Source organism: Oceanibaculum nanhaiense (assembly GCF_002148795.1).
GTDB classification, from domain to species: Bacteria; Pseudomonadota; Alphaproteobacteria; order Oceanibaculales; family Oceanibaculaceae; genus Oceanibaculum; species Oceanibaculum nanhaiense.
In genome coordinates, this window is the sequence record NZ_MPOB01000012.1 from 1 (window position 1) to 91,141 (window position 91,141).

General features: G+C 64.4%; 84 protein-coding genes. 52 read left to right on the forward strand and 32 right to left on the reverse strand.

Annotated elements, in window-relative coordinates; all coding sequences use genetic code 11:
- From BKM74_RS16305 to BKM74_RS16320, 4 genes are all read left to right on the forward strand, one after another.
- Positions 1 to 264, forward strand: a 264-nt coding sequence (locus tag BKM74_RS16305) for a hypothetical protein (RefSeq protein ID WP_456152414.1), incomplete at its 5' end; no start/stop codon positions are given.
- A 216-nt stretch (positions 265 to 480) separates the two neighbouring features.
- Positions 481 to 846 carry a hypothetical protein gene (locus BKM74_RS16310; protein ID WP_086466774.1) on the forward strand — a complete coding sequence of 122 codons (366 nt, stop codon included), beginning with the start codon at positions 481 to 483 and terminating at the stop codon, positions 844 to 846.
- A 349-nt stretch (positions 847 to 1,195) separates the two neighbouring features.
- Positions 1,196 to 1,621, forward strand: coding sequence for a hypothetical protein (locus tag BKM74_RS18610; protein WP_140056112.1), 426 nt, complete (start codon positions 1,196 to 1,198; stop codon positions 1,619 to 1,621).
- Positions 1,622 to 1,632: 11 nt separating this feature from the next.
- Entirely contained in the window at positions 1,633 to 1,905 is a 273-nt protein-coding gene (locus tag BKM74_RS16320; RefSeq protein ID WP_086466775.1) for an SHOCT domain-containing protein, read from the forward strand.
- Positions 1,906 to 2,232: 327 nt separating this feature from the next.
- On the opposite strand, the gene BKM74_RS16325 is transcribed toward BKM74_RS16320, so the two are convergent.
- The 4 genes from BKM74_RS16325 to BKM74_RS16340 form a co-directional block, all read right to left on the reverse strand.
- Positions 2,233 to 3,204: a Bug family tripartite tricarboxylate transporter substrate binding protein gene (locus BKM74_RS16325; RefSeq protein WP_176342577.1), complete on the reverse strand. Its 972-nt coding sequence runs from the start codon at positions 3,202 to 3,204 to the stop codon at positions 2,233 to 2,235.
- A gap of 20 nt (positions 3,205 to 3,224) precedes the next feature.
- Positions 3,225 to 4,715, reverse strand: coding sequence for a tripartite tricarboxylate transporter permease (locus tag BKM74_RS16330; RefSeq protein WP_086466777.1), 1,491 nt, complete (start codon positions 4,713 to 4,715; stop codon positions 3,225 to 3,227).
- Positions 4,712 to 6,091, reverse strand: coding sequence for a tripartite tricarboxylate transporter TctB family protein (locus BKM74_RS16335; RefSeq protein WP_086466778.1), 1,380 nt, complete (start codon positions 6,089 to 6,091; stop codon positions 4,712 to 4,714). The genes BKM74_RS16330 and BKM74_RS16335 overlap by 4 nt, the downstream gene beginning before the upstream one ends.
- Before the next feature lie 279 nt (positions 6,092 to 6,370).
- Positions 6,371 to 7,288, reverse strand: coding sequence for a TauD/TfdA dioxygenase family protein (locus BKM74_RS16340; protein WP_086466779.1), 918 nt, complete (start codon positions 7,286 to 7,288; stop codon positions 6,371 to 6,373).
- Positions 7,289 to 7,343: 55 nt separating this feature from the next.
- On the opposite strand from BKM74_RS16340, the gene BKM74_RS18615 reads away from it, so the two are divergent.
- A complete protein-coding gene (locus BKM74_RS18615; protein ID WP_140056114.1) occupies positions 7,344 to 7,592 on the forward strand; it encodes a hypothetical protein in 249 nt (82 codons plus the stop codon).
- Positions 7,570 to 8,310 (forward strand): GntR family transcriptional regulator, encoded by a 741-nt coding sequence (locus BKM74_RS16345; RefSeq protein WP_086466780.1) that lies wholly within the window; start codon positions 7,570 to 7,572, stop codon positions 8,308 to 8,310. Before BKM74_RS18615 ends, BKM74_RS16345 begins: the two co-directional genes overlap by 23 nt.
- A 104-nt stretch (positions 8,311 to 8,414) precedes the next feature.
- Here the strand turns inward: BKM74_RS16345 and BKM74_RS16350 are convergent, their stop codons facing one another.
- From BKM74_RS16350 to BKM74_RS16375, 6 genes are all read right to left on the reverse strand, one after another.
- Positions 8,415 to 8,870 (reverse strand): cupin domain-containing protein, encoded by a 456-nt coding sequence (locus BKM74_RS16350; protein ID WP_086466781.1) that lies wholly within the window; start codon positions 8,868 to 8,870, stop codon positions 8,415 to 8,417.
- Positions 8,867 to 9,520 (reverse strand): helix-turn-helix domain-containing protein, encoded by a 654-nt coding sequence (locus tag BKM74_RS16355; protein ID WP_086466782.1) that lies wholly within the window; start codon positions 9,518 to 9,520, stop codon positions 8,867 to 8,869. The genes BKM74_RS16350 and BKM74_RS16355 overlap by 4 nt, the downstream gene beginning before the upstream one ends.
- A gap of 213 nt (positions 9,521 to 9,733) precedes the next feature.
- Positions 9,734 to 11,563, reverse strand: a complete 1,830-nt coding sequence (locus tag BKM74_RS16360) for a DEAD/DEAH box helicase (protein ID WP_086466783.1) — start codon at positions 11,561 to 11,563, stop codon at positions 9,734 to 9,736.
- 160 nt (positions 11,564 to 11,723) lie between these two features.
- Positions 11,724 to 12,062, reverse strand: coding sequence for a c-type cytochrome (locus BKM74_RS16365; protein WP_086466784.1), 339 nt, complete (start codon positions 12,060 to 12,062; stop codon positions 11,724 to 11,726).
- 29 nt (positions 12,063 to 12,091) lie between these two features.
- Complete coding sequence (locus BKM74_RS16370; protein WP_086466785.1) at positions 12,092 to 12,547, reverse strand: NfeD family protein; 456 nt, start codon at positions 12,545 to 12,547, stop codon at positions 12,092 to 12,094.
- Positions 12,548 to 12,571: 24 nt separating this feature from the next.
- A complete protein-coding gene (locus BKM74_RS16375) occupies positions 12,572 to 13,501 on the reverse strand; it encodes an SPFH domain-containing protein (protein WP_086466848.1) in 930 nt (309 codons plus the stop codon).
- 334 nt (positions 13,502 to 13,835) lie between these two features.
- On the opposite strand from BKM74_RS16375, the gene BKM74_RS16380 reads away from it, so the two are divergent.
- The 8 genes from BKM74_RS16380 (at position 13,836) to BKM74_RS16415 (ending at position 21,774) form a co-directional block, all read left to right on the forward strand.
- Positions 13,836 to 15,137: an ABC transporter substrate-binding protein gene (locus tag BKM74_RS16380; protein ID WP_176342578.1), complete on the forward strand. Its 1,302-nt coding sequence runs from the start codon at positions 13,836 to 13,838 to the stop codon at positions 15,135 to 15,137.
- 75 nt (positions 15,138 to 15,212) lie between these two features.
- Positions 15,213 to 16,106, forward strand: coding sequence for a carbohydrate ABC transporter permease (locus BKM74_RS16385; RefSeq protein WP_176342579.1), 894 nt, complete (start codon positions 15,213 to 15,215; stop codon positions 16,104 to 16,106).
- Positions 16,107 to 16,116: 10 nt separating this feature from the next.
- Entirely contained in the window at positions 16,117 to 16,950 is an 834-nt protein-coding gene (locus BKM74_RS16390) for a carbohydrate ABC transporter permease (protein WP_086466788.1), read from the forward strand.
- A gap of 27 nt (positions 16,951 to 16,977) precedes the next feature.
- The gene (locus BKM74_RS16395) at positions 16,978 to 18,066 is read left to right on the forward strand and encodes an ABC transporter ATP-binding protein (protein WP_086466789.1); all 1,089 of its coding nucleotides are present in this window, start codon (positions 16,978 to 16,980) and stop codon (positions 18,064 to 18,066) included.
- A 14-nt stretch (positions 18,067 to 18,080) separates the two neighbouring features.
- On the forward strand, positions 18,081 to 18,836 hold the full coding sequence (locus BKM74_RS16400) for a DeoR/GlpR family DNA-binding transcription regulator (protein ID WP_086466790.1): 756 nt from the start codon (positions 18,081 to 18,083) through the stop codon (positions 18,834 to 18,836).
- Positions 18,837 to 19,019: 183 nt separating this feature from the next.
- Entirely contained in the window at positions 19,020 to 19,823 is an 804-nt protein-coding gene (locus BKM74_RS16405) for a hypothetical protein (RefSeq protein ID WP_086466791.1), read from the forward strand.
- A gap of 124 nt (positions 19,824 to 19,947) precedes the next feature.
- Positions 19,948 to 21,423, forward strand: a complete 1,476-nt coding sequence (locus tag BKM74_RS16410) for an NAD-dependent succinate-semialdehyde dehydrogenase (protein ID WP_086466792.1) — start codon at positions 19,948 to 19,950, stop codon at positions 21,421 to 21,423.
- 30 nt (positions 21,424 to 21,453) lie between these two features.
- Complete coding sequence (locus tag BKM74_RS16415; RefSeq protein ID WP_086466793.1) at positions 21,454 to 21,774, forward strand: YdhR family protein; 321 nt, start codon at positions 21,454 to 21,456, stop codon at positions 21,772 to 21,774.
- A 3-nt stretch (positions 21,775 to 21,777) separates the two neighbouring features.
- Here the strand turns inward: BKM74_RS16415 and BKM74_RS16420 are convergent, their stop codons facing one another.
- Positions 21,778 to 22,722: a LysR family transcriptional regulator gene (locus tag BKM74_RS16420; RefSeq protein WP_086466794.1), complete on the reverse strand. Its 945-nt coding sequence runs from the start codon at positions 22,720 to 22,722 to the stop codon at positions 21,778 to 21,780.
- Positions 22,723 to 22,793: 71 nt separating this feature from the next.
- On the opposite strand from BKM74_RS16420, the gene BKM74_RS16425 reads away from it, so the two are divergent.
- The 4 genes from BKM74_RS16425 to BKM74_RS16440 all read left to right on the forward strand — a co-directional run bounded on the left by BKM74_RS16425 (position 22,794) and on the right by BKM74_RS16440 (position 28,548).
- A complete protein-coding gene (locus BKM74_RS16425) occupies positions 22,794 to 23,447 on the forward strand; it encodes a 2-hydroxychromene-2-carboxylate isomerase (RefSeq protein ID WP_086466795.1) in 654 nt (217 codons plus the stop codon).
- Between the two features lie 397 nt (positions 23,448 to 23,844).
- Complete coding sequence (locus BKM74_RS16430; protein WP_086466796.1) at positions 23,845 to 25,755, forward strand: TRAP transporter permease; 1,911 nt, start codon at positions 23,845 to 23,847, stop codon at positions 25,753 to 25,755.
- A 61-nt stretch (positions 25,756 to 25,816) separates the two neighbouring features.
- Positions 25,817 to 26,851, forward strand: a complete 1,035-nt coding sequence (locus BKM74_RS16435; protein ID WP_086466797.1) for a TAXI family TRAP transporter solute-binding subunit — start codon at positions 25,817 to 25,819, stop codon at positions 26,849 to 26,851.
- 161 nt (positions 26,852 to 27,012) lie between these two features.
- On the forward strand, positions 27,013 to 28,548 hold the full coding sequence (locus BKM74_RS16440; RefSeq protein WP_086466798.1) for a sulfatase family protein: 1,536 nt from the start codon (positions 27,013 to 27,015) through the stop codon (positions 28,546 to 28,548).
- Positions 28,549 to 28,719: 171 nt separating this feature from the next.
- On the opposite strand, the gene BKM74_RS16445 is transcribed toward BKM74_RS16440, so the two are convergent.
- The gene (locus BKM74_RS16445; RefSeq protein WP_086466799.1) at positions 28,720 to 29,955 is read right to left on the reverse strand and encodes an amino acid ABC transporter substrate-binding protein; all 1,236 of its coding nucleotides are present in this window, start codon (positions 29,953 to 29,955) and stop codon (positions 28,720 to 28,722) included.
- A gap of 265 nt (positions 29,956 to 30,220) precedes the next feature.
- Here BKM74_RS16445 and BKM74_RS16450 point away from each other — a divergent pair, with 265 nt between their 5' ends.
- The 16 genes from BKM74_RS16450 to BKM74_RS16525 all read left to right on the forward strand — a co-directional run bounded on the left by BKM74_RS16450 (position 30,221) and on the right by BKM74_RS16525 (position 47,883).
- Positions 30,221 to 31,183, forward strand: a complete 963-nt coding sequence (locus BKM74_RS16450) for a branched-chain amino acid ABC transporter permease (protein ID WP_086466849.1) — start codon at positions 30,221 to 30,223, stop codon at positions 31,181 to 31,183.
- A gap of 17 nt (positions 31,184 to 31,200) precedes the next feature.
- Positions 31,201 to 32,082 (forward strand): branched-chain amino acid ABC transporter permease, encoded by an 882-nt coding sequence (locus BKM74_RS16455; protein ID WP_086466800.1) that lies wholly within the window; start codon positions 31,201 to 31,203, stop codon positions 32,080 to 32,082.
- Positions 32,083 to 32,092: 10 nt separating this feature from the next.
- On the forward strand, positions 32,093 to 32,824 hold the full coding sequence (locus BKM74_RS16460; protein WP_086466801.1) for an ABC transporter ATP-binding protein: 732 nt from the start codon (positions 32,093 to 32,095) through the stop codon (positions 32,822 to 32,824).
- The gene (locus BKM74_RS16465; protein ID WP_245825975.1) at positions 32,821 to 33,576 is read left to right on the forward strand and encodes an ABC transporter ATP-binding protein; all 756 of its coding nucleotides are present in this window, start codon (positions 32,821 to 32,823) and stop codon (positions 33,574 to 33,576) included. The genes BKM74_RS16460 and BKM74_RS16465 overlap by 4 nt, the downstream gene beginning before the upstream one ends.
- A 144-nt stretch (positions 33,577 to 33,720) precedes the next feature.
- Entirely contained in the window at positions 33,721 to 35,403 is a 1,683-nt protein-coding gene (locus BKM74_RS16470) for an ABC transporter substrate-binding protein (RefSeq protein ID WP_086466802.1), read from the forward strand.
- Positions 35,404 to 35,408: 5 nt separating this feature from the next.
- Positions 35,409 to 36,476, forward strand: a complete 1,068-nt coding sequence (locus BKM74_RS16475; RefSeq protein WP_217895515.1) for an ABC transporter ATP-binding protein — start codon at positions 35,409 to 35,411, stop codon at positions 36,474 to 36,476.
- Complete coding sequence (locus BKM74_RS16480) at positions 36,473 to 37,468, forward strand: ABC transporter ATP-binding protein (protein ID WP_086466803.1); 996 nt, start codon at positions 36,473 to 36,475, stop codon at positions 37,466 to 37,468. Before BKM74_RS16475 ends, BKM74_RS16480 begins: the two co-directional genes overlap by 4 nt.
- A gap of 11 nt (positions 37,469 to 37,479) precedes the next feature.
- On the forward strand, positions 37,480 to 38,418 hold the full coding sequence (locus tag BKM74_RS16485; protein ID WP_086466804.1) for an ABC transporter permease: 939 nt from the start codon (positions 37,480 to 37,482) through the stop codon (positions 38,416 to 38,418).
- Between the two features lie 2 nt (positions 38,419 to 38,420).
- The gene (locus BKM74_RS16490; RefSeq protein ID WP_099045582.1) at positions 38,421 to 39,317 is read left to right on the forward strand and encodes an ABC transporter permease; all 897 of its coding nucleotides are present in this window, start codon (positions 38,421 to 38,423) and stop codon (positions 39,315 to 39,317) included.
- 13 nt (positions 39,318 to 39,330) lie between these two features.
- Positions 39,331 to 40,872, forward strand: coding sequence for a phosphoric/sulfuric ester hydrolase PehA (gene pehA, locus BKM74_RS16495; protein WP_086466805.1), 1,542 nt, complete (start codon positions 39,331 to 39,333; stop codon positions 40,870 to 40,872).
- 47 nt (positions 40,873 to 40,919) lie between these two features.
- Positions 40,920 to 42,605, forward strand: coding sequence for a thiol reductant ABC exporter subunit CydD (gene cydD, locus BKM74_RS16500; RefSeq protein ID WP_086466806.1), 1,686 nt, complete (start codon positions 40,920 to 40,922; stop codon positions 42,603 to 42,605).
- A complete protein-coding gene (gene cydC, locus BKM74_RS16505; RefSeq protein ID WP_176342580.1) occupies positions 42,602 to 44,254 on the forward strand; it encodes a thiol reductant ABC exporter subunit CydC in 1,653 nt (550 codons plus the stop codon). The genes cydD and cydC overlap by 4 nt, the downstream gene beginning before the upstream one ends.
- A 106-nt stretch (positions 44,255 to 44,360) precedes the next feature.
- On the forward strand, positions 44,361 to 45,953 hold the full coding sequence (locus tag BKM74_RS16510; RefSeq protein WP_086466808.1) for a cytochrome ubiquinol oxidase subunit I: 1,593 nt from the start codon (positions 44,361 to 44,363) through the stop codon (positions 45,951 to 45,953).
- 5 nt (positions 45,954 to 45,958) lie between these two features.
- Entirely contained in the window at positions 45,959 to 47,113 is a 1,155-nt protein-coding gene (cydB, locus tag BKM74_RS16515) for a cytochrome d ubiquinol oxidase subunit II (protein WP_086466809.1), read from the forward strand.
- A 12-nt stretch (positions 47,114 to 47,125) separates the two neighbouring features.
- Positions 47,126 to 47,245: a cytochrome bd-I oxidase subunit CydX gene (cydX, locus tag BKM74_RS16520; protein WP_086466810.1), complete on the forward strand. Its 120-nt coding sequence runs from the start codon at positions 47,126 to 47,128 to the stop codon at positions 47,243 to 47,245.
- Between the two features lie 131 nt (positions 47,246 to 47,376).
- Entirely contained in the window at positions 47,377 to 47,883 is a 507-nt protein-coding gene (locus BKM74_RS16525) for a PAS domain-containing protein (protein WP_086466811.1), read from the forward strand.
- Positions 47,884 to 47,886: 3 nt separating this feature from the next.
- Here the strand turns inward: BKM74_RS16525 and BKM74_RS16530 are convergent, their stop codons facing one another.
- From BKM74_RS16530 to BKM74_RS16540, 3 genes are read right to left on the reverse strand one after another with little or no spacing between them, the layout of a single operon-like run.
- Positions 47,887 to 48,801 carry a CobW family GTP-binding protein gene (locus BKM74_RS16530; RefSeq protein WP_176342581.1) on the reverse strand — a complete coding sequence of 305 codons (915 nt, stop codon included), beginning with the start codon at positions 48,799 to 48,801 and terminating at the stop codon, positions 47,887 to 47,889.
- A gap of 1 nt (position 48,802) precedes the next feature.
- On the reverse strand, positions 48,803 to 50,440 hold the full coding sequence (locus BKM74_RS16535; protein WP_086466813.1) for an amidohydrolase: 1,638 nt from the start codon (positions 50,438 to 50,440) through the stop codon (positions 48,803 to 48,805).
- 5 nt (positions 50,441 to 50,445) lie between these two features.
- Positions 50,446 to 51,666 carry a CoA transferase gene (locus BKM74_RS16540; RefSeq protein ID WP_086466814.1) on the reverse strand — a complete coding sequence of 407 codons (1,221 nt, stop codon included), beginning with the start codon at positions 51,664 to 51,666 and terminating at the stop codon, positions 50,446 to 50,448.
- A 156-nt stretch (positions 51,667 to 51,822) separates the two neighbouring features.
- Between BKM74_RS16540 and BKM74_RS16545 the strand changes: the two genes are divergently transcribed.
- From BKM74_RS16545 to BKM74_RS16555, 3 genes are all read left to right on the forward strand, one after another.
- A complete protein-coding gene (locus BKM74_RS16545; RefSeq protein WP_086466815.1) occupies positions 51,823 to 52,302 on the forward strand; it encodes an L-2-amino-thiazoline-4-carboxylic acid hydrolase in 480 nt (159 codons plus the stop codon).
- Between the two features lie 86 nt (positions 52,303 to 52,388).
- Positions 52,389 to 53,957, forward strand: a complete 1,569-nt coding sequence (locus BKM74_RS16550) for a sensor histidine kinase (protein WP_176342582.1) — start codon at positions 52,389 to 52,391, stop codon at positions 53,955 to 53,957.
- A gap of 106 nt (positions 53,958 to 54,063) precedes the next feature.
- On the forward strand, positions 54,064 to 55,020 hold the full coding sequence (locus BKM74_RS16555) for a threonine/serine dehydratase (protein WP_086466817.1): 957 nt from the start codon (positions 54,064 to 54,066) through the stop codon (positions 55,018 to 55,020).
- On the opposite strand, the gene BKM74_RS16560 is transcribed toward BKM74_RS16555, so the two are convergent.
- From BKM74_RS16560 to BKM74_RS16575, 4 genes are read right to left on the reverse strand one after another with little or no spacing between them, the layout of a single operon-like run.
- Positions 55,013 to 56,533 (reverse strand): class I adenylate-forming enzyme family protein, encoded by a 1,521-nt coding sequence (locus BKM74_RS16560; RefSeq protein ID WP_086466818.1) that lies wholly within the window; start codon positions 56,531 to 56,533, stop codon positions 55,013 to 55,015. The genes BKM74_RS16555 and BKM74_RS16560 overlap by 8 nt on opposite strands.
- Before the next feature lie 14 nt (positions 56,534 to 56,547).
- On the reverse strand, positions 56,548 to 57,558 hold the full coding sequence (locus BKM74_RS16565; protein WP_086466819.1) for a zinc-binding dehydrogenase: 1,011 nt from the start codon (positions 57,556 to 57,558) through the stop codon (positions 56,548 to 56,550).
- A 25-nt stretch (positions 57,559 to 57,583) separates the two neighbouring features.
- The gene (locus tag BKM74_RS16570) at positions 57,584 to 58,075 is read right to left on the reverse strand and encodes an L-2-amino-thiazoline-4-carboxylic acid hydrolase (RefSeq protein ID WP_086466820.1); all 492 of its coding nucleotides are present in this window, start codon (positions 58,073 to 58,075) and stop codon (positions 57,584 to 57,586) included.
- Between the two features lie 3 nt (positions 58,076 to 58,078).
- Positions 58,079 to 58,903 carry a maleate cis-trans isomerase family protein gene (locus BKM74_RS16575; RefSeq protein ID WP_086466821.1) on the reverse strand — a complete coding sequence of 275 codons (825 nt, stop codon included), beginning with the start codon at positions 58,901 to 58,903 and terminating at the stop codon, positions 58,079 to 58,081.
- A 142-nt stretch (positions 58,904 to 59,045) separates the two neighbouring features.
- On the opposite strand from BKM74_RS16575, the gene BKM74_RS18885 reads away from it, so the two are divergent.
- From BKM74_RS18885 to BKM74_RS16590, 3 genes are all read left to right on the forward strand, one after another.
- Positions 59,046 to 60,137, forward strand: coding sequence for a twin-arginine translocation signal domain-containing protein (locus tag BKM74_RS18885; protein ID WP_217895516.1), 1,092 nt, complete (start codon positions 59,046 to 59,048; stop codon positions 60,135 to 60,137).
- 120 nt (positions 60,138 to 60,257) lie between these two features.
- Positions 60,258 to 60,746, forward strand: coding sequence for a TRAP transporter small permease subunit (locus BKM74_RS16585; RefSeq protein ID WP_086466823.1), 489 nt, complete (start codon positions 60,258 to 60,260; stop codon positions 60,744 to 60,746).
- A 13-nt stretch (positions 60,747 to 60,759) separates the two neighbouring features.
- The gene (locus BKM74_RS16590; RefSeq protein ID WP_086466824.1) at positions 60,760 to 62,079 is read left to right on the forward strand and encodes a TRAP transporter large permease; all 1,320 of its coding nucleotides are present in this window, start codon (positions 60,760 to 60,762) and stop codon (positions 62,077 to 62,079) included.
- Positions 62,080 to 62,102: 23 nt separating this feature from the next.
- Here BKM74_RS16590 and BKM74_RS16595 read toward each other — a convergent pair whose 3' ends face one another.
- A complete protein-coding gene (locus tag BKM74_RS16595; protein WP_086466825.1) occupies positions 62,103 to 62,831 on the reverse strand; it encodes a GntR family transcriptional regulator in 729 nt (242 codons plus the stop codon).
- 179 nt (positions 62,832 to 63,010) lie between these two features.
- On the opposite strand from BKM74_RS16595, the gene BKM74_RS16600 reads away from it, so the two are divergent.
- Together BKM74_RS16600 and BKM74_RS16605 are read left to right on the forward strand one after the other, a co-directional pair.
- On the forward strand, positions 63,011 to 64,258 hold the full coding sequence (locus tag BKM74_RS16600) for a D-amino acid dehydrogenase (RefSeq protein ID WP_086466826.1): 1,248 nt from the start codon (positions 63,011 to 63,013) through the stop codon (positions 64,256 to 64,258).
- Positions 64,258 to 64,659 (forward strand): PaaI family thioesterase, encoded by a 402-nt coding sequence (locus BKM74_RS16605; protein ID WP_176342583.1) that lies wholly within the window; start codon positions 64,258 to 64,260, stop codon positions 64,657 to 64,659. Before BKM74_RS16600 ends, BKM74_RS16605 begins: the two co-directional genes overlap by 1 nt.
- Positions 64,660 to 64,763: 104 nt before the next feature.
- Here BKM74_RS16605 and BKM74_RS16610 read toward each other — a convergent pair whose 3' ends face one another.
- Entirely contained in the window at positions 64,764 to 65,135 is a 372-nt protein-coding gene (locus tag BKM74_RS16610) for a hypothetical protein (protein WP_086466828.1), read from the reverse strand.
- Positions 65,136 to 65,288: 153 nt separating this feature from the next.
- Here BKM74_RS16610 and BKM74_RS16615 point away from each other — a divergent pair, with 153 nt between their 5' ends.
- Positions 65,289 to 68,144: an FAD-dependent oxidoreductase gene (locus BKM74_RS16615; RefSeq protein WP_086466829.1), complete on the forward strand. Its 2,856-nt coding sequence runs from the start codon at positions 65,289 to 65,291 to the stop codon at positions 68,142 to 68,144.
- Between the two features lie 10 nt (positions 68,145 to 68,154).
- Complete coding sequence (locus BKM74_RS16620; RefSeq protein WP_086466830.1) at positions 68,155 to 68,679, forward strand: aromatic-ring-hydroxylating dioxygenase subunit beta; 525 nt, start codon at positions 68,155 to 68,157, stop codon at positions 68,677 to 68,679.
- Between the two features lie 140 nt (positions 68,680 to 68,819).
- On the opposite strand, the gene BKM74_RS16625 is transcribed toward BKM74_RS16620, so the two are convergent.
- The gene (locus BKM74_RS16625) at positions 68,820 to 69,344 is read right to left on the reverse strand and encodes a MarR family winged helix-turn-helix transcriptional regulator (protein ID WP_086466831.1); all 525 of its coding nucleotides are present in this window, start codon (positions 69,342 to 69,344) and stop codon (positions 68,820 to 68,822) included.
- Positions 69,345 to 69,549: 205 nt separating this feature from the next.
- Here BKM74_RS16625 and BKM74_RS16630 point away from each other — a divergent pair, with 205 nt between their 5' ends.
- From BKM74_RS16630 to BKM74_RS19145, 3 genes are read left to right on the forward strand one after another with little or no spacing between them, the layout of a single operon-like run.
- A complete protein-coding gene (locus BKM74_RS16630; RefSeq protein WP_176342584.1) occupies positions 69,550 to 71,925 on the forward strand; it encodes a xanthine dehydrogenase family protein molybdopterin-binding subunit in 2,376 nt (791 codons plus the stop codon).
- Positions 71,922 to 72,713 carry an FAD binding domain-containing protein gene (locus tag BKM74_RS16635; RefSeq protein ID WP_086466832.1) on the forward strand — a complete coding sequence of 264 codons (792 nt, stop codon included), beginning with the start codon at positions 71,922 to 71,924 and terminating at the stop codon, positions 72,711 to 72,713. The genes BKM74_RS16630 and BKM74_RS16635 overlap by 4 nt, the downstream gene beginning before the upstream one ends.
- A complete protein-coding gene (locus BKM74_RS19145) occupies positions 72,710 to 73,843 on the forward strand; it encodes a xanthine dehydrogenase family Fe-S subunit (protein ID WP_086466833.1) in 1,134 nt (377 codons plus the stop codon). Before BKM74_RS16635 ends, BKM74_RS19145 begins: the two co-directional genes overlap by 4 nt.
- Before the next feature lie 6 nt (positions 73,844 to 73,849).
- Here the strand turns inward: BKM74_RS19145 and BKM74_RS16645 are convergent, their stop codons facing one another.
- The 7 genes from BKM74_RS16645 to BKM74_RS16675 all read right to left on the reverse strand — a co-directional run bounded on the left by BKM74_RS16645 (position 73,850) and on the right by BKM74_RS16675 (position 81,425).
- Positions 73,850 to 76,201 carry a xanthine dehydrogenase family protein molybdopterin-binding subunit gene (locus BKM74_RS16645; RefSeq protein ID WP_086466834.1) on the reverse strand — a complete coding sequence of 784 codons (2,352 nt, stop codon included), beginning with the start codon at positions 76,199 to 76,201 and terminating at the stop codon, positions 73,850 to 73,852.
- A 127-nt stretch (positions 76,202 to 76,328) separates the two neighbouring features.
- Positions 76,329 to 77,366, reverse strand: coding sequence for a P1 family peptidase (locus tag BKM74_RS16650; protein WP_086466835.1), 1,038 nt, complete (start codon positions 77,364 to 77,366; stop codon positions 76,329 to 76,331).
- A gap of 100 nt (positions 77,367 to 77,466) precedes the next feature.
- Positions 77,467 to 77,706 (reverse strand): YdcH family protein, encoded by a 240-nt coding sequence (locus BKM74_RS16655; protein WP_086466836.1) that lies wholly within the window; start codon positions 77,704 to 77,706, stop codon positions 77,467 to 77,469.
- A gap of 95 nt (positions 77,707 to 77,801) precedes the next feature.
- Entirely contained in the window at positions 77,802 to 78,548 is a 747-nt protein-coding gene (locus tag BKM74_RS16660; RefSeq protein ID WP_176342585.1) for an EAL domain-containing protein, read from the reverse strand.
- A gap of 113 nt (positions 78,549 to 78,661) precedes the next feature.
- On the reverse strand, positions 78,662 to 80,122 hold the full coding sequence (locus tag BKM74_RS16665) for a methyl-accepting chemotaxis protein (protein WP_086466838.1): 1,461 nt from the start codon (positions 80,120 to 80,122) through the stop codon (positions 78,662 to 78,664).
- A gap of 12 nt (positions 80,123 to 80,134) precedes the next feature.
- Positions 80,135 to 80,431 carry a hypothetical protein gene (locus tag BKM74_RS16670; RefSeq protein WP_140056115.1) on the reverse strand — a complete coding sequence of 99 codons (297 nt, stop codon included), beginning with the start codon at positions 80,429 to 80,431 and terminating at the stop codon, positions 80,135 to 80,137.
- Between the two features lie 118 nt (positions 80,432 to 80,549).
- Positions 80,550 to 81,425 carry an MBL fold metallo-hydrolase gene (locus tag BKM74_RS16675; RefSeq protein ID WP_086466840.1) on the reverse strand — a complete coding sequence of 292 codons (876 nt, stop codon included), beginning with the start codon at positions 81,423 to 81,425 and terminating at the stop codon, positions 80,550 to 80,552.
- A 122-nt stretch (positions 81,426 to 81,547) separates the two neighbouring features.
- Here BKM74_RS16675 and BKM74_RS16680 point away from each other — a divergent pair, with 122 nt between their 5' ends.
- Positions 81,548 to 82,237 (forward strand): RraA family protein, encoded by a 690-nt coding sequence (locus BKM74_RS16680; protein WP_086466841.1) that lies wholly within the window; start codon positions 81,548 to 81,550, stop codon positions 82,235 to 82,237.
- On the opposite strand, the gene BKM74_RS16685 is transcribed toward BKM74_RS16680, so the two are convergent.
- Complete coding sequence (locus BKM74_RS16685) at positions 82,224 to 83,483, reverse strand: MFS transporter (protein ID WP_086466842.1); 1,260 nt, start codon at positions 83,481 to 83,483, stop codon at positions 82,224 to 82,226. The two genes, BKM74_RS16680 and BKM74_RS16685, sit on opposite strands and share 14 nt — an antisense overlap.
- 188 nt (positions 83,484 to 83,671) lie before the next feature.
- Here BKM74_RS16685 and cuyB point away from each other — a divergent pair, with 188 nt between their 5' ends.
- Together cuyB and cuyA are read left to right on the forward strand one after the other, a co-directional pair.
- Positions 83,672 to 84,439, forward strand: coding sequence for a cysteate racemase (gene cuyB, locus BKM74_RS16690; RefSeq protein ID WP_086466843.1), 768 nt, complete (start codon positions 83,672 to 83,674; stop codon positions 84,437 to 84,439).
- On the forward strand, positions 84,436 to 85,461 hold the full coding sequence (cuyA, locus tag BKM74_RS16695) for a D-cysteate sulfo-lyase (protein WP_086466844.1): 1,026 nt from the start codon (positions 84,436 to 84,438) through the stop codon (positions 85,459 to 85,461). The genes cuyB and cuyA overlap by 4 nt, the downstream gene beginning before the upstream one ends.
- Positions 85,462 to 85,485: 24 nt before the next feature.
- Here the strand turns inward: cuyA and BKM74_RS16700 are convergent, their stop codons facing one another.
- A complete protein-coding gene (locus BKM74_RS16700) occupies positions 85,486 to 86,427 on the reverse strand; it encodes an ABC transporter permease (RefSeq protein WP_086466845.1) in 942 nt (313 codons plus the stop codon).
- 87 nt (positions 86,428 to 86,514) lie between these two features.
- Positions 86,515 to 88,113 carry an ABC transporter substrate-binding protein gene (locus BKM74_RS16705; RefSeq protein WP_245825976.1) on the reverse strand — a complete coding sequence of 533 codons (1,599 nt, stop codon included), beginning with the start codon at positions 88,111 to 88,113 and terminating at the stop codon, positions 86,515 to 86,517.
- A gap of 244 nt (positions 88,114 to 88,357) precedes the next feature.
- Between BKM74_RS16705 and BKM74_RS16710 the strand changes: the two genes are divergently transcribed.
- Entirely contained in the window at positions 88,358 to 89,890 is a 1,533-nt protein-coding gene (locus tag BKM74_RS16710) for a M81 family metallopeptidase (RefSeq protein WP_086466847.1), read from the forward strand.
- Positions 89,891 to 89,913: 23 nt separating this feature from the next.
- A partial coding sequence (locus tag BKM74_RS16715; protein ID WP_245825977.1) for a M81 family metallopeptidase occupies positions 89,914 to 91,141 on the forward strand: 1,228 nt, incomplete at its 3' end.

Below are 91,141 nucleotides of genomic sequence, written 5' to 3' on the forward strand. Positions count from 1 at the left end.
GCTTTTTTCTATCTGGTGATGGACATCATCATCCATTTTGGTGTGTTCCGGCATCTGCGTGAGGAGATCGGCGCGAAGGGATGGGTACTGCTGACGGCCATGGCGCTCGATGTGATCGTGCTAGCGGCCTTTGCCACGATGAAGTGGCAGTCTGATCCGCTGATCGTCGTGCTCGGCGTGATCGGCATGGCACTGGTGTTCCTGTTCATACGGGTTTTCCTGGCGCGCAATCCGGTCAGGGAAGGCGATCACGGTTCCCATTAAAATGGCTTGAGATTCCAACCGCTGGAATCCTCCACCCTGGCGGAAATGAGCACGATACCCGGTGAGCTGCTGCCGCCATGGCGCTGTCCTCGGTAAGCGTCATCGGCAATGCCTTGCGGCTGCGTGCCGTCAAGCTGCGCGATTGATCTGCATCAGTGTGCGGGCAGCGGATTGCAGGCAAGCTGGGATCGCTGAAAAAGTGTAGAGCGTGACAGTATGAAACGCGGACTGGCAGATATCGTGCGGATGGCGGCCCTGTGCTGCTTGCTGCTGCTGTCCGCACCGCACGCCTTCGCTGCGGCTGGCGCCCAGGGCCATGATTTTCAGCAGGCCACGCACTCTTCCGTGGCGGGGGATATGGTTTCTGCAGCGGGCGGTTCGCATCCCTGTGACAGGGCCACCGCCGCAAATCTTCCCGACTGCGGATGCGCTCAGCTCTGCCTTGTCTTTGGCGTGCTGCCGGCGGCGATGGGCATCGATGATGCCGGGAAGGCTGGCGTTGTTTCCGCCAGACCCTATCGGATCGCGCGTGCGGGGCTCTCCCCCGCCAAACATCCTCCCAGGCTGTCCGCTCTCGTCTGATGGTGCCTCGCGTTTGTCGCGAGGCCTTGGCGCCGCCTTTAAGCGGACGGCGTTTCCTTCATCGACAAGCGAGCAATCTCAGAAAAGGAACAAGATCATGAGGAAGTTAATCCGGCCCGCCCTCATCGGCGCGGCTTCAATGGCGTTTCTCTTTGCCGTCCATGGCGCTGACGTGACCTGGACTGCCTCAGCGCAGACCATGGGAAGCGGACAAGGCAATCAGGCTGATTCCACGGCCCCTAACCAGCGCATGCCCGGTTCCGGCATGGGTTCCCGCATGGGTTCCGGAATGGGACCCGGAATTGGTTCTGGGATGGGTATGGGCCCCGGCATGATGCAGGGACAAGGCATGATGCAGGGACAAGGCATGCCGGGATATGGGCCGATGGGGCCCGGCATGATGCATCCCGGAATGATGCATCCCGGAATGATGGGCCCCGGCATGATGCATCCCGGAATGATGCATCCCGGAATGATGGGGCAAGGCATGATGGGCCAGGGCATGATGGGCCAGGGCATGATGCATCCCGGTATGATGGGTCAGGGCATGATCTATGGCATGCCGGGCCGTTACGAGCAGGAGATCGCGCCGGAACAGGTCAGGGAGATGCTGCAGCGCCGCCTCGACTGGCACGGCAATCCGCGGCTGAAGCTCGGCGAGATCAAGCCGACCGAACATGGCGAGATTCTGGCCGATATCGTTACCCGCGAGGGCTCGCTGGTCCAGCGGCTGGCGATCGACCGCCGCACCGGCGCCCTGCGCCAGGTCGATTGAAGGAGGATGTCATGTGGCAGAACTGGCACCAGCCCGGTGCGATGATGGGCTATGATGGTGGCGGATGGTTCTGGGGAATGGCCTTCCACGGCCTCTCGGCCATCCTGTTCATTGCGATACTGGCAGTGGTCCTGATCCTGCTGTTCCGCTGGTTCGGTGCGGGGCATCAGATGCATGCATCGACGCCGCCGGCCGGCAGCGCGCTCGACCTTCTCAAGGCACGCTACGCGCGAGGAGAAATCGACCGCGAGGATTATCTGCAGCGCAAGGCGGATTTGTTCTGACCGCTCCGTGACGGCATGCGACGACCCGTGGCCCGGGCAGTTTCGCCTGGGTTGCGGGTCTGTCAGCTGCCTTCAGGAGAAGGAATCCGATTGCGGTCCCCAAGGTTAATTTCCAAGGATCCGGCCAGGAAAGCGCCCGAACACTGCCTGCATCCTCCTGGAACCTTGTTTGCGATTCTAGGGCTCCCACCCTCAGCGCCGCACCTACGGATCCGGACCCAGCCATACATAAAGCGGCGCCGAGGCTGCTGGCTGCCCGTCCCTTCAGTCGAAAAACCCCTCCGGAATCGCTCCCGGAGGGGTTTTGTAACGTGATTGCGGCAGGCGTTACATATTGGCTGCCTTGACGGCTTCGCCGAAGGAGTCGTGCTTGTTCTTCAGCCAGGCACCGAATTCCTCACCGAACAGGGCATAGGTCTCGGTCCCGGTCTTCTCCATATGGTCGTTGAACGCCTTGTCCTCGGCGGTCTTGCGGCAGGCCTCGACCAGTACCTTCATTACTTCCGGCGGGGTGCCTTTCGGGGCACCGATGCCGCGGAACGAGCCGATATCCACCTTGAAGCCGTCAGCGCTGGCCAGCGGCACGCCCTTGATGCCGGTCTTCGGATCGTCAGAGAACACGGTCAGCACCTTCAACCGGCCATCCTTGTGCCAGGGCGTGACCTCGGCCTTGTCGGCGATGGCGACATTGATGTGCTTGCCATAGGCCGCCGTCAGCGCCGGACCGGAGCCCTTGTGAGGCACGAAGCGGACATCGATACCCGCCTGGGTCGCGAAGGCGGCACCGGTCAGATGCGTGTTGCTGCCGGGGCCGGCGGTGCCGAAGGTCAGCTTGCCCGGTTCGGCTTTCGCCTTCTTGACGAGGTCGGCCAGCGAGTTGATGCCGCTGTCCGGATGAACCGCCAGGATGGCCGGCGGCGCGGACAGCAGGCAGACCGGCTCGAAATCCTTGTAGCTGACCGGATAGCCGTCGATGGTGTGGGGCGCTGCGGCCAGGGTGGTGACGATCATGGTGATGACGTACCCATCGGCCTTGGCCAGCGCGCCGTGCGAAAAGCCCACGGCACCGCTGCCGCCCGTGCGGTTGCTGACGAAGATGTCGCCGCCCAGATGCGGCTGCGCATACTGTGCGAAGATGCGGCCGACCTGGTCGGTGCCGCCGCCCTGCGCGAAGGGGATCACGAGTTCGACTGGCTTGGACGGAAAACTGTCCGCCTTTACTGCCGGGGCGGTTGCGCACAGCGCCAGTGCCGCCAGCGCCGCCGTGTAACCGGCACGCCTGTTGTGGATGAATGTCATTGGATTCCTCCCTTTCATTTTTATGTCGTCTTGTAGGATCGTTTCAGATGCCGAACGCCCTTCATCACGAGCGGGGCGACGAACGGGGCGAAGACCAGCAGCCAGATGACGGTGCTGATCGGCGTGAAGAGTTCCTGCCATTCGCCGCCAACGACGATGAGCGAACGGGCAAGTTCTCCCTCCACCATCGGCCCGAGGATCAGGCCGATAATGAGTGGCGCGCGCGGGATACCGGTCTTGACCATGACGTAGCCGACCATGCCGGCGGCGAACATGATCAGCACATCGACCGGATGGTTGCGCATGGCGTAGGACCCCAGCACGCAAAGCAGCAGAATGCCGGGCGTCAGGATGCTTTCGGGGATTTGCAGCACACGCGCGAACAGCTTGGCGCCGGACAGTCCGAAGATCAGCAGCAGGATGTTCGCGACGAAGACACCGGCGAAGATCTGGTAGACCAGCGGCGCGTTGTTGTGCAGCAGCAAGGGACCGGGCTGCAGCCCATGCGTCATAAAAGTGCCCAGCATGATCGCGGTTACCGCGCCGCCGGGGATGCCCAGGGTCAGCAGAGGGATCAGCGAGCCACCGGTCGCCGCATTGTTTGCCGATTCGGCGCAGGCGATACCTTCCGGGGAGCCGGTGCCGAAGCGTTCCGGCTGGCGTGACATGTGCTTGCCCTGGCTGTAGCCGACAATGGCGGCGACGTCGCTACCTGCGCCGGGAACCGCGCCGACAATGGTGCCGATGACACTGGAACGTAGCTGCGCCGGCAGGATGCGGGCCAGCACGCTGCGCCCGGGAATGATCCGGTTGACGCGCAGGGCGCGGCGCGGCGCACGGCCGATACGCTCGATGCTCAGCAGGGTTTCCGGCACCGCGAACAGGCCAATGGTGACCGGAATGAAGGAGACCCCGCCCATCAGCAGCACATAGCCGAAATGATAGCGCGAGACGCCATAGGTCTCGTCGATGCCGATGCCGGCCAGGAACAGGCCGATGAATCCGGCGAACAGCCCCTTCAGGAACGATCCGCCGGACAGTGCCGCCATCGCCGTCAGCGCGAATACGGTTAGTGCCAGATATTCGCGCGGTCCGAAGGCCAGGGCGAAATCGGCGATGGGGTAGGACAGCAGCATGAGTGCGATCGCGCTGAGCATGCCGCCCAGAAACGACGATAGGGTGGCGATACCCAATGCTATGCCCGGTTTGCCCTGCCGCGACATGGCATAGCCGTCCAGCGTCGTGGCGACCGCCCCTGGCGTGCCGGGAATACCCAGCAGGATGGCCGACAGCGACCCGCCATAGACGGCACCGCAATAGACGCCAACCAGGCTGAGGATACCGGCCAGCGGGTCCATCGTGAAGGTCAGCGGGCTCAGCAGGGCCACGCCCATGGTGGCCGAGATGCCCGGCATGGCTCCTGCCACGATGCCGAGCAGCACCGCGCCCGCAAGCAGCAGCAGGATGTTCATCTCCGTGACGATGGAGAAGCCTTCCATCAGCAGGCTCATGGCAGCAATCCCTCCATCAGGGCCGATGTGGGCAGGACGACGTTGAAGACCTTGCTGAACAGCAGGTAGGTCCCGATGCTGAGGAAGGCTGCTACGGCGATGGAGAGTACCGCCTTGGCCGGTGTCAGTTTCGGCCACAGCAGCAGTGTCAGGCCGGCGACATAGAAGAAGGCGGACAGGACGAAGCCGAGCTGCATCATCGCGATGGGGAAGAGGGCCAGTCCGGCGATCGCCACCACCAGCCCGATGATCTTCCCGGCGGGCAGACTGTCGGACAGAGTTTCCCGGGGGGTGAATTGCGCGTGGCAGCGCTGCTGGATATCGATGATGCCTTTCATCTCCTCCTGCGAGAGGAAGCGCCAGATCCGCGCTGACATATCCGTTTCGTTGGCAGGCGGCAGCTCTGCGGCTGCTTCCGAAAATGCTGCAGACAAGGCGTTTTGCTTTTTAGCGGGCATGCCCGCCGGCACCATCAGCGCCGCCCAATGACCGGAGACCACAGCGGCCCCATGGTCCAGAAAGGTGGGAGCGCCCTGCACTTCCGGCGGCTGGTCGCCAGGTTCCGACAAAAGACCGATGCACCGCACCTGTCCGGTCGTGATTGCCTGCCGTGCCTGCGAAAAGCTGAGTATGGCGGCATCGATATCCCCGGCATTGATGGCGCCGATCAGTGAAGGAATGTCGTCGCTGTGAACCGGCCGGAAGGACAGTCCCTGCGCGGTGGCAAGCCAGCGCCCCACGGCATGGTCGATATCGATGTGATGACCGAAACCGAGGCGGACTGTTTGGCCCTTGTTCCACAAATCGCCTGGATTCTGCCACTGGCTGGCGGGCCGCACGACCAGCACATCGGGGTCGAAAAACAGGCCACCCACTGGCTCCATACGTCCGTCACAGAATGCGGCGGCATGGAAGTTCGGTAGGCTCGTCATGTCGGATGAGACGATGGCAAGAGCATTGCCGCGCACCCCCTTCCAGAGGGCGGAGAAACGCCCTTCGCCATCCTTGGTGACGACCTGTATCCGGGTGCCGAGGCGCGTGCCCATGATTTCCGCGAGCTGGCGCAGCCGAAGATCGTCCTGCAGCCCGGCCTGGAAGGGCGAGTAGAGGCGAAGCTCCCGCACGGCGAGCGCCTTCGCGATCAGAACGCTCGTGATTGCCAGCAGACCGGCAAGCGCAAAGACCGGATAGGCGCCGGGGCCGATGGTGCCGTCGCGCCACAATTGCAGCGACAGGCCATGCCACAGCAAGAGGGCGGCAACGGCCCAGACGATGCCAAGGAAGATGAGTTCGAGCCTGGCACCGCCCCGGTCGGGCAGAATCGTGGCGTGGCCGGGCTGACCGCCTTCCCCGAGGGTGGGGTAGGCCGCCGGCATGCACTGTTCCGGGACTTCGGCTCCCGAGAAGCCGTTGTGCCGTTGTAAGCCCGTTTTGTCGAAGCTCCCTTCAGGGGGCCTGCTCGCTGTCATCTCGAATTGTCCCGGTAAGTTCCTGTCACCCGATCCTGCGCGGAGAATCTGCGGATTCGGTGCGCTCGAAACGCATCCCCGGATCACGGTTTCTCCACAAACCAGGTGCAGGCGTTTCGGTGGTCACGCAGGGATAGCCGGGAAAGCGACCGCCAGATATCGAAACGGCCGTTCCCGATCATGGCCTCAGGAGACGGCCGCCACAGCCTGTACCATTGCGGCACGGTCGTCGGTCTGCGGACGTTCGAACAGCCGTCCGGTTTCCTGCTCGCCTTCCAGGGAACAGCGGAACATGACGCGCGGCTGGGTCTGGTCGAAATCGCCTAGTGCCACATGGCTGGTGCAGCGATTATCCCACATCACCACGTCGCCGAGCTGCCAGCGATGACGGAAGACGAATTCCGGCGCGGTCGCGTGCTCGTTCAGCATGTCGAGCAGGTGCCGGCTTTCATCATCGCCCATGCCGACGAAGCCGCGCACACGCTGGCCGACCAGATAGGATTTCCGCTTCGTCTTCGGGTGGATACGGATGACCGGATGGATCATCGGCGGGTTGCGCCGCTTCATCTCGGCGATGACATCGGGCGACCGCTGCTCCAGGCCGCGGATCAGAGTCACATCATGAATCGCCTCCAGCCCCTCCAGCAATTGCTGGATGCGCGGGCTCAGCGTCTCATAGGCGAGATAGAGATTTGCCCACATGGTGTCACCGCCGACCGGCGGCTTCTCCTTGCAATGCAGGATGGCGCCCTTGGCCGGGCGGGGCGTGTAGGTGAGGTCGGTATGCCAGTTCCGGCCGGAATTATGCGTGCCGGACTTCTTGCCGTTCACCATCTTGTTGGACAGCACGAGGATTTCCCGGTGGTCCGGGTGCAGCGTCGTGGGCGCCTGCGATTCCTGCGGGTCCAGCAACCCGAAATTCCGCGAAAAGGCGATCTGCTGCTCGGGCGACAGGTCCTGACCCGGAAACACCAGCACCAGATGCTTCAGCCATGCCTGGTTGATGACGCTCTGGTCGGCCGAAGACAACGGCTTGCTGAGGTCCACGCCGGTGACTTCCGCGCCCGCGGCGAATCCAAGAGGAGCAATCTTGATTTGGCTCATTTCCACCCATCCGTTTTCTGCTTTGTGTTATTGATAAAATATAATCGACTGTCGATTGTCTGACAATATGAATCCAAAACATAATCAGGAAAATGGTTTTGCCTTGCGCTATCCATTTGAAAAACAGTTAATATCCTTCAGTATTCTCCATATGGTGGTGGCGATGGGAATCGTTGCGGTTTTTTGGCTCCCTTCGACGAAAAAGAAGACGAGATTGAAGCTATGGCGAGTTGTGCCGGAACTGGCGATCCCTCACCCCAACGATAAGGCTGCGGCAGCTGATGGACGAGAACGACATGGATAAGCTTGATATCGTCCCGCTTGGAAGGTCAGCGAAATCGCTTCCGGCCCAGCTTGCCGATCTCCTGCTGGCTGAGGTCATGACAGGGCGCCTCAAGCCCGGCGATCGGCTGAAGGAGGAAGCCCTGGCACAGCAGCACGCCGTGAGCCGGGCGACCGTGCGCGAGGCGCTGATTGCGCTGGAGAAGCAGGGCTATGTGGTCCGCATCCCGCGATCCGGCGCCCGCATTGCCGAATATTCACAGGAAGATGTCAGCTATATTTTCGAGATCAGGGCGGCTCTGCTGGCCGTCGCGGCCGGCCGCGTCGCCCGGCTGAACGATGATTCTTTCAAAGCCACCTTCTTGGAGATCGTCGCCAGTCTGGAAAGCATCGCCGGCGACGAGTCCGCCACCCCGCAGGCCTTCGCCAGCGAATCGGTGCGCGCTCAGCTGTTCCTGGTGAATAATTCGGGCAACCAGCGTCTGCCGGAGCTCTACGAACGGCTGGCCGGAATGGGCACCTGGCAGCTCATCCGTGGCCGCTCCATGAGCTTCCTTACCGCCGATGACAGGAAACAGTCAGCCGCTGACTGGCGCCAGCTGGCAACGGCGATCACGCTAGGCAGCCAGGTGAAAGCCGAGCGCGCGGCACGCCAGTTGCTCGAGCATTCCGCCATACGTGTCCGGGCGAATCTCGCGAGGATCGGGCAAAGCGAGGAACCTGTTTCCAGCCTGGGCTGACTGGCCTTGTTTCCCGTCACCTTGCGCCTTTGGCTTTGTGAGGAAGCGCCCTGTAAGCCTGATATATGTCGGCTGGGTAAGAAGGGCGCCTCTCAGTTTGCCTGCTAGAGGTCGGTGCGTTCGGTCTCTATTGGCTTGCGATCCGCCATGTTGAAGCGCTTGTCGTAGATCGGCCGGCCGCCGGTGGTCGGGCCGGGGTATTGTACGATCAGGATTTCGCCGCCGGTCTCGGTCTTGAACTCATCCTCGAAATGCGGATCGGGGTGAAAGATCATCGTGCCGGGGCCATAGGTGCCGCTGCCGATCCGGAACTCGCCTTCCAGTATGTACCAGATCTGCGCGAAATCATGCTTGTGAAGCGGATGGTGCGCGCCCGGCTCCAGCCGCAGGATGCCGGCATTCGGCTCGGTCGGCCGTTCCGGGCGCGGATGGAAAAGCATCTTGCCGGTTTCGCCCGGCCAGCGGATGGTTTCCCAGTCGATATCGTCGCGGTGCCGGGCCTCGAAGGGCTGATGGCCGTCGCGGGCGATCGGCCCGGTGTGTTGGGTCTGCTGGGTCATTGATTTTCCTCCCTGTTGTTCGTTGGCGGCACCATGCCGCTGGGATTCCACCAGTCCGACCGGTCGCCTGACCGTTCACCGGGGCCGGCGGGATGGTGGGTAATCATCAGCACCCGCGCCGGCCCGCCCTCGGCGGCAGCGGTGTGCGGAATGTCGGACCGCAGATGGATGGCGTCGCCCGTCGCGAGCATGGCGGTGGACTCGCCCACGACAAACCGCACGCGCCCGTCCAGCACGAAGCAGATCTCCTCGCCGGGATGCGAAAACCTTGTCTCGGCGGCGGGCGTCGCGGGCAGGTCCAGCAGCGTCGCCTCGATGTTCCGCCCGTCGCCGCCGCCCGACACCGGAATCCAGCGATAGCCGCTGCCGGAAATCGCGGATGCCGACGCTTCGCCGGCGCGGAACAGCGTGAAGCCGGTATCCTCGGCGGGCGGCGGGCCGATCAGATCGTGCAGGGTGCCGCCCAGCGCCTCGGCGATGCGGATGAGATTGCCGACCGATGTCTGTGCCTGGCCGCGCTCGACGCGCGACAGGAAGGAAAGCGACATGCCGGTATGTGCGGCAAGGTCACCGAGCGTCATGCGGCGCGCGGCCCGGCGCTCCCTAATGGCGATACCGATCTGGCACAGGCTCTGATCGACGAGGTTCATTTGCATACCGGCTTAGTTAGATTGCTTCATATGCAAACGTTTATTTTCTTTCAGTGCAATAAGAATTGCCTCTGGGGCAATTATTCTGCCCATGCCTCCCGTTCGTCACGGCCGGAATCACAAAGGGGCCAGACGCTCTGTGCCGTCTGGCCCCTAAGGATGTTGATGTTATTGCAGAGACACCATTGCAAGGTGTCTTTGAAGCCCGACTCCCTAGCGCGGATCGCGGCCAGGTTTCGGCTTGTAGCTTTTTTTCTTTCCCGGTTTCGGGCCGGCACCTTCAGTTGCGCGGAAGGCGTTGTCGGGCCTTCCCCGGGGCTTGCGGGCCGGCTTCGGTCCGTCCTTGAAGCTGTCGGGGCGGCGCGATCCGGCCGGGGCGGGGCGATTGCCGCCTTCGGCGCGGGTGATGGTCACACCTTTCTCGCCGGTCCCGTTGGCGGCGATGGTTGCCTCGAAGGCATCGGCCAGGGCGGTGGAAATCTCGAAATCGGTCGTGGTATCGCCGACCTTGATCGAGCCGACGGCAGCCTTGGTCACATGGCCGGCCTTGCAGATCATCGGCAGCAGCCAGCGCGGCTCAGCCCGATGCTTGCGGCCCAGCGAGACGCGGAACCAGATTCCGTTCTCGAAACGGTTGCCACTGCGCTCCGGTCGCTCGCCGCGCTCTGGCCTTTCATACCGACCACCACGCTCGCCGCGTTCTGGCCGGGTGATCGCCTGTGTTTCCTCGCGTGCCTCGGACAGTTCCTCCGGCGCGGGCCGCGCGGCCATCTGCTGGCGCAGGAAGGCGGCGGCGATCTGCTCGGCGCCATAGCTGGCCAGCAGCTTGCCGACGAACTCGGTCTCGTCCTCCTGCGGGGCGGCGAACAGGCTTTCATCCGCCAGGATCTGCGCCTGCGCACGCGCGGTGATCTCGGCCGGGCCGGGGGCCGGTTCCATGGTGGCATCCAGCTTGGCCAGCTGCATCAGCCGGCGGGCGGCGGCGCGGCGGAAATAGGGCACGATCAGCGCGCAGACGCCCTTGCGCCCGGCACGGCCGGTGCGGCCGCTGCGATGCAGCAGCGATTCCGGGTTGGTCGGCAGGTCGGCATGGATGACGAGATCGAGATTCGGCAGATCGATACCGCGCGCCGCGACATCGGTGGCGACGCAGACCCGCGCCCTGCCGTCGCGCATCGCCTGCAGCGCATTGGTGCGCTCGGCCTGGGTCAGCTCGCCGGACAGGGCAACGACACGGAAACCGCGATTGGCAAGCCGGCTGGTCAGGTGCCGCACGGCATCGCGCGTGCCGCAGAACACCAGCGCATTCTGCGCATCGTAATAGAGCAGCGCGTTGATGATCGCATTCTCACGCTCGGTCGGCGCCACCATCAGCAGCCGGTAGTCGATATCCTCATGCGGCTGGCTTTCGGCAACGGTGGACAGGCGCACGGCATCGCGCTGGAAACGCCTGGCCAGCTGCACGATGGGCCTGGCGAAGGTGGCCGAGAACAGGAAGGTGCGGCGTTCCTGCGGGGCGGCCGCCAGGATGAATTCCAGATCTTCCCGGAATCCCAGATCCAGCATCTCGTCGGCTTCGTCCAGCACCACGACGCGCAGGCCGGAAATATCCAGCGAGCCGCGGGTGATATGATCGCGCAGCCGGCCCGGCGTGCCGACGACGATATGCGGCCCGTCGGCCAGCGCCCGGCGCTCCTGGCGCATGTCCATGCCGCCGACGCAGGAAGCGATGCGCGCGCCGGCCTTGGCGTAGAGCCACTGCAATTCGCGCTGCACCTGCATCGCCAGCTCACGGGTCGGCGCGATGACCAGCGCCATCGGTACGGAAACTTCGCCCAGTACCTGCGCGTCGCCCAGCAGGACGGGCGCCATCGCCAGCCCGAAGGCGACGGTCTTGCCGGAGCCGGTCTGGGCGGAGACCAGAAGGTCGGCATCCCGGGCATCCTCGCCCAGCACAGCCATCTGCACGGCGGTCAGCTTGTCATAGCCGCGTTCGGTAAGCGCGCTGGCAAGGGCCGGCGCCATGGAATCGAAAAAGCTCACTTAAGTGTCATCCAATCAATAAAGCCGCTGGCCCTGCCATGCGGCCCGCCATAGAGGGCAGGCCGGGCGCAGGACCGGAAGACGGCGCAACAGCAAGAAGAATAGGCACTGCTTAGAGCGGTGCGCCGCCGCCGTCAATCTTCACCCGCACAATCGTGGTTCAGCGGGGCGGCTGAAGAGAATTGAGGAAGGCTATGAAATCCTCAATCTCGGCCGGCTGAAGCACGAATTCCGGCATGTCTGGATGACCGACCGCGATGCCCTCGGCAAGCGCCTCGGCCAGCTGCTCAACCGGGTATTTCCTATGTAGCTCGCGAAAAGGCGGTGCTGCGGGGAATGGGCTGTCCCCCGTGGCGGCGATGGCGTGGCAGCGCGCACAGCGTTCCTCGGCGATGACCCGGCCAGCCGCGATGCTGGCTGGCCGGACGGTGTTCTGGGCGATGACCGGGGCAGCGATCAGCATCAGCGCGAATGCGAGGAGGAACCGGCGGCGCAGCATAGTGTCTCCAGCTAAAGGTAATTTGGCGGTCAGGAGCGGGGTGCCTTCACAACACGCGGCCGGTCATCCGACAGGCCGATGACGGTGACGAGGTCGCCTTCGGCGATCTCGTCGTCACTGAGGGCCGCATAGCTGCTGTCGCGCACCTTGATGCGCCCGCGCCCGGCGACGAAGGGCGTGATGGCGATATACTCCTGGCCGATCATCGCCTCCATCTCGCGGTTGAGGAAACTCGCCTCCCCGGTGGTGCGGCTGCGCCGCTGGATCCAGAAGCCGAACCCGAGGGATGACAGCATCGAGACGGCGAAGACCAGTGCCTGCCAGGGGAAGGGCAGGCCGGGGGCTATGGACAGGATCAAGCCGACCGCCAGCGCGCCCAGGCCGATCCAGAGCAGGAAGATGCCGGGGATGAGGATTTCCAGCCCGGCCAGAATCACGCCGCCGATCATCCAGGCCCAGCTGGTGTCGAAGATTGTCCCGATCATCCGAAGCGTCCCTTATGCGTATGTTCAGGCTTTGGGGGGATTGCCCATCGCCTTGACCAGTTCGCCGACGCCGGCGATGGCACCGGTGATGCCAGAAGCTTCCAGCGGCATCAGCACCAGCTTGGAATTGCTGGAGGTGCCGATGGCCTGTAGCGCCTCGACATATTTCTGACCGAGAAAGAACTGCACCGCCTGGATATCGCCGGCGGCGATGGCGCGGGAGACCATCTCGGTCGCCTTGGCATCGGCTTCCGCCGCCCGCTCACGCGCCTCGGCTTCCAGGAAGGCGGCTTCCCGCATGCCCTGGGCGCGCAGGATCTCGCCTTCCTTCTGGCCCTGTGCCTTCAGGATTTCGGCCTCGCGCAGGCCATTGGCCTCGGTGACCGAGGCGCGGCGCCGTCGTTCGGCTGTCATCTGCAAATTCATCGCCGCCTGCAGATCATCCGACATGCGCAGATCGCGAATCTCGATGCGCATGATCTTCACGCCCCAGGGATTGGTCGCCTCGTCGATGATGGCCATCAGGGTTTCGTTGATCTCGGCCCGCTTCGACAGGGTGTCATCGAGATCCATGGAGCCGATGACGCTGCGCAGGTTCGTTGTCGTCAGGTTAATGATGGCTTCCTGGAGGTGCTGCACCTGATAGGCGGCGCGCGCCGTATCATGGACCCGGAAGAACACCACGCCATCGGCGATCACGGCGGCGTTGTCCTTGGTGATAACCGTCTGCGGCGGGACATCGAGCACCTGCTCCATGATGCTGATGCGGCGGCCGATGCGGTCGATGAAAGGCACGATGACGCGCAGGCCGGATTCCAGGGTGCGGGTGTATCGCCCGAAGCGCTCGACGGTCCATTGCTCGCCCTGCGGGACGGTCTTGATCCCGGCATAGACGATGAGCACTGCCAGGACGACGACGATGAGGGTGAAAATCAGAAAGGGCGAAACGATCATGACGGGACGCCTCTGCAGGGAAAGGACCAGCGCACCTTCATACAAGCAGCGCTTTCCCAGCAACCTACCCAAGGATCGCGGTATTCCGAAGGCAAAACGGAGGGCGGGTGCCGACGAGGAGCTTTTGCGCCGGCGCGAGGGCAGGGAAGGTCGCCTTTCTTAGTTTCAACATAAATCCACTATTTCCCACAAACATCAACAAAGCGTCACGTCCCTGTAACGCGGGGGAGTGAGATTGCCGGTCCAGGGTTTCAGCGGCATCAAGAACCTTTGAGCCCTTCTGATGCAGAGAGTGTCTGTTTGAGAATTCCATCATCAAAGAAGGATGGCGATCATGAACCCAAAGAATTTCCACATTTCCAGGCGCGCCTTTCTTGGCACCACCGCAGCCGCTTCGGTGGCCGGAATGCTTGGCGGCATGCCGATCCGCGCCTTTGGCAAGGATCAGGTAAAGCTGAGCTTCATGTATCCGGTTGGCGTGTCGGGTGACATCAACCGCATCGTTTCCGGCATGATCGCCGGTTTCAACGCCGCGCATGCCGATATCCAGGTCGAGGCGATCTATGCCGGCAGCTATGACAATACCGAGCAGAAGGTGATGACCTCGCTTGGTGTCGGTGACCCCCCGGGCACCTGGCTGCCGATCAACTCCGCCCTGCAGACCTTCCTGGCAATGGGCGCGCTGGAAGACATCACCGCGCTCGCCAAGGCCGACGACATCTATCAGGATTTCCTGCCGGGCTTCCTGGGCACCTGCATCTCGGACGACAAGCTTTATGGCCTGCCTTTCCAGTGCAGCACGCCGGTGCTGTATTACAACAAGACCGCCTTCGAGAAGGCCGGTGTGAAGACAGCGCCGGCGACATGGGACGAATTGCTGGAAACCGCGAAGGCCCTGACCATCCGCCAGGGCAGCGATGTCAGCCAGTGGGGCGTGACCATCGGCGGCGGCTGGCATGACTGGATGTTCGAAAGCTATGTACGCCAGAACGGCCTGGTCCCCTGGACCAAGGAAAAGGTCATGTTCGACGCGCCGGAATCGGTCAATGCGCTCGAATTCTGGCTGCGCATGGCGCAGGAAGGCGTGATGCCGACGGCCTCGACCTGGCAGGGCTCGGCGAACGACTTCATGGCCGGCCGGACCGCGATGCTCTACCACTCGACCGGGTCGCTGACCAATCTGCGCAAATCCTCGCCCTTCGAGGTCGGCGTCGCCTTCATGCCGAAGAACAAGACCTTCGGCGCCTCCATGGGCGGCGGCCCGATCCACATCGCGAAGAACCAGCCCGACGCCCACAAGCAGGCCTGCTGGACCTTTGCCCGCTGGATGACGAATACCGCCAATCAGTCGATGTGGTGCAAGGAGACCGGCTATCTCGCCGCGCGCCAGTCCTCCTGGGACAGTGCCGAGATGAAATCCTTCGTCACCGAGGTGCCGGCGGCGAAGATCGCCCTGGACCAGGCGGCCTATGCCGGCGCCTTCCTGCAGGTACCGGGCTATCACAAGGTGCGCGAATATCTGAAGAGCGCGCTGGACCGCACCGTGATCGGCGAAATCCGCCCGGATGTCGCCTTGCGCGAAGCGACGGCGAACTCCAACCGCGAAATCGACCGCATGCTGCGCCGTCGCGGCTGATGCCAACCGGGACCACGGATGCCCCGCCGGCATCCGTGGTCCTTCTTTTTGTCCACCCGAAGCGATCGGCCCCCGATGAGAATCGACAGCGACCGCCTGCGCGACATTCCGACGGCATTTGCCATGCTGTTGCCGTCGCTGATCTTTCTCGCGATGTTCACCTACTGGCCGATCCTGCGCTCGATCTGGTTCAGCTTTCACGATGTGATGCTGGGCTCGCCGGATATCTTCTTTCTGGGCCTGGAAAACTACACACGCCTGCTGGGCGACGGCCTGTTCTGGCGGTCCTTCGCCAATACCGCCTTCTACACGCTGCTGACGATCCCGCTGTCGATCGTCTGCGCGCTGCTACTGGCGACAGCGCTGGATACGCGGCTGCGCGGCATGGCGTTCTACCGGTCGGCTTTCTTCTATCCGGTGATCATCCCGTCGGTGGCGGCGGGCATGGTCTGGGTATTTCTCTATGCCCCCGGCTATGGTCCGATCAACGAGCTGATGGCGCTTCTGGGCCTGCCGAAGCTGGAATGGCTGTACGACAGCAAATGGGCGATGCCGGCGATCATCGTCATGAGCATCTGGAAATATTCCGGGTATTTCATGCTGATCCTGCTGGCCGCCCTGCAACTGGTGCCGCGTGATCTCTACGAGGCAGCCAGGCTCGACGGCGTGCCGCCGGTTCAGCAATTGCTGCACATCACGATCCCGATGATCGCCCCGACGCTGTATTTCGTCATCATCATCGGTGTCCTGCATTCCTATCAGATCTTCGATTATGTGTATGTCATGACCCAGGGCGGCCCGGCGGACGCCACCAATGTCCTGACCTTCTATATCTACCAGAACGCCTTTCAGTTTCAGGACATCGGCTATGCCTCGGCGGTGGCCAATATCCTGCTGCTTTTCGTCATGGGCCTTGTCGCATTGGTCGCCGTGACGCTTGGCCGGCGCATTCACTATCTCGGCCAGTAAGGAGACCCGGATGTTCAAGCGCCTGCGCCTGGGTCTGACCAAGGGATGGCTGCATGTCGTGCTGCTGCCGTTGGCCCTGCTGTGGATCAGCCCGCTGATCTGGATCGTCCTGACATCGCTGAAGACCCGGGTGGAGGTGTTCGACACCACCGCCGGGCTGCTGCCAAAGATCGCGCAATGGTCGAATTATCCCGCCGCCCTGTCGGTCGCGCCGTTCGGGCGGTATCTGATCAATTCCGTGCTGGTCACCGGCGGCATCATCAGCGCGCAGCTGATCACCATCACGCTGGCGGCCTATGCCTTCGCCCGGCTGCGTTTCCCCTGCAAGGATCTGATCTTCGGCCTGTTCCTGATGCAGGTGATGTTTCCGATCTACGCGATCTTCCTGACCAATTTCGTGACGATCCGAGAACTCGGCCTGATGAACAGCCTGTGGGCGCTGATGGTGCCCTTCGTCGCCAGCGGCTATGGCACCTTCATGCTGCGCCAGGCCTTCCGGCAGGTACCGGCGGAACTGGCCGATGCGGCAAAGCTGGATGGCTGCGGCCATTTCTCCACGCTGTGGCATGTCTATCTGCCGCTGGTGAAGCCGACGCTGATCGCCTTCGCCATCATCTCCGTCGTCACCCACTGGAACGATTACATGTGGCCGCTGCTGGTGACCAACAGCGAGAGCGTGCGGACCCTGCCGATTGGCCTGGGCCTGCTGGCGAAGGCCGATAGCGGCGCCGACTGGACACGGCTGATGGCCGCCACGGTGGTCGTGGTGTCGCCGCTGCTGGTGTTCTTCGTGATCTTCCAGCGCCGCTTCGTCGACAGCTTCATGCATGCCGGCATCAAATAGACGCCCTACCGGATAAGGAAAACTCAGATGGCCAGTGTCACGCTGCAGCAGGTCAGCAAGAATTATGACGGCCACGCCGCCGTGCATGCTCTCGACCTGACTGTCGAGGACCGGGAATTCATCGTGCTGGTCGGCCCTTCCGGCTGCGGCAAGTCAACGACCCTGCGTATGATTGCCGGGCTGGAGACGATATCCGAAGGCCGGCTGCTGATCGACGGCAAGGATGTGACGCAGGCGGCACCGCAGAAGCGCGATATCGCGATGGTCTTCCAGTCCTATGCGCTGTACCCGCATATGACGGTCTACAAGAACATGGCCTTCGGCCTGATGAAGACGACGCGGCTCGACAAGAGCGAAATCGACGCCCGGGTGCGCGAAGCGGCGGAGATTCTGCATATCGAGGATCTGCTGCAACGCCGGCCGAAGGAATTATCCGGCGGGCAACGCCAGCGTGTGGCGATCGGCCGGGCGCTGGTGCGCAAGCCGAAGGTCTATCTGTTCGACGAACCGCTCTCCAATCTGGATGCCAAGCTGCGCAACCACATGCGGGCCGAATTGAAGCGGCTGCATGCCGAGCTTGGCATCACGGTGGTCTATGTGACGCATGATCAGGTCGAGGCCATGACGCTGGGCACCCGGATCGCCATCATGGCCGAGGGGCGGCTGCAGCAATTCGATGCGCCGATGGAGGTCTATCGCAAGCCGGCGAATATTTTCGTCGCCTCGTTCATCGGCGCGCCGGAGATGAATCTGATCCCTTGCCGGGGTCGGGCAGTAACCGAAGGGCTGGCGCTCGGCAATGCGCATTTCCAGCTGGTGCTGGACGGGATGACCGCGCCGGCAGCACCGGAAATCCTGCTGGGGATTCGCCCGGAGGAGATGGTTCTGGCGCGCGGCGAGACGCTTGCGCCCGGCACGCTGTTGGGAAAGGCCAAGGTCGAGCGCGTGGAATTGTTCGGTGCCGATGCTTTGGCCGAAGTCCGGCTTGGCGATAACCGGATGATCGTGCGCATCAGCCCGGAGCATCCTCCGCTGGCCGGGGAGAGTGTGACGCTGGGATTCGATGCAACGCGCGCCCGGCTGTTCGATCCGATTTCCGGACTCGCCGTGTCCTGATAGAATCAGCTGCCATGAATATCCGCCAGGAAAAGATCATCGAAATCCTGCGTCAGGCCGCGTCCCTGTCAACGCTCGATCTCGCCCGGTCCTTCGATGTGTCCGACGAAACCATCCGCCGTGACCTGAAGCAGCTGGCCGAGGAGGGCATTGTCGAGAAATTCCACGGCGGGGTGCGCCTGAGCGTGGCCAATACCGAGGCGCCGTTCGAGCAGCGCCTGCGTATCCAGCCCGCCGCCAAGCAGGCCATGGCCCAGGCCTGCGAGACGCTGGTGCCGGATGGCACGACGCTGTTTCTCGACAACAGCAGCTCCGCCTGTTTCCTGGCCCGGCTTCTGGCGCGCAAGAAAGGGCTGACGATCATCACCCTTTCCCTGCAATCGGCGCGGATACTGGCCGAGGGCGGCGATGGCAACCGGATCATCGTTCCCGGCGGTGAATTGCGGCCCAGCGACATGACGATCACCGGCGCTTCCGCGATTCGCTTCGCCGCGCAATTCTCGCCGGAGCTGTTCATCTTCTCCGTGGCGGCCGTGTCGAGTGAGCGGGGCTGTCTCGATTTCGATCTCTTCGAGGCCGAGTACAAGGCCGCACTGATGCCCTATGCCGCCGAAACCGTGCTGCTTGCCGATGCCAGCAAATTCGGCGCCAGCGGGCTGATCCAAACCTGTGGCCTGGAGAATATCGGCGTTCTCGTTACCGATGCGCCCCCGCCTGCGGCGTTTGCCGGGGCGTTCGACGAAGAAACCCGGATCATCGTCGCTGGGTAGCCGGCCCCACCGGTATCGGCGGGGCCAGGCTCCCCGTTCACCCTCCTGGCAGAATCGAAGAAAACCATGATCTTCGCGGCGCATCTACAAGCTGCTGAATTTATAGCCCCTGCCTGTATGCTCCTGGAAGTTTGTGTGGCGTTCCTGGCCTTCCATCCACTCTCGATCTGAAAGGACAGTCCCATGACCCGGGAAATCGCGGACGATGCGGCTGCGCCCGCTGCCATCCGGTCGATCTACGAGGATATCCGCGCGGTACTGGGCTCGCCGGTCGTCAATCTCGTCTATCGCCGTCTGGCGGGCCAGGGCGAGGATGTGCTGCGTGACAGCTGGCGGCTTCTGCGCCCGGCCTATCTCGATGGCCGGATCGCACGGTACGCAGCACCACTGGCCCTGATCGTGCCGAAGGACATGGCCATGCCGGGCGCGCCGCCGCCTGCCACCGCCGGAGACATGCCGGCGATCCGTGCGGTCATCGCGGCCTATAATGCCAATAATGCGCGGAACCTTGTCGCTTTCAGCGCGCTGCTGGGGCTGATGCCGGGCGGCACGGATTTTCCGCCCCTGGATGACGGTGCGGGCATGCCGGATGCACCCTCCGGTATTCCCATTCCGACGCTTCCGGCTTTCGGCAGTTTGCCCGAAGCGCTTCAGCAGACCATCCGCCGGCTGAATCTGTTCGGCGATACCGGGGAGGCGGGCGCGCCAGTCGCCAGCCTCTATGTCCACCTGTCGCACTGGCCGGAGATGCTCGTCCATGTCGAGCGCGCACTTCAGCCGCTGCATGAGGCTGGCACGCTGACCGGCTGGCGGGTGGAAACCTCGGACCGCGCCGCGATGGCGCCGCTGTCCGACCTGCGTGCGCCTGCGGAACTACGCACAATTCTGGAACCGATCCTGGGCGCTCTGGTCCGCCGCACCATCCCGAAAATGGTGCCGATCGGCACCTATCTCGGCCGGGCGCTGAAGCCGGGCGCGTCCGGCTAGAAGTTTGCGCTATAGCGGCTAGCGTGAAGTGCTATTGGCCACAGCACGCGGCGCTTGCGTAAATCCTCCTCCAATTCGTCCGGACCGGCCTTTGCCGGCCGGCACATAATCATAGGGGGATTTCATGCAGCCGAACGGCGTGGCAACTGCTGCCGATTACCGGGAAGTCGGACTTTTCATCGATGGCAGCTGGACACAGGGCACGGCGGGTCAGGGCGGGGCGAGCCAGGGCGAGGCAGTCATCAATCCGGCGACCGAGGAAGCGCTTGGCTATCTGCCGCACGCCTCCGCCACCGATCTCGACCGCGCCGCCAATGCGGCGGTCCGCGCCTTCGAAAGCTGGAGCCGCACCGCGCCGCTGGAACGCAAGCGCATTCTGAACAAGGCGGCGGCCCTGCTGCGCGAGCGCAGCGATGCCATCGCGGTGTGGGTCACGCTGGAACAGGGCAAGCCACTGGCCGAGGCGAAGGGCGAGATCCTCGCCGCCGCCGACATCTTCGAATGGTATGGCGACGAATGTGTGCGGCTCTATGGCCGGATCGTGCCGTCGCGCATGCCCGGCGCCAATCAGATGGTCATCCGGGAGCCGGTCGGCCCTGTCGCCGGCTTCTGCCCGTGGAACTTCCCCGCGCTGACCCCGGCACGCAAGATCGCCGGTGCGCTCGCCGCCGGCTGCACGCTGGTCATCAAGGCAGCGGAGGAAACCCCGTCGACCTGCTGTGCGCTGGCCGATGCCTGCATCGATGCAGGGGTACCCGCCGGCGTGCTGAACCTGGTTTTCGGCAAGCCGGCTGAGGTCTCAGCCTTCCTGATCCCGCATCCGGGCATCCGCAAGATTTCCTTCACCGGTTCCATCCCGGTCGGCAAGGTGCTGGCGAAGCTGGCAGCCGATGGTGTGAAGCGCTGCACGCTGGAACTGGGCGGACACGCGCCGGTGCTGGTGTTCGACGATGCGCAAGTGGAGCCGGCGGTGCAGGCGCTGCTGGCCGCCAAGTTCCGCAATGCCGGGCAGGTCTGCGTCTCGCCTTCGCGCTTCTATGTCCAGCGCGGCTCCTATGCGAAATTCCTCGAAGCCTTCACCGAAGGGGCGAAGGCGCTGCGCGTCGGCGATGGGCGGGCTGCCGACACCCAGATGGGGCCGATGGCAAACGAACGCCGCCTGTCGGCGATGGAAGGCTTCGTCGCCGATGCGCGCGAGCGCGGCCTGAAGATCACGACCGGCGGCAGCCGGATTGGCAATCGTGGCTATTTCTGGGAGCCGACGGTGATCGCCGATGCAACGGACGAATGCCGGCTGATGCGCGAGGAGCCGTTCGGCCCCGTGGTTCCGATCACTGCCTTCGATACGGTCGAGGAGGGGATCGCGCGTGCCAATTCCCTGCCGTTCGGCCTCGCTGCCTATGCTTTCACCGGCGTGTCGAAGCGCGCCCGGGCAGTGCGCGAGGGCGTGCGTGCCGGGATGATCGGCATCAATCATCTGGGCATCTCGCTGGCGGAGGTTCCGTTCGGCGGTGTGAAGGAAAGCGGATACGGCTCGGAAGGCGGCACCGAGGGGCTGGAAAGCTATCTCGACACCAAGCATGTCAGTCAGCTCGACTGACCGACCGTTCAAAAAGACAGGAAATTCAGCATGATCACCGTCATCACCCGTTTCCCGCAGCCGGCCGGCAAGTCCCAGGACGAGCTGAAAGGGATGTTCCGGCAATCCGCGCCGCGTTTCCAGACGATCTCCGGACTGGTGCGCAAATATTACTATATCGCCGACGACAATACCTGCGGCGGCGTCTATCTGTTTCGCAGCCGGGCCCAGGCGGAAACGCTGTTCGACGATGCCTTCGCGGCCTCCATCATGGCGCGCTTCGGTGCGCCGCCGCGCGTCGAGTTCCTGGAGACGCCGGTCATCGTGGATAATGATGCGGGGACGATACTGGGCGGCGACGAAGGCGCCTGACCGTCAATGCAGCGCGCCGGCATAGTCACTGACCGCCTTCTTCACCATGCCGGTGCGTTCGACCAGGACCGCCTCGGTCAGATCCATGGCGGCCTTGCAGGCGGCGTTCGGACGGCTGTGGCGGCGCGTCGCCATGGTCCAGGTGCGCACGATCTCCGGCTCCACGATGGGCGCGGCGGACAGCCGGCCGGCAACCAGATCCTCGTAGAAGGCGACCGGCGCCAGCACGGTGTAGCCCTTGCCGGCAGCGACGAAGCGCTTCATCTCGGTGATCACGTCGATCTCGAACTTGATCGTGTACTCGACGCCCAGCCGCTGGGCCGTGCTGTGGACCAGCGAGCGCAGGCCATTTTCCGGATGCGACATGATCAGCGGGTATCGCGGCAAGCTATGGAACGGGATTGTCTCGCCGGGGGAAAACGCGCCGGGCGGGCCGACGACATAGAGCGTTTCCTCGCAGACCTCATGCGTATCGATATGCGGCAGTTCCTGATTGCTGAACAGGACGGCGGCATCGATGCGGCCGTCGATCAGCCATTCCGCCAGATAGGCGCTCATCGCCTCGCGGATATGCAGGGTGATCCCGCCGAAATCGCGCTGAATCGTCGTCAGCAGCGGCTGGGTGATGAGCGGGCTGACCGGTATCGGCAGGCCCAGCATGACATCGCCCGTCGGCTTTCCGGGACTGACGGCATCGACGAGCCGGTCCATTTCCTCGACGACGCGCCGCGCATGCGCCAGCAGCTTTCTGCCGTCGGCGGTAAGGTCAACACCACGCGCCGTCCGGTCGAGCAGTTGCGTGCCGAAGCTCTGCTCCAGATTGCGGACATGCTGGCTGAGCGCCGGCTGGGCGATGTGCAGGTGGTTCGCCGCACGCGTAAAACTGCCGGCCTCGGCGATGGCGATGAAATAACGCAGATGCCTGATGTCGATCGAATAGCGGCTCATGGGCGGGATCACTTTCGCGAAGCCGGGAAAACACCGTTTCGCGCCAACCGGGTGTACAGGAGTATGTACAAATGACACTTCAGTTCAAGATATACTGGTCGTTCCGCAGCCCCTACAGCTATCTGGCGACGGCGCGCCTCGTCGCCTTCGCGGCGGAATATGACGTCGATGCGCAACTGCGTATCGTCCGGCCACTGGCCATGCGCGAGCCGGCCTATTTCGAGCGGATGGGGCCATTGCACCGCCCCTATTTCTTTATGGATACCAAACGCCAGGCCGACTATCTGGGGCTGCCCTTCCGACGGCCTGTTCCCGACCCGATCCAGCAGGATCCCGTCACGCTGAAGATCGCCAAGGACCAGCCCTATATCCGCAATATCTCGCATCTCGGTGTGGAGGCCTGCCGGCTGGGGCATGGCCTTGCCTATGCGGATTCCGTCTCGCGGCTGCTCTGGGACGGTTCCGTCGATGGCTGGGACCAGGGTGACCATATGGCGAAAGCGGCAGCATCAGCCGGACTCGACCATGCCGCGATGCAGGCCAGTATCGACAGCGACCCGGACTGGTATGACAGCCAGATGCTGGCGAACGAGGCGGAACTGACCGAGGCCGGCCACTGGGGCGTGCCCTGTTACGTCTTCGAGGGTGAGCCGTTTTTCGGGCAGGACCGCTTCGACACTTTCATCTGGCGTCTGCGCCAGAATGGCCTGCAAAAGCGCGCATAGGAGCGGCGATGTTCGAATGGGTCCGCCTTCTGTTCCGCCGGCTGCGCGGTCTGCCCCATAACCGGAACCGCTACCGGCCGGAGAAGCGGTATATGCGCGGGGGCAGCCGGTAGCTGCCCTTGTGCTGCAGGCCTGTGCCGCGCCATCGGCAGACCAGTATCACGCGCGCCGATCTATAATCTAAAATTATATCTTGTAGCTGTAATCCATATTGGCGGCGTGTTCGTGCCTCGGATTAGAAATAATCAAGCGCCACGCCGCGCATGAGACCTAAGCAGCCCCGCACCCGTTTCCCGGTCGCAAGAAGCCGGATGGTGCCGGGGACCAAGGGGGGAAGAATGACAACGCAACGGCCTGCATCACGCCTCGACTCCGTCTTTGCTTCGGCAGGGCTGGCATGATCGCCCTGCCAACGCGGATTTTCGGATATGTGGCGGCGGCGCTCGGGTTGGCGCTGGCCGTCAATGCCATCATCGTGGCCTATGTTGGCGTTTATGACATTGCCTATACGCGCGCGCTGATCGTCTATGCCTCGGTCGTCTCTGTCCTGCTGGGATGCCCGCTGGCGGCTGCCGTTCCGGAGGGGAGAAAGTTCCTCCTGATCCTCGCCTGGCTGGCGGACATAGCGGCGGTCGCCGCTTTCACAATCGCCATCTGGTATTTCGTCAGCGCGGCGGATGAACTCTCGACGATGCTGGTGTCCTATGGCGAGACGGATATCTTCATCGCCTTCCTGGGCGTCTGCGTGCTGCTGGAAGCCACGCGCCGGCTGTTCGGCCTGCCGCTGTTCCTGTTCGTCATCGTGGCCTTCCTCTATGGCCTGTTCGGCGGCTACCTGCCATCCGCCATCGGCCATAGCGGGTTCAGCCTCGCGGTTACCATGGAGATGGTCTGGTACGGCTTCCAGGGCGTCTATGGCACGCCGCTCAGCATCGTCATCCAGGTCGTGCTGATCTTCGTCGTCTTCGGTGTGATGCTGGAAGGAACGGGCGCCAGCAACGCGCTGATCAAGATCGCCTTCGCCCTGACCGGCCGGACGCGTGGCGGCGTGGGGCATGCGGCCATCGTCTCCTCCGCCCTGTTCGGCAGCATGTCGGGCAGCGTGGTGGCCAATGTCGTTGGCACCGGCGCCTTCACCATTCCGATGATCATCCGGCGCGGCTTCAAACCGGCGACCGCCGGCGCTATCGAGGCGGCGGCATCGACCGGCGGGCAGATCATGCCGCCGGTCATGGGGGCGGCGGCCTTCCTGATGGCCGACCTGATCGGCATGTCCTATCTGATGATCTGTCTGGCCGCACTGCTGCCGGCGCTGTTCTATTACGGTGCGCTGTTCGTGGCGGTTTCGCTGGAAGCGGGCAAGGCCGGTATCCAGCCGATCCCGCCGGAGCAGCGCGAGCGTATCGACCGCAAGACGATGCTGGATTCGCTGATGTTCGTGATCCCCATCGCGGTCATCATCGCCGTGCTGGTCGCGGGCCGCTCGCCGGCAATGGCCGGGTTCTGCGCGGTGATCGCCGTGCTGGTGACGGCCCTGGCGCTTAATCCGGACCTGCGCCGGAACCCGATGCGTATCCTCGATACCGTCGTGAAGGGCGGCGCGGCGGGGGCGTCCATCGTCGTCGCGGTCGCCGCCATCGGCATTATTCTGGGAACGCTCAACCTGACCGGCATTGGCCTCAGCTTCGCCTCGACGGTGGCCGCGCTTGGCGAGAACAATCTGCTGCTTGCCCTGCTGCTGACCGCCGCCACCTGCCTGATCCTGGGCATGGGCATGCCGACGCTGCCAGCCTATCTGGTGATCGTGCTGGTGATGGGGCGGTCGCTGCGCGAGCTGGGGATCGAGCCGCTGGCGATCCATCTCTTCGTGTTCTATTTCGGCGTCTTGTCCGCAATCACGCCCCCGGTGGCGGTGGCGGTCTTCGCAGCGGCTCCCATTGCCAACTCGCATCCCGTGGCGACAGCGATTGCCGCCCTGCGGCTGGCCTTCATCGGCTTCGTCATTCCGTTCATCTTCGTGATCGAACCCAGCCTGCTGCTGGTGCTGGACAGTTTCGACCTCGGCCAGTTCGTCATCGCCATCCTGGCACTGAGTGTCGCCATCCTGGCGCTATCGACGGCCTTCTACGCCTATGACGGGGCGGCGCTGGCGCCCCTGCATTGTGTGTTCCGGGGGATCATTGGCCTGGCCCCGCTGGCGGCGCTGCTCAGCAACCGGTTCGAGGTGGAAATCGTCGTTGGATGCGCGGTCCTGCTCGGCCTTTCCATGCTCATCCGGCAACGGCAGAGGCGTTTTGCGCTCGGCTGACGCCCCTGCAATCAACCAAGAGAAACGTCAAACAAGCCCCACTGGGGCAGGGAGGATCAAAATGAAAACCCTCAAAGCCATCCTACTCACCGGGGCAATGCTCGCCGCTGTCGCCGGTGGCGGCACTGTCGCCGCCGCCAGCGACCAGGTTTATCGCTGGCAGACCATGTCGCAATCCTCGACCGATATGGTGTTCGCCATCGCCGCGACCGAATTGCTGCGCGACAAGCTGGGCCAGAAGGCGCAGATCACCACGGGGCGCCCGCTGGTGCGCCAGGCCGTCGATGCCGCCAAGAAGGATCTGGAATTCCTGACCACGGCCTCGTCGGTCAATCACTTCATGCGCAACGGCATCAACATGTACGCGAAGATGGGCGACGCGCCGGAGCTGTTCCAGAATCTGCGGATGATCCTGAACTACCCGCTGGGCGCCTATCACATGGTGGTCTGGGCCGACAGCGGCATCAAGGATATGAAGGAGCTGAAGGGCAAGCGCGTCTTCCTCGGCCCGCCGGGCGGCGCGGCGACCGTGACCGCCGTGCAGATGCTGGACGCGGCGACTGGCTACAAGGCGGGCATTGACTTCACCCAGCTGAATGTCGACTGGAACTCCGGCATGCAGGCCTTCCAGGACCGCCAGGCCGACGCACACATGTCGCCGAAGGCGCTGCCGGACCCGGCCATCGTACAGCTGGCGACACTCGGCAAGATCCGGCTGCTGAGCCTGCCGGAGCAGGCGATGGAAGCCGACAGCATCAAGAAGGCGATGGCGATCCCGGGCCGTGTCGTTACCGAGATTCCGAAGGACCTCTATGGCGCCAACCAGGTCAATGAGGAGAACATCCGCACGCTGCAGACCATGGTCGGTCTCGGCACGCATAAATGGATGTCCGAGGAGGTCATTTACAATGTGACCAAGACGATCATGGAGAACAACAGCGCCCTGAAGGCCGAGGCCCAGTGGATGGGTGTCATCAAGCCGGAAAATGCGCTGGCCGAGATGAACGCGCCGCTGCATGTCGGCGCCTACCGCTACTACAAGGAGCGCGGTGTGGCGATCCGCGACGAGCTGGTGCCGCCAGAAGCGAAGAAGTAAGCGCCCGACAACGCACCCGCCATATCCGCGTACTCCCGGTTGCCCGATGCGGAACCGGGAGTACGCCACCAACCAAAATCCCACTGTTCCGGTCCCGGCCAGCCGGCCGTGCGAGGGCCCGTTTGCCCGAATGGACCGGGTTACGCCGAAAGGAACCCCTGATGGGACGCAAGATTCTCTTCATCACCACCGACCAGCAGCGGCATGACGCGCTGGGCTGCAATGGCGGCAAGGTTGCGAAAACGCCGGTCGTGGATGGCCTCGCCGCCGCCGGCATCAACTACAAGCGCGCGCATAACCAGAATGTGGTCTGCATGCCGGCCCGCTCGACCATGCTGACCGGCCAGCATGTGCGGAGTCATGGCGTCATCTCGAACGGCATCCCGCTGCCGGAGGATGCGCCCGATGTGGTCCGCCTGCTGAAGGAGCAGGGCGGCTACCGCACCGCGCTGATCGGCAAGGCGCATTTCGAGCCGTCCTCGGCGCCGGGCGGCCCGTATTTCGAGAATTATGCCGCCTCCAAGGGGCTGTATGGCCCGCATCGCGGTTTCGAGCATATGGAGCTGTGCGCCCATACCGGCCGCGCCGGGCGCAGCCTCTATCATTATCCGAAGTGGCTGCAGGAGAATCATCCGGACGAGGTGGATTTCTTTCAGGAATATGTGACGCCGCAGAAGACCATCAGCTGCAAGCGCGGCGGCGATACCGGCGGTATCCAGGTCTGGCACAATCACATCCAGCGCGAACATTATCACACCGACTGGACCGCTGACCGGGTGATCGACTGGCTGGGGAACCTCGACGAGGATGAGGACTGGTTCGTCTGGATGAGCTTTCCGGACCCGCATCATCCCTGGGATCCGCCTTCTTCCGAACTGAAGCGCGTGAACTGGCGCGATCTCGATCTGCCTGAGGCCTATCCGGGCAGCGTCGAGGCAACGGTGAAGGTGCTGGAGGGCAAGCCGCGCCACTGGCTGGACTGGTATCTCGGTAAGGCGCAGTTCAATTACGAGCTGCCGGCCGAGTTCGTGCCTGCAGAGCTGACGCCGGACCAGATCCGCGAGATCAACGCCATGTGCCATATCGAGAACGAGCTGATCGACGAGGCGATCGGCCGCGTGCTGTCCTATATCGGCACACGCGGCTGGGGGCAGGACACGGATGTCCTCTATACCGCCGATCATGGCGAGTTCCAGGGCGATTTCGGCATGATGTTCAAGGGGCCGTACCATGTCGATGCGCTGATGCGCCTGCCCATGGTCTGGCGACCGGCGCCGGCCGTCGGCATTACCCCGTCGGTTGTCGAGCAGCCGGTCGGTCATGTCGATCTGGCACGCACCTTCTGCGCCATTGCCGGGGTCGATCCCGACCCGCGCATGCAGGGCGCTGTCATGCCGACCAGCGAGGATGGCACGCGGGAGCGCGTCATCACCGAATGGGATGGCGGCTATAATGGCCATACCATTCATCTGCGGACGCTGTACCGCGATGGCTATGTGCTGACGGCCTGCGAGAAATCCACCGTGCATGACGGCACGGAAGGGGAACTGTACAATCTGCGGGAAGATCCCCGGCAATGGGTGAACCTCTGGAACGACCCGAAATATGCGGGGATCAAGAGCGACCTGATTGCGGACCTCTACGACAATCTGCCGGAGGCCCGGCAACAGCCGCTTGAGCAGGTGGCGCTGGTCTGATGCCCTGCGGCAGCGTTTTCAATTCATCGCCCAGTTAATAAGAAAAACCCTGCAAGGCATTAACCCTGCAGGGTTTTTTCTTGCCTGAATGCCAGCCTGCCCCAAAGAGAAGGGGGACGCCGTGACCGGCGCCCCCCTTTGGAACTAGGCAGATGGAACTGCGCTACCAGATCAGCGCTTGTCCCAGCCCGGCACCGGGAAGATCGGATCGGCGGTCTTCACCGATTCCGGATGGACGGCGGCAAGGCCCTTGCCCGGCATGTTCTGCATGATGACGTTCTGCATGCCGACCTGCTTGCCGCTTTCCTCGATCTCGTACGGCCCGGCCATCGTGACGATCTTGCCGCTGAGCGCCAGCGCCGCTTCCTTCATCTTGGCGGCGTCGGTGGTCCCGGCGGTCGTCAGGATCTTCTCCGTCACCACGCCGGCGGCATAGGCCAGCGCAGTCTGGAAATCGGCGTCATAGGCGACGTCCGGGAACAGCGCCTTGTAGCGCTTGCCCACTTCCTCGCGGTTCAGCCCGTCGGTCACGTCCCAGTTGATCGCCGGGTGATAAAGGGTGTGGCTGTAGATGTATTCCGCATCCTTGCCGATGTCCTGGAACTGCGGCTGCGCGGCATAGAGCATGAAGGTGAACGGGAAGTTCACGTTCATCTCCTTCATCTGGCGGACCATCGCCATCTGGTCGCCCTCATAGGCCACCGGATAGAAGAAGTCGGCGCCCGAGGCGCGTGCCTTCTGGATCAGGATCGAGAAATCCTTGGTGCCGGCCGCAAATTTCTCGAACTGCGTGACCTGCATGCCCTTTGCCTTCGCCAGCTTTTCGGCGCCGGCGGCCATGCCGGCCGGGAAGGGCTCGTCCAGATAAACGATGGCGATCTTCTTGTTGCCGCCCAGCTTCGCCGCCAGCTCGACGCTGGGGATCGCCATCATGGAAGAGGCGATCTGCGAGGCGGAGATCAGGTGCTTGGCGCCCTGATCGTAGATCGAGTCGGAAGCCGCCGACCAGATCACCAGGAACTTGTTGCTGCGCTCCGTCACCGCGGTCGCGGCGCTGGTCAGGGTGGAGCCGAACGGGCCGAACAGCAGATCGACCTTCTGCTCCTCGATCAGCGTCTCATAGACGCGCGGCACCATCTGCTTGTCGGAGCGGTCGTCCAGCTTCACCAGCTCGACCTTGTACTTCTTGCCGCCCATATCGAGGCCGCCGCGGCGGTTGACGTCGTCCATCCATATCTGCACGCCGCGCTCGCCCGACTGCGAGGCCAGCGCGAAACGGCCCGCCGAGGACACGGTCATGCCGATCTTCAGCGTCTCCTGCGCGCTGACAGGGGCAGGCAGCGTGAGCGCCGGCACGGCGAACGCTGCGAACGCCGCTGCGAGGGTCAATAGTTTCGGGAATTTCATCGTGATACCTCCTAAACACCCCGGATCTTCCGATCGAGGCCTTCCCCGTTAATTTCCGGTGGGCAGGCCTGGCAACAAGCCTTCCCGCCGATGGAAACGACAGCAATTTTCAGATCGTTTTTATGCCGTCTTTTGACACGGCGGCATTGTCACTGTTGTGAAACCTATTTACAAGTGCCTGCCATAAATCACCGCTGCACTGCAGTGGATGCATGCCGTCCGGATAGAGATGGCGGCGTATCCGAAGACCGAGGGGGCTTCATTCATGGCAACGGATTCGAGGGACGATTCCGCGATCGCCACCATCCGTAACCGGATATGGTTCACGGCCATGGCGGCCATCGTCGCCGCGCTGGCGCTGGTGCCGGTGCTGGGCACGTCGCTGTCCTTCTCTTTCTACCTGATGCTGTGGATTACCATGGCGACCGGGCTGAACATCATTGCCGGCTTCACCGGCTACATGCCGCTGGGCTATGTCGCCTTCTACGGCATCGGCGCCTTCGCCACCGCGATCCTGACCAAGATGTTCGGCGTGCCGGTCTATTTCTCGATCCTGGCGGGCGGGGTCTGCGGTGTGCTGCTGAGCCTGCTGATCGCGCCGACCCTGAAGCTGAAGGGCATCTATTTCGCCATTGTCAGCCTGGGGCTTGCCATCATCTGCCGGCTGGTCATCGTGAATCTGCCGGAGAGCTGGGCCGGCGGCAGCTACGGCATCAATCTCGGCCTCAGCATCTCCCCGGTGGTGACCTTCTATTACATGCTGGCTGTCATGGTGGCGGCGCTGCTGACCATCACCTGGCTGGCACAGTCGCGCCTCGGCAAGGCGTTGCGGGCGATCCGCGACGACGACCAGGCGGCCGAGGTGATGGGCGTGAATGTGGTCGCCACGCGGCTGAAGGCCTGGATGCTGTCGGCGCTGTTCGGTGCGCTGGCTGGCGGGGTAGAGGCCTGGTACACCAACATCATCGATCCGGAGAGCGCCTTCCAGTTCCTGGTGACGGCAAAGACCGTGATCTATGCCATCGCTGGCGGCCTCGGCACGGTGACCGGCCCGGTGGTCGGCGCCATCGTCATGGTCTGGATCGACGATCTGATCTGGCAGCGCTTCCCGATCTTCAACCTGTTCCTGCTGGGCCTGGCGATCATCCTGCTGATCCTGTTCCTGCCGCGCGGCATCGTCGGCAGCATCATCCAGCGCAAGCCGTCCTGGCGGCGGTACATCCTGTAGGCCGGGAGACGCGAATCATGACCTATCTGATCCTGAACGGCCTCGCCAACGGCCTTATCCTCGGCGTCATCTACGCGATGATCGGCGTCAGCCTGTCGCTGCTCTACGGCGTGCTGCAGGTGAAGAATTTCGCGCATGGCGAATTCCTGATCGCCGGCGCCTATTTCTGCTACGTGCTCTACAACGCTTTCGACCTGCACCCGCTGCTGGCTCTGCCACTGGCTTTCCTGTGCTTCATGGCGTTCGGCTGGCTGCTGAACAACCTCGTCATGCCGCGCCTGCAGCGTTCCGACGACCCCATGCTGGCCTCGCTGCTGGTGATGTACGGCGTCTCGCTGATGCTGGCGGCGACAATGCTGCTGCTGTTCGAGGCCGATTTCCGTTCGCTGGATTTCAGCTTCGAGCCGATCTCCATGAAGGTCGGCATGCTGTATCTGCCGACCGCCCGGCTGGTCGCCATGGGCGTGACGGTGGCGATCCTGCTGGTGCTGGCCTGGTTTCTCTATTTCACCCTGCCGGGCAAGGCGATCCGCGCCTCGATCATGAACCGCGACGCGGTGCAGATCGTCGGCGTGAACATCAAGCGCCTGTCGGCCGCCGCCTTCGCGCTGTCCATCGGGCTGGCCGGGGCCAGCGGCGTGATGGTGTCGATGGTATTCCCGTCCTTCAACCCGTTCGTCGGCGTTGACTACACGCTGATCGGCTTCATCGTCGTGGTGCTGGGCGGGTTGGGCAACCCGATGGGGGCGATTCTGGGCGGGCTGGTGTTCGGCCTGGCGGAGCAGATGTCCATCGTCTTCCTGCCGCAGACCATGGCGCCGATCATCGGCTTCTCGATCATGATCCTGGTGATCTTCTTCCGGCCCAACGGGCTGCTCGGCAAGGCACGGACATCGTGAGGGCAGGACGATGACGGCGAACGACATTCTTCTGGAATCCCGCGATCTGGTGAAGCGCTTCGGCGGTCTGGTCGCGGTGAACGAGGTTTCCTTCACGCTGGAACGCAACACGGTCCTCGGCCTGATCGGCATCAACGGGTCGGGCAAGACCACGGTGATGAACTGCCTGAATGGCCTGTACAAGGCCGATGGCGGCAGCATCCGGTTTGAGGGAGAGGAGCTGATCGGCCGCAGCCCGCACGAGGTCACGCGGCTGGGCATCGGGCGCACCTTCCAGGTGCCACGGGTGTTCCGCCGGATGACGCTGATCGACAATCTGCTGGTGCCGCTGCTGGGGTCAAACCTCAGCGATGCGGAACTGACCGAGCAGGCCGAGGAGTGCCTGGCCCAGGTGAACCTGCACGGGCTGCGCCAGAATTATGCGGAGGAGCTGTCAGGCGGCCAGCAGAAGCTGCTGGAGCTGGCCCGCCTCATCATGCTGGACCCGAAGCTGATCCTGCTGGACGAGCCTTTCGCCGGGGTGAACCCTTCGCTCTGCCAGCTGCTGCTGGAGCGTATCGAGGGGCTGCTGGACAAGGGCAAGAGCTTCATCCTGGTCAGCCATGACCTCACCTCCATCTACCGCCTGTCCAGCCACATCATCGTCCTGAACGAGGGGCGGAAGATCGCCGAAGGATCGGTCGATGAGGTGAAGAACAATCCGGATGTGATCGAAGCCTATCTGGGGAGTGCCTCGGCATGACCGATATGCCCACGAATGTACCGCTGATGGAGATGCAGGACGTCTATGTCTCCTACCATGGCGACATCAGCATCCTGAACGGCCTGAATCTGAAGATCCCCGAAGGCAAGATCACCGGCATCATCGGCCCGAACGGCGCCGGCAAATCGACCGCGCTGAAGACGCTGTACGGCTTCCTGAAGCCGCAGCGCGGCGAGATTCGGCTGGCCGGCGAGCGCATCGACGGGCTGGAACCCTATCAGTTCATCGAGCGCGGCATCGCCTATGTTCCCCAGAACCGCAGCCTGTTCAACGATTTGTCGGTCGAGGACAATCTGCGCCTCGGCTGCTGGGTGTTCCGCAAGGACAAGGCGCGCATGGCGCGCGCGCTGGAACGCGCCTATGCCCAGTTCCCGATCCTGAAGCAGAAGCGCAAGGACATGGCCGGCAGCATGTCGGGCGGCCAGCAGCGCTTCCTGGAGCTGGCCCGCGCGCTGGCGCTGGAGCCGAAGATCGTCATGCTCGACGAGCCGACGGCGATGATCGCGCCGAAGCTGTCGCAGGAGCTCTACGCCTTCATCAAGGCGCTGCCGGAGCAGGGGGTCACCGTCATTCTGGTGGACCAGAATGTGCGGCAGTGCGTCAACATCTCCGACCATGTCTATATTCTGGAACTGGGCCAGAACAAGGCGGACGGCGACGCCGCCGACTTCAAGGGCGACAGCCGGCTGCGCGAGATGATCGCGGAATGGCTGGATTACAGGATCGACTGACGCGGAGCGGGGATTGGCAACCGTTCGAACCGAGTTGTCACGAAACCAACACCGGCCCGACATGCGGGCTTAATCAACAACCTTCATGGTGCCCCCGGCACGCCATTCAGGCGCCGCCGATCCTTTTCAAGGCTGGAGGGCATCATGCAGTTCCCCTTTCTCAGCCGACGGGCCGCGCTTGCGCTGGGCCTGTCGCTGACCACGACCCTATCCGTCGCCGCGCTGATGGCACCGGGCGCCGCGCGGGCCGATGACCGCCCCGTGGTGCGCGTCGCCGTGCAGCAGGTGGTGAATTCCGGCGCGCTGACGCCGCTTCGCGAGCAGTCCAATGTCGGCGCACGCGTCTTCCCGATGATCTTCTCTCCGCTGATCGATCTGGACCGCCAGGGCGATCTGGCGCCGGTGCCGGGCCTCGCCGAATCCTGGAAGCGCATTGACGACAAGACGGTCGAGCTGAAGCTGCGCCAGGGTGCCACCTTCCATAATGGCGACGAGGTGACGGCCGAGGATGTGGCCTTCAGCTTCGGCAAGGAACGCATGTTCGGCGACAAGCCGCCGCGCCGCGCTGGCCAGGACGACAAGACCATCAAGTCGGACGACAGCAAGACGCTGTTCACCACCACCAACACCCAGGCCGGCCCGGAGCTGCCGCCGGAGGTGCCGGCCATCGCGCGCCGCCTTTGGCCGTCGCTGGAGCGGGTAGAGGTGGTGGACAAGTACACCGTGCGCTTCGTGAACGCGGTGCCCGACGTCACCATGGAAGGCCGCCTCGCCCGCATGGGCTCGCAGATCATCTCCAAGCGCGCCTTCCTCGAGGCCAAGGACTGGATGAGCTGGGCGCGCAACCCGATCAGCGCCGGCCCGTTCAAGATCAAGGAGTTCCGCCCGGACAACGTGCTGGTGCTGGAGGCGCATGATTCCTATTTCAACGGCAAGCCGACTGTTAAGGAAATCCGCTACGTCGTGGTGCCGGAAGTGCCGGGCCGGGTAAACGGCCTGCTGTCCGGCGAGTATGATTTTGCCAGCGACATCCCGCCGGACCAGATCGCCACCATCGAGGCGAACGACAAGTTCGAGGTGGTCGGCGGCCCGGTGCTGAACCACCGGCTGATCGTGTTCGACAAGAACCATCCGCAGCTTGCCGATGCGCGCATCCGCCAGGCGCTGACCCACGCCATGGACCGCCAGGCCATCGTCGATGCGCTGTGGGGCGGCCGCACCAGCGTGCCGGCCGGCCTGCAGTGGGAATATTACGCCGACATGTTCCACGCCGACTGGAAGGTGCCGGAATATAATCCCGAACTGGCGAAGAAGCTGGTGAAGGAGAGCGGCTACAAGGGCGAGCCGATCCCGTTCCGCGTCACCAACAACTACTACACCAACCAGGTTCAGACGGCGCAGATCCTGACCGAGATGTGGCGTTCCGTGGGTCTCAATGTCGAGATCCAGATGAAGGAAAACTGGCAGCAGATCTTCGACCGCAATGATCCGCGCGCAATCCGCGACTGGTCGAACTCCGCCCCGTTCAGCGATCCGGTCAGCTCCATCGTCAACCAGCATGGCCCGAACGGCCAGCAGCAGCAGGTCGGCGAGTGGAGCAACGAGGAGTTCAACAAGCTCTCGGGCGTGCTGGAAACCTCGACCAACCATGAGGAGCGCCGCAAGGCCTTCCGCCGCATGCTGGAGATCGCCGAGCGCGAGGACCCGGCCTACACCGTCCTGCACCGCAATGTCGTGTTCTACGGCAAGCGCAAGGACATCGAATGGAAGTGGTCGCCGACCTTCGCGATGGACTTCCGGGCGGACAATATCCGCTACAAGAAGTAAGCGTCATGAGTACGCTCGACTTCGTCGGGCCGAATGGCGGCGCGGCGGCGGTGCGGGGGATGACCCCGGCCGCCGTCGCGGCACGCCCGGCCGAAACGACAACAGGCGGCGATCCGCTGGTGCGTATCGCTGGTCTTACCGTCGCCTTCGATGATGGCAAGCGTCATGTGCCGGTGCTGCACGGCATCGATCTGGAAGTGCGGCCAGGCGAAACCATCGGCATCGTCGGCGAATCCGGCTGCGGCAAGTCGGTGACCTGGCTGGCGGTGCTGCGGCTGCTGGGCAAGAAGGCCAGGATCGGCGGCACGGTGTCGCTGGACGGTGCGCCGATCATCGATTTCTCCGACCGTTCGATGGCGCGCATCCGCGGCAAGCGCATCGCCATGATCTTCCAGGACCCGGCTTCCTCGCTCAATCCGGTGCACCGCATCGGCCAGCAGCTGACCGAGGCACTGGCACTGCATCGCGGGCTGACCGGGCAGGCGGCGAAGGCGGAGGCGATCCGGCTGCTCGACCGGGTGCATATTCCGAATCCGGGCCAGCGGCTGAACGCCTATCCGCACGAACTGTCCGGCGGCATGAACCAGCGTGTGATGATCGCGATGGCGCTGGCTGGCGAGCCTGACCTTTTGATCGCCGACGAGCCGACCACCGCGCTGGATGCCACCATCCAGGCGCAAATTCTCGACCTCCTACGCGAAATCCGCCGCGACAGCGGCATGGCGATGGCGTTGATCTCGCACGATCTGGGCGTCATCGCCGATATCTGCGAGCGCGTCATGGTGATGTATGCCGGCCGCGTCGTGGAATCGGCGCCGACGAAACAGCTCTTCGCCAATCCCAGCCATCCCTACACGCGGGGATTGCTGGCGGCGCTGCCCGATCTCGATGCGCCGCAGCGCCGGCTGGAGGCGATCCCCGGCACCGTGCCGGAACCCGGCAAGCTGCCCGGCGGCTGCAGCTTCCGCCCGCGTTGCGTCCATGCCGAGGAAAGCTGCGGCGCTGAAGTGCCGGGCCTCGGTTTCATCGAAAAGACCCACCAGGTCGCCTGCCTGAAGGTGGACAGCCTATGAGCGATCTTCTGACTGTCGAGAACCTGACCCGGCATTTTCCGGTGCGCGTGCCCGGCAAGGGGCTGGGTGGGATGTTCGGCCAGCCGGCCACGTTGAAGGCGGTCGATGGTGTCTCCTTCTCCGTGGAGTCGGGGCGCACGCTGGGCGTGGTCGGCGAATCGGGCTGCGGTAAATCGACCACGGCGAAGCTGGTGCTGGGGCTGTTGCCGCCAACGGCGGGGGCGGTGCGCTTCGAGGGCACGACAGTGCCGGCCCGGCGCAACGCGGATTGGCGGGCGCTGCGCCAGCGCATGCAGATGGTCTATCAGGACCCGCTGGGCGCGCTCGACCGCCGGTTGCCAGTGGTGGCGCAGGTGATGGAGCCGCTGACCGTGTTCAAGATCGGCACCCCGGCCGAACGCCGCGAGAAGGCGCGCGACCTGATGGCCGCCGTCGGGCTGACGCCGCATCTGTTCGAGCGTTTCCCGCATGAATTGTCGGGCGGTCAGCGCCAGCGCGTGGTTCTGGCCCGGGCGCTGATCCTGGAGCCAAGCCTGCTGGTCTGCGACGAGCCGATCTCGGCGCTGGACGTCTCCATCCAGGCGCAGGTCATCAATTTGTTGCTTGATCTGCAGGAGCGTTTCAACGTCGCCTTCCTGTTCATCAGCCACGATCTGAAGGTGGTGCGCCAGGTCAGCCACGAGGTGGCGGTCATGTATCTGGGCCGCATCGTCGAGCAGGGCGATCCCGAGGTGCTGTTCCAGGAACCGGCACATCCCTATACCCAGGCACTGGTTTCGGCGATCCCGTCGCCGTGGCGGCGCGAAGGCTATCAGCGCATCGTGCTGGAAGGCGATCCGCCGAACCCGGTGAACGTGCCGTCCGGCTGCGCCTTTCATCCGCGCTGCCCGCACGCCACCTCCGCCTGCCGGTCGGTGACGCCGCGTCTGGCCGATATCGGCGGCGGGCGCAAGGCGGCCTGCCATCTGCTTTCCCCCATCGGCACGGCATAAGGAGACGGTCCATGCTGCGCTATCTCGCTTCGCGCGGGGCGCGGGCCCTGATCACCATCTTTCTGGTGCTCAGCTTCGCCTTCATTATCCTGCGCCTGTCCGGCGATCCCGCCCTGCTGATCCTGTCGCCCGATGCGCCGCCCGAGGCGCTGGAGGCGTTCCGCCAGGGCTGGGGGCTGGATGCACCCTTATGGAAACAATATCTGGGATATTTCGTGAATATTCTGGAGGGCAATCTCGGCCAGTCGATGCGCGACGGCCGCCCGGCTATTGATCTGGTGCTGGAACGCATCCCGGCGACGCTGGCGATCACCCTGCCGGCCTTCGCGCTGAAGCTGCTGATCGGCATCCCGGCCGGCATCTTCGCGGCGCTGAACCGCAACTCGCTGACAGACCGGCTGGTGATGAGCCTGTCGGTTGCCGGCTACACCGTGCCCAGCTTCGTACTGGGGCTGGTGCTGGTGCTGATCTTCGCGGTCAATCTCGGTTGGCTGCCCAGTGGCGGCTTTACCAGCCCGATGCACGCCATCCTGCCGGCGGTGACGCTGGGCATGGGCGGGGCGGCGGTGCTGGCGCGCTTCACCCGCTCGGCGATGCTGGAGGTGCTGGGCCAGCCCTATATCCGTACAGCCTCCGCCAAGGGGCTGGTGTGGCGGCTGGTGGTTACCGGCCATGCGCTGCCGAACGCGGCGATCCCGACCGTCACCATCGTCGGCTTCATGGTCGGCAGCCTGATCGCCGGCGCGGTGGTGGTGGAGAGCGTGTTCTCCTGGCCCGGCGTGGGGCGGCTGCTGGTCTCCGCCGTTGCCAACCGCGACCTGGCCGTGGTGCAGGCCATCCTGCTGCTGGTCGCGGCCTGCATGGTAACCTCCAACCTGGTCGTCGATGCGCTGTATGGCTGGATCGATCCACGCCTGCGCAGCGGCCGCACCGTGAAGGCGGGGGGCTGATCATGGCCAGCATTGAAACCACGTCACCCGCCGCCGAAGCAGCTCCGGCCGAACGCGGCAAGCTGTCCCGCTTTCTGGAGGCCTACCCGCCGCTGGTCCTGTTCGGCGGCGCCTGGATCGTCGCCATGCTGGTGGTGGCACTGCTGGCGGATTTGCTGACTCCCTATGTGTTCAGCGCGCTTGACCTGAAGGCGCGGCTCGCGCCGCCGGTGTTCATGGGCGGCACCTGGGCGCATCCGCTGGGCACCGACGAGCTGGGCCGCGACGTGCTGTCCCGTCTGATCATATCGATCCGCATCAGTCTGCTGATCGCCTTCGCCAGTACCATCCTGTCCGCCACCATCGGCGTGCTGCTGGGCTTCATCGCGGCGCATTTCCGCGGCTGGGTCGAGCAGGTTGTGCTGACGCTGATCGACTTCCAGGCCTCGATGCCGTTCATGATCATCGCGCTGGCGGTGCTGGCCTTCTTCGGCAACACGCTGACGCTGTTCATCTGCCTGATGGGCTTCTATGGCTGGGAGCGCGCGGCCCGCATCGCCCGTGGCCTGACCATCGCCGCCAACGAGCAGGGCTATGCCGCCGCCGTGCGCGACATCGGCGCGTCGCCCTTGCGCGTCTATGGGCTGCATGTGCTGCCGAACATCGCCAGCACGCTGATCGTCAGCGTCACGCTGACCTTCCCGGAGGTGATCCTGCTGGAATCCGGCCTGTCCTTCCTGGGGCTCGGCGTGCAGCCGCCGATGACCAGCCTGGGTAATATGGTGGGCTATGGCCGGGAATATCTGCAATCCGCCCCCTGGATTCTGCTTGCCCCCAGTGCTGTGATCGTTCTGACGACCTTCTCCATCAGTATGGTCGGCGACTGGCTGCGCGACCGGCTTGATCCCACCCTGCGTTAAATCCGAGGATAAAATGAGCAAGCGCAAGAATGTGCTGTTGATCGTGGTGGACCAGTGGCGCGGCGACACGCTGCCGATGCTGGGCCATCCGGTGGTGAAGACCCCGAACATCGCTTCCCTGGCGGCGGAGGGCGTCACCTTCGCCCGGCACTATACCCAGGCGGTGCCCTGCGGCCCGGCGCGGGCCAGCCTGCTGACCGGCCTGTACATGATGAACCACCGGGCGGTGCAGAACACCATCCCGCTGGATGCGCGCCACAGCAATGTCGCCAAGGAGGCGCGCAAGAAGGGCTATGACCCGGCTATCGTCGGCTACACCACCACAACGCCCGACCCGCGCGAGGTGGCGGCGGAAGACCCGCGCTTCAAGGTGCTGGGCGATCTGATGGATGGCTGGCGGCCGGTCGGCTCCTGGGGGCTGAAGATGGAGGCCTATTTCTCCTGGGTGGCGGCGAACGGCTATAAGCTGCCGGACAATCCCTGGGATATCTGGCTGCCGCAGGATCTGGCGCCGGGCGAGATCGGGGCGACCCGCAAGCCGAGCCGCATTCCGGCGGAGCTGTCGGACACGGTGTGGTTTACCGACCGCGGCCTCGATTATATCCGGGGCGCCAACAACAAGCCCTGGTTCCTGCATCTGGGCTATTGGCGGCCGCATCCGCCCTTCGCGGCACCCGCACCCTATCACGACATGTTCGACCCCGCCGACTGCCCGCCACCGCTGCGCGCCGCCAGTGCCGAGGAGGAGGCGAAGCAGCACCCGATGCTGCGCTTCTATCTGGACTCGGTGAAGCGCAAGAGCTTCTTCGAGAATGGCGAGGGGCTGGGCGCCGACATGGACGAGGGCGAGGTGCGCCAGATGCGCGCCAGCTATTACGGGCTGATGGAGGAGATCGACGTCCATCTCGGCCGCGTGTTCCAGCATCTGAAGGACAGCGGCCAGTGGGATGACACGCTGATCATCCTGACCTGCGACCATGGCGAGCAGCTGGGCGACCATCACCTGCTGGGCAAGCTCGGCTATTTCGACCAGAGCTTCCACATCCCGATGATCGTGCGCGACCCCGATGCCAGCGCCAATGGCACGCGCGGCCAGATCGTGCGCCAATTCACCGAATCGGTCGATCTGATGCCGACCGTGCTGGAATGGATCGGCCAGGAGTGTCCGCGCGCCTGCGATGGCCATTCCCTGCTGCCCTTCCTGCGCGATGGCGGGGCGCCGGATAATTGGCGGCGTGAGGTGCATTATGAGTTCGATTTCCGCAATGTGTTCTATTCCAAGCCGGAGGAACCGCTGGGCCTGACCATGGACCAGTGCGCGCTGGCCGTGGTGCAGGACGAGAGCTGGAAATACGTGCATTTCGCGGCGCTGCCGCCGCTGCTGTTCGACCTGAAAAACGATCCCGGACAGTTCCACAATCTGGCCGAGGATCCGGCGCATGCGGTAACCGTGCGGGATTATGCCCAGCGCATGCTGAACTGGCGGTTGACCCATGCGGAACGCACGCTGACCGGCTATGCGGCGACACCGGAAGGGCTGATGCTGCGGCTGTAGGCATCTCCCGCTCTGGTCGATAGCGACAAGTCCGCTATAACAAGGGCATGAGCGGGACGCCGAAGCAGGAGCATCTGGATCATCTCACCGGGGCGGAGGGGGCCGGCGCACGCCTGGCCGCCCGGATGGAGGTGCTGGCGGCGCTGCTGTGGATTCCCGCGGCGGCGCTGCTGGCAATCGCGATTGACGGCCTGATTTTCAGCGTCGAAATGGCGGATGATCTGCCGTTCTATCTGGCCGGCTTTCTGGCGATCGCCTTGCTGCGCAGCCTGCTGACGCTGCAGGCCGGGCGGCTGGCGACAAGATCGGCACTGGCGGTGCAAGGCCGGCTGCGTGGGGCACTGGCTGCCGCCCTGGCCCGGCAATCGCCATTCGATTCCGGACGCGTGGCCGCCGGGCAGGCTGCCGCGACCCTGACTGATCATGTTGGCGCGCTGGGGCCCTGGCTGACCCGCTACCAGCCGGCGCGGCTGAAGGTGGCGCTGGTGCCGGCCGCCATCGCGCTGGCGGTGCTGCCGGTCTCCTGGGCCGCATCCCTGGCGCTGCTGCTGGCGGGGCCGCTGATCCCGATCTTTATGGCGCTGATCGGTCGACGTGCGCGGATTGCCAGCGAGCGGCAGTTTGCCGAGTTGAACTCGATGAATGCCTATCTGCTGGACCGGCTGCAGGGGGTGACGACGATCCGCCTGCTAGGGGCGGGCGGGCAGGCGCTTGCCCGGCTGGAACAGGCGGCGGAGGCGCTGCGCATCGGCACCATGCGGGTGCTGCGGCTGGCCTTCCTGTCCTCGGCGGTGCTGGAGCTGTTCGCCGCAATTGGTGTGGCGCTGGTGGCGGTCTATGTCGGATTCAGCCTTTTGGGCTATCTGCGGTTCGGTGCTTATGACGCGCCGCTGACACTAGCCGAGGGTCTGTTCATCCTGCTGCTGGCGCCGGATTTCTTCCTGCCGATGCGGGATTTCGCGGCCAGCTATCACGACCGCGCTGCCGCCGAGGCCGCTGGCGAGACGGTAACCGGTATTCTGGAGTCCGGACGTCCTGCCTTGCTGGGCACCGGTGCCGCGTCGGCACCGCTGGACGGTCCGGCCAATATCCGGATTTCCGGGCTGCGGGCGGGGTATGGCGATGCTGCCGTGCTGGAGGGGATGGAGCTGGAGATAGCGCCCGGCGAACGGGTGGCGCTGGTCGGCCCCAGCGGGTCGGGAAAATCGACCCTGCTGGCGCTGATCGCCGGATTGCTGCGCGCCGATGCCGGCACGGTCCAGGTGGCCGGGCAGGCATTGACCGATGCCACCGCCGATGGCTGGCGGGCCAGGCTGGCCTGGGTCGGGCAGCGGCCCTATTTCCTGCATGGCAGCCTGCGCCGCAACCTGACTCTGGACCGGCCCGGACGAACCCGTACCGATATCGAGGACGCACTGCGTCTTGCCTCGGCCGAGGCTGTTGTAGCGCGCTTGCCGCAGGGCGATGCCACCCTGCTGGGCGAGGCCGGGCAGGGTGTATCCGGCGGCGAGGGGCAGCGGCTGGCGGTGGCGCGCGCCGCGCTGCGCGGGGCGGAGATCATCCTGGCTGACGAGCCGACCGCGCATCTGGATGGGGAAACGGCGGCGGCTGTCGCGGACGGGCTGTTCCGGCTGAGTGCCGGCCGCATGCTGATTCTCGCCACCCATGACGAGGCGCTGGCGGCGCGTTGCGACCGGATCGTAAGGCTGCCGCAAGGATGGCGAATGGCATGAAGGCGCTGCTCTCGATCCTGGGACTGTTCTGGCGCGGCCACCCCTGGTGGTTCCTTATGGGGCTGGCGCTCGCCATCCTCAGCCTTGCCGCCGGCATCGGCCTGCTGGCGCTGGCTGGCTGGTTCATTGCGGCGACCGCGCTGGCCGGGGCGGCGGGGCTGGGGCTTGCCTTCAACTTCTTCAGCCCGAGTGCCGGCATCCGCTTCCTGGCGATCCTGCGCACTGCCGGCCGCTATGGCGAGCGGGTGGTGACGCACGAGGCGACGCTGCGCTTCCTGGCGAAATTACGGGTCACCGTCTTCGGCAGCCTGCTGACGCATGATTTCTCCAGCCTCGCGCGGATTCGCGGTGGCGATTTCCTGCAACGCCTGACCGGCGATATCGACCTGCTGGACGCGCTCTATCTGCGCCTCGCCGTGCCGCTGTTGTCGGCATTGACGGTCATCGCCGCGCTGTCCGGCCTGTTGCTGGCCCTGGATATCTGGCTGGCGCTGGGCGTCGGCGCGCTGCTGGCCTTGACCGGCATTCTGCTGCCGGCCCTGCTGGGCTATGCGACGCGCCGCGCCGCACGCCGGCTGACCGTGGGCGAACGCGCCTTGCGCCTGCGGACCGTCGATCTGTCACGCGGCCAGGTGGAACTCGCCATGGCCGGCAGGCTGGCGGCGCAGCGCGACGCTATCGGCAAAGCGCATGGGGTTGCCGAGGCGGCTTCGCTGGCGATCAACCGGCAGGAGACACTGGCCGGGGCCAGCCTGTTCGTCGCCGGGCAGGCGGCACTGGCTTTCGCCCTGTGGCGCGGTGCCGTGCTGCTACGCGACGGTCAGATTGACGGCGCGCTGCTGGCGATGGTCCTGCTGCTGGTGCTGGGCGCGACAGAGGCGCTCACCCTGCTGCGGCGTGGCCTGTTCGAGCTGGGCCGCACCATTCTGGCTGCCCGGCGCATTGTTCCTTATGCCGCTGGCGCACAGCGCTTGCCGGTTACGCCGGGCAGGCTGTTGGGCGGGCCGCTGACGCTGGAGGCGGTGAGCTTCCGCTATGCGCCGGGCCGCCATCCGGTCCTGAACGGGATCACCGACAATATCCAGCCGGGCGAATGCGTCGCGCTGGTCGGCCCCAGCGGGTCGGGCAAATCGACGCTGCTGGGACTGGTCGCCGGGATGCACATGCCAAGCTCTGGCCACATCCTGATTGGCGGGCAGGCGCTGGACTCCATTGCAGAGCCGGATCTGCGCCGGACGGTCGGCTTGCTCGGCCAGCGCACGGAGCTGTTTCGTGACAGCATCGCCGGCAATCTGCGCCTCGCTCGACCGGATGCCGACGAGGCCGCGCTCTGGCAGGCGCTGCGCCGTGCCGGGCTGGAACAGGCGATCCGTCGTCTGCCACGGGGGCTGGAAACGGTGCTGGGCGATGAAGGGATCGGTTTGTCTGGCGGCGAACGGCGGCGGTTGGCGCTCGCCCGGCTGATTCTGATCGACCCGGTTATCTGGCTGCTGGACGAACCGACGGAAGGGCTGGACCGGGCGCTTGCGGCCGCCGTTCTGGACGACATCCTCGCGGCGGCCAAGGGAAAGATCGTGCTGCTGGCGACGCACCGCCCGGAGGAGGCGGCCAAAGCGCATCGCGTCCTGCGCCTTGATATGGCAAGCTGAATATACACGAGCGCGCCGGAAAAAATGTCCCAGGGCAAATCGGTCGCATGGGCTTCCAGCGAGAAGACGCGCATTTTATCTGCGAAGTCGCAAAGATAGGACCGCCATGGAACTCGATATCGTTGCGCTGTCTCGCCTGCAGTTCGCCATGACAGCGATGTACCATTTCCTTTTCGTGCCGCTGACCATCGGCCTGTCCGTCCTGATCGCCATCATGGAGACGGTCTATGTGATGACCGACCGTGTGATCTGGCGGCAGATGACGAAATTCTGGGGCCTGCTGTTCGGCATCAATTTCGCCCTGGGCGTGGCCACCGGCATCACCATGGAGTTCCAGTTCGGCATGAACTGGAGCTATTTCAGCCATTATGTCGGTGATGTGTTCGGCGCGCCGCTGGCCATCGAGGGGCTGATGGCCTTCTTCCTGGAGGCGACCTTTGTCGGGCTGTTCTTCTTCGGCTGGGAGAAGCTGTCCAAGCGCCAGCATCTGATGACCACCTGGCTGGTCGCCATCGGGTCCAACTTTTCCGCGCTGTGGATTCTGATCGCCAATGGCTGGATGCAGAATCCGGTGGGGGCGGCGTTCAATCCCGAGACCATGCGGATGGAGATCGTCAGCTTCTACGAGGTGCTGTTCAACGAGGTGGCGCAGGCGAAGTTCGTGCACACCGTCTCCGCCGGCTATGTCACCGCCTCGATCTTCGTGCTGGGCGTCAGCGCCCTGTATCTGCTGCAGGGGCGGCATGTCGCGCTGGCCAAGCGGTCGATGGCGGTGGCGGCGAGCTTCGGCCTGGCCTCGGCGCTCAGTGTCGTGGTGCTGGGTGACGAGAGCGGTTATGCCGCCACCCAGCATCAGCGCATGAAGCTGGCGGCGATGGAAGGCATGTGGCGGACCGAGCCGGCGCCGGCAGGGTTCACCATTGTCGGCTTTCCGGACCAGGAAGCGCGCGAGACGCATTATGCGATCCATGTGCCCTATGTGCTGGGCCTGATCTCCACGCGGTCGCTCACCCGCGAGGTGCCGGGCATCGAGGAGCTGGTGGTGGAATCCGAACGCCGCGTGCGCAGCGGCATCCTGGCCTATACAGCGCTGAACGATATCCGCAGCAATCCGCCGGGCGAAACGCATCCGGCGGTGGCCGCGCAGTTCGAGGAGAATGGCCGCAATCTCGGCTATGCCTATCTGCTGAAACGCTACATCGACGATCCGGCGGAGGCGACGCCGGAGCAGATCGAAAAGGCGGCCTGGGACACGGTGCCCCGTGTGTTCCCGCTGTTCTGGTCTTTCCGCATCATGGTCGGACTGGGCTTCTTCTTCATCCTGCTGACGGGCGTGTTCTTCTATCTTTCCTCGACGCAGCAGCTCGACAAGCGGCGCTGGTTGCTCTGGGTCGCCGTCTGGTCGATCCCGCTGCCCTGGGTTGCGGCCGAGCTTGGCTGGTTCGTCGCCGAGTATGGCCGCCAGCCCTGGGTGATCGAGGGCATGCTGCCGACCGCCTACGCGGTCTCCTCGCTGGGGATCGGCCAGGTGCTGTTCACGATTGCCGGGTTCGCGCTGTTCTATACGGTGCTGGCGGTGGTCGAGGTGGCGTTGATGGTGAAATACATCCGCAAAGGGCCGCAGCCTGAAGGGCCGCTGGATGCCGAGGGCATGCAGCGCCGGCCCACTACCTCTCCTGTCCCGGCACCGGCGGAGTAACGGTCATGATCCTTTACGAATTCATCGACTACGATACGCTGAAGCTGACCTGGTGGGTGCTGCTGGGCGTGCTGCTGATCGGCTTCGCCGTCACCGACGGTTTCGATATGGGCGTGGGCACGCTGCTGCCCTTCGCCGCCCGCACCGACATGGAGCGGCGGATCGCCATCAACACCATCGCCCCGGTGTGGGAAGGCAACCAGGTCTGGTTCATTCTGGGGGGCGGCGCGATCTTTGCCGCCTGGCCACCGCTCTACGCCGTCAGCTTCTCCGGTTTCTACATCGCCATGTTCCTGATCCTGGCGGCATTGATCCTGCGGCCGGTCGCCTTCAAGTACCGCTCGAAGCGGCAAGATCCGCGCTGGCGCTCGACCTGGGACTGGGCGCTGTTCATCGGCGGCTTCGTACCGGCGCTGGTGTTCGGCGTGGCCGTCGGCAACGTGTTGCAGGGCGTCCCCTTCCGGTTGAGCGACGAGTTGCGGTCCTTCTATGAGGGCGGCTTCTTCGGCCTGCTGAATCCGTTCGCACTGCTGTGCGGGCTGCTCAGCGTGGCGATGCTGCTGATGCATGGCGGCGCCTGGCTGGGGCTGAAGGCCACGGGCATGGTCGCAGTGCGCGCGCGAACTTTCGGCATGCTGGCGGCGATCGCGGTGATCGTGCTGTTCGCGCTGGGCGGTGTGTGGGTCTGGCTCGGCATCGACGGCTACCGCATCCTGTCCGGCATCACGCCGGACATGGCCAGCAACCCGCTGCGCAAGCAGGTAGCGGTGGAGGCCGGCGCCTGGTTCACCAATTACGGCGCGCATCCCTGGATGTTGATTGCCCCGGCGCTGGGCTTCCTGGGCGCGCTGGGTGCATTGCTGGGCCTCGCACGGCAGCGGGAGGTTTCGACCTTCCTGTTCTCCAAGCTCAGCGTGGTCGGGATCATCTCGACGGTTGGCCTGTCGATGTTCCCGTTCATCCTGCCCAGCTCCATCGATCCGCGCTCCAGCCTTACGGTGTGGGATTCCGGCTCCAGCCATTCGACCCTGTTCAACATGCTGGTGGCGACGGTGATCTTCCTGCCGCTGATCCTGGTCTATACGAGCTGGGTGTACAAAGTGCTGTGGGGCAAGGTGACCGCCAAGGATATCGAGGACAGCCAGGACACGGCTTACTGAGGAGAGACTGCGATGTGGTATTTCGCCTGGTTGCTGGGCCTGCCGCTGGCGGCAGCGTTCGCCATCCTGAACGCGATGTGGTTTGAACTGATGGAAGAAGACCGTAAGAAAGAGGGCTCTGATATACCCTGACAGGAAATTCCATAAGAAACGTTCGTAAATAATAATTGCCCTAAATCCTTTTGGTCTTTGGGAGAATTATTAGTTAACTATCCATAAACCTATTTCGGTATTAGGATTCCTGAAAATACCGGGGAGGTTTCATGGAAGGGCTCACCGATGGCTGGATGTTTGTCGAGGACGGTACTGACCGGACGTACTGGCACCCGGACATAGCCCGCTTTCACGATTACTGGCAGGGGATAACGCCACCTGGCCATCTGCCTGGCCGGCAGCATTTCGATCCGCTGGATATCGCGCGCATTATGCCGCGTGTCTGGATGCTGGATGTTGTCCAGCCCGGCCCCCGGTTCCGATACCGCATGGCGGGCACCATGGAGGTCGAGACTCTGGGCATGGATCCGACGGGCCGCTGGCTCGATGAAGTTCACGATGCCTTCCGGACACGCCCCGATATTGCCAGCCGCTATCTGGCAACCGTCGAATCGGGCCGGGCGACCTATCGCTTCGGCCGGGTCGCCTTCGTTCATGACCGCGAGCACCGCTTCGTTCAGAATCTGATACTGCCCTTCGCCAGGGATGGTGCGGCGGTCGATCTGCTGATGATCCTCTCGATCATGTTCCACTCGGACGGTGTCGAGGTGAAATGACCCTCAGCCGGTGCCGGCAGTCGCGATAGCGCGCTGGATGGCCTGACGGTCGAGCCGGCCAGGCAGGGCGATGGCGACCAGCCGCCCTGGTCCCGCGAGTCCGGCGGGCGCGGCAGAGATGCTACAGCGCTGCGCGACGGTCTGGATCGTCCGCAATCTGCCATCCGCGACCGGCACGAAGCCCTTGGCGCGCAGCAACTCCAGCGCCGGGTCGGCAAGGGCGCGTGCCAGGGCCTCCGCATCGACTGGTGCCGTCACCGGAAAGCTGACCGTGTCATAGCCGGCGCTGTGGTGATGGTGCGCATGCTCATATGCGGGCAGGCGCTCCGTCGCGACGCCCAGCACGAGGTCTGCGGGCGGCGCGGCTTTGGTCGCCGTGACGATGCGGGCGCGGGGCGACGCCCCGGCCAGCCATTCCCAGGTTTCGGCAAGATAATCCGAGGAGACGAGATCGGCCTTGTTCAGCAGCACCAGGTCGGCGTCGGCCAGCTGTCGTGCGATGGTATCGCCGAGGTAGCGGTCGGCCGCGCGGGCACGGATCGTCTCGGCATCGGCCAGTACCAGCACGGCGTCCAGCCGGTAGCCCATGAGCAGGGTCAGAGAGCTGGCGATGCCGCCGGGCAGGGCAACGCCGCTGGCCTCGATCAGCAGATGGTCCGGGCGCGGATCGAGGGTCAGCAGGCGCTCCAGCGCTTCGATCAGGTCGCTGCCATAGCTGCAGCACACACAGCCACCGGCGATGGCGATCATGTCCTCGTCGCGGCGCTCGATCAGGTCGGCATCGATCGGCAGATCGCCGAACTCGTTCACCAGCACCGCCAGCCGCCGGCCTTCCGGGTGGCGCAGCAGATGGTTCACCAGCGTCGTCTTGCCGGCGCCCAGATAGCCGCCGATCACGGTAACGGGAAGCGGCGGCACCTCAGATGTCGGACGCGGCGAAGACCCGGCCATCCTGCACCGTGCCCCAGACCCGGACATCCTTCAGCGATTCATGCGCGATTTCCGTGGGATCGTCTTCCAGCACCGCGAAATCCGCGCGCTTTCCGGTCTCGATGGAGCCGACCTCACCATCCAGCTTCAGCGTATAGGCCGCCCCCAGCGTGATGGTACGCAGCGCGTCGGCGACGGAGATGCGTTCCGCCGCACCCAGAACGCGGCCGCTGGCGGTGATCCGGTTCACGGCGGCCCAGGCGGTGAAGAGCGGCCCCAGCGGCGTCACCGGCGCGTCGGAATGGATCGCCAGCGGCACGCCCGTTGCCAGCGCGGTGGCGCAGGCATTCATGCGCTCCGCACGCTCCGGACCGACGGTGATCGCGTAATGCTGGTCGCCCCAGTAGAAATGATGGTTGGGGAACAGGTTGGCACACAGACCCAGCGCCTTCATGCGGCGGAACTGCGCGGCATCGGCCAGCTGGCAATGCTGCAGGGTGAAGCGGTGATCGGGGCCGGGCTGGCGCCGCAGCACGGCCTCCAGCGTGTCCAGCATCAGCTCCGTCGCCTCGTCGCCATTGGTGTGGATATGCGCCAGGATGTCGTTGGCCAGCGCCAGCTCCAGCGCCTCGGCCAGCTGCTCCGGTGTCACGTACCACAACCCGTTCGGCTGGCCATTGTAATAGCCGGGCCAGCGCAGCCGCGCGGAGAATCCCTGGATCGAGCCGTCGGCAAACAGCTTGATGCCGCCCAGCCGCAGCCGGTCGGTGCTTTGGCCTTTCAGCGCCACGGCGTGCTCGATCAGCGCCGCCGGCGTCATGCCGACGAACCGCCGGAAGGAGGCGATTCGGACCGGGAACCGGTCCTCGCCGGTGACGCGGCGCATCATCGCCACCGCCTTGTCCGGCAGCAGATTGGCAAGGTCGGTGGCGGTGGTCACACCCTTGCGCACGCACAGCCGGGCGAACTGCCGCAGGCCGGTCTCGTCGCCGGCCTGTGCCTCGCGGTCGAAGCCGGCATGACGGCCGACCGGCATCATCGCCTCCGGTCCCTTCAATTCGCCGGTGGGCAGACCTTCCGCATCCAGCGGCACGCCCTGATGGTTTATGCCGGTGCGCAGGAAGCCGGCCAGTTCCAGTGCCTTGCTGTTCACGCTTAGGATATGGCCGCTGGCATGCATGACCGCGATGGGGCGCTCGGTCGAGACCTTGTCGAGATCGGCGCGGCCGATGCGGGCGCTGCCGAAATAGATCGGGTCCAGCGCCCAGCCGGTCAGCGGCTTCGCCGGATCGTCGAGCTTCCGCTCGGCCTCGCGCAGCCGGTCCAGCACGGCATCGACACTCGTCAAGCCCGGCCAGATTTTTCCGTCCGGGTCCATGCGGTCGAAATAGCCGCAATAGACCGACTGCCAGAACACGCCCTCGGAGATATGGCTGTGCCCCTCGACCAGCCCCGGCATCAGCACCTTGTCGGCGAACTGCCGGTCGATCCGGTGCTCGCCCCAGCCGGTCAGCTCCTCCAGCCGGCCGGCGCCGAGGATACGCCCGTCGCGCACCGCTACATGGGTCGCCAGCGGCCGGGCCGGGTTCATGGTCAGGATATTGCGCGCCTCGAAAATGGTGATCATCGCCGTCACTCCTGTTCCGGCCCGGCGACGAGGCCGCTATCGAACAGCTTGCCGATCGCGCCTGAGGACAGGCCCAGTACCTCGGCCAGCACGGCCTCGCTATGTTGGCCAAGCGCCGGGGCGGGCACGATGTCGCCATGCGGCGCGGCGCCGAAGGACAGCGGGATATGCGGCGTCAGATAGCGTCCGATGCCAGGCTGCGCCGCCTCGCGGAACAGCGGGTTGGCGGTGGAGCAGCGCACATCCTCCGCAACCAGCTGGCGGAAATCCTGGAACGGCCCCCACAGCACGCCGCTGCCCTCCAAGGCCTGGCGGATATCAGACAGCGTGCGCGCCGCGAACCAGGGCGCCAGCACGGCGGCAATGGCGTCGCGCGCGGCATAGCGCCCGGCCTCGTCGGACAGATCGACGCCCATCGCGGCGGCGACATGTGGCATGCGCTCTTCCGTGCCGGTGGCGCGCAGCAGGCTTTGCCATTGCCGGTCGGAGAAGGCGGCGACCATCACGGCGCGCCCGTCCTTTGTCGCGAAATCCCGGCCGAAGCCGCCATACAGGTGGTTGCCGATGGCCGGGCGCTGCCGGTCGGTCAGCTGCACCTCGGCGATGTAGCCGAGATTGCCGACCGTCGCCAGCATGACATCCGACAGGGCGATGGAGACTTCCTGGCCCTTGCCGGTCGCCTGCCGGTGCTGCACCGCCGCCAGCGTGCCGGTGGCGAGATAGAGGCCGGTCGCGATGTCCCAGACCGGGATGGCGTGGTTGAGGGGGCGGGTGCCGTCGCCGGTGACCATCGGGAAGCCGCTGGCGCAGTTGACCGTGTAATCGACCGCCGCCGAGCCATCGTGATTGCCGGTAAGCTTCAGCATGATCAGATCGTCGCGGCGCTGCTTCAGCGCCTCATAGGACATCCAGCCGCGCGAGGGCAGGTTGGTCATCAGGATGCCACCGCCATCGCCCGGCTGCCCGGCGATGAGGGAGGTCGCCAGTTCCTGCCCCTCGGGGCGGGCGAGGTCGATGCGGATCGAGCGCTTGGCCTTGTTCAGCCCGGCCCAGTAGAGGCTCCTGCCATCGTCGGTCTGCGGCCAGCGATTATAGTCGATGCGCCCGGATTTCGGGCTGATCTGGATGAGATCGGCGCCGAGCTGGGCCAGCGTCATGCCGCCCAGCGGGGCCGCGACATAGGCCGATACCTCGACGACACGCAGATTGTTCAGGACGCCTGGCACTTATCTGTTCCCCCCGTTGCGGATTTTCGTGCGCGGCAAGCATAGCCGGTCGGTATGCCGGCCTGTCCATATCGATTTAACATGCGGTCTTGCACAGGGCGGGCGGCTCGCCCGACAATGCCGCTCCCCGAACGCAACCCAGCGGATAGGAACGATATGACCGAGTCCCGACCGAAGCTCACCATCCTGGAACAGCGCCGCATCGAGGCCGGCATCGTGAAGCCGATCTACGAGACGCTGGAACGCGAGCTGGGCAGGGAAAAGGCGCAGGAGCTGCTGGGCAAGGCGATCCGCCAGGCCGCACTGGACAGCGGCCGCGACTTTGCGGCGGAGGAGAAGGAGGGCACCAGCCTGGAAAGCTTCGCCGTGCTGTTCGAGCGCTGGAAGGGGGGCGGCGCCTATGATTTCGAGTTGCTGGAGCAGAATGCCGAGAATTTCGACTTCAACATCCGCCGCTGCGCCTATGCCGAGATGTATCACGAGATGGGCCTCGGCCCCATCGGTCACCTGCTGTCCTGCCAGCGTGACGGGGCGCTGTGCGAAGGCTATGACCCGAAGATCGAGATGACCCGCACCCAGACCGTGATGCAGGGCGCCAGCCATTGCGATTTCCGATTTCGCTACCGGAAAGAATGACCGTTTGTCAGAAGAACTGATGCGGTCTTTATGAGTTTTTAACCAAATCCGCCCTACCCTGATTCAAAATGGGTGGGAATCGTCTCATGAACATGATCGACCTGCTGGGTCGCATGGGAATCGCATCGAAAATCTTCCTGGTGGTCGGCGTTCAGCTGGCCGCCTCCATTGCTATTGCAGTCATCGCCCTGTCCACGCTGGAGCGTTACAACGCGGTCGTGCGGCAGGCCGAGATTGCGGCTGAGCGGGCGATGCTGGGCGAAAACACCAATGCGCTGATCTATGCTGTCGTCATGGATTCGCGCGGTGTCTACATGTCCGAGGATACTAAATCCGCGACGCAGTTCGCCATCGGCATCCAGGCGCTCGTCACGAAGATCGAAGAAAACATGGCGGCGTGGCGGCATCTGGTGGAACCGCACAGGCGCGCCGATTTCGAGGAGCTGAATGCCGCCGCCGTGGAATTCGTCGCCTTCCGGCGCGAACTGGCGAGGCTGGGCATGCATGTCGATCCGGCATTAAGCCGCGCCATGGGGGATAATTACGATAACCGCAGCAACCGGCAGGCCTTCAACGTGCTGATGGCGCAGGAGGCGCTTTACAATGCCGAACAGGTTGAACAGCTGACGGAATCGGTGAAGGGGCGGTACAATCAGGCCATTGTGCTTATCGCATCGGTTTCCGCCGGTGGCATCGCCTTGTCGATCCTGCTGGCCTATGTGGTTTCCGGCTATGGCATCATCCGGCCCCTGAAGAGGGTGACCGATATCGTGGCAAAGCGCCTGCCCGGCGCAGAACCTCAGGCAATAGAAGAGGTTGCGCGCCGCGACGAGATCGGCGCGATGGCCCGCGCCATCCAGGCCCAGCGCGCGCTCGAACAGGAAATTCTGCACCAGCATGGGGTGGAGCAGTCACTGATCCAGCAGAAGATGGAGGCGGAGGCGGCCAACCAGGCGAAATCCATCTTCCTGTCGCATATGAGCCACGAGCTGCGGACACCGCTGAACGCGATCATCGGCTTTTCGGAGATATTGCGCGCGGAGAGCTTCGGCCCGCTCGGCAACCCGCGCTACAACGAATATGCCTCCTATATTCTGGATTCAGGGACGCATCTGCTGGGCATCATCAACGATGTGCTCGAACTCAGCCGCATGGATCATCGCGATTTCAAGCTGACGACGGAACCGGTCGTCCTGTCCGAGATCATCGGTTTCTGCGCCCGTGCCTTTAGTGGCGGCGCGAACGATGGACGGCTGCAGATCGGCGGCGGTTTCGACATGATCGTCGATGTCGATGCCCGGCTGTTGCGTCAGGTGCTCACCAACATGATTTCCAACGCGCTGAAATATTCGCCGTCCGACCTGCCGGTGACGATCGATTGGGAGATGGCGCCGGATGGCGCCGTGGGGCTGCGCGTCACCGATCTTGGGGAGGGGATTCCGCCGGAAAAGTTGCGCGTGGTCATGCAACCTTTCGTGCAGCTTGAGGATAGCGGCCTGAACAGCCACGGGCTCGGGCTTGGGCTGTCGCTCGCCCAGCGTTTCATGGAGCTGCATGGCGGGTATATCGAACTGCGCAGCACCGTGGGCGAGGGCACCTGCGCCATCGCCTGGCTGCCGGCAGAGCGTGTGGTGCGAAACCAGGCGGCGCAATAGCGGCCTGCTTGGCCAAAAGACAGTTTTTCCGCATCTGCTCTGGCCAGGAAAGGCGCGTCCGTGCGAAAACGGCTTCTCTTCCTTGCCCGCCGCACCAGAGTCAGCCATGTCCGCAAACGCCGATACCCCAGCCGCCCTGTTGCCCGAGAATATCGCCGAGGCGCTCCGGCTGATCCGCCCGTATGTTCGCCACACGCCCGTGCTGCGCGTGGATATGGCGGATTTCGGTGGGGCATCCTACCCTGTCGATCTGAAGCTGGAGAGCCTGCAGCACAGCGGTTCCTTCAAGGCGCGCGGCGCCTTCGCCAGTTTGATGACACAGGATATCCCGGCTGCTGGCGTGGTCGCGGCGTCGGGCGGCAACCATGGCGCCGCCGTCGCCTATGCGGCGATGAAGCGGGGCGTGCCGGCCACAATCTTCGTGCCGGAGATCGCCAGCCCAGCCAAGGCGGAGCGCATCCGCAGCTATGGCGCCAGGCTGGAGATCGGCGGTGAGCGCTATGCCGATGCGCTGGCGGCCAGTGAGTTGTTCGTGAAGGAAAGCGGCGCCCTGCCGATCCATGCCTATGACCAGGTAACGACGCTGCTGGGGCAAGGGACGCTGGGTGCCGAGATCGAGCAGGACCTGCCGCAGCTCGACACCCTGCTGGTCGCGGTCGGCGGCGGCGGGCTGATCGGCGGCATTTCCGCCTGGTATCGCGGCCGGGTGCGGATCGTGGCGGTGGAGCCGGAAGGCGCGCCGACACTGAACAAGGCGCTGGCGGCAGGCCGCCCGGTGGAGGCAGAGGCCGGCAGCATCGCCGCCGATTCGCTGGCGCCGCGCCAGGTGGGCGCGATGATGTTCCCGCTGGCGCGCGATTATGTGGCCCAATCCGTACTCGTCAGCGATGACGATATCCGTAATGCCCAGAAGGCGTTATGGGAGTCTGTTCGTGTTGTGACGGAGCCTGGCGGAGCCGCTGCCTTCGCGGCGCTGCTCGCTGGCCGCTACGTGCCCGAGGCTGGCGAGAAGGTGGCGGTGCTGGTCTGTGGTGCCAACACCAGCGCCGTCAGCTTCAGCTAGAACGCCGCGCTGCCGCCAGCTCTGCGGCCTGCTTCGTCAGCCCGTTGCGGTCGATCTTGTTGGTGCCGGCGAGCGGGATTGCCGGCACGAAGAACACATGACGTGGATGCTGGTAGGCCGGGCCACGCTCGATGGTCCACTGCTTCACCGCCTGTTCCGTCAGGGTCGCGCCCTCGCGCAGGGTAACGAAGGCGACCGGCAGCTTCTGCTTCAGCTCATCGGGGATCGGCACCACCACGGCCTGGCTGATCGAAGGGTGCGATTCCAGCAGGCGTTCGACCTCGGCCGGCCAGATATTCTCGCCGCCGCAGACGAACATGTCGTCGTCGCGCCCGACGAAATAATGGAAGCCGCGTTCGTCGCGCCGCACCACATCGCCGCTGTGATACCAGCCGCCATCGCGCAGGGCCGCCGCCGTCTTCTCTGGCATGTGGCGATAGCCCCGCATGGTCGCAGGGTTGCGCATCTGCAGGATGCCTTCGCCCACGCCCTCGACCACGTTGCCATCGGGGGCGACCAGCCGTGTCTCGCCCTCGGGAATCGGATAGCCCAGCGCCTCGTCCGGCGTGGCGATGCCGTCCGGATGCGGGCCATAGACAGCGGCGCCAGCTTCCGTTGTGCCATAGCCGTTGGTGATGCGGGCATTCGGGAACAGCGCGCGGACTCGGTCTACCAACGCCTTCGAGTAGGGGGAGGAGCCCATGAACAGCCGGGTTACGCCGTCGAATTCCGCCGGACGCGGCTTGTCGCCCAGATGATTCGCAACCATTGCCATCATGGTCGGCACACAGGTCAGCCAGGTTGCCTTGTGGTCGATGATCGCCTTCACATAGCTTTCCGCCGTGAACACCGGCTGCAGGATCACCTGCGCGCGATTCAGGAAGGCGAACTTCAGATTGAACAGCGCGTTCATGTGATACATCGGCGCGGCGACGATCAGCCGATGCTGGCTGTTGTCGCCCTTGCTGACCACCTGCACCATCCAGTGCTGGCCGCGATGGCTGAGCGGCACGCCCTTGGGCCGCCCGGTGGAGCCGGAGGTATAGAGGAGCTGAGCCGGCTCGTCCGGCTCCGGCACGATGGCCTCGAACGGGCCGGGGTCGGGCAGGGCGTCCCACTCCGGGCTGCCGAACAGGATGCAGGGCACCCCGGCGGGGGCGAGATGGGCGCGTTCGGAATCGGCGACGACGAGCCGGGCATCGGCATCCTGCGTGATCAGTGCCACGGTCTCGGCGGCCAGCTTCCAGTTGACCGGCACCACCACGATGCCGGCGCGCATGGCACCGAAATAGAGCGCCACGAATTCCGCCCGGTTCGCCGCCAGCACGGCGATGGAATCGCCGCGTTTCAGGCCCCGTTTCAGCAGGCCGCGGGCCAGCGCGTTGGCCAGTCCGTCCAGTTCTTCCGCACTCCAGGCACGCGGCGGGTCGCCCGCTGCATAATCCCACAGCACAGTACGGCCAGGATCGGCGCCGGGGGACAGGATAGCGCCCAGATTGGGGATGTTGGTCATCGCGGGGCGGCCTTTCAGGGAACGAACACCACCTTGCCGAAGACCTTGCGGTCGATCAGCGCCTGCAGGCCTTCCTTGAAGTTGGCCTCGGTAAGCGGCAGCACCCGGTCGATCACTGGCAGGAGCTTGCCGTCGCGCACCATCGCCATCAGGGCTGTCTGGTCTTCCGGCGTCCAGGCGTTGGAGCCGACGATGGACATCTCGTACGACCAGATGTAGCGGATATCCTCCTTCGGGTCGTAGCCGGCCGTGGCACCGCAGACCAGCATGCGCCCGAAGCGGCACATCACCTTCAGGCTCTTGGCCCAGGTCTCGCCGCCAATATAATTCACCACCACATTCACGCCGCCACCGCCCCAGATGCGTGGCTTGCCGTGACGTTCATGGATGGCGGCGACGAAATCTTCCTTCGAGGTGTCGATGGTCTCGTCGGCGCCGATCTCCTTCAGTTTTTCGCACTTCTCGGCGGAGCTGGCGCAGGCGATCACATAGGCGCCCGCCATCTTGGCAAGCTGCACCGCGCCTGTCCCCACACCGCCGGTTGCTCCGAGCACCAGCACCTTCTCGCCTTCCTTCACCTGGCCGCGCACCATCATCATGCGCCGCGCCGTGCCATAGGCGATGGGCAGCGAGGCCGCCTGCTCATAGCTGACGCCTTCGGGAATCGGCAGCAGGAACTTGGCATCGACGGCGATATAGTCGCAGGCACCGCCGCGCAGCGTCTCGCCCATCTGGCCGATGCCAGGCTGGAAGGGCACGACCTGCACCCGGTCGCCCGGCCTGAACTTACCGGCCGGCACATTGGTGCCGACATCGACGATCTCGCCGGCGATGTCGCCGCCAGGGATCATCGGGAAGGGCGTCTTCAGACCGGGAATGCCATTCAGGATCATCGGGTCGAAGCCATTCAGCGCGACCGCCTTGACCTTCAGCAGGCATTCGTCAGGGCCGGCGGTCGGCGTCGGAAACTCACCATGGCTGATCTGTTCGAGTCCGCCATGGGCGCTGTAGAGAATGGCTTTCACGTTTTTCTTCCTTGTTATCGCGTGTTCAGGATTTGCCGGTGGGCTTGCCAGTGGGCTTATAGGCGTAGCGGAAGTCGCAATGGCTGGCGCCCTGCATCAGGGTCTGCGTCCGCTCGAACCTGATGTCGGGGTCGTAGCCCTCGCAAAAGGTGCCGTCGCGCTGGCAGGAGAGCAGGTGGCCGATATCACCCAGCCCCATCTCCCGGTACATCTCGGCATAGCGGCAGCGCACCACGTTGAATTCGAAGCGTTCGGCATCGGCATGCTGCACCTCGACCGTGAGCGCATCTTCGGCGGTCCACAGATCGAACAGCTGGATGAAGCTCTCCAGGCTGGTGCCCTCGGGCTCGCTGGCGGCGAACTGTTGCGCCTGGGCGATGGAGGCGCGGCGCACCGATTCGCCGATCAGGGTCTGCGCCTCGGCCAGGCCATGCCGTTCCTTCGCGGTCTCATAGACCTGCTTCAGGATTTCCGCCTCGATCCGCCGGCGCTGGATGATCGGCAGGTTCTGCGACATGGATCAGCTCTTCAGCTTGGTGCGGAAAAGCCGGCCGAAGCCGGGGATATCGTCCTCGATGCCGGCCAGCCGCAGCATGTGCCAGGCCAGCGCGTGGTTGGAGGAGGTGACCGGCTTGCCGATCAGCGCCTCGGCTTCCTCGGCGATCTTGGCGACCCGCAGCGAGGTGCAGGAAACGAACACACCGTCGCAGTCCGGCAGGGAGCCGATCTTCACGATGGCATCGCGGATCGCGTCCGGCGTCATGCGCGCCACCACATCGTCATCGGCCTCGTTGAAGCTGCCCATTACCGGGATGTTCAGGCCGCGCTCGATCAGGCTGTTACGCAGCCGCTCATTGATTTCCTTCAGATAGGGGGTCAGCAGCGCCACACGCTGCACGCCCATCGAGGAAATGGCGGCCCGTGCGGCGGTCACAGGATCGGTCACCTTCACGCCCGGCTTTACGCTGTGAATCAGTTCCGCGACCGTATCTTCGCCGATCACCAGCGCGCCGGAGGTGCAGGCGAAGGCGATAACCTGGAAATCCGTCATGAAAGGCAGCAGTTTTGCCGCCGGCGGGATTTCCGCCTTCATTTTCATCAGGGTTTCCGGCGTGATCATCACGTCGTTATGGAGCCGCGTCGCATAGAGCGCCACGCCGTCGCGCGGCCAGATCGCCCGGAATTCGTCCTCGATGGTCTGGTCGGTTTCCAGAACCAGCAGGCCGATGGCGGCCCGTGCGCCGATCCCGGAATCGGTGGTAAAAGGGAGATGCTCCAAATTGATCAGTGTACCGCCTGATGTCGCATCAATTGCCGAATCCTTGTGCATCGTTACGTGATTCATGAAACCTGCCCTTTTTTCGCGCGTTTTGTGTTTGACGCAAAAGTGTATCCACTCCACGATACAGTTGAGGTGGGGCTCATACAAGGCCGAATGGTCGGGCCGGATGGCTGGAATCTCCCGCCCAACAGAGGAGTGCATCACGATGACAAGCCGTAGAAATTTCCTGAAGAATGTCGGGTCCGGTGCCGCTGTCGCAGGTGCGGCCGGTGCTGGCGTCATTGCCGCGCCGTCGGTCGCCAAGGCGCAGCAGACCTATAAATTCCGCCTGAATCACTTTTCCGGCGAAACCTCATTGTTCTATACACTGACGATTCTTCCCTTCGTCGAGCGCGTCAAGAAGCTCAGCGGCGGCCGGATCGAATTTCAGCCGTTTCCGGGGGGCGTGCTGTCGCCGCCGCTGGAAGCCTACAAGGCTGTTGAGGACGGTATTGCCGATGCCGGCCAGTTGACGCCGCTCTACATCGTCAACCGTGATCCGGTGAACACCTTCTATGGCGGCCATGTCGGCGGCATGCCGCCCGAGATGATGATGCACTGGCTGTACAAGGCCGGCGGCCAGGAGCTGCTGGCCGAACATCGCCGGGCGACGATGAAGCTGCATTCGATTCCGCTCAGCATCGGGCCGAACGAGATCTGGCACTCGCATGTGCCGATCCGGACCTCGGCCGACCTGAAGGGCCTGAAGTTCCGCACCGCCGGTGCCTGGGCGCAGATCCTGAACGAGTATTTCGGCGGTGCCGCGACCACGGTCGCCGGCAGCGAGATCTACACGATGCTGGAGCGCAAGGGCGTGGACGCGATCGAGTGGTCGAGCCCGGCCGAGAACATCAAGATGGGCTTCCAGAACGCCGCCCCCTACATCATCATGCCGGGGCCGCACACCAACTGCTTCATGTTCGAGCTGATCATGCCGGTGGCCAAGTGGGATGCACTGCCCGACGATGTGAAGTACATGATCGAGACGGCCGCCCTCGCATCGACGCCTGAAACCCTCTTTGCCTGGACCATCGAGGATCTGAAGGCGATGAAGGAGATGCGCAAGAGCAAGGCCGAGATCATCACGCCGGATCCGTCGCTGGCGGTCGATCTGCGCGAGGCTGGCCGTAAGTGGGCCTACAAGAAAGCCGAGGAGCAGACAGCCAAGGGTGATCCGTGGATGAAGAAGGTCACGGATTCCTATTACGGCTTCTACGACGACTGGGCAGAAAACGCCGTCTATCGGGCGGTTGACTGACGAAAGGCGGGCGGCGTGCCGGTTCCGGTTCGCCGCCCCTTCCTTATCCGGTGTTGTTTAGCTTTTTAAGCTCGCCGTTTCTTTTGGTTCGTTTTTTCTGGCCGTTTTTCTGGATAGTTCATGACTCGATTGATCGGGCGGATCTCCGGCGTGTGCGCCGCCGCGGCCGTTCTGGCCTCCTTCGGACTGGTTGTCGTCACCATGGTCGAGGTGACGTCGCGCTATGCGTTTCACGCGCCGACCATCTGGGCGTTCGACATCTCCTACATGCTGAACGGGGCGATCTTCGTCCTGGCGATGGCCATGACTTTGCGGCTGAACCAGCATGTCTCCATCGATGTGTTCTCCAAGGCGATGCCCGAGCGCTGGTTTCGGGTGATCGAAATCGCCGTCTTCCTGTGTCTCATCCTGCCGGCCATCAGCCTGGTGACCTATGCCGCCTGGGGGGAGTTCTGGAAGGCCTGGGTCAGCGGGGAGGTTGAGACGGTCAGCCCATGGCAGCCGAAGATATGGCCGTTCCGGCTGATGCTGGCCATCGGGCTGTCGGCCCTGTGGCTCCAGGTCCTGGCGCGGGTTGTCGCGCCGGCCGAACAATCGACGCAGCACTGAGAGGAACGGGATAATGTCTGCCCTGCCACTCGCGGCCTGGATGTTTCCGGCTGCAATGACGCTGATTTTCCTGGGTATGCCCGTTTCGCTGAGCCTGATCGTCATCGCCGTCGGGTTTTCCATCCCGTTCTTCGGCATTGATCTTGCCGGCCTGCAGCTCTATCGCTTCGTCGGCAGCGTGGCGAACAATTATGCGCTGGCCGCCGTGCCGCTGTTCATCTTCATGGGCGCGGTGCTGGAGAATTCCGGGATCGGCCGCCGCGTCTTCGAGGTGATGAAGCTGTGGCTCGGCCGCTTGCCGGGCGGGCTGGCGCTGGCCGCCATGAGCATGTGCGCGATCTTCGCTGCCGGTACCGGCATCGTCGGCGCGGTGGAGGTGATGGTCGGCCTGCTGGCGATTCCGGCCATGGTCGCCAACAAATACGAAAAATCGCTGATTTCAGGCACAATCTGCGCCGGCGGCTCGCTGGGCACCATAATCCCGCCCTCCATTGTCGTCATCATCTACGCCTCGGTGGCGCAGATTCCAGTGGGCGATGTGCTGGCGGCCGTGATCATCCCGAGCGGCATCATGGTGGCGCTGTTCATCGGCTGGATTCTGCTCTACTGCACGATCCGTCCGCAGGCGGCGCCGCGCATCGATCCCAGCGAATTCGACATGCCGCTATCCGAGAAGCTGAAACTGACGCTGGTGGCGCTCATCCCGCCGCTGCTGCTGATCGTCGCCGTCGTCGGCTCGATTCTGGCCGGCATCGCGGCGGTGACCGAGGCTGCCGGTGTCGGTGCGGCGGGCGCCGTGCTGCTGAACATCATCTATCGCGACTTCACCTGGAAGGGGCTTTGGGGGGCCGCTTACAAGACGGTGGTGATCACCTCGATGATCCTGTTGATCGTGGTCGGCGGCACCATGTTCACCAGCGTCTTCCGCCTGCAGGGCGGCGGCACCCTCGTGACCGACCTGGTGCACGCGCTGGATCTCGGTCCGACCGGCCTGCTGTTCCTGTTCCTCGGTATCGTCTTCCTGATGGGCGCGCTACTGGATTGGGTGTCGGTGGTGCTGATCTGCATTCCGCTGTTCATGCCGTTCCTGGCGCCGGCCGGAATCGATCCGCTGTGGTTCGCGATCCTGGTCATCATCATGATCCAGACCTCCTACGTCACGCCGCCGATGGCGCCATCGATCTTCTATCTGCGCGGTATAGCCCCGCCGGATTTCCGGACGCTGGAAATGTACAAGGGCGTGGTTCCCTTCGTTGCCTGCCAGCTGTTGACCGGTGCCGTGGTCTATTTCTGGCCGGCACTGGCGCTGTGGTTGCCGGTGGTGCTGCGCTGAGATGAGGGAAGCGAAGGCGCGGTTCAGGCGGAGGGGGCGAGGAAGATGCGGGCGACAACCTCCTTGGTGACGAGGATCGCGTGAGCCGAGCTCAGGGTGACATGCTGTTCCAGCACCCGCGCGCCGGCTTCCGGTTCGCGCCGGCGCAGATGCCCGATAACGCGGGCGTGCTGATCGAACGTCTCCTGCCGTCGCGGCTGGGTCTCCATGTCGGTGCGCCGGAAGAACCGGATGCGGGCGTTGATCCGCTCCAGGGCGTCGATCATTTCGGGGTTCTTGGACAGCCGGGCGACCGCCATGTGAAACGCCTCGTCGGCTTCGGCCATCCGCGTCTGGGAAAAGCCGGTCGCCGGGTCCGTCGCACTCTCCCACGGACGCACCGCTTCCTCGATCTCCAGATCGGTCGCGCGCGCGCAGGCCAGCCGGTAGGCGGCGCATTCGATGGCGGCACGCAGCTCGTACAGCTGACGCACCGTATCGGCGGACAATTCGCGCGCGTAAAAGCCCTTGTTCGGCACGAAACTCATGAAGCCGTCGCGCACCAGCCGGTTCAATGCCTCGCGCACCGGCGTGCGGCTGACGCCCAGCCTTTCGGCGAGCTCGACCTCGTTCACCTTCTGGCCGGGGCGGAACCGGTACTCGACGGCCAGTTCCTTGATCTCCTGATAGACGCGATTGACGCTGTCGGCCGCCCGGATGCTCTTCAGGCGTGTGGGAGAAAACGCCGGATTGCTCTCGATCCGGTTATTCATTGCGGTTCCTCCAATTTGCAGGCGCTCCCTATAGACCGTCCATCGCACACGTTCAATAATGCTTCGATGGATACACTTGTGTCGACAAAACTGTCTCGACTTGGGCAATTTAAAGTGGTGTCCAGGACGAAAAGAACAATCTTCGACCGAACGGCAAAAGAGAAGGCGAGGGAAAACCTATGCGGATAGCGGTTCTGGGGGCAGGCGTCATCGGCGTCTCCACGGCTTATGAGCTGATGAAGGACGGGCATGAGGTGACGGTGATCGACCGGCTGGCGGAGCCGGCCTCGGAGACCAGCTTCGCCAATGCCGGTCTGTTCTCGCCCGGCCATGCCTATACCTGGGCCTCGCCCAAGGCGCCGAAGATCCTGCTGAAATCGCTGTTCCAGGAGGGCCAGGCGCTGCGCTTCAAACCCAGCCTGGACCCGCAGCTCTGGCTCTGGTCCCTGCGGTTCCTGCAGAATTGCACGGCGGAGAAGACCCGCATCAATACCAAGCGCAAGGTGCGGCTGTGCATGTACTCGCAAGAGCAGTTACACCGTATCGCTTCCGAAACGAAGATCGAGTATCACGGCGTGACCGGCGGTCTGCTCTATCTCTATCGCACGCCGGAAAGCTACGCGCGCGGCAGCGCCAATACCCGCATCCTCAGCGAGGAGGGGCTGGAGCTGCGCGCCATCACCCCGGACGAGGCGGCGAAAATCGATCCGGCGCTGGAGCCGGTGAAGCACAAATTCGCCGGTGCCATCTATTGCCCGTCGGACGAGAGCGGCGATGCCCGCGTGTTCACCCAGAACCTTGCGAAATATTGCGAGGGGCAGGGCGTGAAGTTCGTCTTCGATTGCGAGATTCAGGGCTTCGAACTGGCGGGCGACAAGGTCGCCGCCATACGCACCTCGACCGGCCGTATCGAGGCGGATGGTTTCGTGTTTAGCCTCGGCGTATTCGGTCCGCGCCTCTCGAAGCAGCTCGGCGTGCGCCTGCCGATCTATCCGATCAAGGGGTATTCGGTGACGATGCCGATCGAGGGCCGCAACAACCCGCCGACCGTCGGCGGTGTGGACGAGGACAACCTCGTCGCCTATGCGCGGTTTGGTGACCGCATGCGGGTGACCGCGACGGCGGAATTCGCCGGCTATGACAAGAGCCACCAGCCGTCCGACTACACGCATATGTTGAAGGCGGTGCAGGATATCTATCCCGATGGGGCGGATTATTCGAAGCCGTTCTATTGGGCCGGCCTGCGTCCGATGACGCCGGAAGGCACGCCGATCTTCGGCGCCGGGCGCTATCGGAACATGTGGTTCAATACCGGCCACGGCCATATCGGCTGGACCATGGCGCCGGGCTCGGCGCGGGTGACCGCCGACCTGATCGCCGGCAAGGTGCCGGCTCTGGATTTGACCGGTATGAGGGTGATGCAGTGATGAATGAAACCGACATCCAGGCGATTTTCGATTCCTCGCCCTTCATCGCCTTCCTGGGGCTGAAGCTGGTGAAGCTGGATACCGCCACACAGGAGCTGACGGTGCGTGCACCGATGCGGCCGGAAATGGCGCGCGAGGCGGGCACCGGCCAGTGGCATGGCGGGCCGATCGCCGCGGTCATCGACACGGTGGGCGATTTCGCGCTGGCCTATCTGGTCGGCAAGCCGCTGCCGACGGTGAATTTCCGCGTGGATTACCTGCGCCCAGCCATCGACACCGACCTGGTCGCCGTCGCCAAGGTGCGCCGCAACGGCAAGAGCGTCGGCATCGCCGATGTCGATGTGTTCAACGAGGCCGGCGTGCTGCTGGCCATCGGCCGGGCGACCTACTCGACGCTGTGAGGCAATCATTACATCGTCACCCTCGGGCTTGACCCGAGGGTCCAGAGCGGCGGGGCCGTTCGCTGGATGGTCGGATCAAGTCCGACCATGACGAAGAATAAAAGCTACTCTCCCGCCGCCTTGTTCAGGATTTCCTCGGGCGTGGAAGAGACCACCTCGACATATTTCGGGACGAACTTGCCGCCTTCGATGAACTTGATGAATTCCGGCTTGATCTCTTCCGCCAGGATCTTGCGGATCGCCGCATGTTCCTTGATGTCCGACCATTCGGCGATGAGGAAGAAGCGCAACGGGTCCTCGGTGTCGCGGCACAGCACGCCGTCCTTCACCTGGGCCCAGCTCTTGTGCATCGGATTGCCGTCTGAATAGTCGAATTCCTCGAACAGCCGGATGAAGTCGGCCTCGGTGCCCGGCTTGATGCGGAAGTCGTAGATGTGAAGGAAATTGCCCTTCGTCGCCAAGGGTTCCTGGGCCATGCTGAAGCCTCCTGTGTGTCCGTGTTTCGGTCTGAATAGGAAGGTACACTGAATATATTTCCGCCGTAAAGCCTGGGGCCAAGCTGTGGCTTGATAGGGCTGAAAATAGGCGGCATACTGATCTTATTGCCACGGCAGGACGGGCTTGAAGATATGGGCTGGCTGCGCGCAGCGTCTTTTCGCGATCTGAAAGAGGGTGGTGTCATCGGTGTCGATGTCGCCGGCAAGCCGGTGGCGCTCTATCTGCTCAATGGCACGATTTACGCCACCCACAATATCTGTACCCATCAGTTCGCCTTCCTGTCGGAGGGCTATGTCGAGGATGGTTGCATCGAATGCCCGCTGCATCAGGGGCAGTTCGACATCCGCACCGGCGAAGCACAATGCGCCCCGGTCACCGGACGGCTCGCCACCTACCGGGTTAAGCGCGAGGGCGACGATATCTTCGTCGATCTGGAGGCGCCCGCCGCTGAGGTTGAGGCGCCGAAGGCGGCACTGGCGCAGGATAATCGGAGTTTCGTTATCATCGGCGGCGGCCAGGCTGGCTGCCGCGCGGCGCAGCATCTGCGCGGCGAGGGCTTCAATGGCGGCATCGTGATGATTGCGGAGGAGGCGCATCGCCCCTACGAACGGCCGCCTTTGTCCAAGGACGTCCTGCTGGGCAAGGCCGGCGCCGAGGATTGTGCCGTGCTGAAGCCGGCCGAGTTCGACGCGCTGGATATCGATCTGCGTACCGGTACCCGCGCCACGGCCATCGACCGCAAGGCGAAGTCGGTAACGCTGTCCACCGGTGAGACACTGTCCTATGACCGGCTGCTGATCGCCACCGGCGCCCGGGCGCGGAAGCTACCGGACGGCCCAACAGGGGAACGGGGCGAGGGCGTGCTCTATCTGCGCACGCTGGAGGATGCCCAGACCATCGGCGCGGCGCTGGCAAAGGCGCGCAGCCTGGCGCTGATCGGCGGCGGCTTCATTGGGCTGGAGATCGCCTCGGTGGCGCGCGAGAAGGGGCTGGACGTCACGGTGATCGAGCGCGAGCCGGCGTTGATGTCGCGCATTCTGCCGCCGGCGCTGGGCCAGGCTTTTCAGACGCTCGCCGAATCGAAGGGTGTCACCTTCCGGCTGGGCACACAGATCGAGTCGATCCGGCGCACCGGCGAGGGAACGACACTGGCCTTTGCTGATGGCGGCGACCTGACCGCCGATCTGGTGGTGGCCGGCATCGGCGCCATCGCGAATACCGAACTGGCGGAGCAGGCCGGCCTGTCCGTGTTGGCTGGCGGCATCGTCATCGACGTGGCCTGCCGCACCTCGGATGCGGATATCTTCGCGGCAGGCGATTGCGCGCTCTATCCGGAAGCGGTTGCCGGTGCGCGTATCCGGCTGGAAAGCTGGGCCAATGCGGAAGCGCAGGGCCGCGCCGCTGCGCTCGCCATGCTGGGCAAGCCGGTGGAAGCCGGCGAGCAGCCCTGGTTCTGGACCGAACAATTCGGCCTCAACATCCAGATGGCCGGCATTCCGCATGCCGGCGACCGGGTGGCGGTGCAGGGCGAGATCGGCCAGCCGGAATCGGTCTATCTGACAGAGCGCGACGGCGTTATCGCCAGCGCCATCATCTTTGGCGATGCGGAGACGTTCCGCATTGCCCGCCGCCGGTTCGCAACCGGCGCGGACCTCAGCGCCGGCCTGACGGGTCTGCGCTGGCTCGACGAGCAGAAGGAGAGTTCCATGGGGTATGAGCGCAGCCTGGAGAGCGTGCCGGAAGCGGCGTCAAATCCGGCAAAGCACTATGTCTGGCCGGCCGAAGGTCTGAGCCGCGTGCCCGACTGGGTCTATACCGACGATCATATTTACGGCCTGGAGGTCGAGAAGATCTTCAAGGGCCGCACCTGGAACTATGTCGGGCTGGAAGCGGAAATCCCCAATCCGGGCGATTTCACGCGTTCCTTCGTCGGCCCGGTCCCGGTGGTGGTGTCGCGCGACGAGGATGGCGGCATCAATGTCTTCGAGAATCGCTGCTCGCACCGCGCCGCCGAGTTCTGCCGGGAGCTGCGCGGCAATGTGAAGGAATTCGTCTGCCCGTACCATCAATGGTCCTACGACCTGAAAGGCAACCTGGCGGGCATCCCGTTCCGCCGCGGCGTCGATGGCAAGGGCGGCATGCCGGCGGATTTCGATCCGGCCGATCACCATCCGCGCCATCTCAGCGTCACCACGCGCGGCGGTGTGATCTTCGCCTCCTATGCCGACGATATGGAGCCGTTCGACGCCTATCTCGGCCCGGAGATGACGCGCGAATTCGACGCCACCTTCGACGGCCGCAAGCTGGTCGTGCTGGGCTATTACCGCAACACGCTGCCGGGCAACTGGAAGCTCTATCACGAGAATCTGAAGGACCCGTACCACGCCACCCTGCTGCACACTTTCCTGGTCACTTTCGGGCTGCTGGTCGCCGGCAACAAGTCGCAGATGCTGTGCGACGAGAGCGGCCGTCATGGCGCCATGTGCTCGGCCAAATCCGACGGCAAGAATGTGAGCGCCGACGCCAAGAAGGAGATGCGCGCCTACAAGGAAGGCATGGTGCTGGAAGAGCCGCGCTTCATGGATTTCAAGCCGGAATTCGACTCGCCCTGGTCGGTCACCATGTCCACCATCTGGCCGAACCTGATCGTGCAGCGCGAGATGAACACGCTGGGCGTGCGCCATATCGTGCCGGAAGGGCCGAACCAGTTCACCATGATCTGGACCATGTTCGGCTTCGAGGGCGATGATGAGGAAATGACCCGCCACCGGCTGCGTCAGGGCAATCTGATGGGGCCCGCCGGTTTCCTTGGGCTGGAAGACAATGAGGCGATCAAGTTCGTGCAGGATGGCATGAAGAACGTGCCGGACGGCGAGCATCTGGTGGCGCTCGATCCCGGCACGGCGACCGGCACCGCCGACACGCTGATTTCGGAATCCGCGATCCGTGCCATGTACAAGCACTGGCGCGGCGTGATCGGGGTTTAAGGAGACGGACATGACCATTACCTCCCTGAAGACCCCGAGCAAGAACGACGAGATGCTCGACCGGCTGCTGCTGCGCCAGGAGATCGAGGAGTTCAACGCCGCCTATGCCGAGGCACTGGACAATGGCCCGCTGTCGGACTGGCCGGATTTCTTCGCCGAGGAGGCGCTATACGTCATCACCGCGCGGGAGAATTTCGCCAGCAACCTGCCGGTCGGGCTGGTCTATTGCGAGGGCAAGGGCATGCTGCGCGACCGGATCTTCGCCATCGAGAACACGGCGATGTTCGCGCCCCGCTATATGCGCCACTTCATCACCAACTGCCGGGTGGTCGAGAGCCACGCGAATGGCGAGATCGTCGCCACCTCGAACTACATCCTGTTGCAAACGCTGTTTGACCGGCCGGAACCGACACTGCATCAGATCGGCACCTACTATGACGTGTTCGTGCGGGTCGATGGCGCGCTGAAGCTGAAGGAACGCCGCGCGGTTTACGACAATCTGCTGATCGACAATTCGGTGGTTTATCCGGTGTAGTCGGCTAATTTTTCCATCGTCACCCTCGGGCTCGACCCGAGGGTCCATCAGTCTGTGCTGCTCGCTCGATCAATGGATGGTCGGATCAAGTCCGACCATGACGAAAGAGAAAGAATAACTGCGTTCCAAACTTTAGCGGATCAGCTCGGCCGGAAAATCGTGCGGCCCAGATGGTTGTTGCCGTCCACCAGCCGCATCAGCATGGTGACGAAGGCGTTGCGTTCCTCGGGGCGCAGCGGCTCCATCAGCTTGATCTGGGCGCGCTGCATCGCCTCGTACATTTCCGCCGTGACCTTCTCGCCTTGCGCTGTCAGGCACCACAGCACCATGCGGCGGTCGGTCTTGCTGCGCTGGCGCTCGACGAGGCCGCGCTTGGCCAGGCGGTTCAGCACATCGGCGACATTGGTGCGGTCGATGCCGAGTTCGCGGCCCAGCGAGTTCTGGTCCATGTCGGGATTCTGCGCGAGCGTAGTCAGCAGGCCGTACTGCACCGGCGTGATGTCGAAGGCGGCGCATTCCTCGAAGAACAGCGCGTAATGGATCTGATGCAGCCGGCGCACGAGATAGCCCGGCCGCGCCCATAGCGGCATGCGCGACATGATCAGGCTGTCCTCGTTGGCTTCCGCCGGGGTGCCGTCGGTCGTCAGTTTCTTTTCCACCGCCATGCGGCTACTCCTGATAGGCGGCATTCCTTTGGATTTTCGGATGCCGATTTATTTGCCTGATATCGATTCCTACTGCCGATAATGCGGCGTTATCCTTGATTTGGCTATTATAAAAGCCGGCTGCGACAGGGTGCCGCTCGATTGACAGCCTCCCCAATAAAAGTCAGCATACCTGCATAATTATAACGCTGAGGCGGATGACAGGATGGCGGCTTCGACAGTTGAGGGGACAGTTGAGGGTGAGGGCATCGGCGCGCGTGTCCGGCGCAAGGAGGATGCCCGCCATCTGATGGGGCGCGGGCGCTTCGTCGGCGACATCCAGATGCCCGGCATGCTGGAGGTTGCCTTCCTGCGCAGCCCGGTGGCGCATGCCCATATCCGCAGCCTCGCCAAGCCGCAGGGGCGGGAGGATCAGGTGTTCTTCTGGTCCGATATGGCGGCGGCGGTCACCCCGATCATCACCCGGTCCAGCCTGCCGGGCTACAAACTGTCCTCCTATTATCCGCTGGCGCATGAGAAGGTGCGCTATGTCGGTGAGGGCATCGCGCTGTGCGTCGCCCCCAGCCGGGCCGAGGCGGAGGACCTGGCGGAGCTGGTCGCCGTCGATTTCGACGAACTGCCGGCGGTTACCGAAAGCGAGCAGGGCAAGGCGAAGGACGCCCCGCTGGTGCATGAGGAATGGGGCGACAATCTCTGCCTTGTCACCGATTTCGACAGCGGCATCGAGGAGGTGGCGAAGACCGCGCCGGTGAAGGTGGTGCGGGAATACAGGACCGCCCGGCAATGCATGCATCCGATGGAGGGCAAGGGCCTCGTCGCCTACTGGGATTTCCAGGCCGACCAGCTGGTTGTCATCACCTCGACCCAGGTGCCGCATCTGATCCGCACCGGCCTGTCGGAGTGCCTGGGCCTCGACCAGTCGCGCGTCCGCGTCAGCCCACCCGATGTCGGTGGCGGCTTCGGCTATAAATGCCTGCTGCAGCCGGAGGAGGTGGCGGTCGCCTGGCTCGCCATGACGCATAAAGGTGCTTATCGCTGGGTCGAGGACCGGCGCGAGCATCTGACGGCCGGGGCCAATGCCCGCCAGCATCACTACAAGGTCACCGCCTATGCCGACGAGCGTGGCCGGCTGCTGGGGCTGGATGCGGAGATCAATGTCGATATCGGCGCCTATTCAGTCTGGCCGTTTTCGGCCTGTCTGGAGGCGGCGCAGGCCGGCGGCAATCTGCCCGGCCCCTATGATTTCCGGGCCTATCGGGCGCGGACATATTCGGTGGCGACCAACAAGCCGCCCTTCGCGCCCTATCGCGGCGTGGCGCGGCCCGGCGTGTGCTTTGCCATCGAGCTGACCATCGACGCGATTGCCCGCGCCGTGGGCCGCGACCCGGCGGATGTGCGGGCCGAAAATCTGGTGCAGGCGGCGCAGATGCCCTACACCAACGTGACCAACAAGCATTACGATTCCGGCGATTATCCCGGCAGCCTGGCCAAGGCGCGGGAGATGATCGGCCTGGCCGCGATCCGCGAACGCCAGAAGGGTCGCGAGCCGGATGGCAGGCGCATCGGCGTCGGCTTCTCCACCTATACCGAGCAGTCGGCGCACGGTACCAAGGTGTTCGCCGCCTGGGGCCTGCCGCTGGTCCCGGGTTTCGAGCAGGCGACGGTGAAGCTGCTGGCCGATGGCACGCTGGAAGTGCGCGCCGGCATCCACACCATCGGCCAGGGGCTGGAAACCACGCTGGCGCAGGTCGCCAATCAGGCGCTGGGCATCCCGCTGAAGGATATCGCGGTGAAGCTGGGCGACACCGCCAGCACGCCCTATTCGACAGGCGCCTATGCCTCGCGCGGCATGGTCATGGCTGGCGGCGCGGTGTCGAAATCGGCGACCGAGCTGGCCGGGCGGGTGAAGCGGCTGGCTGCTCATCTGATGCAATGTAAGCCGGAGGATGTGGACTTCCGGCAGGGGCGCATCCATGCCGGTGAGGCCAGCCTGTCCTTCGCCGATATCGGCAAGGCCTGGTATCTGCGGCCCGAGACACTGCCGGACGATATCGACACCAACGGGCTGGAAGTCACGCAGGGCTACAAGCCGGATGTCGATAGCGGCGTGTTCTCCTATGCCACGCATGCGGCGCTGGTCGCCGTCGATCCCGAAACCGGCATGGTGGAAATCTTGGATTACGTGATCGTCGAGGATTGCGGGCAGATGGTGAACCCGATGATCGTCGAGGGTCAGGCCTATGGCGGCGCGGCGCAGGGCATCGGTACGGCGCTGTTCGAGGAAAGCCCCTATGATTCCTCGGGCCAGCCGCTGGCCTCGACGCTGATCGACTATCTGCTGCCCGGTCCGACCGAGCTGCCCGGTTTCCGCATCGGCCATATGGAGACGCTGTCGCCCTATTCGGCGCACGGCATCAAGGGCGTGGGCGAGGGCGGGGCGATTGCGCCCGCCGGGGCCATCGTGAACGCGATCAACGATGCCTTGCAGGAACTGGGGGCCGAAATCGGCCAGATACCGGCCACGCCGGAACGTATCCTCGACGCCATTTTCGCCGCGCAACCGAAACAGGCCGCAGAATGAAGCCCGCCGCCTTCGACTATACAAACCCCGCCGATCTGGCTGCTGCGCTGCAAGCCCTGTCGGGTGATGCCAAGCCCATCGCCGGCGGCCAGTCGCTGACGCCGATGCTGAATCTGCGCCTCGCTCGGCCGGCATCGCTGGTCGATATCCGTCGCCAGCCGGATTTGCTGGCGGTGTCGGAGACGGATGATGCCATCCGCTATGGTGCCGCCCTGCCGCATGCGGCTTTCGAGGATGGAGCGGTGCCCGATGCCACCAATGGCATGCTGCGCCATGTCGCGGGCGGCATCGCTTATCGCGCGGTGCGCAACCGCGGCACCATCGGCGGCAGCCTCGCCCATGCCGATCCGGCGGCGGACTGGGTGTCTTCGCTGATGGCGCTGGATGCGCGGGTGATCGTGCGCGGGGCGAAGGGCGAGGCCGCCTGGCCGGTCGAGCGTTTCATGCTGGGCGGCTTCACCACGGTGCTGGAGGCCGGCGAGCTGATCACCGGCGTGTCGGTGCCGCGCCTGTCGCCCTCGGCGCGCTGGGGCTATTATAAGATATGCCGCAAGACCGGGGAATTCGCCAAGGCCATCGGCGCGGTGGTCAGCGACCCGGATCGCGGCGTGTTCCGGCTGGTCTGCGGTGCGGTGGAAGTCACGCCGCTGCTGCTGGAAGCCCGCGATGCCGATGCCGCCGCCGCCGAGATCGATGCCCGGCTGTCCGAGCGGCCGCCCTCGGCGCGGCAGCTGCACAAGATTGCCGTCCGCCGCGCCCTTGAAGCCCTTGCGGAGGCTCGGCAATGACTACTCATTCCATCGAACTGACCGTCAATGGCCGCAAGGTCAGCGGTATAGCGGAACCGCGTACGCATCTGGCCGAATTCCTGCGCGGACCGCTGGGCCTGACCGGCACGCATCTGGGCTGCGAGCAGGGCGTGTGCGGCGCCTGTACCGTGCTGATCGACGGCAAGCCGCAGCGTTCCTGCCTGACCTTCGCGGTGTCCTGCAATGGCGACGAGATCCGCACCGTCGAAGGCTTTGACGACGATCCGGTAATGACCGAACTGCGTGAGGCCTTCTCCGCCCATCACGCCCTGCAATGCGGCTATTGCACGCCGGGAATGCTGGTGACGGCGCGCGATATCGTCACCCGGCTGGGCGATGTCGATGAGGAGACGATCCGGCGCGAGCTGTCGGGGAATATCTGCCGCTGCACCGGCTATGTCGGCATTGTCGGGGCGATCCGGCAGGTGGCCGCCGGAAAGACTGCGGTAGCCCAAAACTGGAATTTCGAGGCACGTCAGAACGCCGTCGCCGCGAAGACGGTGGAGGCAACCCCGGTGGCGGAGGCCGCGAAACCGGCAGCGATGGATTTCAGCATGGCCGGCGATGGTTTCTCGGTCCTGAAGCAGCAGGTCACGGTGCCGGCCCCGGCCGACCAGGTCTGGGCGGCGCTGGGCGATATCTGCCGCATGGCCGGCTGCCTGCCGGGGGCGTCGGTCGATACGGTGGAAGGTGATCGTGTAACGGGGGCGCTGACCGTCAGCTTCGGGCCGATCAAGGCCAGCTTCGCCGGCGAGGGCGAGATGGCCCGCGACGATTCCAGCCGTACCGGCACGGTGAAGGGCAGGGGGCGCGATACCAGGGGCGGCTCTTCGGCCACCGGCGAGATCGCCTATACGGTGCTGGCGGATGGCGTGGGCACGCGCATCGATGTCGAGGTCCGCTACAAGCTGACCGGCCCGCTGGCACAGTTCGGTCGCTCCGCGCTGGTAACCGACTTTGCCCGGCGCATGACGGAGACCTTCGCCGCCAACCTTACCGCCATGCTGACCGGTGGCGAGGCCCAATCGCCCGCGAAGGCGGAACTGAACCTCGCCAGCCTGATCTGGCAGGTGCTGCGCGACCGGGTGCGACGGCTGTTCGGCGGCTAAGGTGACTCAGGCGGCCTTGGCCGTCTGAATCGCCTGCCAGACCCGGTAGGGCGTCGCCGGCATGTCGATGTGCCTGATCCCGTAGGGCGACAGCGCATCGACGATGGCATTCATGATCGACGGCATGGAGCCGGCACAGCCGGCCTCGCCGCAGCCCTTCGCCCCCAGCGGATTCGTCGTCGCCGGCACCGAATGGTAGGCCTGCGTGATGTCCGGCATATTGTCGGCGCGCGGCATGGCGTAATCCATGAAGGAGCCGTTCAGCAGCTGGCCACCTTCATCATAGACGGTGGTTTCCATCAGGATCTGGCCGAGGCCCTGCGCCACGCCGCCATGCACCTGGCCTTCGACCAGCATCGGGTTCACCACCGTGCCGAAATCATTGACGGCGGTGTATTTCACCACCTCGACCACGCCGGTCTCCGGGTCGATCTCGACTTCCGCGACATGGCAGCCATTGGGAAAGGCCGAGGGCGCCGAATCGTAGATATGGCTGACATCAAGACTGTCCGGCGCGCCACCCAGCGGGATTTCCTTGCGCTGCAGCTTGCCGGACAGCTCCATGATCGAGACCGATCGGTCGGTGCCGGCAATGGTGAAGTGGCCATCGGCGAATTCGATATCGGCGGGGGCGGCCTCCAGCGCCGCGGCGGCGATCTCGCGACCCTTCTCGATCACCAGATCGGCGGCCTCCAGGATCGCAGCACCGCTGGCCATCAGCGATTTCGAGCCGCCGGTGCCGCCGCCGGCGATCAGCTGGTCGCTGTCGCCCTGCAGCAGGCCAATCTTCTCGAACGGGATGCTCAGCTTCTGCGCCATTACCTGTGCGAAGGGCGTGGCGTGGCCCTGACCGTAATCCATCGTGCCGGTGATGATGGTCACGCCGCCATCGGCCTCGAAGCGGATGCCGCCCATCTCCTTGGCCGGCGGGGCGGTCACTTCGAGATAATCGCCGATGCCGATGCCGCGCAGCTTGCCGCGCGTCTCCGACTCGGCCTTGCGGGCGGCAAAGCCCTGCCAGTCGGAAACCTCCAGCGTCTTGTCGAGCAGTGCTGTGAATTCGCCGCTGTCGTAGCTGTTGCCGGATGCCGCCTGATAGGGCATCTCGTCCGGCTGAATGTGGTTCAGCCGGCGGAGATTCAGCTTGTCCAGCCCCATTTCGGCGGCGGCGGTGTCGATCAGCCGCTCGACGAAATAATTGGATTCCGGGCGTCCGGCGCCGCGATAGGCACCGATCGGCGTGGTGTTGGTCAGCACGCAGCGGCTGTTCACCTCGATCAGCGGGAATTTGTACAGGCTGACCGAATTCTTCACGATATTCATGCTGCCCGGCAGCGGGCCGACCGAGGAGATATAGGCGCCGAGATTGGCCGCCACGTCGATCTTCAGCGCCAGGAACCGGCCTTCCTTGTCCAGCGCCAGCGCGGCGGTGACGATATGGTCGCGGCCATGCTGGTCGGACAGGAAGCTCTCGGAGCGGTCGGCGGTCCATTTCACCGGCCGGCCCAGTTCCCGCGCGGCGAACAGCAGGCAGGGATATTCCGGATAGGCCGCCGCCTTCATGCCGAAGGAGCCGCCGACATTGCCGGTGACGATACGCAGCTTGTCCGGATCAACCTTCAGGATGTCCTTGGCGATCTGGTTGCGCAGGGGGAAGGCACCCTGGCTGCCCGCATAGAGAGTCCACTTGCCTTCCGCCGTATCGTAATCCGCAAGCGCCGAGCGCGGCTCCATCGCATTCACCACGATGCGGCTGTTCACCAGATCCATGCTGGTGACATGGGCGGCGGAGGCGAAAGCCGCCTCCACCCTGTCCATGTCGCCATAGTGGAAGTCGAGCGCCAGATTGCCGGGCACTTCGTCATAGAGAAGCGGCGCGCCGGCTTCCAGCGCGGCCTTGGCATCGGTCACCGCCGGCAGCGGGTCGATGTCGAGATAGACGGCCTCGGCGGCATCGCGGGCCTGCGCCGGCGTCTCCGCCACCACGAAGGCGACGGGGTCGCCCAGATAGCGCACCTTGTCCATGGCCAGTGCCGGGCGCGGTGTCTGCTTTATGCCGCCGCCATCGCGCGAGGGGATGTTCACCAGGCATTTCAGCCCGCCAAATCCCGCCGCCTCCAGATCCTTGCCGGTATAGACGCCCAGCACCCCCGGCATCGCCCTGGCGTCGTCCGCATCGATGGACAGGATCGTGCCGTGCGCGTGCTGGCTGCGCACCATGACGGCATGGAGCTGGCCGGGCAGTCGGATATCGTCGCTGTAGCGGCCTTCGCCGCGCAGCAGCTGCGGGTCTTCCTTGCGCTTCGCCGAGCGGCCGATGGCCACATCATCCTGTCGCGTGCCCAGGGGCAGGTTCATGGTCCGTATTCTCCCGATGGGGTTTCTCGATTTGGCGGCATGATAGACCGACCGGACAGCCCTTCGTCACCCGTTAATGACGCCACGCCGCATTGCATGGAACAGGAAGCTGGTTCGAATCTGGTTCTCAGGGGCGCAGCCGCAAGGCCTTCACCCTGTTCGGCTTCGCATTCGGCGTATCCCATCCCGCTACGGTTTCGGCCATCAGCATCGAATTGAGGATGGCTTCCTCGGTCGCTTCGATGGCGGCGAGGAACAGCGGCGAGACCTTGTCGTTCGGCAATTCAAGTATCGGGCTGGCGGCGGACCGCCGTTCTGGCGTCCGGCGCACCTCCGGTGCTGTTGAGAAGGCGATGGCGTAATCGCCCGAACCGTTGCTCAGCGCAGCACCGGTGCGCGCCAGCCCGCCATGGCAGCGCATGGCGAGACGTCGTAAATTGCGGTCGGACAGCGGCGCATCGGTCGCCAGAATCATCATGATGGAACCGTCAACATCGGCCTTTAGTGTTTTGATATCTTTTACGCTTTGCCCATCCAGCCGCAGGTCGCCGCCATAGTTCGATTGCACCAGGACACCGACCGTATAGCCGCCCTGCTTTTCCGGCAGGACGCGGGAACTGGTGCCGATTCCGCCCTTGTGGCCGAAGGCGATTGTGCCGGCTCCAGCCCCGACCGCACCCTCGGCGACCGGGCCGTCAGAGGCGCTCTCGATGGCCTGCAGCATCTGCTCCACTGTGGGGAAGGGCTGGCGGATATCGTTCAGACGGCTGTCGTTGGTCTCGCCCACCACGGCATTCAGCGAGGCGACGCGTTCATTGCCCTTCTGCGCCAGGGTCCAGCGGTTCACCGCCTCGATGGCGCGGCCGACGGCCAGCGTGTTGGTCAGCAGGATCGGCGTCTCGATCTCGCCCAGTTCGACAAGCTGCGTGGTGCCTGCCAGCTTGCCAAAGCCATTGAACACAGCAAGGCCGGCCGGAACCTTGTCCTGAAACGGATTGCCATCATGCGGCAGGATCGCCGTCACCCCGGTGCGGATGCGCTCGCCCTCACTGACCGTGACATGGCCGACGCGCACGCCGGCCACATCGGTGATCGCGTTCAGCGGGCCGGTCGGCAGGGTTCCGGGTGCGATGCCGAGGTCTCGGGCGCGGTACGGATGAGTCATTGTTGCTGGTGTCCCATGGGAAGAGGCGGGAAACCATCGGCCAGGCGGCGGCAAAAGAAAAGGGGGCGTGTGCCCCCTTTGCCGGTCTGTGCCTGTTTGTTCAGGCGCTTTTCAGAATGGCCGCGATCTCGTCCTTCAGGGCGAGGCGCTTCCGGCGCATCTCTTCCTCGACATCCTCCGAGACCGGCTCGATGCGTTCCTGCATGCGGTGGATGGTCCGATTCACCTCGTGATATTCGTCGCTGAGCTTCGCGAAATGCGCGCTTTCCTGCTTCAGCGTGTGAATCTTGTCCTTGAATTCCGGGAATTCCTCGGCGAGTTCGTGCGGGACATGGGACATGATGGCTCCGGGCTTTTTTGTTGGGCCGTTTAACGGCAATGAAGCAAGCCTAGCGACGCACTGTGGCGAGGCTATGATCTATGTCAAAGCCCGCCTCATCCCGCCGGAAAATTTATCTCCCGCGCGAAATCCCTGAAGGCCGGCCTGGCGAACAGGTAGCCTTGGAAATACGTCACGCCCAGTTCCCGCAATGTTGCATACTCCGCTTCGGTTTCGACGCCCTCGGCGATCACCATGATGTCGAGTTCGCGGCAGACCGTCAGGATGCCGGCGACGATGGAACGGCGCACCCGGTCGCTGTCGATGTTTCGGGTAAGCGCCATATCCAGCTTGATGATGTCCGGCTGAAAATCGGCCAACAGGTTGAGGCCGGAATAGCCGGCGCCGAAATCGTCGATGGCGGTCAGCAGGCCGAATTCCTTGTAGGCGCGGATGATGGCGATCAGCTTGTCGTGATCCACGACCTGTTCGCCCTCGGTCACTTCGAAAATGATCCGGTCGAGCGGCAGTCCGACCCGCCGCGCGGTTTCCACGGTCATGCGGATGCAGGCGGCCGGTTCATAGACCGCGTTGGGCAGGAAGTTGATCGACAGGCGCTGCTGCAGGCCAAGATCGGCGGCAAGCTCAATAGCCCTCACCCGGCATTGCTGGTCGAACCAATAGCGGTTTTCCTCGGTGACCTGACCCAGGATTTTCCCCGCAGACTCGCCGTTCACGCCTCGCACCAGCGCCTCGTGGGCATAAATCTCCTGCCGCCTTGCATCCAGGATCGGCTGGAAGGCCATCGTGAAATCGAAAGAACTCTCAGGCTGCGTGCGGCAGCCCTGACAAGTGATGGACATTTCAAACGCCGTAATTGGAACTGTTTCGTGTTCGAACAGGTAAAAGTGGGGCCGGTCGATTGCAACCCCTTGCGGGGAAACCTCCCGGCGCCGCTTTCTCGCAAAGCATGCAATCAGGCGCGGCGCAGATTGCTCAGGAAGCCGGCGATTCCCTGCTCCAGTTTGCCGACTTCATCGCGCAGGCCAACGGCGACATCCTGCATGCTCATCGACACCGCATTGGTGCGGCTGGCCGAGGATTGCAGATGCTGGATGTTGGTGGCGGTGTTGGAGACGCTCTGCGCCACCATCTGCGCGGCCCCGGAGATCTCGCTGGTCGCGGCGCTCTGCTCATGCACCGCGGAGGCGATGGTAGAGGTCACACCGTCGATGTTCGACACCGCGCCGGTCACCTGGCCGATGGCCTGAACGGCCAGCCTGGTCGCCCCCTGGATTTCGCCGATCTGCTTGCGGATATTATCGGTCGCCTGGGCGGTCTGGCCGGCCAGCGCCTTCACTTCCGATGCCACAACGGCAAACCCCTTGCCGGCCTCACCGGCCCGGGCCGCCTCGATGGTGGCGTTCAGCGCCAGCAGGTTGGTCTGCTCGGCAATCTCCTGGATCAGCAACAGCACAGCACCGATCTGCTCGGCGCTCTGTGCCAGATCCTCGACTGTCTTGCTCGCGGTCTTGGCATCCTCGCCGGCGGAGTCGGTCAGTTGTGTCGCCTGGTTGACCTGACGGCTGATCTCGTTGATCGAGGCGCTCAGCTCTTCCGAGGCGGTGGCCACGCTCTGCACGCCATTGGCGGCTTCTTCGGCGGACCCGGCGGCCTCATCGGTCTCGCTCTGCGTTGAGGCGGCGGTTTCCGCCAGCCGGTCCGCCTCGGTCCGGGCCTTGTCGGAAGCCTGTTTCAGGCTTGCCGCGATGCGGCCCACGCCCTGTTCGAATTCACTGGCGATGCGCAGCAGCTCTTCGCGGCGCTGGGCCTCTCCCTCGGCCTGGTCGCGCTCGCGGGCGACCGCCAGGCGTTCGGTCTCGGCCTGTGCCTCCTTGGCGGTATTCACGGCGCTTTCCGAGGTGAAGAGGGCCTTTACGAGATTGCTCGTCAGCCAGACCAGCACGCCGGTTTCCAGCACCACGATTACCGCATGCAGGATGACACGCGTCAGGCTCCCGCCATCCGGGAAGACGGCGGCGGGCAGCACGAAGTTCAGCAGCAGATGATGCACGGCCACCACGCCGGCGGTCAGCAGGATGGTCGGCCAGCAGCAGAAACCGGCGATGATGGCGAGGCCGGCGAAATAATACATATGCAGGTCGATCTGCCAGGGATGGCCGGCGAAGGCATAGACGAAGGCCGAGACGATGATGACCAGCGCCACGCCGATGGTGTAGCGGGCACTGGCATGGGCGAGATCGCGGATCGAGGCCAGCGTGGCGATGAGCGCCGCGCCGGCGATGATGCCGCTGGCGGTAACGGTGTTGGGCAGGCCCACGCCGTAACCGACGACAAGCATCAGCGGCAGATGCGCCCACAGCAGAGCAAGCGAGAACTTCGCCATGTTCCGGCGAAGCGCGATCAGGTCGTTCATGTCTCTGTTTCCCTAAAGAGTGCAGCCGCGTGCGCCGGCAGCGTCCAGGACCAGCAGGGCGCCGTTCGCAACAAGCGAACGCGAAGTGTTCGAGGGGGCGGCGAGCATGGCGTTTCCGTTCAAATAGGAAACCGGCAGCCAGCCAGCCTGCGATACGCGCAGGATCATCTCATTCCGCTCCATGCCCGGCGGGAAAAGCACAGCAACATTGCCCCCTTCCTTCGGGGCAAGCGCCATCCATCCGATGGCGGCAGTGCCGGCAAGGGTGAGGGCCAAGGCAGGGAGGAGATTTCTCATTTGCGCATACATACTTACCGCCTTCTACGCCGGTTGCCTTGATTTGGATCAACAGCCGGTACAGCCGGGAGTATGCCAACGAGATATTGAGAAAGCCTTAATGTAATAAGTGTCTAAAATTCCTATCGCTTTACGAAGGCAGCGACAGCGTTGCCTGGCCATAGGTCAGTGTGCCGTCCGCGAGGTCGAAGCGCATCAGATCCTCGCCGATAATCACCGGGCCGGCATAATCGGCACGGACTTCCGCCAGCAAGGCGGCGCGGTCACAGGCGGGGGGAACGAAATGCGTCAGCGCCAGCCGCTTCGCACCGGCCCGCTGCGCCATCTTGCCGACCTCAGTGGACAGCGTGTGATAGGCGCCGACATTCGCCACCGTCTCGGCGGAGCGTACGCCCGCGATCACCGGCATCTCGCGGTGAATGAACACCTCGTTCACCAACAGGTCAGCATCCTTCGCCTGCGCTTCCAGGGCCGGGCAGGGGCGGGTGTCGCCGGATAGGACGAGCTTCTTGCCCCCGCTCTCGAAGGCGAAGCCGAAGGCATGCTTGACCGGCCGGTGATCGACGGCGAAGCCGGTGGCCCGCAGGCTGCCGAAGTGCTCCGTCCAGCCATCGGTGATTTCCGTCACCTCGACCTCGAGGCCAATGGTGGAAGGCCGTGCCTCATGGGCGATGCGTTGCCGCCGTTCCGGCTCCCACAGCGCCATCAGCCCCTCGACGTAGCGCCGTGTACCCTTCGGCCCGAAGACGCGCTGCGGTCGTTCGCGCCCCTGATGCCAGGAGGAGATGATGAGCTGGTAGAGGTCGACCAGATGGTCGGAATGCAGATGTGTCAGCAGCACCGCATCCAGCAGCTTGCCGGGGCAGCCGGCGGCCACCAGCCGCTGCGTCACGCCGGAACCGCAATCGACCAGAATGGCGGCGTCGGCGGTGCGGACAAGCTGTGCCGGGCCATAGCGTTCCAGGCTGACGACCGGGCATCCGGTGCCGAGAAGGGTGAGCTGCATAATGGTCGTTCCTCTGGTGATTTTTCGGCATTGTTCGGGGAAAGCCTCGGCGCGACAAGCAGGTTTCTTGGCGGCTTTCGCTGATGTAGCGTTTGCCGGAAAGCAACAGGGGGAGGGAGATCATGCCGGTTGGCTTCAGATGGGTGCGCGGCCATGTCCGCGCCGAGCGTGCGCTGGTCGAGCGTTTCGCGGCAGTGCCGGTCGCCATCGTCAGCGACAATATGAACCGCATGTTCGCCGGCGGCGCCGATCTAAGGCCCATGCATGCCTGTGAAGGCGGGAGCGGCGGCGGGCTGGCCGGGACGGCGCTGACCGTTCTGACAAGGCCGGGGGATAATCTGGTGATCCACAAGGCCATCGATGTGGCGGAACCGGGCGACGTGATCGTCGTCGATGCCGGCGGCGATACCACCAGCGCCGTGGTCGGCGAACTGATCGCCCGCCATGCGCAGGTGCGCGGGGTAGCCGGCTTTGTGATCAACGGCGCGATCCGCGATCTGGACGCCTTCCGCACCGGCAGCTTCCCGATCTTCGCCACCGGCGTCACCCATCGCGGCCCCTACAAGGACGGGCCGGGGGAAATCGGCGTTCCGGTCAGTATTGGCGGCATGGTGATCCATGCCGGCGATATCGTCATTGGCGATGCCGATGGTGTGCTGGCGGTGCCGCGAGCGGAGGCCAAGGCCATTCTCGACCTGGCCGAGGCACAGCAGGCGAAGGAGGCGGAAACCCTGCGGCAGATCGAAGCCGGTGCCTGGGACCGGCGCTGGGTGGATGAGATGCTGAAGGCCCGGGGGTTCACTGAAGAGTGATCCGCCGCGGCTTCGAATCCGGGCCGCCCAGATACCAAACGCAGCCCAGCGCCAGGCACAGCGCGATGAAACCGAAGGCAAGGCGGTAGGCATCCTCGGCATAACCGGCCCCGCTATTGGGGAAGGCGTTTACGATGGCGCCGGTCGCCACCGGCAGGAAGGCGCAGCCGAACACCTGCGCGAGGTTCACCGTGGTAATGCCGCGCCCGGCCAGGTGATCCGGGAACAGGCTGCGGCCGTGTGCGACGATGACCAGCGAGTAGGTGGTCACGAAGCACAGCAGCACCAGCAGACCGATGGCCAGCCAGGCCGGCGGGGCTTTCAGCAGGGCCAGCGCCAGCAGCACGGAGATGGTGCAGGCCGATCCCGCTGCGACCAGCCATTTGCGCGTGTTGAACAGCCGGTCCAGCGGCCCGAAACTCAGGATGCCGGCGATCTGCGCCGCCCCCATCGCCAGCAGCACATTGCCGCGCCCGACGCCATCCAGCCCATGGATGTCATGCAGGTAAGGGCCGCCCCACAGGCCCAGCACGGTCGATTGACTGGCATAGGCGAAGGTATGGACGGCGAGGATGCGGCTGAGATGCGGCGTCTTCCAGACCGCCATCAGGCCGCGCATTATATCGCCCAGCCCTTCCTTGCTTGGCGGCGAGGCCGGGCGGCCCGGCGGGTCGTCGCGGACCAGCAGATAGAACACCGCGCCTGTCACGCCGGTGACGATAGCCGTGCCGGCGAAGGTCCAGCGCCAGCCGAACAGATCGGCGGAGGCGGCGAGTGGCGTGGCGGCCAGCAGCGTGCCGATCTGGCTGAGCGAGAACACCCAGCTCAGCACCATGCTCAGCCGGTCGCCGCCATACCAGCGCGAGGACAGCATAACCGCCCCCATGAAGCTGCCGCCACAACCGAGGCCCAGCAGCAGGCGCGCGGCCACCAGTTCCTCGCCATTGCGCGCCACCGCATGCAGCAGCGCGCCGGCAACCGCGATGCCGGTCAGCCAGGCGACGGTGCGCCGCGTGCCGATGCGGTCGAATAGGATGCCGACCGGGATCTGCGCCACGAACAGGGCGATGTAGAAACTGCCATTGGCGAGGCCGAGGATCGCCGGCGAGAGCGAGAGATCCTGGATCAGCTCCGGCGCGATCACCCCCAGCGAGGTGCGGAAGAACTGGCTGACGATGGTGATCGCTGCCAGCATCGGCAGCAGCGTCATCGTCGCGCGGACCGGAATGGCGTGAGGGTCTGTCATGGAAGCTCCGGTCTGCCCTTATTTTCTTCAGTTTAGCCGGAAAGTCGGCGCGCGCAGCAACAGCCTGCGCGTATCGGCCCTGCGTTACTATCGGATCGAAGTTTAGGCGATGGCGGGTGCCCACGCTTCGGGCCGGCGTGTATAGTCCCTGAAAGCCGCCAGAGAGTGGTGCCAAGGGAGAGATGCGGATGGATAAGACCGACAGGGTGGTCGGCGTGCTGGGCGGGCTGGGCCCCGAGGCGACACTGGACTTCATGGCAAAGCTGCTGGAACGCACCACGGCGCTGACCGGCGCCGTGACCGACCAGGACCATCTGCACCTGCTGGTCGATTGCAATCCCAAGGTGCCGAACCGCAACCGCGCGGTGGCCGGCACCGGCCCGTCTCCGGCGCCCGATCTCGCGGCGATGGCCCGCCGTCTCGACGCCGCCGGGGCCGACCTGCTGGTGATGGCCTGCAACACCGCGCATTACTGGGAAGCCGATATCCGGGCGGCGACCGGCCTGCCGTTCCTCTCCATCCTCGATGCCACGCTGGAGGCGCTGCGCACACAGGCGCCGAAAGCCCGCACGGTCGGCGTGCTGGCGACCGAGGGCACCCGTGCGGCGCGGCTGTACGAAACTGCGCTGGAACGCGCGGGCTATTGCCCCATCGGTTTCGACGATGCGGCGCAGGCCCGGTTCATGGAGTTGCTGTACCGGATCAAGGCGGGCGAGCGCGAGGGCGATCTCCGTGCTGCCATGCGCGGCCTCGCCGGAGGGCTGGCGGAGCAGGGGGCGGATGCCATCGTCGCCGGCTGTACCGAGGTGCCCTTGGTGCTCGATGCGGGCGATCTTTCGCTGCCCTTCATCGATTCCTCCCTTGCCCTGGCCGATCTCACGGTCAGAATCGCCAAGCGGCTGCAGCCGCTTCCCGCCTTTACCGATAACAAGAAAACGACAGGAACCGCCGCATGAACCTCGCCCGCTTTCCCCGACATCGCTTCGCCCATCTGCCGACGCCGCTGGAGCCGATGGAGCAGCTGTCAAAGCATCTCGGCGGCCCCAACCTCTGGATCAAGCGCGACGATTGCACCGGTCTCGCCTCGGGCGGCAACAAGACGCGCAAGCTGGAATATCTGATGGCCGACGCGCTGGCGCAGGGGGCGAACACCATCATCACCCAGGGCGCCGTGCAGTCCAATCATGCGCGCCAGACCGCCGCCGCCGCGGCGAATCTGGGCATGGGATGCCACATCATCCTGGAGCACCGCATCGACGAGGCGCCGGGCGAATATCTGAAATCCGGCAATGTCTTCCTCGACCGGCTGTTCGGTGCCTATCTGTCGGACTGCCCCGGCGGTACCGACATGAACGCGGCAATGGCGACGAAGGCGGAGGAGCTGAAGGCGGCGGGGAAGAAGCCCTACATCATCCCTGGCGGCGGCTCCAACCCGATCGGCGCGCTTGGTTATGTGAATTGCGCCATCGAGCTGGTGGCGCAGGCCAACGAGATGGGGCTGCGCATCGACCATCTGGTGCATGCGACCGGCAGCGCTGGTACCCAGGCCGGTCTGGTGACCGGGCTTGAGGCGATCCGCTCCGGCATTCCGGTGCTCGGCATCTCGGTGCGCGCGCCGAAGGAAAAGCAGGAGGAGAACGTCTTCGCGCTGGTCGAAAAGACGGCGGCGCATCTCGGTATTCCAGGCGAAATCAAGCGCCAGTCGGTGAAGGCCAATGCCGACTATGTCGGGCAGGGCTATGGCATCCCGACCGAGGGCATGCTGGAGGCGCTACGGCTGACCGCGGAGACCGAGGGCATCATTCTCGACCCGGTCTATTCCGGCAAGGGCATGGCCGGCCTGATCGACCTGATCCGCAAGGGCCAGTTCAAGATGGGAGAGAACGTTGTGTTCCTGCACACCGGTGGCTCGGTCGGGCTGTTCGGCTATACCGGTGCCTTCGATGAGACGCTGGCCGACCGGCCCGGCATCGCCTGAGGCGATTGCGCTTCCCGGCCCGCGCTAATACCGGATGCGCGGGTCGAGGAAGGCGTAGGACATGTCGATCGCCAGGTTGATCAGCACCTTGGTCGCGGCGAACACCAGGATCAGCCCCTGCACGATGGGGTAGTCGCGCTTCAGCACCGCATCGACGGTCAGCCGCCCGAGACCGGGGATGTTGAACACCGTTTCGGTGATGACGACGCCGCTGATCAGCAGCGCGATGCCGATGCCGATCACGGTGACGATGGGCACCGAGGCGTTCTTCAGCGCATGCAGCAGCAGCACGCGCTGGGTCGCCAGCCCCTTGGCGTTGGCGGTGCGGATATAATCCTGCGCCAGCACGTCCAGCATCGAGGCGCGGGTGATGCGCGCGATCAGCGCCATGTAGGTGGTGCCCAGTGCAACGGCCGGCAGGATCAGGGTCTGGATGCACGGCCACAGCCCGTCGGCCAGCGGCTTGTAGCCCTGCACCGGCAGCCAGCGCAGCTGGATCGAAAACACGTAGATCAGCACATAGCCGGCCAGGAATACCGGTATGGCGAAGCCCAGCACCGAGATCACCATGACCAGCCGGTCAATGAGGGTGCGGGCCTTCCAGGCAGCCAGCACGCCCAGCGGGATCGCCAGCGTGACGGCCACGAACAGCGTGGCCAGCATCAGCATCAGCGTCGGCTCCAGACGCTGCGCGATCAGCGTGGTGACCGGCAGGTTGGAGAAGATCGAGACACCCAGATCGCCCTGCAGGATGTTGGCGAGCCACAGGATGAACTGCTCCCAGATCGGCAGGTCGAGGCCCAGCTTGGCGCGGATCGCTTCGATATCGGCGGTTGTCGCGTCATCGCCGGCAATCAGCGCGGCCGGGTCGCCCGGCGCCAGACGCAGCAGCATGAACACGAAAACGGCCACCACGGCCATGACCGGGATGGTGGCGAACAGCCGGCGGACGAGATAGGCGGTCATTCCTGATTTCCGAACGGTACCGGAGCAAGAAAGGAAATTCCGGCGGCCACCTTGCGAAGGCAGCCGCCGGAAGGGCGGGGAAGGGGGTTAGCCCTTCTTCTCGATGTTCCAGAACACCGTCAGGCCGGTGACCGGAACGATGCCGTCGATCTTGTCGGACCGGTAGGCGAGCGGCTGGGTCCACTGGCCGAAGCTGATATAGGGCACGACATAGGCGGCGCGCTCCTGGATCTTCTTCGCCATTGCCTTGCGCTCATCCACGGTCTTGGCGAAGGCGAACTCGCCGCGCAGCCGCTCCAGCTCCTCGTCGCAGGGCCAGCCGATATTGGCCTTATCGCAGCCCGCGCCCAGCCAGGTATTCAGCGCCGGATTCAGCGAACCGACACCCGACGAGGTGGTGACGAACATGTTCCAGCCGCCATCTTCCGGCTTTTCGCGCTTGGTGCGGCGGGCGACCACGGAACCCCAGTCGATGGAGACCGCATTCACGTTGATGCCGGATTCGCGCATGCTGGTCAGCAGCACCTGCGCGGCCGGGGTGATGGTGTGATGGTCGGTCGCGGCCAGCACATAGATCGGCTCGTTGTTGTAGCCGGCGGCCTTCAGCTTCTCGAGCGCCTTCTTCGGATTATAGTCGGCGATCATCTCCTTGCCGCTATCATCCGAATAGGGCGTGCCGCAGGTGATGAAGCTGTAGCATTCGCGGTAATATTTCTCGTCGCCGACAATGGTCTGCAGGAAGTCCAGCTGCTTGACCACGTGATACATGGCCTGCCGCGCTTCCGGCTTGTCGAAGGGCGGATGCAGATGGTTGATGCGGATCGTGCCCCAGTGGCTATCGACCTTGCCGGTATTGATGACCTTGATGCCGGGGGTCGATGACAGGATCGGCAGGAAGTCGATCGAGGGCTGTTCCAGGAAGTCAATCTCGCCGGCGACCAGCGCCTGCATCTTGGTCTGCGCGTCGGAGATCCACAGCAGCTCGATCTTGTCGACCTTCGGGATCTTGGCGCCGGAGAACACCGACGGCTTCTCGGTGCGCGGCACATAGTTCGGGTTCTTGGCATAGACCGTCTTGCTGCCTGGCACCCACTCATCCTTCAGCATCATGAAGGGGCCGGAGCCGACCGCCTCGGTCACCTGATTGTTGCCTTCTGTGCTGGCGTCCTGCGCACGCATGATGACCGGCACCATGGTGCCGGTCTTGCCCAGCGTATCGAGCACCAGACCATAGGGCTTCGACAGGACCATCTTGAAGGTCTTGTCGTCCACCGCCTCCAGCGCGGTGACGTAGTTCATCATTGCCCGCGCCGCCTGGTCCTTGCCGCCCCAGCGCTTCAGCGAGGCGATCACGTCCTTGGTGGTGACCGGCGATCCGTCATGCCATTTCAGCCCGTCGCGCAGCGTGAAGCTGTAGTTCATGCCATCGTCGCTGACCGTGTAGTCGCCGACCATCTGGGGGTGCGGCACCAGATTCTCGTCCACGCCGAACAGTGTGTCATAGATCATCATGCCGTGGATGCCGGCGATGGTCTGGGTCGTCCAGTGCGGGTCGAGCGTGCGCACATCGGCATGCATCGAGGCACGCAGGACCGACTCCGCCTTGGCAGGCAGAATGGCCACGCCGGCCAGGAGCAGGGCCGAGGCACCGCCCAAAAGAACGCGTTTAAAGGAAGATCGTGTCATCGCCATCCCCTCCAGATCCCTGTTCACGGATATTTTGCTGACTTGTTTGTCTAAATGACTAATTTACTATGCTGCCCTGAAATTGGGGGCGCAACAAAATAGAAGGCAGCCCTGCGAATAGGTTCGTTGACGTCTTCCAAGACGCGGGTTTGCATAATGAAATTGTCGGCGGCCGGTTTCTCCGGCCTGCCAGCCCGTCTTAAGCCCGCCTCGCCCACGCCCGCCTCTTCAAGGAAGCCAGCCCGTGCCGTCAGAAAACCCGCGTATCGCCCTTCTGGGATTCGCCATCGAGTGCAACCGCTTCTCCCCGGTCTCGACGGCGGCGGATTTCGCGGAGGATACCGACATCAGTGGCGAGGAGATCGTCCGTCAGGCGCGTTCGGAGAATTCCATCACCCTGCCGGACCTGCCGGGTTTCTTCGCGGAGATGGACCGCACCGGCCCCTGGACGCCGGTGCCGCTGCGCGTCGCGCTGGCGCAGCCGGGCGGACCGGTCGATCAGGCTTATTTCGAGGAACTCATGGCCGATATCCTCGACGGGCTGCGCAAGGCCGGGCCGCTGGACGGCATCTTCATTTCCTCGCACGGCGCGGCGCTGGCGACCGGTAGTGACGATCCGGATGGCGATCTGTTCGAGGCGATCCGCGGCGTGGTCGGTCCCGATCTACCGATTGCCGCCGTGTTCGATCTGCACGCGAATATTTCGCGCAAGATGATTGATAATGTGTCGGTTTTTGTCGGCTATCTGAAGAATCCGCACACCGATATTTACGACCGTGGCGTCGAGGCGGCCAAACATCTGCGCGAGCTGCTGGCGGGGGGCAAGACCGCCATCGAGATGGTGAAGCTGCCGTTGGTGCCGCCCTCCATCGCGCTGCTGACCGCGCCGGGCAATCCCTATGGCGAGATGATCGCCTACGGTCAGAGCAAGGTCGGCGGCGACATCATGAATGTCTCCGTCATGGCCGGCTTCGCCTTTTCCGACTGCCCGAAGAACGGCTTCACGCCCGTGGTGACGGCGCGCAACGGCAACCGCGCGGCGGCGCGGGCGCTGGCGCTCGACATCGCGCAGAAGGTCTGGGCAATGCGCGATCGCTTCAAGAAGCCCATGACCCCACTGTCCGAGGCCGTGGCGCTGGCCGTCGCGGCCGGGAAGGGCGCGCGCGAGCCGGTGCTGCTGGCTGATGTCGCCGACAATCCGGGCGGCGGCGGGCGCGGCAATACGATCTACATCCTGAAGGCGCTGGTCGAGGCGGGGGCACAGGGCGCGGCGCTGGGCGTGTTCTTCGATCCCGCACTGGCCGCCGAGGCGCATAGGCTGGGCAAGGGTGCGCGCTTCACCGCGACCTTCAATTCAAAGGAGGGCAACGAATTCTCGCAGGTCTTCACCGCCGAGACGGAAGTGCTGGCGCTGGCGGATGGCCCGTTCGTCGGGCGGCGCGGCATGTATCAGGACATGGCCTGCGATCTGGGGCCGGCGGCGCTGCTGCAGGTCGGCGGCGTGCAGATCGTGGTCATCACCAACCGCCAGCAATGCCTGGAGCCGATGCAGCTGGAGCTGTTCGGCGTCGATCTGTCGAAGGTGCGCTGCCTGGTGGTGAAGAGTCGCGGCCATTTCCGCGCCGGCTTCGACGAGTTCTTCACGCCGGACCGGATCTACGAGGTGGATTGCCCCGGCCTGACCTCGCCGGCACTGCATAACTTCAACTGGACCCGCCTGCCGCGCCCGGTCTATCCGCTGGACGAGCAGACAAGCTGGACCCCACCCGCCGCCTGATGCCGCCGCCTGAGGAGCCCGAAATGCGTCTGTTCTCCGCGACCATCGCCACCGAGACCAACACTTTCTCGCCGCTGCCGACCAGCCTCGACGCGTTCAAGGAGAGCGTCTGGCTGCGCCCCGGCGAACATCCCGACGATGCGCCACGCATGTGCACGGCCCCTCTGTTCGTTGCCCGCAAGCGCGCGAAGCAGGAGGGCTATACGCTGATCGAGGGCAGCTGCTTTGCCGCCAGCCCCGCCGGCACGGTGAACCGCGACGCCTATGAGTTTATGCGCGACGAGGTGCTGGACCAGCTGAAGGCGGCGCTGCCGCTGGACGGCGTGCTGTTCGGCCTGCATGGCGCGATGGTCGCGCATGGCTATGACGATGTGGAGGGTGACATTCTGGAACGCGCCCGCGCCATCGTCGGGCCGGACTGCGTGATCGGCGTGGAGCTTGACCCGCACTGCCACCTGACGCTGAAGCGGATGAAAAACGCCGACATCGTCATTCTGTACAAGGAATTCCCGCATACCGACGTGCAGGACCGCGCGGAAGACCTGCTCGACCTCGTGCTGCGCACCATCCGCGGCGAAGTGAAGCCGGTGATGTCGGTCTATGACTGCCGGCAGATCAGCAGCTATCCCACCACCCTGCCGCTGATGCGCGGCTTCGTGGACCGCATGTTCGGCCTTGAAGGCAAGGACGGCATCCTCTCGGTCTCCGCTGCGCACTGCTTCCCCTATGGCGACGTGCCGGAACTGACCGGCCGCATCCTGGTGGTGGCGGACGGCGACAAGGCGAAGGCCGATGCGCTGGCGACGAGGCTGGGCGAGGAATTCGTCTCGATGCGCGGCAAGACCATGCCGGAATATCACTCGATTGCCTCCGGTGTGCAGCAAAGCATCGAGTCCAACGTGTCGCCCGTGGTCATGGCCGATCCGGCAGACAATGCCGGCGGCGGCGCCCCATCGGATAATACCAGTATCCTGCGGGAGCTGATCGCGAAGGACGCCCAGGATGCCGCCGTCGGCCCGATCTGGGACCCGCTGGCGGTGCGGCTCTGCTTCGATGCCGGTCTGGGGGCGACCTTCCCCCTGCGCTTCGGCGGCAAGATCGGCCCGACCTCCGGCCAGCCCATCGATGCCATGGTCGAGGTGACGGCGCTGGCCCGCGACTGCCGGCAGAGCTTCGGCCCGACCACTCTGCTGGTCATCTCCTACGCGCTGGGCCATGGCAGGCAGGCGACCGGGGCGACAGTCGCGGGTG

What these genes read in the sequence shown, in the direction of transcription:
- BKM74_RS16345 (WP_086466780.1), top strand. Translation starts at nt 7,570, where the DNA reads ATGGACGAGAACGACATGGATAAGCTTGATATCGTCCCGCTTGGAAGG.
- BKM74_RS16590 (WP_086466824.1), top strand. Translation starts at nt 60,760, where the DNA reads ATGTCTGCCCTGCCACTCGCGGCCTGGATGTTTCCGGCTGCAATGACG.
- BKM74_RS16445 (WP_086466799.1), bottom strand. Translation starts at nt 29,955, where the DNA reads ATGAAATTCCCGAAACTATTGACCCTCGCAGCGGCGTTCGCAGCGTTC.
- BKM74_RS16330 (WP_086466777.1), bottom strand. Translation starts at nt 4,715, where the DNA reads ATGAGCCTGCTGATGGAAGGCTTCTCCATCGTCACGGAGATGAACATC.
- BKM74_RS16335 (WP_086466778.1), bottom strand. Translation starts at nt 6,091, where the DNA reads ATGCCGGCGGCCTACCCCACCCTCGGGGAAGGCGGTCAGCCCGGCCAC.
- BKM74_RS16395 (WP_086466789.1), top strand. Translation starts at nt 16,978, where the DNA reads ATGGCCAGTGTCACGCTGCAGCAGGTCAGCAAGAATTATGACGGCCAC.
- BKM74_RS16665 (WP_086466838.1), bottom strand. Translation starts at nt 80,122, where the DNA reads ATGAACGACCTGATCGCGCTTCGCCGGAACATGGCGAAGTTCTCGCTT.
- BKM74_RS16545 (WP_086466815.1), top strand. Translation starts at nt 51,823, where the DNA reads ATGACCGAGTCCCGACCGAAGCTCACCATCCTGGAACAGCGCCGCATC.
- cydD (WP_086466806.1), top strand. Translation starts at nt 40,920, where the DNA reads ATGAGCGGGACGCCGAAGCAGGAGCATCTGGATCATCTCACCGGGGCG.
- cydX (WP_086466810.1), top strand. Translation starts at nt 47,126, where the DNA reads ATGTGGTATTTCGCCTGGTTGCTGGGCCTGCCGCTGGCGGCAGCGTTC.
- BKM74_RS16600 (WP_086466826.1), top strand. Translation starts at nt 63,011, where the DNA reads ATGCGGATAGCGGTTCTGGGGGCAGGCGTCATCGGCGTCTCCACGGCT.
- BKM74_RS16635 (WP_086466832.1), top strand. Translation starts at nt 71,922, where the DNA reads ATGAAGCCCGCCGCCTTCGACTATACAAACCCCGCCGATCTGGCTGCT.
- BKM74_RS19145 (WP_086466833.1), top strand. Translation starts at nt 72,710, where the DNA reads ATGACTACTCATTCCATCGAACTGACCGTCAATGGCCGCAAGGTCAGC.
- BKM74_RS16340 (WP_086466779.1), bottom strand. Translation starts at nt 7,288, where the DNA reads ATGAGCCAAATCAAGATTGCTCCTCTTGGATTCGCCGCGGGCGCGGAA.
- BKM74_RS16435 (WP_086466797.1), top strand. Translation starts at nt 25,817, where the DNA reads ATGAAAACCCTCAAAGCCATCCTACTCACCGGGGCAATGCTCGCCGCT.
- BKM74_RS16560 (WP_086466818.1), bottom strand. Translation starts at nt 56,533, where the DNA reads ATGACCAACATCCCCAATCTGGGCGCTATCCTGTCCCCCGGCGCCGAT.
- pehA (WP_086466805.1), top strand. Translation starts at nt 39,331, where the DNA reads ATGAGCAAGCGCAAGAATGTGCTGTTGATCGTGGTGGACCAGTGGCGC.
- BKM74_RS16405 (WP_086466791.1), top strand. Translation starts at nt 19,020, where the DNA reads ATGACCCGGGAAATCGCGGACGATGCGGCTGCGCCCGCTGCCATCCGG.
- BKM74_RS16480 (WP_086466803.1), top strand. Translation starts at nt 36,473, where the DNA reads ATGAGCGATCTTCTGACTGTCGAGAACCTGACCCGGCATTTTCCGGTG.
- BKM74_RS16390 (WP_086466788.1), top strand. Translation starts at nt 16,117, where the DNA reads ATGTTCAAGCGCCTGCGCCTGGGTCTGACCAAGGGATGGCTGCATGTC.
- BKM74_RS18610 (WP_140056112.1), top strand. Translation starts at nt 1,196, where the DNA reads ATGATGCAGGGACAAGGCATGCCGGGATATGGGCCGATGGGGCCCGGC.
- BKM74_RS16455 (WP_086466800.1), top strand. Translation starts at nt 31,201, where the DNA reads ATGACCTATCTGATCCTGAACGGCCTCGCCAACGGCCTTATCCTCGGC.
- BKM74_RS16470 (WP_086466802.1), top strand. Translation starts at nt 33,721, where the DNA reads ATGCAGTTCCCCTTTCTCAGCCGACGGGCCGCGCTTGCGCTGGGCCTG.
- BKM74_RS16415 (WP_086466793.1), top strand. Translation starts at nt 21,454, where the DNA reads ATGATCACCGTCATCACCCGTTTCCCGCAGCCGGCCGGCAAGTCCCAG.
- BKM74_RS16380 (WP_176342578.1), top strand. Translation starts at nt 13,836, where the DNA reads ATGAACCCAAAGAATTTCCACATTTCCAGGCGCGCCTTTCTTGGCACC.
- BKM74_RS16440 (WP_086466798.1), top strand. Translation starts at nt 27,013, where the DNA reads ATGGGACGCAAGATTCTCTTCATCACCACCGACCAGCAGCGGCATGAC.
- BKM74_RS16630 (WP_176342584.1), top strand. Translation starts at nt 69,550, where the DNA reads ATGGCGGCTTCGACAGTTGAGGGGACAGTTGAGGGTGAGGGCATCGGC.
- BKM74_RS16550 (WP_176342582.1), top strand. Translation starts at nt 52,389, where the DNA reads ATGAACATGATCGACCTGCTGGGTCGCATGGGAATCGCATCGAAAATC.
- BKM74_RS16460 (WP_086466801.1), top strand. Translation starts at nt 32,093, where the DNA reads ATGACGGCGAACGACATTCTTCTGGAATCCCGCGATCTGGTGAAGCGC.
- BKM74_RS16650 (WP_086466835.1), bottom strand. Translation starts at nt 77,366, where the DNA reads ATGACTCATCCGTACCGCGCCCGAGACCTCGGCATCGCACCCGGAACC.
- BKM74_RS16325 (WP_176342577.1), bottom strand. Translation starts at nt 3,204, where the DNA reads ATGACATTCATCCACAACAGGCGTGCCGGTTACACGGCGGCGCTGGCG.
- BKM74_RS16525 (WP_086466811.1), top strand. Translation starts at nt 47,377, where the DNA reads ATGGAAGGGCTCACCGATGGCTGGATGTTTGTCGAGGACGGTACTGAC.
- BKM74_RS16595 (WP_086466825.1), bottom strand. Translation starts at nt 62,831, where the DNA reads ATGAATAACCGGATCGAGAGCAATCCGGCGTTTTCTCCCACACGCCTG.
- BKM74_RS16645 (WP_086466834.1), bottom strand. Translation starts at nt 76,201, where the DNA reads ATGAACCTGCCCCTGGGCACGCGACAGGATGATGTGGCCATCGGCCGC.
- BKM74_RS16660 (WP_176342585.1), bottom strand. Translation starts at nt 78,548, where the DNA reads ATGTCCATCACTTGTCAGGGCTGCCGCACGCAGCCTGAGAGTTCTTTC.
- BKM74_RS16555 (WP_086466817.1), top strand. Translation starts at nt 54,064, where the DNA reads ATGTCCGCAAACGCCGATACCCCAGCCGCCCTGTTGCCCGAGAATATC.
- BKM74_RS16370 (WP_086466785.1), bottom strand. Translation starts at nt 12,547, where the DNA reads ATGATCGGGACAATCTTCGACACCAGCTGGGCCTGGATGATCGGCGGC.
- BKM74_RS16680 (WP_086466841.1), top strand. Translation starts at nt 81,548, where the DNA reads ATGCCGGTTGGCTTCAGATGGGTGCGCGGCCATGTCCGCGCCGAGCGT.
- BKM74_RS16585 (WP_086466823.1), top strand. Translation starts at nt 60,258, where the DNA reads ATGACTCGATTGATCGGGCGGATCTCCGGCGTGTGCGCCGCCGCGGCC.
- BKM74_RS16420 (WP_086466794.1), bottom strand. Translation starts at nt 22,722, where the DNA reads ATGAGCCGCTATTCGATCGACATCAGGCATCTGCGTTATTTCATCGCC.
- BKM74_RS16425 (WP_086466795.1), top strand. Translation starts at nt 22,794, where the DNA reads ATGACACTTCAGTTCAAGATATACTGGTCGTTCCGCAGCCCCTACAGC.
- BKM74_RS16670 (WP_140056115.1), bottom strand. Translation starts at nt 80,431, where the DNA reads ATGTATGCGCAAATGAGAAATCTCCTCCCTGCCTTGGCCCTCACCCTT.
- BKM74_RS16700 (WP_086466845.1), bottom strand. Translation starts at nt 86,427, where the DNA reads ATGACCGCCTATCTCGTCCGCCGGCTGTTCGCCACCATCCCGGTCATG.
- BKM74_RS16615 (WP_086466829.1), top strand. Translation starts at nt 65,289, where the DNA reads ATGGGCTGGCTGCGCGCAGCGTCTTTTCGCGATCTGAAAGAGGGTGGT.
- BKM74_RS16475 (WP_217895515.1), top strand. Translation starts at nt 35,409, where the DNA reads ATGAGTACGCTCGACTTCGTCGGGCCGAATGGCGGCGCGGCGGCGGTG.
- BKM74_RS16310 (WP_086466774.1), top strand. Translation starts at nt 481, where the DNA reads ATGAAACGCGGACTGGCAGATATCGTGCGGATGGCGGCCCTGTGCTGC.
- cuyB (WP_086466843.1), top strand. Translation starts at nt 83,672, where the DNA reads ATGGATAAGACCGACAGGGTGGTCGGCGTGCTGGGCGGGCTGGGCCCC.
- BKM74_RS16400 (WP_086466790.1), top strand. Translation starts at nt 18,081, where the DNA reads ATGAATATCCGCCAGGAAAAGATCATCGAAATCCTGCGTCAGGCCGCG.
- cydB (WP_086466809.1), top strand. Translation starts at nt 45,959, where the DNA reads ATGATCCTTTACGAATTCATCGACTACGATACGCTGAAGCTGACCTGG.
- BKM74_RS16510 (WP_086466808.1), top strand. Translation starts at nt 44,361, where the DNA reads ATGGAACTCGATATCGTTGCGCTGTCTCGCCTGCAGTTCGCCATGACA.
- BKM74_RS16605 (WP_176342583.1), top strand. Translation starts at nt 64,258, where the DNA reads ATGAATGAAACCGACATCCAGGCGATTTTCGATTCCTCGCCCTTCATC.
- BKM74_RS16490 (WP_099045582.1), top strand. Translation starts at nt 38,421, where the DNA reads ATGGCCAGCATTGAAACCACGTCACCCGCCGCCGAAGCAGCTCCGGCC.
- BKM74_RS16535 (WP_086466813.1), bottom strand. Translation starts at nt 50,440, where the DNA reads ATGATCACCATTTTCGAGGCGCGCAATATCCTGACCATGAACCCGGCC.
- BKM74_RS16675 (WP_086466840.1), bottom strand. Translation starts at nt 81,425, where the DNA reads ATGCAGCTCACCCTTCTCGGCACCGGATGCCCGGTCGTCAGCCTGGAA.
- BKM74_RS16355 (WP_086466782.1), bottom strand. Translation starts at nt 9,520, where the DNA reads ATGAACCTCGTCGATCAGAGCCTGTGCCAGATCGGTATCGCCATTAGG.
- BKM74_RS16570 (WP_086466820.1), bottom strand. Translation starts at nt 58,075, where the DNA reads ATGTCGCAGAACCTGCCGATCATCCAGCGCCGGCGGATCGAGGCGGAA.
- BKM74_RS16625 (WP_086466831.1), bottom strand. Translation starts at nt 69,344, where the DNA reads ATGGCGGTGGAAAAGAAACTGACGACCGACGGCACCCCGGCGGAAGCC.
- BKM74_RS16385 (WP_176342579.1), top strand. Translation starts at nt 15,213, where the DNA reads ATGAGAATCGACAGCGACCGCCTGCGCGACATTCCGACGGCATTTGCC.
- cydC (WP_176342580.1), top strand. Translation starts at nt 42,602, where the DNA reads ATGAAGGCGCTGCTCTCGATCCTGGGACTGTTCTGGCGCGGCCACCCC.
- BKM74_RS16655 (WP_086466836.1), bottom strand. Translation starts at nt 77,706, where the DNA reads ATGTCCCATGTCCCGCACGAACTCGCCGAGGAATTCCCGGAATTCAAG.
- BKM74_RS16410 (WP_086466792.1), top strand. Translation starts at nt 19,948, where the DNA reads ATGCAGCCGAACGGCGTGGCAACTGCTGCCGATTACCGGGAAGTCGGA.
- BKM74_RS16685 (WP_086466842.1), bottom strand. Translation starts at nt 83,483, where the DNA reads ATGACAGACCCTCACGCCATTCCGGTCCGCGCGACGATGACGCTGCTG.
- BKM74_RS16320 (WP_086466775.1), top strand. Translation starts at nt 1,633, where the DNA reads ATGTGGCAGAACTGGCACCAGCCCGGTGCGATGATGGGCTATGATGGT.
- BKM74_RS16450 (WP_086466849.1), top strand. Translation starts at nt 30,221, where the DNA reads ATGGCAACGGATTCGAGGGACGATTCCGCGATCGCCACCATCCGTAAC.
- BKM74_RS16375 (WP_086466848.1), bottom strand. Translation starts at nt 13,501, where the DNA reads ATGATCGTTTCGCCCTTTCTGATTTTCACCCTCATCGTCGTCGTCCTG.
- cuyA (WP_086466844.1), top strand. Translation starts at nt 84,436, where the DNA reads ATGAACCTCGCCCGCTTTCCCCGACATCGCTTCGCCCATCTGCCGACG.
- BKM74_RS16485 (WP_086466804.1), top strand. Translation starts at nt 37,480, where the DNA reads ATGCTGCGCTATCTCGCTTCGCGCGGGGCGCGGGCCCTGATCACCATC.
- BKM74_RS16620 (WP_086466830.1), top strand. Translation starts at nt 68,155, where the DNA reads ATGACCATTACCTCCCTGAAGACCCCGAGCAAGAACGACGAGATGCTC.
- BKM74_RS16705 (WP_245825976.1), bottom strand. Translation starts at nt 88,113, where the DNA reads ATGACACGATCTTCCTTTAAACGCGTTCTTTTGGGCGGTGCCTCGGCC.
- BKM74_RS18885 (WP_217895516.1), top strand. Translation starts at nt 59,046, where the DNA reads ATGACAAGCCGTAGAAATTTCCTGAAGAATGTCGGGTCCGGTGCCGCT.
- BKM74_RS16610 (WP_086466828.1), bottom strand. Translation starts at nt 65,135, where the DNA reads ATGGCCCAGGAACCCTTGGCGACGAAGGGCAATTTCCTTCACATCTAC.
- BKM74_RS16350 (WP_086466781.1), bottom strand. Translation starts at nt 8,870, where the DNA reads ATGACCCAGCAGACCCAACACACCGGGCCGATCGCCCGCGACGGCCAT.
- BKM74_RS16465 (WP_245825975.1), top strand. Translation starts at nt 32,821, where the DNA reads ATGACCGATATGCCCACGAATGTACCGCTGATGGAGATGCAGGACGTC.
- BKM74_RS16575 (WP_086466821.1), bottom strand. Translation starts at nt 58,903, where the DNA reads ATGAATCACGTAACGATGCACAAGGATTCGGCAATTGATGCGACATCA.
- BKM74_RS16365 (WP_086466784.1), bottom strand. Translation starts at nt 12,062, where the DNA reads ATGCTGCGCCGCCGGTTCCTCCTCGCATTCGCGCTGATGCTGATCGCT.
- BKM74_RS16430 (WP_086466796.1), top strand. Translation starts at nt 23,845, where the DNA reads ATGATCGCCCTGCCAACGCGGATTTTCGGATATGTGGCGGCGGCGCTC.